Genomic DNA, 102,863 nt, shown 5'->3' with positions numbered 1-102,863 from the left:
GCCCGTTCGTGCCTGGTTGCAGCCGCTGATCATCGCCAGCCTCATCGCCGTGGCATTCATCGGTATGTACGTAGGTCTGCAACGCGAACCGGTGCCACACGACATACCGATCGCGGTCGTGGGGACCGAGCTTGCTGATGGCCTGGCGGAGGCTCTCGGCAGTGCGGTGAGCGTGCAGTCGGTGCCCGATGTAGCAAGCGGTACAGCCCTTCTCGGTATGGGCGATGTTGTCGCGATGGTTTCGTCGGCGTCACCGACAGCAATCGATCTCGATGTGGCCGGTGCGAATGGTCCTTCGACGGTCGGTGCTGTGGAACAGTTGGTGGGCGTATACGGCAGGGCAACCGGAATGCAGGTCGTCACCGAAGACGTCATCCCGCTCGTCAGGTACGACAGTCGGGGAATTGCCGGGTTCTACGTGGCCTTCGGTGTGACTCTGGCGTCGTTCGTTCTCGCGCAGATGTTGATCTTGACGGCTGCTCGGCTGCACCTGCACCATCGACTCCTCGCGGTCACCGCTTTTGCGGCGTTGGTCGGGGTGATGGCGGCAGTCCTGGCCGGCCCGGTCCTGGGGGCAATACCCGGTCACAGTGTGTCGTTGGCCATCACGCTTGCGCTGCTGTCGGCGGCGACGGCATTGGCCACGACGGCGCTGGGTGCGTGGTTCGGGGCGGTCGGAGTCCCGATCGCGACCGTTCTGCTGATCACGGTCGGGAACTCCACCAGTGGCGCAACTGTCGGCGTCGACTTGCTGCCGGATCTCGCACGGGTTTTCGGTCAGGCACTCCCGCCCGGGGCTGCAATCCGTTCGATCAGCGACGTCAGTTACTTCGGCGGTGAGCACCACTGGGTGGGCTGGTCGATACTCACTGTCTGGATCGTGGTGGCAGGTGGACTCACACTTTTGAAAGAGTGGCGAAGCAAGACGCCGCTGTGATGAAGACCACTGCCTTTCAGTGCTCAGCCCCAAAGTCTTCCGTGCTGAATCCCGTGCCACTCGACCGATGGGCAAGGGCCATCCCCTGGATCGTCGCCGGTGTGCTTCCGGGTCCGAACTACCGCGGCACCGCCATGCGTTCATGACCGGATCGGTCAGCACACCGCCACGTCGTGGTCGGCGACAGACTGCTTGGGTGCCGACGCGCCAACGTCGCTCCGACGTGCCCTGTCCATCACTACGAGCGTGGCCAGAGGAACCAGGAGTAGTACCGCGAACAGCGCACCCGCGACGGGGATCGCGGCGGGTCCGTATCCACTGATCGCCCGAGATGTCACCCAGGTGCCGACGGCGGTGCCGAGGTTGAACATCGACGTGCACAGTGAGGTGGCCAGAGTCGGCGCTCCCTCTGCAAATCGGACGGCAATCGACATGAGCACGGGGTTCGTGCCGAGGCCGGCCATTCCTGCAACTGCGAGAAGGGCGATCGATGGCGCCGCGAACGACGAGAAGATACTCAGCAAGCCGAGTGCTGTCACGACGATGATGCCACCGGTCAAAGCGGTGACGTAGGGCGCGCGGTCTGCGAAGCGGCCGCTGTTGAGAGTGCCGGTGACGGCACCGACACCGAAGATCGCGAGACCGACGGGTAGAAGGTCCTCGGACAAGCCGGAGCGTTCGGTGAGTAGGGGGGCGATGAACGAGTAGGTGGACATGACGGCGGTCGAGATCAGAACGCACGCTGCCATGACCACCCAGAAGCGTCCAGTGGCGATCGATGCGAGTTGTGAGCGCAGAGGGATGACCGTAGATGACGGACGACCACCAGGAACGAAGCGGGCAATGGGCACCGATGCGAGCACGGCAAGTACCGCGAGGATCCAGAACGGACCGCGCCAGCCTACGAGCTGGCCGACAACAGAGCCGAGGGGCACCCCGATTACCGTCGCGAGAATGCCGCCACTGAGGACCAGGCCGATGGCGCGCGCGCTGGCGTCCGGTCCCGCAACGCGGGACGCGACAGATGCTGCGATAGACCAGAACGCACCCGTTGCGAGCGCGGTCACGAACCGGGCCACGAGGACGAGCGAGAGGTCATCGGTGAGTACAACGACGATGTGTCCGGCGGAGTAGACGGCGAGTGCGAGGAGAAGAGTCGTCCGCTCGGGAATCTCGAGTGCCGCCACTGCGATCAACGGGGTGGCGATCATGCCGATCGCGAACGCAGTGACCAGCAGTCCGGCCTCCGAGATGCCGATGGCGAGGTCCGAGGCGATATCGGGCAGGATTCCGGCAACGACGAATTCCGACGTGCCCATGAGAAACGTACCCATTGCGAGGATGTAGACGAGGAAGGGCAAGGACTTTCGTTCAATGGTGGAAGTAGACACAGCTGAATTCTCTCGGGTGGGGTCGTATTGATGACTAGTTGGGAACAGGCGCGGGCGAGATCGATTTCGGCCCTATATGGCAATGCCGACTTGCCAACTGAACCGGGATTCGTCCTGAACTGCTCCGTCTTCGACAGTATTTGCTACGACATGGCCTTGGAAGGCACAGACAGGGAACCCCACCTGCGACAAACGAGCAGAAGGCGCACGGCGCAGTTTGTCTCAGATGTATCCGAAGTTCGGGCACGCCGGGAAAATTAGTAAACGCGAGAGTCAAAGTTATTCGTACTGAAGGGTTTTGACCGAAAGTGAGTTGCAATCTCGTTGGTCTCTCGGTTGCCGGCGGAGGTAAAATTCACCAACATGCCTATGCGGCTGCGTGCAGCGACCAGCACTTGAGTGACATAAATCTCGACGCACGCGTTCAGTGACATCGATTGCATTCACGGACCTCTGATGAGCCTTGACTCAACGCCGTAGTCCGGAATATCGAGCTGAACGGTCGTTTCACCTACCGCGCGCGTCCAGATAGGTCAGCACTCCTAGTAGAACTATCAGAGCGACGAAAAGCACAACAGTGGGCATCTGTGGGTCGGGCCCGCGCAGTGGACCGCGGGGATTGTCGTTGTCCATGTTGGTCCTTTGTCGAAGTTTGCGGATCGAGGCACTTCTCGACACCCGGCCAGTCCGATGCTCACGTACCGATGCGCACCTTCACGTCATTGGATGCGCCACCGGAGCAAGCTGTCGTCACCGATCTCGGGGTTACCGCGCCCGTCGGTGTTGTTGGTCAGTATCAACAGGGACCCGTCGGGGGCGACGGTGACGTCTCTCAGGCGTCCGTATGTACCGACAAGTCGATCGACGGACAAGTCGGGGTCGTCGAGGTTCACTTCGGTCAGGCGCTCGCCTCTGAGATTCGCAATGAACACCGTGGAACCATCGACAGCGATGCCACTCGGGCTGGCCTCACTCGTGGCCCACTGGTGGATCGGGTCGACAAAGCCGTCGGTATTCCCGATGCCCTCGATCAGTGGCCAGCCGTAGTTGCTTCCGGGCTCGATGAGGTTCAGTTCGTCCCACGTGTTGGCACCGAACTCGCTCGAGTACATCGCGCCATCTGCGTCCCATGCAATGCCTTGAGGGTTGCGGTGACCATAGCTGTACACGAATGAGTCCGGGAATGGATTGTCCGGTGGCACAGCCCCTTCGGGGGTGATTCTCAGGATCTTGCCAGCGAGCGAGGAAAGGTCTTGGGCCCGGTCGCGTTGTCCGGCGTCCCCAGTTGTGGCGTACAACATGCCGTCCGGCCCGAAAGCCAACCGGCCACCGTCGTGATAGCTGGCCGCCGGGATGCCGTCGAGCACAGCGGTTCGTTCACCCAAGGTGAGAGAGCCTGGTGCGCCGAGGACGTCGAATCGATCGATGCGATTTCCATCTGCGGCGGTCGAATAGGTGTAGAGGTCACCCTCGCGGACCGCGAGCCCCAGAAGCCCGGCTTCGCCCGCAGGGGCCACATCCACTGTCCCCATGGTGGTTCGGTTGCCGTCAGCGCCGAGTTCGATGATCTGTCCGGTGTCGCGTTCGCTGACCAGCATGCTGGTCTCGAAAATGGCTATCGCCCATGGTGCATCCAAGCCATCGGTCACGACCGAGGCCTCACCGGAGTTCGACGACATTGGTACCTCGATCGACGCTCTGGACCTTGGAGGCACCGTCTCGCCGTCGATGGCCTGCGATGCGCACGACGACAGAGTGACGGCGATGACGGACGCCGCGGCGCAGAGGGCAACGGGATGCGTAGTTCTCATCGGGTGCCCGTTCCTGCAACGATGGAGAGCGTCCTGAGTCTCGATTGCGCGGTGCCCAATGGTTCGCTGTCTGCAGCCAGAATGGAGTGTCCAGCTTTTCTTCTCATCGCGCTTGGGGCGGCTGCCCGACCTGATGCGCCGAACAATCTGTCGTGCGGCATTGTGTTGCTCCCGTTCGTGCTGAACCCGCTCGTAAGTGCGATGTCGGCGACCCATGTGTCGATCTCGACAGGGCCTGGATCGACACTAGGTGACAATTGGGACGTATGGGACGCCCTCCTGATACACCCAACACCAGGGCACCGTGCGTCCGTCCGGGAAGGAAGTGACTCGACTGCTCAGGGTTTTCGACCCGAAATCCGCGCGATGAACCTGAACGCAACGACCACCATTCTGTCCGCTTCGCTGGGACGATCGGAGCCCAGCAATCGAGGTCAGCGGTACGCCGTCGGTGTGTCCCCGTCCGTGCCCGGCTGCGTTATCCCCAAATTCTCACCGATGTAGGAGTTGGGGTCAGCGACGAGGTCCGCGATGAACTTTCCGAGGCTCGCGCGCGAGGTCTCGGTGCCTTTGTAGGTCTCGCCTTTCCGTGTGAGCTCAACATCTGTCACCGCCTCGTCCGTAAGCCAGACCGGCCGCAGGATGGTGTATTCCAACGATGACTGCTCGACGACATCTGCGGACTGCCGGTTCCTGGGTCGGGTGGCCCCTGCGCGTTGGTAGTCCCAGGTGTTGAAGGGCTCCGGCAGCTCGTTGTAGATGCCGCCGGCATTGATTGTGACAATTCGGCGAACGCCGACCTCCTCCGCAGCGTCCACCACTGCGGCCGTGGTGATGTCCAGGTCTTCGCCTCCGAGGGCGACGATCACGATGTCCTGGTCCGTCAGCGCTGCACGAAGCGAGTCCCGGTCGTGTGCGTCACCTTCGACCAGCGTCATGGTCTCCGTCGCGACGCCGTCGAGTCGATGATGACGGCGCAGGAACAGCGTGAGGGCAACGTCTTCCTGCTGGGCCAGGCGAGAGATGATCTCTCGTGCAGAACGGCCGTTCGCTCCGATGATGACGACGTTCTTCATGGGTTCACTTCCTACGTTTTTGCGGGTTCGGTGCGTGATCGGCACGCCACACCACGAACCACGTCACACTTGCGCCGTCCGGCGGATTCTGGTGCTAGCTGATGCCGATGGTCTGGCCACCGTCCACGACCAGGGAATGGCCGATTGCGAAACCTCCGAGATCTGAGCACAACCACAGAACGGCTGAGGCGATCTCTTCGGGGGTTCCCATGCGCCCGATCGGCTCTTGGGCGATGACCCGCGCCCGCCCCTCCGGTGTGTCACCGGAGAACCGGCCCATCATCGGAGTCTCGATGATTCCGGGGCAGATCGCGTTGATCTGGATGTTCTCGGCGGCGTAGTCGAGGGCCGCCGATTTCGTCATACCGAGGATGCCGTGCTTCGCAGCTGCGTAGGCGGACTGGCCTTTGATGCCGATGACTCCGGCACCTGAGGAGATGTTGACGATCGAGCCGCCGCGGCCTGTCATGGCGAGAATTTCGTGCTTCATGGAGACGAACACCCCACGCAGGTCGACCGCGATGAGACGGTCCCATTCCTCATCGCTGATCTCGGCAAGGGGTTTGGGTGGCTGCTCGATGCCGGCATTGTTCAGCCCGATGTCGATTGGACCCAGAGCGTCGACAGCGGACTTCACCGCGTCCTCGACACTCTTGCTGTCGGTGACATCGCAGATGGCGATGTGCACGCGCCGGCCGTGCGCTTCGACGAGCTCAGCGGTCTCCTGTAGAGCTTTTTCTGTAGTGTCGCTGACGGCGACGTCGGCACCCGCGGCCGCAAAGGCTTCCGCTGTGGCTCGACCGATGCCGCTGCCGGCCCCGGTGATGAAGACATTCTTGTTGCTGAAGTCGAAAGTTACTGGCATGGTTGACCTTTCGTGATTCGGGGTAGTCCGGCCGACCCGCTGCATTTCCAGTGGAGATGACCCCAGATAGCGGTGGCTGCTCGGCCTCGAGGTTTGCGCGGGGTGGTCAGGGCACGTTGTGGCCGGCAGCCTGAATCAGTCCGTACCACTCTCCGCGAGTCAGCGCGATGTCCGACCCCGCCGCAGCGTCGGACACCCGTCGCGGCGTGGTCGTTCCAAGGACGACCTGGATCCCGGCGGGATGTCGGGTGATCCAGGCGGTCGCGATCGCAATCGGGGTGACACCGTACTTCTCAGCGAGCCGGTCGAGTTCGGCGTTCAACTCGGGGTATTCCTCGGAGCCGAAGAACACGCCATCTTGAAAGCCCTTTTGAAAGGGTGACCACGCCTGAAGGGTGATCTTTTTGATCCGGCAGTAGTCGACGATACCGCCGCCGTCGCGGGTCACAGAGTCCGGTTGTCCGGCCATATTCGCAGACAGTCCCTGAGCAATGATGGTGGAGTGCGTCAAAGACAGCTGCACCTGGTTTGCGACGAGTGGCTGCGTGACCGCAGTCTCGAGCAGGTCGATTTGCCGTGGTGTGTGGTTGGAGACCCCGAACGCGCGAACCTTCCCGGTGGATTCCAGGTGATCGAACGCACGGGCAACCTCCTCTGGCTCAACCAGTGCGTCGGGACGGTGCAACAGCAACACGTCGAGGTAGTCGGTGCCCAATGCCTTCAGGGATTTCTCCGCCGAGGTCACGATGTGCTCGTATGACTGGTCGTAACCCCACGGATCGGCGACGATGCTGGTCTTAGTTTGCACAGTGATCTGCTCCCGCTCCGACGGGCTCAGCTGTAAAGCCTCGGCGAACCGGCGCTCGCACAGGTGTGGACCACCGCCAGGGTGGTTGAACCCATAGAGGTCAGCGTGGTCGAAGAAGTCGATCCCTGCCTCGCGAGCTGTTCCGTACAGCTGCCGGATCTCCTCATCGGTACTACCAGCAATCCGCATCATGCCAGCCACGATGTTGGACACCTGGGTATCCGTCGATCCGAACCGGACGGTACGCATAGATCCTCCGAAGGTCTCGTCAAGGGTGATCCGTCGCATCGCCTCGTTTGGTGAGGCTCTGCGGACGGTTGAGCCTGCCGACTTGCCATTTCGTGTTCGCGAACGCGCCCGCGACGACAAACCCGCTCGCTGATGCCGGGTTCGCTTTCCACCGTAGGACGATCGGCATGCTGGGTGGAATACCCTGACAGGGCACCCCGGCCACCGGCTGGTGTTGAGCTCCCGGCGAAGGACCAGAAAATGTGGGGTCCCGTTTCAGCTCGACGTCCCGCGACCTCACAAAGGAATCGGGTAGATTGCTGCCGAGCCGTAATTCCGGCCGCGCCCAACACGCTCACTCAGACACGAGTTCTTCGATCTTCCGTTCTGACACTCGTTAGTCCGGTGCCGCTCATTGCACCCAGGTGAATCGACGGAGTCCGTCGAGGGTGGCCAGGCGGCCGAATGCGAGTTCAGGAAAATGTGCAGGAGCGAATGGGTCTCCGGTGGCGGCGAGCTCGTCGGCGATGCGGTTGCGCATGATTCCCGCTGCGACGGGGTCGACATCCCACATGCCGATCCATTCGGGCTCGGTGAGTTCGCCGACGGTGTGGAGGGTGTCGCCGAGGAGAAGGGCACGTTCCTTGCCGTCATGAATGATGTAAATGGTACTGCCCGGTGTATGCCCCGGTGCCGGCCTGGCAATCAGGCCGGGAAGGATCTCGTGTTCGACGGAGAACGGTTCGACGTGATCTTCGATGGGTGCGATGAGTTCGCGTATCCGGTGGTCCGAAGTAGCACCGGTCATGAAGTACGTCCAATCGTCCTGGTGCAAGCGGAAGGTCGCGTTCGGGAATGTTATTCGGCCGTTGACGGTCGACCATCCGATGTGATCCCAGTGCATGTGCGTGAAACAGACGTCCGTCACGTCGGACGGATCGACTCCAGCGTCCCGAAGATTGTCGAGCATGCTTCCGGTTGTGGTGTCCGCGCCGGAATGAACTCCACCGCCGGCGTCGATCAGGACGACACGGTCTCTGATTCGAATCAGGAACGAGCCGATGTCCAGACGGATGCGACCGCTCTCATCGGTGGGATGCTCGACGCAATCCCAGATTTTACCGTCGGGATGGGTGACGGCGTTACCGATCGGTTCGTGTGCGGTGCCATCGATGATGGGCACGATGTCGAGTGTGCCGACTTTCATAGCGGTCTCTTTCGTTCGGGCCGGATGCTGGACTACACCTGCGCGAGGGGTCTCCCGGACACGACCGGTGGGGACCCGTTCTGTGTCGGTCTGCGCCTATGCAGGCTGTTTGGCTCGAGACTTGCGTCCGGACTTCGAAATCGACTGTGAAAGAACAACACCGATTACCAATGCTGCGCCTTGGAATACCGGTTGGAACCAGAACGGCGCCCCGAGCAGGCTCAGTCCGGAAAATCCGACGGCGAGAAGAACGACGGCCAGCATCGTTCCAGCGACATTGAAGAATCCGGGACGAACGGTGGTGGCACCCAGAAAGGTTGCAGCGAAGGCAGGTAGGAGAAGGTTCGCTCCGAAGCTGGGGTTCGCCGCGCCTGCCAATCCGAGCTGCATTATTCCGGCGAGGGCTGCCAATGCACCTGCTGCACCGAACATCACGCACTTGATGAGTCGAACGCGGATACCGACCATGCGAGCAACCTGCTCGGAACCGCCAACCGCGTAAACCTTGCTGCCAAATGGTGTCTTCGTCAGAATTAAGTACATAACCAGTGCGATAAGCGCGACAATCCACACTGCAGAACCAACTCCGAGGATCTCGGTCTGCACGAAGGTTCGGAAGACCGAGGGAATGTTCTGTGAGAGTGTCATTCCCCCACTGACTCCCACGGTGACTCCGCTGACAGCCAACCCGACGCCCAGCGTCGCAATGAGCGAGACGACGCGCAAGCGAGCTACCAGCAATCCGGAAGCCAATCCGACGAATGCACCGGCGAGCAACGCGATCGTCACGGTCAACGGCACCGGGAGTCCGGACTCACCTGCCAGCTTTGCCGTGAGCACCGCTGACAATCCCAACGTGTATCCGACCGACAGATCGAATTCGCCGACGACGAGAACCAGCAGAACCGACAGGGCCAGAAGAGCACTCACGGCCTGGCCCAATGCGAGCCCTTGCAGATTGGCAGTGGTGGGGAAGGTCCTGGGAAGAAGGATCGAGAACAACACTGTGAGTCCGATGATCAGGGCCAAGATGCTGTGGTTCTGAAACAGCGTCGAGATTCTCCAGGTTCGCAACGACGACGAGCCGGGGGTGTGAACGGCCGCGCCATCGGATTTCTCCGCCACGGCGTTGTCACTATGCGTAGGTTGCACGACTGATGTCCTCCAGATTGAGATCAGTGAGTTCTTCGACGATGCGCCCGCCGTTGACAACGATGACGCGGTCGCACAGGCGAACGAGATGTTCCGGCTCACTCGACCGGATGATGACGGTGGTCCCGCGGGCGGCGAGTTCTCGCAAGGTATCGAAAATGATCTCGCGAGTATTCGGATCGACGCCCACTGCGGGGTCGTCGAGAAGCAATATCTGTGGCTCCAGAAGGAGCCACCTGGCGAGGAGCACCTTTTGTTGGTTGCCGCCGCTCAGGCTGGCGTACGGAACGGTCGGGTCGGCCGGACGGATGTCGAGCTCGCGAATCATCCGGTCGACATCGGACGCCGCTCGGCGTCGATTGGCACCGTATCTTTCCACGCGGGGGAGTACGACGTTGTCGTGCACCGGCATCAACGCGATCCCGCCCTCGTTGAGTCGATCGAGAGAAAGGTAGAAAATCCCGGCTTTGATGGCTTCTCGTGCACCGGAAATCGGTGCGCAATTGCCGTCGATCTTGGTTGTTCCCGCCTGTGTGGACTCGATCCCGCCTATGAGACGCAACAGCTCGGAGGCTCCTTCGCCCGATCGCCCCGTCACACCCAAGATTTCTCCGGCGCCCACTGTCAAGGACAGCTCGCGGCTGACGTTGCCGGACAGTTTCTCCAAGACGAGTGCGGGACGATCGGTAAGACCGCGACTACGGTCGTGGTTGTGTGAGGAGGCGATGTGGGCGGCGCCGCCGACCATCGCGTGGATCACGGCGTCCTCCGAGAATTCGTCGGCACCGATGTTGCTGACAACGCGGCCGTCCCGGAGCACGATTGTTCGGTCGCTGTATTCCCGTACCTCGGGCAGGCGATGGGTGACCATCAATACTGACAATCCCCGGTCTGCGACGCCTCTAACTCGGTCGAGCAGCCGCGCTGCCTCGCGAGTGGACAACGGAGCAGTCGTTTCGTCCAGTACCAATAGTGCGCGTTCGGGAGAGATTCCGGCCATCGAAATCACCAGTGAAACCAGTGCCCGTTCGCCGGCCGTCAAGTCCGCGCACAGCGTGTTCGGATGGACCGCGACGTCGAACTCGCGGAGTATGTCCTCCGTCTTCCGCGCCAATGTCCTCTTCTGCACAAACGTTGCGCCAACCAAGGGAAACCCCGTGTGCAGCGCGGTCATCTCGGCGACCGTCATGTTCGCGATGAGTGGTGACTCTTGATGGACAACCCTGATACCGATTTTCCGTGCGGCGACCGGTGTGAGGTCTTTCGCGCGAATCGGGCTGTCGTTGAACGTGATCTGCGACTTCGAATGCAGCGGATTGACGCCGGTCAGTGCCTTGACCGTAGTGGATTTACCCGATCCATTTGCGCCGAGCAGAGACACGATCGAACCGCGCTCCACATCGAAATCGATGCCGTGCACTACCTCGTGTTGACCATAGGAGACAGTGAGGTTTCGTACGGCCAATCGCACGGGGGTGGTCACGGCGTGACACCCCACAGCTCGAGGTAGCGGTCGACGTAACCGTTCTCGGCGACCCAGTACTGGTCGGTGATCTCATTGACGTTGTCCATCGTCAGAAGGCGAGAGGGCGCGCCCTGGCTGTATCGCAAACGATCGTCGGTGACACCGGGTGTCTCCCAGAGGGGTTGACCCGACAGGACCCGAATCATCTGATCCACAGCACCGTAACCGAGGAAGACGTCGTCCTGAACGACATCGGCGGCCTGGATGTTGCCGTCGCGAATGAACTCGAGGTTTTGCGGTGCGCCGACGCAAGACACGAGTGTGACACGATCGGACAGGCCCGAGTTACCCATTGCAGGAACCATGTCGGCTGCTGCCGAATCGAACGCTCCGCTGACGTAGTCGATGCTCGGCTCTGCCTGCAGTGCGCTGGCAATTCGCTGGCCGAGGCCGTTCCCGATGTCGGTCACGACAAACTGTTGCGTGTCTTGGACTACGCACTCGTCACAGCGATCTACCGCCGAGACCATCGCATCAGCGATCGCCGGTGAACTCGGAAACTCTCGGTCGACGGTCGGCAAGAAGTTCGCCGTACCACCTGAGTCCGTCACAATCCACGATCCGAGCTGGTCACCCCACAACGTGTAGTCCGGAGCGACGTCGAACAACACGCCATCGGTTGCGGCAATGCCGAGACCTGCGGCTCCGACCGGAATTCCCCGAGAGGCAGCGAGTTCGATTGCGCCACTAAGCGGAACGGGATCTGTCGCGGCGAGGATGATGGCGTCTACGCCACTATTGATAGCTTGGGTCATCGCTTGGTTTTGTCCGACCGGATCGCCCTTGCCGTCGAATCGAGTAACTGTCCACCCCAGGGCTTCACCGGCTTGTGTGACCCCGTCTGCCTGCCGCACACACCCCGACACGGACCCGGAACAGACCACTACTGCTATCGAGATGTCGGTCGGTGGTGTCGGTGTTTCGGTCGGGCCTGCCCAGTCGGTCACCGGTGCCATCGCATCGTCGACGACCGTTTGAAAGGACGTCAACTCCTGCGTCGAGGTCCGGTCCTGGGACGCTGCCTGGGAGTCGCACGCGGTGGTCAACAGAAGTAGGCCGACGATAGGCGCGATCCATTTGATTTTCACAGAGGCTTCTTTCGTAAAATGGGTCCGGAGAGAAACACCGGAGACGAAAAAATGGTGGAGACGGCAGGTGCCGTGCAGAGCATGGAATGTCTCCGCGTGTGAAACAGTCCAGAAACGCATGCCGCGACGGCTGTCTGGGGGACACATCGAATGCTGCTTATTGCCTACTCAGCAACATCGATAGTGTTGCATGTGTCACATCGATGCACAACTGGTAATTCGCTCTGAGGTCCCTGCGTCCATTACCGATCTTGAATCACACTTATAGATACCGGCTATCGGCCAAGCGGGCGCAAGCATGTGATCAAGGGTGAGTTGTTGACTCCCGGCAACAGTACTGTTGACAGGCGGACGCGGGGGTGCGACGATGACTGTCGCTGCCGTGGAGGAATTTTCGCGTTGCCCGGCGAGCGAGAGCCGGTGTGCAATCAGCCGACAGGTACGGGGTATGAATGCATCGACAATGTCGCGCACCTGCCGAATTGGCTCTATGAGGTGACCGGCAACTGAGGAGAACAATGCAATTCCAGACGCTCGATTGGTCTGTCGACGAAGTCGGTATTCTTATTCTTACCCTGTCTCGACCTGAATATCTCAATGCATTCTCGGTGACGATGGCCGATGATTTGGAACGCGCATTCCAGCAGGTGCGCATCGACCCAACGGTGCGCGCGGTCGTGGTGACCGGTGCTGGTCGCGCGTTCTGTGCGGGCATGGACCTGGCTGTAGAAGGAAATGTCTTCGGGTTGGATGAGTCGCTGAGTCCAACGGTGTCGGATATGCGCGAGCGGCTGACCGAAGAGCCGTTTCAGTCCGGGGTTCGGGACACCGGCGGGAAAGTCGCACTGGCCATCCATTCCTGCGACAAGCCCGTCATTGCTGCGATCAACGGTGCCGCCGTCGGTATCGGAGCGACTATGACTCTTGCGATGGACATTCGCATGGCGTCCACCGATGCAAAGATCGGCTTCGTGTTCGGCCGGCTCGGCATTGTTCCCGAGGCCACGTCTTCCTACTTCCTGCCGAGAATTGTCGGCCTGCAAACAGCCCTCGAGTGGATTTACTCGGCGGATATTCTCGACGCCGAACAGGCATTGGCGGGTCGGCTCCTCAGATCGGTGCATCCACCCGAGGAATTGCTCCCTTCGGCAATCGAGCTGGCCCGAAAGTTCGTCGTCGGGCGTTCGTCTTCAGCCATTGCACTGTCTCGTCGACTGATCTATTCCGGTTCGGGGTCGGCGCATCCCCTCGAAGCGCATCGACGGGACAGTTTGGCGATGTGGCACGCCTCGGTGGGTGACGGAAAGGAAGGCGTTGCCGCATTCCTGGAAAAACGGAAGCCGAGTTTCTCGGGTACGGCCGCAGACGTACCTGACCTCGGGTGAACGGACTGTCGCGCACTCCCTGCTTCGTCAGTCCTCGGCTGTGCCTTCCGCCATGATTCCGTCGAAGAATATCGCCGAGAACACGCGTGAGAGATCCTCTGCCGAGTAGCGGCTCTGGCCGGGCACGAACCACCGATGTGTCCACTGGGTCATGCCGAAAATACTGTTTGCTATCAACGTGTTCGACAGATCGGGCCGGAACGTCCCGTCTGCAACGCCAAGGGCGATGGCATCCAAGAAATATTTCTCGATCTTGTGGGTGTTGTCCACCATCTCCTGGGCCCACTTGGAGTCGAGCGATGACACGCGACCCCAGTCTTCCTGCATATAGACGTACATGTAGGGGTAGTGCTCCACCTGAGATGCAAGCAGCATCGCAATGAGAGCTTCCAGCGTCTCCCGCGGTCGTAGCTTCTTGGCCACGATCTCGTCAGCTCGTGACAAGTTGGTCACCACGGTGCTCGTGATGCATTCCTGGAACAGTTCTTCTTTGCTGCCGACATAGTAGTACAGCGAAGCTCGGTCGGTGCCGTATGCCGCCGCAACGTCGTTCAATGATGCGGCGGCATACCCTTTTTCGCGAAACACTTCTGCGGCGACCCTGAGGAGCCCAGCTCGCTTTGCAGAATAGTCGGCCGAATTTTCGGTCAGCGCGCTCTTACGCCGTTTTGCAATTCCGCTGACTGGTGACTTCGCCACAGTCTTGCCTCGCCTTCGTGACCGTCGCTTCTCGGATGGTTCAGCCAGTATAGGTTCGAGGAATTCCGCTACGAGAGGCCACTGTTGACCGGCCTCGCTCGCGCCGTGCTTGCGAGGGGATCATGGCGTCATTTCCCTGCCCACTGTGGCTTGCGCTTCTCCTCGAACGCTTTCCGGCCCTCGAGGACGTCGGACGATGCGGCGTAGGCCTCGATCAGTTCGAATTTGGTCGACAGTGCCACTTCCAACGGGTACGAGGCGCGGGAGAGGACGGCGTGTTTGGCCGCCTGTTGAGCCAACGGCGACGCGGTGGTGAGCTTCTCCGCCCATCTCACCCCGGCCGCATCCAGTTCCTCGAACGGGACCACTTCGTTGACCAGACCGTGAGTCAAGGCGTCGTGCGCCCCCATACGGTCGCCGGTCAAGATCAATGCCATGGCGATGCGATGCGGGAGATGGCGAATTGCTCGATGAACAACGCCGGATTCGCCGATTATTCCGGCTTTGACCTCCGGAAGGCCGAACTGGGTGTTGTCTGCAGCGACGATGATGTCGGCGCACATGGCAAGCTCGAACCCGCCGCCGAGGACGTAGCCTTGGACCGTCGCAATCAGGGGCTTGTTCAGTACTCGAAGCGGTCCTCCCACGCCGGTAAGGCCGCCTCCGAGCGCACGCCGTGATGGGCTCGCAGCGGTACCGCCGCTGATGTCGGCACCTGCGCAAAAGGCTCGTTCGCCGGTTGCTCCGAGCACGGCAGCCCAGATATTGGGGTCGTCCTCGATCTCGTCCCATCTACTTGCCAACTGCTCGTCGACTTCGGCCGAGATTGCGTTGAGGACCTTTGGACGGTTCAAGGTGAGGTAGGCGACGTGGTCCCGGACCTCGTAGAGAAGTTCGTCGGACACGGTCAGCTCGTCTTCTGTGTGCGTGGCGTCGGGACGAGCGCGTGGGCCTTCGCGTGGTAATTCTCGGTTCCGGCAGTCTTCTGTTCGCGACGTGAGATCTTCCAGCCCTCGTCGGTCCGGGTGAATTCGTCATGGTACTGGGCGTACACGATCCCGTCCGGACGATCTCGGTAGTACTTGTGCCACGCGTAGAGAACCGACCGCACTTTCGCAGTGTCCTTGTTCACGAAGTCGATCACGATGTTGCTGACGTGATGACTCGTGCCTGCGAAGAATGCGGCGATTCCAGTTTTGTCGTTCGAAAGCACATCGAGGTAGTTTTCTGCGCCGGTGGCACCATGAGAGGGGCCGTAAGCAACGTACAGGTCCTCGACGAAGAGGGGGAGCATCGACTGGGGGTCGGCTGCGTCGAGATGAAACGCATACTGGAAAAGAACTCGTTCGATATCCCTTTCGTCGACAAGACGCTGTACGACTTCAATAATGTTGTCTTCGTTGACCGAAGTCATGACGCTCCATCCATTCTCAGGTGTCGATCCGGATCCATGGTTCATGTCAGTCTACGGTCATGTTGACAGCTCGTCAACGGTGCCGTTGCCTGTGAGAGGAATAGATCGGGTCGGTGCTGAGAGATCGGAAGTCGGTGCGACGCGGAACGATTCGATCACCGACTTCAGGCCTTCTTCGGCGATGCGGGCACGTAGTGCTGCCACCTCCGGGGTCATGTGGGCCAATGCGTCCGCATCGGCTATGGCTCCCAGCGCATTACGGGTTCCCATCGCCTCCATCGCGCGATTGATCGAAACCTTCTTGATGGTCAACAGGCTGGGCGGCACTTGAGCGATTCTTCGTGCGAGCGAGGCCACGCGTGCTATCAGTTCGCTTTCCGGGACGGCGTGATTCGCCCAGCCCCACTCGACTGCGGTGCGTCCATCGATGCTGTTGCCCGGAACGAACGCAAATTCCTTGGCCCGTTTCGGTCCGACGAGAGTTGCCCAGACGGGCGAGACGTAACCGGCCCCGATCGGAATGGTGACTTCCGCGATTTTCGCGTTCTCGGTCACGATGGTGATATCGGTGAAGGTGGCCAGCTGCGTTGCTCCGGCGACGCAGTAGCCGTGAATTGCTGCGATAACTGGCTTGGGGTGGTCCCAGATGGCGAGATACCGATCGATGTTCCTCTGCAATCGGGTGCGGTCGGCCACGGGGTCCGCGGCCGTGGTCGGCGCGACTTGTCCAAGGTCGTATCCGGCGCTGAAGCCTTTACCCTCTCCCCGGATGGCGATCACCGGTTCGCCCGTATGTTTCAGCCGCGCAAGTGCGTCGGAGAACTCGTCGAGCAGTTCGTTGGACAGTGCATTGGCCTTGTCCGGTCGGTTCAGCACGATCCAGGACACAGGTGAATCGTGTTCGACCCGTATGTTGACGTAGTCGGGCATTGCTGGATGTTCGGGCATGTGGCTCCTTGATTCGAGACGCGTCCAGTCGAAACGCCGCTTCCGTATTCGTCACACTAGGCAGCCGGTATCGCGCCGTCAACACCTGTGTTGCCAACATGTCGACGGTGTCGATAAGCTCCGCTCGGCAACGTTTTTCGACCGATGAGGAGAGTCGTGACAGTCAGTCAGCAACAGATCGACACGCAAGCGGCTCGCCTGTTGGAAGAGGTTCCCGACGGTGACGATCTGACCGAAATCCAGGTTGCGCTGATCCAATTCGCACTACGCACCACCTCCTCGGCCCTCGACACCCTCGGAAGCAGGCAATGGGCGGAACGTGCAGTTGCGGCGGGAGCGACATTCGACCAGCTGCACGAGATCGTCACGCTGCAATCCAGTGTCGGAGTACATGCTTTCTTCGAGAGTTCTCGTGCCCTGGCATCGGCGGCGTGCCCCGAGGGTGGTTGGCCGCCCCTGGACGAGCATCGACAACAGCTGTGGGACAGGCACATCGGCGGCACGAAGTACTGGACGACCATGCGGGAGGAGATTCCAGGCTTCTTGGAGTCCCTGCTCCGAATGTCTCCCGAAGCATTCGAAGGATTCATCGCCTACTGCGGACTTCCGTTCCGGGCACAGTTGGTTCCGAACATCACGAAAGAACTCATCAGCATGGCGTCGGACGCAGCGACAGCGCACAGATACCTACCAGGGATGCGGATGCATCTACGAAATGCTGTCAGGATGGGGGCAGGACGTGCAGCTATCGATCACGCACTGAGGCTTGGTGCCGAATCTCCGAGCTTCATCGGCGTGGAGTAGGGCGGGTGCATCGGCCTACTCCACGCTAGGAAGAGACGAGCCCCACCAAGCGACCGGCGATCAGTTTCTCGGCGTCGTCGATGATCTGCGTCACGACATCCGCGCAGGTCAGAATGTCGGTGACCAACGCCTGGCTTTGTCCGACCCACCACAGTCCGTCATCCATCCGGCCTTCGGTAAGAACGTTCTGTCGACCCCGAGCACCCGACGCCAGCGCTGCGATGTCCTCGAATGTCGTTCCTTCTCGCTTTTCGATGTCGAGAATCTCATCCGATACTGCGTTCTTGGCAACTCGCGCGGTATTGCGGAATTTTCGAAAGATCAGATTGGTATCGCGTTCGGTATTGGCCACGATCCGATCTTTGACGTTGCGATGCACAGGAGCTTCCGCAGTCGCGACGAAGCGGGTTCCCATATTGATTGCATCCGCGCCGAGCGCTAGAGCCGCGACGAGGCCTGCGCCGGTGGCGAATCCGCCCGAAGCGATGATCGGTAGATCTGTGCGTGCCGCGACGGCCGGAATGAGGACGAGACTGGATACGTCGTCCTCGCCGGGGTGACCTGCACACTCGAACCCGTCCACGGACAACGCGTCGACGCCGAGCTTCTGCGCGGAAATAGAGTGCCGGACGGCGACGGTCTTGTGAATTACTTTGATACCGGCGGACTTCAGTGACGGTAGATGGTCCTTCGGGCTCGAGCCGGCTGTTTCGACGATTTTGATCCCGTTGTCGATGATGACCTGGCGATACTCGTCGTAAGGAACGGGCGCGATCGTGGGGAGAATTGTCAGATTTACGCCGAACGGCCGATCCGTCAAGGCCTTCGTTCGTCGAATTTCCTCGTCGAGGGCAGCGGGCGTCGGTTGCGTCAGGGCCGAAAGGAAGCCCAGCGCACCGGCATTGGCGACGGCGGCGATCAAGACAGCTCGTCCCGCTCCGGTCATCCCGCCGCACACTATCGGATGTTCGATATCGAACTCTCGCGTGAATCGGGTGGAGATCATCGGTGGTCTTCCTTGCTGAGGTGGGGAGTGGGCTGCTGAAGCGTCCGGTCCGTCGCTCCGTCTCGGAGGTCTTTCAAGCGCGCCTCGATCTCGGCATCGGGGTAGCCGTGGGTGAGCACCGCGTTCTGGCCGGACAACACGGCCTCGACGGCGAGCTCGCCAAGGGTCTCTGCTGCTACGGGAAGGTTGTACGTGAGCGTCGCAGCTCGTTCGGGCTCGTAGGCCACGATGTTGCGAACCGCTGATCGATCGTTGTCGGGCCGGAGGCGCTCACTGGTCGCGATCGAGGTGGGGACGAGTCCTGGGTACAACACGGTGACGCCGAAGTCGTCGCCATGGTCCTCGAGTTCGTAACGCAACGCGTCGGACAGTGCGGTGACTGCTGCTTTGGAGGCCGCGTATGGCGCGTGCCCAGGAGCGATGTCGAGCGCAGTCACCGACGAAGTGTTGACCAGGTGTTTGTGGCCGGACTGCTCGCGCATTCTCGGTACGAAGCTGACTATCCCGTGCACGACGCCGAAATAGTTCACCTCCATCGCCCACGCAAAGTCTCTGATCGAGGCGTTCCAGGATGCGCGATGGGGTCGCATCGACACTCCGGCGTTGTTGCACAGAACATCGACACGACCGTGCCGAGAGAAGACCGAATCGGCGAGAAGCTCGACCGACTCTGCATTGCTGACGTCGACTCGTGCCGCGAAGGCGGTTCCGCCGAGCTCGGACACTTCGGCGACGAGCCCGGCGGCGGCCGCTTCGTCGATGTCGGCGACGATTACTCGAGCGCCACGAGCGACGAACGACAGCGTCATCGCTCGCCCGATCCCGGTCGCGGCACCGGTGATGACGACGACGGATTCGCTGTTCAACGATGCCTCGGTCATGTTCATGCGTTCCTCACCTTTCACCATGCGGTGTAGCCTCCGTCGACCAGCAGTGTATGGCCGGTTATCAGACCGGATGCGTCCCCGGCCAGAAAGGCGACGGCACCGACGATGTCCTCGGGTTCCCCGAAGCGGCCCAACGGGATTCGAGCGAGCAATTTGTCGCCCCACCCGGGTCGCGACAGGGTGTCGGCGGTGAATTCGGTTCTCACGAAAGTGGGGGCGACGGTGTTGACTCGGATGCCGTGTGCCGCCCACTCGATTGCGAGAACCTTGGTGAGTTGATCGAGGCCGCCCTTGGTCGCGCAGTACACCGCGCGTTCCTCGATTCCTACCGTGCCTGCCTGAGACCCGATGTTGACGATGGCACCGGGGGTACCGGCCGATACCCATTGCTGCGCAACGGCTCGGGTGAGGAAGAACGTACCTCGCAGATTGGTGTCGACGACGGAATTCCACTGCTCGATCGTCACGTCGAGTGCCCGTGCGGGGTGATTGACCCCGGCGTTGTTGACCAGAATGTCGAGGGAGGTGCCGCGCATGCGTACACCGAAACGCTCGACGAAGGGCGTAATCGAGTGCACGTCCTCCAGGTCGAGAACGAAACCTTCGGTGCCGAGGTCGGATTCGATCTGCCGAATACCGGCCTCGGTTCTCGATGTCCCGTACACCGTCGCACCGAGTTCGGTGAGTGCTGCTGAGATGGCCTTTCCCAGACCCCTGTTCGCTCCGGTGACCAGAGCAGTCTTTCCTGAAAGTGAGAACGTGAGCACAGTGTTTACCGCGGTCGGACCGAGAGCGTGGCCGGAGCCCATGGCAACGGTGCGCCGCCGTACTTCGCTGCTCGCACATCACCTGAACGGGCGTGGCCCTCGAAGTACTCCACCCGCGCAGCTCTGCCGCAGAGGGTTCCGAGTTCGGCGCTCGCGGACTCCGAGGTGATCTCCTGATAGGTGACGGTCTTCAGGTATTTTCCTACCCACAGCCCTCCCGTGTAACGCGCTGCACCGCGTGTGGGCAAGGTGTGATTGGTCCCGATCACTTTGTCTCCGTAGGAAACACATGTCTTCTCGCCGAGGAAAAGTGCACCGTAGTTACTCATGGATTCGAGTGCTCGACGGGGCGTGTCGGTCAAGATCTGCACATGCTCGGACGCGAACGTGTCCGCGAGGGCGTACGCGGCTTCGATGTCGGCGGTGACGATCACCTGTCCGTGGTCTCGCCATGCGACACCTGCGAAGTCGCGCGTAGGCATGTCCGGCAGGATCGCGTCGATGTGCTCGATCACGGTGCGAGCTAGGGCCTCGGAGTCCGTGATCAGAACGGCAGGCGAATCCGGGCCGTGCTCGGCCTGGCTGAGAAGGTCCACTGCGACGATGAACGGGTCCGCATTCGAGTCGGCGACGATCAACACCTCGGTCGGCCCGGCGAACAAGTCGATTCCTACCTGGCCGAACAGTTGCCGCTTGGCCTCGGCGACGAAGGCGTTGCCCGGACCGGCGAGCATGTCCACTTTCCGAATGCTTTCGGTGCCGAGTGCCATTGCCGCAACAGCTTGCACGCCACCGAGTAAGTAGATGTCGTCCGCACCTGCGAGATGGAACGCGGCAACGGTTGCTGCGGGGATTTCGCCTCGGATCGGTGGGGTGCACGCCGTGACGTGCGGAACGCCTGCGACCTTCGCCGTCACCGTGGTCATGTGCGCAGATGCAACCAACGGGTATCTACCGCCCGGTGCATAGGCTCCGGCTGCGGACACCGGAAGATTGCGTTGTCCGAGATGGACACCCGGCGAACTCTCGACCTCGAAGTCGTGCAGGGAGTCGCGTTGATGCTGAGCGAAAACTCGGACGTTACGCTGAACGGTCTCGATGTCGGCGATGACCTCGGCAGGAACTGTCGAGATGATCTCGTCGATCTTCTCCGCGCTCAGTCTGAAACTTTCCGGGCTCCACTTGTCGAATTTCTCGGAATAAGCGCGGACCGCAGCGTCGCCGCGGTCGCGGATGTCGGCGATGACCGTGGACACGGTGTCCGCGACCGAGGGGTCACCGGCGGTCGCGGTGTCGACTACTGCGGGTGTCTTCAAATGAAGTGTGTCGGGCATGATTGCCGCCTTTCTATGGTGCTGGTGGTCGGGAATATCAGATGCGACGGTGACTGCGCTAACGTGCCTGCTGGACCGCTGCGTCTTCGAGGATGTCGAAATCGCTCAGATCGGGGCGTCTGACCATCTCCCAGTATTCGACGTTCAGGAAGGGCATGACGAAAATGACTCGGCCTTTGGAATTGCGGTAGTAAGTCGCGAATCCCGGATGGGTCCACACCGTCTTGGAGTGCATAGTGTCGACGAGTTCGTTGTATTGGTTCGTCGAGTCTTCGGTGGCGCTGATAGCAGTGATGTTCTTGCGGAACATTTCGGCGAGAAGGTCACGAAGATAACGAGCTTGAAGCTCCATGAAGTACATGAAGCTGCCGCTGCCCGGTAGCGAATGCGGTCCACCGAGCATGAAAAAATTAGGAAAATGCGGAATGGAAACGCCGAGGTAGGCGCGAGGGTCGTCGTCGTCCCAGGCCTCGCTGAGATCGAGCCCTTCCTCGCCGCGTACCTCGAGCGAACTCAAGAACCGTGCAGCCTCGAATCCCGTGGCCCAGATGATGACATCGACGTCGAGTCGTTCACCGGTGGACAATGTGAGTCCGGTCCGCGTCACATCCGAAACTCCGCTCGTGAACAGATCGACGTTCTCGCGCTTGAGAGTCCGATACCACCCGTTGTCGAGGAGCATTCGCTTGCCGAAGGGCGGGTAATCAGGGACGGCTTTTTCGATCAGATCGGGTCGTCCTTCCAAGGCGGACTCGATGTACTTCGTCAGGAATTCACGCTGTCGGTCGTTTCTCCGGTTCACCGACCGTTCGGGGTGCGGCCACGACGGATCCACCCGAAGCGCATCGATGATCTTGTCACCGTGCTGATAGAAGAGCCCGATCCAGTTCCACGCCCTGTATAGCGGAAGATGCTGCAGGAGTGTGCGTTCGGCAGTAGGTACTTCCTCGCGGAACTGCTCGAAGGGCGCAACCCACTGCGGTGAGCGCTGCACGATGTCCAGGTGCTCGACGATCGGAGCGATCGAAGGTGAGATCTGCTGGCTGCTCGCGCCTGCCCCGACGATCGCGACACGTTTGCCGGTGAGATCGAGGCCATCCGGCCATCTGTTCGAGTGAAATTGAAGTCCCTCGAACTCCTCGCGCCCCGCGATCGACGGTAGTTTCGGCTGGTTCAGCGAGCCGACCCCACTGATGACCATGTTCGCGACATGGGTGTCCAGTTCACCTTCCCGGTTTCGGGTGGTGACGGTCCACAGTGCGCTGTCGTCGTCGTACACGGCGCTCACGACCTCGGTCTCGAACGAGACCTCGGTGCGGGCATCCAACGAGTCGAGCACTCCGTTGAAGTATTCGTAGAGCTCGTCCCGAAGCTCGAAATGTCGATCCCAGTCTCGATAATCGAAAGAAAACGAGTAGAGGTGGCTCGGTGTGTCGACACCCGCGCCGGGGTATCGGTTCTGGTGCCACACGCCGCCGGCATCGGCACCCCGCTCGAACACGGTGAACTCGATACCGAGTTGCTGCAGTAGGTGAATGGCGGCGAGCCCGGAAATCCCCATTCCGATGACGATGGCGCGCGTACCCGCAGGAGGGGTGACGTCCGGTACGTCGTCCTGCTCGTCGCTGTCGGCGGAGCGTCGACGTAGCTCCTCGGTCAGAATCGCTGCGTATCGCCGGTCGATCGGTTCACCGAGGAAAAAGCTCGCGGCCTTTTCCATGTCGCGAACGTCGCTCAGATCCAGCACCGGGCGCCGGTGGGCGAGCAACGATGCGATCGCGTCGACGGCTGCGTCGCGGACGACGCGTTGATCGGCCTCGGCGATATCGCCGGTCGGGCGAGGTGATACTCCCCGAAAATGGCTGGGAGCGAACCGCGGTCCGATCCAGGACTCGTCTCCGGTCACCTGATAGAGGACCATCAGCAGCACTGGCACCGAGGCCCCTTCGACCGCCTCGCGAACCTCGTCTTCTGTCAGCGCAGGTGCGCCGTGCGATTCGGCGTTGTGATGCACCTTGGTCGTCGTATTGGTCATCGTTCCTCCGTATCGAGATTTCTTCTCCAGTCAACATGATCGTTAACGACCCGTCAACACTTGTGTTGAAACCTCTTTTCGGAAGGCGATCGATCGTTAACGGAAGCGTTGACGGCCGCCGGTGACCGGCCTAGTATTCGGATTCGGCTCGTGAAGCCCCGTCTCCGAAAGAACCGACTCGAGACGATCTACGAATGCAAGGATCAGGTCCATGTACAACCAGTCCGTGTTCAGCGAATGCATGCCGCTCGGCGATGTGCTCATCCGTTCCGGCGAACGTTTTCCCGACCATCCCGCGCTCGTATTGCCGGACGAGACTCTGTCGTACCGCGAGATGACGGCGGGCGCAGTTCGTATCGGCCGCCTGCTCGTCGCGCTCGGACTGACGGCCGGTGACAAGGTTGGCGTGCTTGCGCCCAACTCACGCGAATTCGTCGAGGCGGCGTTCGGTACGGCGCTCGCAGGCGCAGTGCTCGTGCCGCTCAACCCGCGTCTCCGCAGTCGCGAATTGAGTTACATCATCGCCCATTCCGAAATTTCGGTCGTGCTCACCACGGACGCACTCGCACCCCGCACGGACTTCCGCGCGGAACTGACTGCAGCTTTCCCGGGAGTGGCGACGACCGACTCGCTGAGCCTGGAACTACCCGAAGCACCACACCTTCGGAGGATTATCATGTTGAAGGGTGACGGGGGCCCCGGAATCGTCGGTGCATCGGCGGTGGACGAACTTGCGCAATCGGTGACGGAGGTCGACATCGAGGTGCGAAGGCAGCGGGTGCGACTGCGGGACGACGCCGTGATCATCTACACCTCGGGAACCACTGCTTCACCCAAGGGTTGCGTGTTGTCGCATGAGGCCGTGACACGAGGGCCCATCGGACGCACGGCTCAGGCTGTCCCATTTCCGGAGCCGCGGGAGATGAGGGTCTTCTGGTCACCGGCACCGCTGTTTCATATCGCAGCATTGCAGGGCCTGATCGCCTGTGTAGCAATGGGATCGACGTATCTGACCGATGTGTATCTCGATGGTGGACGCGCACTGACCATGGTGCGCAAGTGGCGTCCGACCTCGTTGTGGCCGATGTTCCAGTCGGCTTTCGATACTTTGATGGACGCGGAGGGCTTCCGGGAAGACGACCTGGAGGATGCCACGTCGTTGATTACGGTCGGCAGTGCCGACGAGATGCGCTTCGTCCAATCGAGATTCCCGAAAGCGTTGCTCGTCAACGGATCTGGAATGTCGGAGATGGCAGGCCACTTTTCGTTGTCCGCACCCGCAGACGACATCGAATTGAGGGCGACCACCTCCGGGGTGCCCGTACACGGGGTAGAGGTCAAGATCGTAGACCCGGTGACATTGGATAATGCGCCGGTCAGCGAGCTGGGTGAGCTCTACGTGAAGGGTTACGCGATGATGACCCGCTACTACCGAGACCCGGAGCAGACTGCCGCCGCAATCGACGACGAGGGCTGGCTGCGCACCGGAGATCTGTTCCGCACGTTGAATAGTGGTCATCTTCGCTACGAGGGCCGGCTGAAGGACATGATCAAGGTGGGTGGTGAGAACGTCCCTGCCATCGAGGTCGAGTCCTATCTGTGTACGCACCCGGATGTCGTACTTGCGCAGGTCGTCGCCAAGCGCGACCGTCGACTCGACGAGGTGCCCGTCGCTTTCGTCGAGTTGCGCGAAGGTGCCACTGCGGGTGCCGACGACATCATTGCCTTCTGCAGGGGGCAGATTGCGAGCTTCAAAGTCCCACGGCAGGTGTACTTTCTGAGCGCCGAAGAGTGGCCGAGGTCGGCCACGAAGATGAACAAGAGGGCCCTTCGCGAGGTGGCCGCAACCAGATTGTAATCAACGGGTGTGTTGCCTGTCACTCTTGGCAACGCTAGTGTTGATGGCATCGAGTGTCCAACGATTCGATTCCACTGCTGCGGCAGTTGCCCGGCAATTCTCTGAACCGAGGAATTCGCATGACTCAGAATTCAACGCCCGCAGTCGCTTTCACCGAAGAATCCACGGCCCGACGTCGTCTTTTTGGCGGAGCAGTCGGAACTTTCGTGGAATGGTTCGACTTCGTCACCTACGCGGTGACGGCACCGACTCTCGCGCTGTTGTTCTTTCCAAAGTCCAATCCCTCTGCGGCAGTGCTCGGTACGCTCGCGATCTTCGCCGTCGGCTTCATTGCTCGCCCATTGGGCGGAGTCGTGTTCGGATACCTCGGCGATAAATACGGTCGTATCCGCGTCATGGCATCGGTGATTTTGTTGATGGGCGTAGCCACGGGAGCGATCGGATTATTACCGACTTACGCCAGTATCGGAATTGCTGCCCCTATCCTTCTCCTGTTCTTCCGTTTGATCCAAGGATTCTCTACTGGTGGCGAGCATTCCGGGGCGCTGAGTTTCGTATTGGAATCAGCTCCGTCGGACAAGCGCGCATCGTGGATCGCCATAATCTATGCCGTGACGATTCTGCCAAGCCTGGTGCTCGGCTTCGGGATCATCGGTCTGCGTGGTGCTATTGGCGACGACGCGTACACCGATTGGGGTTGGCGTCTACCGTTCTTCCTCGGTGCACTACTGGCGTGTGGTGGACTTTGGATCCGCCTAAAGCTCAGTGATCCTCAGGAGTTCGTCAAGGCTAAGAAGGAACGCGTAGCTGCGAGCAAGAACCCGCTCAAGACTGCAGTCGTCGAGGAATGGCCCGCCCTGCTGCGGGTGTTCCTGCTCCTTGCGCCCACGCTGATCGCCTACTACCTCGGGATCACCTACCTCTACACTCATATGGTCTCAAACCTCGGCATGAATCCGAACACCGCCTTGCTGGCCAACACGCTCGCAGGAGCATCCATTGCGGTTCTGGTTCCCGTCTTGGGGCGCGTGGCAGATCGCGTCGGCCGAAAGCCGTTGATGTGGACAGGCGCGGCTTACATGACGGTTATTGCGTTCCCTGCGATGTTCTTAGTCAATACCGCCACGTTTTGGGGTGCGTTCTGTGGCAGCCTGCTACTCGCGTCTGCTACGTCCCTGTTCGTTTCCGGGTCGATCGTGACGATGCTCGAACTCTTCCGGACTTCGAGCAGGTATTCAGGGCACGGGTTGTCCTACGGAATGGGCACAGTAGTGTTCGGGGGCTTCACGCCGATAATTGCTGGCAGCCTGATAGACGCGGTGAATCCATCTGCTCCTGCTGCAATGGTCGTCGTCGCGGGAGTCGTAGGCATGATTGTCTTGCGGTACACGCCGGAGACCAAGGACGTTGCTCTCGCCACCGCAGTCTCCCGGTCCGTTGCTGATTCTGCGTCTGGCGGTGCAGCGGACAGAAAGCCCGACTTGCATGCGGGATCTGCTCAGTAACTGCAGACACACAACGGCATCATCGCCTGGCTGACCACAGTCGGTCCGGGGACACCGCAGAAAAATACAGTCAAGAACCAGTCAGTCCTGGCACGAGCGGGTTTTGGCCAAAGATGACAACGCGAGAATCATGAGTGACATTCAGCGAGTTGTTGCCTACATGCGATTCGAAGAGGCGTCGCTCGATGTCCCGTTGTCCGACGGGGTGCGTTCGCTCGGACTATCACTGCATACGGAGGTCGGGTGGTCCGCATCGCGTGTGCTCTTGAAGCCGAGGCGGATGTGCGCGTGAGCACCACCGCGCCAGGGACACGCTGACGGCACTGGAGCGCTAGCCGAAGGTCGGTCATGGCGGTGTCAAGATAGCCGAACAGTCAACGCCTACAGGCTATTTCGACGATCTCGGTAAAACCGTTCTCGAACATCAGGTCGTCCGACAATGCCGTTTTGACCTCGATGGCACCGGGACCGGTCAGCGTCCGTCTCGTGTGTCGTCGCGGGAGGGCTGCCGCGGCGGAAAGTACGACGGCTGCACTGCGTGCAACCTTGTGCACGCTTGCCTGGTATCAGGATTGTCTACCCCGGCCCTTCACGGCAGGTACGGAACGACGGTTGGGTTGTCCAGCACGGTTTTGCGCGCGTGATGCCAGGCACCGATCAGTGGAGACTCCAGTCCGTGAGTGGCCAAGGTGATTTGGGGGTTGAAGTGTGGCACCCTTTCGGATCGTGAGCGGATGAGGTCGTTGACGTACGGCTCCAGCCATGGGAGCAAGGCGGGGAGTACGCCGCCGAGTACTATGACGTCGACATCGGTGTAGTTGCTCATTGTTCCGACGGCAGATGCGAGCGCCTTGCCTCCACGGTCCAATGCCGCATGCGCATCGGCATTGTCGGCTTTCAGTAGTTCGATCAGGTCGGTGACAGATCGCGAACTGTCGAGGCCTGCGTGTTCCAGAAGCGCGTTCAGGCTGAGATACAACCCGAGGCATCCTCTTGCCCCGCAACTGCACTGCGGGCCTGCCATATCGACGCCCACATGTCCGACGAGTCCTGCTAGTCCATGCGACCCACCGAAAATGTCGCCTTCGATGACCAAGGCACCGCCTACGCCCTCGCGCTGTGCGCTGACGTACGCCATCGCATGAGGCCGCGCATCACTCTGGCTCGCGGTGTATTCGGCCAGTGCGCTCAGCCGCCCCTCGTTGATGACTTCGACGGTCCGAGGTTGCGCAAGCGCCTTTTCGAGAGGTGATCGAATGTCGAGTGCGCGTAGGCCCAATGGAAGGGCGGCCACGATGTTCGAGTCGTGTGCAACGATCGCCGGCAGAACAGCAACGGGGTTCGCGATCCACGCGTTGGTGGCATGGTTCGCACGTTCGATCGCGGAATCGAACATGTCCGCAAGCGCGGTAACGAAACCAGTTGCATCGCCTGGCTCGATGGTATGGGCTCTGCGTCCGGACCACAGAACTTGACCCGCCATGTCGCGGACCTCGCCGGACACTGATTCGGGAAAGAGCTGCACTGCAACCGTGCGCACACGATCCGGTGCGAGCGTCAACAGCCTTCGCGGTCGCCCTCGTCGTCCTTGGACGTTGCCGGACTCGACCAGCAATCCCCGCGCAATCAAGTCCTCCACCATGGTGGTTACAGTCCCGCTGACCAAGCCGGTCCGCTCACGCAATTCCATACGCGCACACGGTGCGTTCTCGGCGGCGGCGGCCATCACCAGAGACATGTTGTGTCGGCCGACATCGGAGGAGAGAGCGGGAGAGCCTGTCATGGACTCGTATTGTCCGCTACATCTGCCGGCGGACGAAACGAGGCCGACACGAATCCGAACGCCACAGTCTGTGGTGACCTGCCAGAGCGTGCCGGCGATTCGTTCTCCAGTCGTTGGCTTCCATCTCGAACCGTCCCCGGATTCGCATACGACGAGAAATTGAATAACAGATATAGCCTGCGGCAAATCGACGTCGATTCTCGCTCGAAGTTAGAGAATCTTTTAGTCAATCGTTGACTTATTAACCTGAACCGTCTTAGTGTCGTAGAGCACACTTTCGATATCGGAGCTACGGTTGCCGTCGACTCGACGCAGACCAGTAGGGATCGAAAGCATCTGCGCCGGAACGCAATCCGAGTCGCGGAATGCCTGTGCTGCCGAAACGACAGAAGGAAGAAAGCCATGAGAGGCGTCATTTTTACAGGCAACCGCAGGGTGGAAATTCGCGACTTTCCCGTTCCGGAGCCCGGACCGGGCGAAGTAGTCGTCGCCGTACGAGCGTCCGGAATGTGCGGAAGCGATCTTCACGTATACCGCGCCTCGCCAGACGGGGACGACACGGACGGACAAGCGATTGCGGGCCATGAGCCTGCCGGTGTCGTCCACAGTGTCGGGACCGGAGTAGGAGACCGGCTTGCTGCGCCGGGCGACCGCGTCATGGTGCACCACTACATCGGGTGCACGACGTGCGACAGCTGCAGATCCGGGTGGCCGCAGATGTGCACGCAAGCTCCGTTCAGGGCGTTCGGAACTCAGGAGCACGGTGGGCACGCTCCATACATCGTAGTTCCGGCAGCGACCTTGGTGCCTCTCGACGACTCATTGAGCTTCGAGGCGGGGGCGGCCATCGGATGTGGCACCGGCACGGCATGGGGTGGCCTGGAGCGCCTCGGCGACGTTGGGGGATCGACCTTGGTGGTCTTCGGACAAGGTCCAGTGGGGTTGTCGGCGACGATGCTTGCGACAGCGAGGGGTGCTCGTGTCATCGCCGTCGACCCAGAACCGGCCCGCCGGGTTCATGCCGAGCGGTTCGGCGCCGTGGCCACCGTCGATCCGACAACGAGCAGTGCGTCGGACATGATTCGGAACTTGACCGACGGTGCGGGAGCGCCGCTCGTACTGGAAACCTCCGGAAACTCCTCTGCAATCTCCGCTGGATTGAATTCTCTGCGTCCGTGGGGAAAGATTTGTCTGATCGGTTTGGGTGCGGGTGAGGCACGATTCCGGGTGACCGATTTCTATCGAACACAGGTTACAGTCATGACGTCGTGGACGATGTCCATCGTTCAACAGCGACAGTGCGCCGAATTCATTGCGCGCGAGAAAGTGCCGATTGACGAATTGTTCAGTCACCGTTGGCATCTGAGTGAGGCCGCCCAAGCCTACGAAGAATTCGACAAGCAGAACGCCGGGAAGGGTGTGTTCGTGTTCGACCCGCTGGATTCAGATGTCGAACGAGTCGGTGCCGAATCCGCTATCCCGCAAGAGGGCCGATAATGAACACAGTAAATCCACGTCGCCGCCTCATCGGAGGATGCATCGGCAATGTCTGCGAGGTCTTCGACTACTCGATCTATGCTCTTGCCGCACCGGCGCTCGCGCTGCACTTCTTCTCGCGGGAGAATCCTACCGCCGCCTTGCTCGGAACCTTTGCAATCTATGCATTGGCCTTCTTCGCGCGACCCGTCGGGGGCGTTTTGTTCGGCTTCATGGCGGACAGGGTCGGCCGCCTCAAAATATTGTCGTTGACGATTCTGCTGATGGGCGGAGGAACGGTCGTCACGGGGTTGCTTCCCACGTACGAGACAATCGGCATCGCTGCGCCCGTGCTCCTCGTTCTGTGCAGGCTCCTGCAAGGACTTTCGATGGGAGGCGAATCGTCAGGCGGCTACAGTTTCATCGTGGAATCCGCACCGGACGGCAAACGCGGACGTTGGATCGGTTTCGCCGTGTGCTTCATCTACGTCCCGACTTCGCTCGCCGCAGTGTTCGTCCTTGGCGTCCAAGCAGCCCTGGGCAGCGAGGCCTATTTGGATTGGGGCTGGAGAGTGCCGTTCATTTTCGGTGGTCTCATCGCAGTGGCAGGGTTCTGGATACGCCGAACGCTCGACGATCCGGAGGAATACACTGCCGCAGTTGCCAATCAAGGTGACGCGCGGAGCACGATCCGGGAGGTAGCTGCTTCGAGAAAATCGATGCTGCGAGTGATACTTCTGCAAGTTCCACAGGCCGTAGGAGCCTATCTTCTGGTCGGGTACATGTTTACGTTCGTCGTGAAGACAGGCGGTCTCGGTGAAAAGCCGGCTTTGTTCTCCAATGCCGCGGCCATCCTGGTCTTGGCAGTAATCGCAGTGTTCTTCGGCTCGCTGGGTGACCGTATCGGTCGAAAGCCACTGCTCATCGGTGGCGCGTCGTGGTTGGCGGTGACCGCGTACCCGGCGTTCTCGCTCGCCGCGTCCGGAACGCTGTGGGGTGCACTCGTCGGACAGAGCCTTCTTGCGATCGGAGTCGCCATCTTCGCCGCCGGTTACTTTGTCACGGCCGTAGAACTATTCCCGACTGCAGTGCGCGGCACCGGTCATGGGTTCTCATTCAACCTATCCGCGGCCATTTTCGGAGGGACCACACCGCTCGTCGCCACCGCCCTCGTCGGCTCTTTCGACAGTCCAGTTGCCCCTGCGTTCTACGCGATGTTGTTGATCCTCACCCTCGGTGCAGCCGGCATAGCCATGACGCCGGAAACCAAGAACACCGACTTACGAACATCTGTGCAGTCGACTGGATTAACCGGGAGGATCTCTTCGTCCGATCGATCCACTGTCGACACAAACAGCAGTTAGACGCAACGGCACCAGGCGCGCTTCGAGGTGTTCAACTAAAAACAGCGCCCCGCTGCTTAAGACGAACAGGGTGCATCTTTGCCTCGATCCCGCCCTCGCCGGACGACTCTTAGGGTCTGGTGAGGGCGGGCTGATGAGCTGCAGGAACTCTCAGCGAGAGAGTGGGAAGGATGTGTAGACGAAGGTTGCTGGGACCTGTCCGAGGTTGCGCAGATCGTGCATACTGCCAGGTAGCACGATGCTGTCACCCACTTCAAGGCTCACTTCTTCAGTTTCGAGGACTATGTCGAGCGCCCCGGAGGTCAGCGTGATCACGTGAAGGGCATCGTCGAAGTGAAGATCGAGTACCCACTCCTGGCCGTCGGACAGAGGCGGAACAGACAGTAGGCGGACTACTGCTCCGCTCGAAGGTGGTTCAATTTCCACTTCGCCTGCGCGGCTTGCCAGTCCTTGCTCTGGACGAAATGGAATCTGTGGCTGCCACCAGACCTCTTCGATCGCCACCTTCCCTGGATGGGATTCGGCCATGTCTCGCGCGTCCGAAAGGACCACCGACCGACCCTGGGGATCTGTGCCTACGACGATCCGTCGATTCTTCGATGTGCTCATGTCCGTCATCTCTTTTTCTACTTCCTGGTTGGTGCGAGACCATCGTAATGATGGCTCGTTTTTCGCTCGGTCTCCCTCCACGGGAGTCTGGAAAATGCGCGACCCACGAACAATCCGAAGGTCTTCTTGGCACGGCACCATCTCGTAGATGAGATGCAGCCGCACCCTGCGTCTGGTTCCGGCTCAATGGTGGTGTTAGTCGCCAATTTACATGCCACCATTCCGGGCAGTCTGGCAGCTCGATAGGGGACTCCTAAAACGGTTATTGCTTGTCTCGATCGAAAGTGTTGCAGTCGGGAGAATTTCAGGATGGGCTGCTAAGGGAAAGGTGGATTCGAACCGGAGCAGCAGAGGGTTCTCGAACTGCTCGCACCGTCCGGACACCCGTAGACTGGCTGCGCTTGGAAGCACGATAACTCCGCCAGCTCGGCCCGCCGACTTGGCTAGCCGACTATCGTCACTGCTCCGGCAGCAGTCCCTGTTCTCGTTGTCGTGGCCACCCGGCCTGTGCGCAGCGACATCACGACTTCCGCGCGGGTCGGACGCAAAGCTGGTGGACGTACTCGCAGGGCCTCCCTCGGGCGTCCTGGACCCGCTACCGTCCATGACATAGGCCGCGCGATGGTCGGTCTCGTTGTGACAATCATCTGGAGGGAACTGTGTCGCGAGTGTTGATCACCGGGTCGACCGACGGCATCGGCCGCGCCACCGCCGTGTCGTTGCTCGACGACGGTCACGAGGTCGTCGTGCATGCTCGCACGCAGCAGCGTCTCACTGCCGTCGAGGACTTGATTTCCCGTGGCGCGTCGAGCGTTGTCGGCGACCTTGCGCTTCCTGAGGAGGTGGAGCAGATTGCCGAGCAGGCCAATGGAATAGGGGCTATCGACGCGGTAGTCCACAATGCCGGAATCATAGACGGGCCTTCGTTACTACCAGTCAATGTTGTTGCGCCATACGTACTTACTGCTGCAATCCAGGGTCCGGGGCGGCTGATCTATCTCAGTAGCAGCATGCACCGCGGCGGGCACACAGACCTCACTGGCGCAGACTGGTCCGGGTCTCGAAAGACCGTCTCGTACTCGGATAGCAAGCTGTTCGTAACGGCGCTCATGGCTGCGGTGGCCAGGTTTCGCCCCGAGTCGATCTCGCACGCGGTCGATCCTGGTTGGGTGCCGACCAAGATGGGCGGCACTGGTGCCACTGACGACCTTGCTCTGAGCCATGTCACTCAGTCATGGCTCGCAACCACAGACGATTCGCGGGCGTTCGATTCGGGTAAGTACTGGCACCATCAGCGCACCGCGGTGCCCCACCGAGCAGTGCACGACGAGCAGTTTCAGACCGACCTACTCGCCGCTCTGGCGCAGCACACCAGAATTCAGCTGTCGAGCAACTGATTCGACGTCGCTACAAGCAAGATTGGAGCACATTCTCATGACCGTTACCTACGATTTTACCGGTAAGACTGCCTTCGTCACCGGTGGCAGTGCAGGCATGGGCGCGGCCACCGTCCGCGCCTTCGCCGAAGCCGGTGCCCGTGTCGCCGTTGTCGACCTCGACGGGGACGCCGCCCGGCAACTCTCGGACGATCTCACGTCTCGAGGATTCGAAGCATTGGCGGTGCGGTGCGACGTGTCCGACGAGGATCAGGTCGAGGCTGCAGTCCGTGCAACCGTCGAGAAATTCGGCAGCCTGGATATGGCGTTCAACAATGCCGGAATCATGTTGCCTCCGATCGATTCCGCCGATGAGACGGCAGAGGCTTTCGACAAGATCGTCTCCGTCAACTTGCGTGGCGTCTGGGCAACGATGAAACACGAGCTGGTGCAGATGCGAACACAGGGGTCTGGTGTCATCGTGAACTGTTCGTCGTTGGGTGGTCTGGTCGGCGGAGAGGGTCGGGCCACCTATCACGCAACCAAGCACGGCGTGATCGGTGCCACCAAAAGCGTTGCGCTGCAATATGGACGTCATGGAGTGCGAGTCAATGCGGTGTGTCCAGGCACGATCAGCACGCCGATGGTCGAGAAAATGATCGCGGGTAGGGAGTTGGATCCTGACGCTGCGGCAGCAGGAGTGCCGTTGGGGCGATTGGGGCGACCCGAGGAAATCGCGGCGGCTGTCTTGTGGCTCAGCAGTGACGCATCCAGTTACGTCACCGGAGTGGCCCTTCCCGTCGATGCTGGATATACCGCTCAGTAGGCAGCCCGACAGCCCGTCGGCTCCAGCGGTGAACGTGCCTTACCCTGAGTTTGACGCCATGCTGTGTCCTTTCAGGGATTCGAGGTCGAGGCCGTACGTGTTGGCGTGGCGGACTACTTGCGAGAGTCGTTGCAACGCACCTTCACTCCCGTCGATCGATGCCTTCGGCTTGTTGGTCAACTCGCCGGAGAGGGTGCGCAGGACTTCATCGGCGGTTCCCTCGATTGTCACCTCTGCTGTATCGGTCGTGTTCGCCAACGTTGTTGTAACACCATCCGTTCCGGACGAGAGCAACAGGACATCTCCGTCGGCGACAATCGCTGCAGTCAGGCTGGGGAGCCCGGCAAGATCTTTTTCGGTTCGATCGGGATACAGAGCCATGATCGCGAACACCAACCATCGACCCTGACTGTGGTCGCCGTCGATGCCTGAGGCGAGCAACGGCGCGCCCCAGCGCGCGAGGCCCACCAGTGCAGTCTGCAAGCCGTGACCCCATTCGGTGAGCTCGTACACCCGTGCCGAGATGGGCGCGGGTCGTTCGGTCGAAGTGACGACGCCATGTTCCTCCAGGGTCCGCAGCCGTTGCGCGAGGAGGTTCGTTGCTATGCCCGGCAGCGATTTCTGAATGTCGTTGTATCTGCTCGGCGTAATCAGAAGCTGGCGAATGATCAGCATAGTCCAGCGATCGCCGACCACGTCCAACGCACGCGACAACGCGCAGAACTCCCCGTAAGTCTTCATGCTCGAAACTCTACGCTTGACAAAACAGAGCATCAACTGGAAATAATAAAGTGGTGACCTCACCTGAGATGCGACCACAGAAGTCGCCCGTTCTGATCCTGGCCGCTCTGTGCTTGGCCACGTTGTCCATCAGCCTCGCCACCACCGCGATCAACGTGACGTTGCCGACGCTTGCCGTCGAACTCGAGGCCAGCAATCGGGACCTGCAATGGATCGTCGATGCGTACAACCTGCTGTTCGCTACTTTCGTGCTGGCCTTCGGCAGCCTCAGTGATCGCTACGGACGTAAGGGCGCGCTTCTTCTGGGTCTGGCCGTATTCGCCGGCGGTGCAGTGGGTGCCTCGTTTGCGAGCAGTACCGGGCAGCTGGTGTCGTGGCAAGCAGTCATGGGGCTCGGTGCCGCATTCGTCTATCCGACGACGCTGTCGATCTTGTCCAATGTCTTCACCGATCGCGCGGCAAAGGCGAAAGCAATCGGCGTGTGGGGCGCTACTACCGGCGTAGGAGTTGCGTGCGGTCCCATTCTGGGTGGCCTCCTGCTCGAATCATACTGGTGGGGAAGCGTATTCCTGGCCCTGTCGGCTGCCGCCGCGATTTCTATCGCCGCAACGCTCGCCGTCGTCGAGACCTCGAAGGATCCAGCAACGCCACGGATCGACTTCGGCGGACTCGCCCTGTCCGTGCTCGCGGTCGGCAGCCTTGTCTACACGGTCATCGAGGCACCTGAACACGGTTGGGGCAGCTGGACGACGATCATCGGATTCGGGCTGGCAGCAATCCTTTTCGGCACACTGGTGTTGTGGGAGCGGGGCCGCGACGAACCGATGATCGACGTCACACTATTCACCAATATGCGGTTCACCGCCGCCAGCGTCTCGGTGACGTTCGCTTACTTCGCTCTCTTCGGCTTCATCTTTCTCATCACCCAGTACTTTCAACTCGTACGTGATTACGGTCCTTTGGAAACCGGCCTCAAGTTCATTCCCGTCGCAACAGCCATCGCAATCGGTTCGGTGGTCGGCACGCTCCTGGCAGTACGAATCGGGAACAAGTTGGTCGTGACGACCGGTCTGTTGTTGTTCACCACAGCTTTCGTGTGGATCGCGACGTTGAGCACGTCGACGAGTTACCTCGAGATCGCCGGCCAGATGATTCCGCTCGGCCTGGGGCTCGGCCTCACGTCAGCGCCCGCGACCGAAGCCATCATGGGCGCGGTACCGCTGAACAAAGCGGGTATCGGATCGGCCATGAACGATGCAACACGTGAAATCGGCGGCACCCTCGGAGTGGCCGTCATCGGCAGCGTGTATGCCTCCCTCTATGCATCCACCATGGCCGACTCTGCCGCGACGCAACAGTTACCTGAGAACGTGAGGTCTCTGGTGGAAGAGTCCGTAGGAGCAGCCGATATTGCGAGTGAGCGACTAGCGGCGGGAGGCAATTCGGCTGGTGCGCAGGCGGTGTCCGATGCCGCTGCCACCGCCTTCCTCGACGGTCTCTCAGTGGGAGCGTACGTCGCAGCAGGGGTCACTCTCATCGGTGCCGCCATCGCTTTCCTGTTCCTCCCTGCCAGGCCCCGAGAACAATCGACGCCGACCACTTCCGCAGTTCGAGCGAAGGATTCAGCATGAAAATCGACGGTACTATGAGCCATTTTCACACCCCGGCCGCTCTCGATGCACCGGTCGGCAAGCTGCGGTACATCACGGGTGGTTCCGGGTCGCCGATCCTGTTACTGCACACGGTGAGAACGCAGGCCGAACATTTTCATCGACTGATTCCACTACTTCTTCCGCACCATACGATCTACGCGTTGGACCTGCCAGGGATGGGCTATTCGGATATCGTCCCCGGTGCGTCCTACGACGAACCCCAGATGCGACGCGGGGTCGAGAACTTCCTCACCGAGATGGATCTACGAGACGTCACGATCATCGGCGAATCGATGGGCGCAGTTCTTGCGCTGACAACAGCGGCGAACCAGCCTGGACGGGTTCGCAAGGTGATTGCAGTCAACCCCTACGATTTCGCCGGTGGACTGGCCAGGTCCAGCCTCCTTGCACGATTCGTCCTCGGCGGAGTCCTGATGCCGGGTGTCGGCCCCCTACTTGCCGGAGTCGAGCCCAAGCCGGTGATGCGGGCAATTTTGCACGGCGGCCTGGTCGACAAGTCCGCACTCACGGATGAGTACCTCGAAGAATTGCTCGCCGTGGGGCGTCGCCCGCACTACTCGACAGTTGCACGCGGGGTGTACGCCAATCTCCCGAGCTTGATTGCCGCTCGGTCATGCTATATCGAGGTGAAGGCCGACGTGCACATCGTCTACGGCAAAGATGACTGGTCCCGCCCCTCCGATCGACGCGCCAACCAGGCACTGCTGCCCAGTGCTGAGTTCGTGAACGTTCCTGCAGCAGGACACTTCATCAGCCTGGAACGGCCCGACTCCATCGCCGTTCTGGCTTAGTGGATCTCCTGAATCGTAGACCTTCACGAAAGCTGGACGCGACGGCTCGACTGCTCGATTGACGCCACCTCACGGCGGTGGCATCTCGAGTACTCGCGAATTGTTCAGTCGCCACACCAGGTACGCCGTACCCAGCCGCGTACGACCGAATCCGACGAACGGGTCGAAGCCCAGAAGCTCCGTTATGGTCAGGACCCTCGTCTGCATCGTGCTGTGGTGCACACCCGCCTCACGCGCCGCCTCGCGGAGCGATCCTGACTGCACGATCGCGCGGACCGTCGTCGATCCCCACGTATGGTGCAGAACTGTTGCCAGTTTCTCGACGTCCGGTTGTCGAGTTGTACCGGGGGTGTCGGCCAGCAGATCGGCGAGTCCGCCGAAGTCGGCTGCGTCGACCGGTCCGGCCTGAGGATCGTCGCAGAGTCTCAGAGCGACAATGGAAGTGCGGAACGAATGATGCAGATCCTTAGGTGTAGTCGCGACGCCGATGCCGCATGGGCTCGCGTCGATGGCCGTGACGCGCTCGGGAGCGATGATGGCGTGGAGTGGCCCGAACTGGGTTGGCACGACGTCCTCGGGGCCCGATGGACGCACCTTCCACACAGCGAACAAAGGAGCTGTCACTACGCGATACCCACAGTCGGTTGACAGGCCGAGGGCCGCGGACGACAGGCGTCGCTGTTCCTCGCTCACCGTCTGATCGACCAGCAATCCGAAGTGACGTCGGTTGTCGAGTTCGCGACGCCCGTGACCGTGTCGAATTTTGACCGCGAGAGCCAGGCGTTCGAGAACAATGGCGTCGTTCGGCCGATGGGGACCCTCGCGTTCGAGCCACACGCACAGATCGTCGATGACGACCGTCGTCAGATCCGTCCGCCGTTCCGGTGCCGGGCCCGGGGCATTGTTACCGTCGGGTGCTATCCGTTCAATCCGGTCCGGTTCCGTCCGACCGAATCCGACAACGCATCCGGACAGCGATGCGGCCGACGCGAGCAAAGCGCGTGTATTGACGTTGCCGACGACGAGTTCGTCGAAGCAGGCGATGATTCGGAGTCCCAAGCTCGCTGTGGGGTCCAGTCGCGCGATGCGACCCAACAATTCCTGCATCAGGTCACCCCTGTCGTATGAGCCGACGGTGTGCTCCACTCGTGGTCAGTCGGCAAGAATCTTCTCCACCCAGGCGTTGCGAGTCTGGATCATGCTCCGCCCGACGGTGGTGTGGGGGGCGAATATGTCGCATGCGTGGAACGCGCCGCCCCAGACGTGAAGTTCGGCGTCGCCTCCGGCCTTCCATATGTCACTGGCATAGGCGATTGCCTCGTCGCGAAAAATCTCTGCGGCACCGACGTCGATAAATGTAGGTGGCAAGCCGCCGAGGTCGATGGCACGCGCGGGTGAGGCGTAGATGCTGACGTCGTCGGTACCCCGAGCGCTTCCGAGCAGGGCATCCCATCCGGTGACGTTGCTGATCCGGTCCCAGACGCCTACCCCGTCGAACTGGCCGGTAGAGGGGGTAAGGCACCGGTCGTCGAGCATCGGGTAGTCCAAAACCTGGCCACAGAGAGGCGGACCTCCTCGATCACGCGCTGCCAAAGCCAAGCCCGCTGCAAGCCCGCCACCGGCGCTTGCTCCGGCGACCATGATGCGATCAGGTCTGAGATTCAACAACGTCGCGTTTTGAGCGACCCATTCGAGTGCTGCGTACATGTCCTCTCGGCCGTACGGGTCGGGAAACTCCGGTGCCAGCCGGTAGTCGACGGTCACCAGTGTGACTCCGAGTCGGTCCACCCAGTCGAGCACGAGGTCGATCCCGCTGAAGCGGTCGCCGAACATCAGTCCGCCCGAATGCGCGTAGAGGACCACAGGGGCCGGTCGATCCGGCGGGTCGTGGCGCAGTACCGACACGGTGATCGGATCACCACGGTACCCCGGTACCGCGACGTCGAAAACGTCAATTCCTCTGTCGCCCAACAACTCTCCTAATGGGGGCGAGGCGTAGGACGTTCTCATGAAGCCGATGAGGTCGGGGGTGATGGTTGGTGGGAACATTCCGCCGACCACGGCCAGACCCGCCTTCAGCTCAGCGTCGAACGGTGGACGCACGACTCGGGATGCGTTCTGCACCTGGACCTCCCATCGCAACACCGACCCGTAACGGTACGCACGATCGTCGGGCGGTGCGGCCGATTGGCGTGTTCGACTCCGGCGACCCGCCGTTCGGCGGGTGACGCAGGCCGAATTGCGTCGCGTTGTCGGTTCTCTCGAGACTCTTCACGGACGAGTGTGATGTGAGACATACCGAACGGCTACAAGGCCTTTCCGAAAGGACCATTGACATGACCAGAAGCTTCGACGGCACCGGAATCGACCGGGTATTGAGCGAGTCCGTCGGTCGACAAGCGGTACCCCATGTCGCCGCGATTGCCGCCGATGCCGACGGGGTGTTCTACGAAGGCGCCGCAGGCACGCGAATAGCGGGGGAGTCGACCGATCCCGTGACGACGCGGACGCAATTTCGGATCATGTCGATGACCAAGATGGTGGCGACCACCGTCGCGCTGCAACAAGTCGAACGCGGCGATCTCGACCTCGATGCACCGGTGGAGGACTACGTGCCCGAGTTCGCGGACGTCAAGGTTCTCGACGGGTTCGACGGCGACAACCCGATCCTGCGCGAGCCGGCGAGCAAGGCAACGGTGAAGCAGCTCGTGACGCACACATCCGGCCTCGGCTACTGGTTCTGGAACGACCAACTGGTCAGGTTCGAGGCAGTTACGGGCGTACCGAACGTCGTTCCAGGGAAAGCGGAGGCTTTTCAGGCACCTCTTGTAACCGATCCGGGCACCGAGTTCGTCTACGGCATCAACACCGATTGGCTCGGCAGAGTGGTGGAGTCGGTGGCAGGCACGGGCCTCGACAGCGTGATCAAGGACGGTGTCACGGGACCTCTGGGTATGGACGACACCATGTTTGTTCTGGACTCCGAGAGAACGGCTAATGCAGTGACCGTTCACGTGAAGGGTGAGGACGGAGCGTGGACGTCGGCGGGTGAGATTCTCAACCAGGAACCCGACTGGTACGCGGGCGGGCATGGCTTGTATTCGACACCGCAGGACTACATCCGGTTCGAACGGGCACTGCTGCGCGGCGGTGAACTCGACGGCGTCCGGATCTTGGCACCCGAAACGGTCGATGCGGCGTTCCGCAATCAGATCGGCGAACTAGACTTTCCCGCCGAGATCCCGACCGCAGACCCAGCGACGACAGACACGATGTACGCCGGTCCCGGAAACAAGTGGGGCTACGGTTTGATGCTGAACACTCACGACGTGCCCGGCGGTCGCCGCGCAGGAACCGGAGCATGGGCAGGCTTGTTCAACACGCACTTCTTCATCGACCGCACCACCGGAATCTGTGCCTCTATCTACACCAATTCACTGCCGTTCATCGCACGCGACGATGCGTGGAAAATGTACGGCGACTTCGAGAAGGCGCTGTACGCAGCGCTCTGACATCAGGCCGCGAGACATACGGCACCGAGTGGTGCCCTGCTGGTGCGCTCAACAGTAGTGACTCCCTCGGAAGGGCTGACCCGATTAGCTTCTCCGGAAGAGGAAGTCTGGCGTGACCGATCAAGCCGAGCAAGTAGAAGGTGGGCGATCGATGTTCGGGGATTACGCGCGCCGTGAGGTTTCCGCCTCCAGACTCGACGGCACCACTGAAACGAAAGGATGAGGATGCACACCAGAACACTTGGGCGTGATCTCGAGGTATCCGCGATCGGATTCGGGGCGATGGGCATGTCGCAGAGCTACGGCCCGAACCCCGGCAGCCGCGACGACATGATCACAGTGTTGCGTTCGGCAGCCGATGAAGGAGTGACGTTCTTCGATAGCGCCGAGGTCTACGGCCCTTACGTCAACGAAGAGCTTGTTGGCGAGGCTCTCGAACCTATCCGCGAGCAGGTGGTGATAGCAACGAAGTTCGGCTGGGATATCGAGAACGGCCGGGTCGCCGGATTGAACAGTCGTCCCGAGCAGATCCGGCGTGTGGCCGAGGCGTCACTGACGCGGCTTCGTACGGACGTCATCGACCTGCTGTATCAGCACCGTGTAGATCCGAATGTCCCGATCGAGGATGTCGCCGGCACCGTCGGTGAATTGGTCCGCGAGGGCAAGGTCCGGCACTTCGGGCTCTCCGAGGCTTCGGCTACGACGATTCGCCGCGCGCACAAGGTTCATCCGGTTACTGCGGTTCAGAGCGAGTATTCGCTGTGGACTCGGGATCCCGAACCGCAGGTGCTACCCACTCTGGCCGAGCTCGGAATCGGTTTCGTCCCCTTCAGTCCGCTCGGCAAGGGATTCCTGACCGGCGCTGTCGATGCGTCCACAAGTTTCGCCGACGGCGACATCCGCCACCGCGTCCCGCGGTTCGAGGCGGAGAACCTTGCTGCCAACCAGTCGCTCGTCGACCACGTGCGAGGCCTTGCCGATACAAAGCGCGTGTCACCAGGTCAGATCGCCCTGGCCTGGCTGCTGGCGCAGCAACCATGGATCGTTCCGATCCCGGGGACCCGCCGTACCGCACGTATCCGCGAGAACGCGGCGGCCACCGAGGTCGGGTTGTCCGCTGACGAGCTGAACGGCCTGAACCTGCTGGCAAAGTCCGTTGGAGTGCGCGGGGACCGGTACGACGCCGAGCACATTGCCTTGGTCAACGGCTAGGTGTAACTACTGATCGACCGGCGCAGGTGAGCCTCGATCGACACGCCATTCGGGTCGAGGGCTTCGTAGTCGACTGGCGATGCGTCAGACAAACGCGATCAAAATCGAGCCGGCCCACAGTCTGTTGAGAACGAGCTGAAAGAGACGACATGACCGCTAGCGAATTCGATCAAATTTTCCCGCTCGGGGAGCCCAACGAGGCCTATGCGCAGTATTTCTCCGGCCAGAGCTACCTAGCTCCGTTGTCCGATGGCAGCGTCCCCGTCAGCAACGTCAGTTTCGAGCCTGGTTGCCGCAACAACTGGCACATACACCACGGATCTGCGGGCGGAGGCGACCAGATTCTGCTGTGTACGGCAGGCAGTGGCTGGTACCAAGCCGAGCACCAAGATCCAGTCAGCTTGGCGCCTGGATCGGTGGTCCGGGTGCCGGCAGGCACGAAGCACTGGCACGGCGCAAAGGCAGGCTCGTGGTTTTCCCACCTCGCCTTCATAACGCCTGGCGAGAACGTCAGCAATGAGTGGCTCGAACCTGTGACCGATGAGGTGTACGCCGCGCTACCAGACAACGGCGAAAAATCAGGACCACTCGGGGACTGACGCGATAACGGGTCAACGGTGGGTGGGTAATGGCCAGGCCGCTGCCTCCCTGGGCTGTGGTTGCGTCTCCACCAAGAGCCAGATCCTTCGTGAGTACAGAAGCATCCACGGCCAGTCATTTATTGGTCCACCACACACCACGGCAGTCCACATTCGTTCAGGCTCGCCTGAGGCCGACAAGGTGTGCCTCGTTCAGTGTCACGCATGTTTTTGAAGTCGCCTTCGAGTCCGTGGCATATCCGAGGACAGGCGGCGGAGTTCGTTGACACAGATGTCGGCCTTATCGGACGGGCGCAGAAGATCGAGGTGTCTCCAGATCGCACACCGGGTCCACGTAGATACGGGACGGATCATACTGATCCGGGTGCGTCCCATCGTTTGTTCTCGTTGACACGAGAGTTACGCAAATCGGTACGGATCGGGCTGGACTGGTGTGTACCTCCATGGACGAAAGCTGTTGTGATGCATGAGGATTTGGATTCATAGGAGTCCATCGGAATTCATCCCTCCGGACTTGAAATCCGTCGAGTATCGGTTCGAGTCAGACTGGGGGCACGTAAGTCCATATGGACCTGAACACTTAGTCCAAGTAATAAGATTCGACGGGTGCCGTGGACTGTAGTGCACTGTGGCGGTCCTCAATGAATCTGTGAGGCAGCGAATCTGAGGTCCGTTGAGTCGTTGACACGTCGTTTCGGTCATCCCAGGTCTCGCTGCAGGTCAAAGCGTATTTGCGGACTGCGAGACTGCCGTTGGCGAGAGCTCGATGACACGAGGCTGACACAACTCGGTACGAACTATGGCTGGAGCGGGTACCTAGTCCGCAACAACGGCACAGCAGCGGACCTCGGGGCATTTTGTCGCGTGTCGCGTCGCCCGGGCCGTGGGAGACCGACACATCATTCTGAGCCGGGCGAAGGTGTGCTTACGAGTACCAGCGAGGTACGGGCCAAGGTGGTGGATTCTCGACTCCGTCCCATCGACACCTAGGCGTCGCCGCCTTGAGAAGTAGTTGGAGAGCCGCGGTGTCATCGAGCCTTCCAATCAACTCCTGGTCGAGCTCGCATCGATTGCGTGGAGGCACCTCGAACTTCGTTGCCAAGTCATCTCCGGGCCGCTCGAAGGTCATGCGGTGCGCGGCCGCCACAACTTCGAGATTCACACTCTGGGTCTCGCGCTCGTCGAGAACATATTCGCCGCGTGATTGTCCCGGCTTAATGAACATGACCAGTAGTCGGTTGGGTCCGAGCGGATAGAACACTACTGAGCTGAGCGCTACGCCAGCGGACAGGCGTCGCGGGAAGTTGCCGCCTGCTACCAGGACGACAGGATCGTCACACGAGATGACCGGTCCCGTCGTGTCGAACACAACCCATTCCCGGCGGAACAACGCGCCCGCGGACACGTTTCGTACATCTGCGAACATGAGATTTAAGGCTTCTCGCTTGGGATCGGCCTCTGTCCTGTCCACCATTGCTCGGAATTCGGCGTCGGACAGGTTCGGCCTCGCCCGGCGGTAGAACTCACGTTTCGCTGCTACGGGACCGCTTATCAGGCACATCTTGAGTTCTCGGCTATTGGGTGTCCTAGCAATTTGGAGAGCCAGAAAGACCGAAAGGTCACGCTTTAGTTCCCGGTCAGCGATCACGCCGGGGACGTGTGTATCGAGTTTCGACATGTGGTGAGCGGTTTCATGTTCGATTCGTGACAGGTGGGTTTCGATCCATCGCAGCGGCGTTCCCATCGCGCTTCCAACCGGAGGCAAGCTGTAGAAGTTTGTGCTTTTCGCGACACCTTTTGGTGGTTGCGGACGAAGAGTCAACGAGCCGTCGACCACTACCGGTTGCACCAGGCCCCCCACGGCCCATCTCTTCAGGTAAAACTGTGGAACGTAGTGGTGTTCCTTGGACTTCTCCAGTTCGCCGAGCCGACGAGACTCCTCGACAAACTGGTCCGAAAGCCACCGATGATCGAACCGCAGTGCCGACATCAGCGTGTCAATCAAGACCCCTCCTGGCGCTGTCCTCGTAGCCTAGCTCCTACCGGATTGTCGCATCCGTCGATGGTGCAGGGTTGGAGGTGCCGAAAGTTTCTAGCCGCGCGGACTGTCGAATCACGTGAAGCTTTGCCTCTGACTCGCCTCACCAGTCATTTTACTGTTTATGGACAGGCGGGGTTCACGAAGGCGCGCGGCTGGTTTTCACCCCCGCCGGGTATCTTCCTAGCGTGTCCGAGTTCCGCGCTCTCCTCGAATCTCTTGCTACTGAATCCCAATTGCGTGGAAGGCAGTTCGAACACATCTGTCGCTGGTTCCTGATGAACGATCCGCAGTACCGGGCCACGTTTCGAGCACTGTGGCTCTGGGACGAGTGGCCGGACAGGTGGGGTGCGGATGCCGGAATCGACATCGTCGCAGAGGATGTCGAAGGGCGACTCTGGGCAATCCAGGCGAAGGCGTACGGAAGTCAGTACGCGGTCACCAAGGCTGACGTGGACACTTTTCTTTCCGAATCCTCGCGTGCATTGTTTTCCTACCGGCTTCTCGTTGCGACCACGGACAAGCTCAGCCCGACCGCCCGTCGGACCATCACCGCTCAGGAGAAGCCCGTCGGGATGGTGATGTTGAGCGATCTCTTCACCGCGGACGTCGACTGGCCCGCCTCCCCAACGCAACTAGACCCATCACCTATACGTAGTCCCTACACGCCGCACCCCTATCAAGAGGAAGCTATCGAGGCGGTCGTATGCGGATTCGAAGCCAGCGATCGTGGTCAGCTGATCATGGCGTGCGGGACGGGAAAGACGATCACCGCGCAGTTCATCAGTGATCGACTGAACTGCGAATCCACCTTGGTGCTCGTTCCGTCGCTGTCTTTGCTGAAACAGACGATGCGCGTGTGGCAACATCAGTTGGGTCCGGAGGTCAACGTGTTGCCGGTGTGCTCGGATGAGTCGGTTTCTCACGACGCCGACACCCCGGTCGATTCCGTCAGCGAGCTTGGACTTCCGGTGACAAGCGACCCTGCCGAGATCGCCGGGTTTCTTCGAGATCGTCGTGGCCCTCGCGCGGTGTTCTGTACCTACCAGTCGTCTCCGCAGATCGCTGAGGCCATGGCCTTCGCTGGCGTTCCGGAGTTCGATCTGGTGGTCGCCGACGAAGCGCACCGCTGCACCGGTCGACGGGCATCTCCATTCACGACGGTGTTAGACGGCAGCCGGATTAGGGCTCGGCGGCGGCTGTACATGACAGCTACACCGAGGTACTTCACCGGAAGAGTCCTCAAAGCCGCGAACGAGGTCGACTTCGAAGTGGCATCGATGGACGACGAAGAACTTTTCGGAAAGGTCTTTCACAGACTCGGCTTCGGTGAGGCGATTAAAAGGGACCTCCTGACGGACTACCGAGTTGTGGTCGTCGGGGTCGATGACGCGACGTACCGGAGCTATGCGGAGAGAGGGGTTCTGGTCACTAGGAAGGGCGAGGTGGTCACCGACGCTCGGGCTCTGGCTGGACAGATCGGGCTGGCCAAAGCGATGCGTCAGTACGACCTCCACCGTCTGATCAGCTTTCACTCCAGAGTTGCGCGCGCCCGCGACTTCGCTGCCGAGATGCCGGCGGTGATCGACTGGATGCCGGAGGGTCAGCGCCCCATCGGCGATCTGTGGTCGAAGCACGCTTCGGGCGCGATGTCGGCGGGCGAACGTCACGTTTTGCTGCAACGGCTAGGTAGTGTCACCGGCGATGAACGTGGCTTGCTGGCGAATGCTCGATGCCTCGCCGAGGGCGTGGATGTCCCGACTCTCGACGGCGTCGCCTTCATTGATCCGAGAAGTTCTGAGGTCGATATCGTCCAGGCCGTCGGACGTGCAATCCGCAACGCCGACAACAAAGTGCTCGGAACTATCGTTCTTCCCGTTTTCATCGACTCGAACGTCGAGCCAGGTGTTGCCCTTGATAATTCCGCTTTCAAGCCTGTATGGGCGGTCCTTCAAGCGCTGAGGGCACACGACGCGGAGTTTGCAGCGCAGATTGATGCCCTCCGCCGTGAAATGGGTCGCCGCGGTGGCCGGCCGAGATTGCCGGACAAGATTCGCCTCGATGTACCTGTCCAGGTTGGGGACGATTTTGTCCGTGCTTTCGACGCCCGCCTCGTGGAGCAGGTGAGCCAGCCGTGGGAGTTCTGGTTCGGTCTACTGCAGAGATACGTTGATCAGAACGGGGATGCGCGTGTGCTGCAAACGCATAGCATCGATGGCTTCCGTCTAGGGACGTGGGTCGCCATTCAACGCAGCCGCAGATCGAAGGACCAACTGAGCGCAGAGCGTGTAGAGCTCTTGGAAAGCCTGCCGGGATGGAGTTGGGATACGAAGGCGGATCAATGGGAGGCGGGATTCCGCCATCTCGAGGCGTATGTTGCTGCGCACGGGACTGCTGCAGTCCGTGACGACTTCGCGTCCGATGACGACTACCGGCTCGGCAAGTGGGTCGGCAAGCAACGAGCCAAGTGGAAGGCATTGCCAGCCGATCGCAAGCAGCGACTGCAAAGTCTGCCCGGCTGGACCCTGGATGCTCGGACGACCCTGTGGGACGAATCCTTTTCGGCTCTGTCGGCCTACGTCGAAGAGAATGGACACGCGAAACCGCCACGAGGGCAGGTCGTCAATGAAATCGACCTGGAGTCCTGGGTGCGGCGCCAACGGCGTACATGGGAGCTGTTAACGGACGACAGACGCCAACGACTCGCAACGCTGCCTGGTTGGACGCTGAACGCAGTCGAACAGAAATGGGATTCCGGCTACACACATCTCGTCCAGCACGTCGAGGATTTCGGTACCGCAGCGCTGAAGCAGTCGTACATTTCAAGCGACGGATACGCTCTTGGAACGTGGGTCAGTGTCCAGCGGGCCAACTGGAACAAGATGACTGGAGCCAGGCGGGAAAGGCTTGCGAAATTGCCGGGGTGGACGCTGGACGCACGGGGCGACTGGTGGGATCACTGGATAGAGCACCTCAAGAAATACGTGGCGAAGCATGGTGACTGCCGGGTCCCGCTGTCATACGTGACCGAGGACGGAGACAAACTCGGAGGCTGGGTCAGTAACTTGAGAACAATCTGGGATTCGCTCAGTGACGAGCGGAGACGACAGATACAGCAATTCCCCGGCTGGACGCTCGATACCCGGACCTCGGCGTGGGAGGAAGGCTACCGCCAGCTAGAACAGTACGTAGCGGAAAACGGCCACGCGAGGGTTCCGCAGGCGTATTCGAACGGTGACGGTATACGGCTGGGGGCGTGGGTTGCGAACCAGAGGACGAAATGGCTGTCGTTGCCCGAAGAGCGTCGGTCTCGGTTGCAGCAGCTTCCAGGATGGGCGTTGAACGTCACGGAAGCCCAGTGGAATGAGGGATTCGACAGGCTCTCTGTCTACGTCGAGGAGAACGGCAGCGCGGACGTGCGGGCAGATTGCATATTTCAAGATTTCCGGCTCGGCCAATGGGTTACCGTCCAGCGAGCGAAGTGGTCAAAGCTAGACTCGCGTTACCGCCAACGCCTCGAGTCGTTGCCCGGGTGGACGGTCTCAGCCCGGGACACGCGATGGGACGAGGGCTATGAGCATCTCCTGCGATACGTCGAAAAGTACGGGCATGCGTGTCCGCCGCAAAAGCACATCGATGCAACAGGGTTCAAGATCGGAAGCTGGGTCGCTATGCAGCGGCAGAGTTACGCCAAAGGCCGGATCGGGGACGAACGCCGGAAGAAGCTTTCCTCGCTGCCTGGCTGGAAGTGGAGCGCACGAACCGCAAACACTGCGACCTGGGATCCAGCGCCAGGGGACCGCCTGTTCTAGTCTAAGCGCTGCGAAACTCGACAGTGCGGAGAAGTAGCGCAGCTCCATTCGTTCGTTCTGGTGAACGACAAGGCTGTGAGGCCGTCCGATCAGTTCGAATGCGGCAGCCCACCCGTACCTGTTCACCGTCACCGCCGGACTTGTTGCCGACGGAACACTGCACGACGGAGCGAGTGTCGTCTGCGCGCTCATTCGCTCCGGTGCGGACGACGACAGAGTCGGACCCCTATTCACCTCCGGCGTCGACGGCTACACCGCCACCCGCTACGCCGACATCGTCATCTTCCAGGCCTACCGGCGCAGCTTCCACGCCTCCGGTGCAGCGGTCATACCACCGCAGAACAACACCCTGAGGAAAACTTATATTCACCCATGTGCAGTATCTCGACCGTAGTTGTCCAGCCGAGTACCGCGTCGCTAGATTCCTTTGCGGTCAAAAGGCGATAGAGTCCGACCCGCCATGTTCCTGAAAAGTATTGAAGTCGAGGGGTACCGTGCCTCCGCGGATGCACCGGTGACTTGTGAACTCGCTGGCCGATTCTCCCTAATTTTGGGAGCGAACGGGTCGGGCAAAACAACTATCAACGAAGCTATTGCATTGGCTCATCCACGGATCTTCCCGAGACTGGCTCCAATCGACGCTTCGTCCCTGGGGCCCGCACCCCGTGCTGTTCGGGTTGAGTACGCTTACGAAGCTGATGTCGGATCCGAAGGGGCTCTCGGCAAGTATCGAAAGCGCCAAGCGCTCGCCGCGCCGAAGTGGGGCCGACCACTGGAGAGATCGCTCGGGCAGGTCCGGGCCGGAAGGTCGGTAGAACCATCAACCGAGTACGACAGCATCCGACTAGTCCATCTTCCAGCGTTGCGAAATCCGGTCGATGATCTGTCCCGTCGAGATGCCCGGATACTTCTAGAACTTCTACGAGCAGATGAACGCCGCAACCCTGGAACCGGCGGCATCCGATCTTTGCGCGGGCAAGCGGAGACGATGCTGCGTTCCCTCACGAATCACTCGCTCGTTAGCAGTGTTGAAGAGCGCATCGCGCACAACCTGAGCACTATCAGTGGTGGGGTTCGAGAACATCATGCCTTCGTTGGTACTCAGACAGTAGACGACACGTACCTCGCGCGAGTCTTCGAGATGCTGCTTGCGTTAATGCCAGATCGCGGCGTCGCACGAAGGCTGCAAACCTCAAGTCTCGGGTATGTCAACCTGCTGCATATCGCGGTGACGCTCGCAGGTATTCCCGACGCTGGCACCGCTCCGCCGCTGGTTAATTCGGAATCACCCGACGATCGAGTAGACGCCGAAGCATCTGACACGGTTCCTGCGGGCCCTGCAGATGCTTCTGCCGCCGCCCGCGAGCGTCTTTCTGAAACCGCCGAGGCAGCTGATGCTGACGCTGACTCGTTCTATCCAGAGTTGTTCCATGCGACGGTTTTGATCGAGGAGCCTGAGGCCCATCTCCATCCACAGCTCCAATTCGGCCTCATCCGATACCTTCGGCGTTTGGTGGCCGAGAGACCTGATATCCAAGTGATAGTTACGACCCACTCAGCAGACCTTGTCGCGGCGTGCGATCCCGAAGACGTGGTGGTCGTCAGGAAAGATGCGGACCATAGGACCGTCTCGCGACGTGTCGCCGATGTCCCATTGCCGACGCGCTTGAAGAATCGAATGTTCCAGCAGACACGGTTACACCTTGACGCGACTCGTTCGGCAGCTCTGTTCGCGGACCGGGTGCTGATCGTAGAGGGTGTGACAGAGGCACGACTGCTTCGTCTGCTGGGCCGGGCGTGGGCCGGTAACGACGAGGCCCGCATCGGGTTCGTTGACTCCCTCGCAATTTTGCCAGTCGGTCACAAAGTCGGCCAATGGCCAATCCGCATGCTTGCCACGCCAGGGCATGAGCTAGTTGACCGGGTCGCTGCTGTTGCTGATACCGATTTGCGCGGCGATCCCCTTCCGGAAGCGAGCCCACCGGCCTGGCATAACGAGCTTGACTCCAAATCGGCTAGGTTCTTTTGGTCCCGCCCAACTCTGGAGCCTTCACTAGTTGTCGGTAATGAGCGACTCGTCGAGCAAGCGTTTGAGATCAGCGAACTTGACAAGCCCGACAGATTCACCTTGGCAGGCATTGACGATTATTTCAAAGAACACCCGAGTCGTAAAGGAACGTTCGCGCTCGTCCTTGCCCTGACTCTCGATCAGAACATGGAAGCGGTTTCAGTTCCCGAACACATTTCCGAGATGTTCTCCTGGCTTTATTCCGGCGCTGGAACTGGTTCTGCGGTGGAGGACGAGGATGTCCCTGGGATGGGCTCAACTGATGCTGAAGCTCACTGACGCGCAGGTAGTAGCAGCCGCTGCTCAAGAGAGACTTGTGAACGTAGTTTCTGCACCTGGAAGCGGCAAAACGACGGTTGCGGCGGAGCGTTATGGCTTTCAGAGGTATCAACCGGGCGATCTTCGAGGCGTCCTGGGGATCAGCTTCAATCGAGCTGCCGCAGCAGAGTTGCGGGCTAGAGTTGCAGCGCGTTGGGGATCGGGTTGCGTTAGTCCACCGCATCGCATCATGACCTTTGATCACCTTCATGTTGCTCTACTGGAGGCGCTTATCGCTGCGGGTCAAGTTGAGATGCCCGGAGCGCACCAAACTTTGGACGTGCGAGACGACTATCGGGGTTTCAAGGGGTTTCGCTATTTAAGACCTCCGGGCAACTATTTACGTGTTGCAGGGATAGATTCCAACCGACTTGTTGTATCTAAAGGGCGTAAGGTGGAAACACCGACTACCGGAATTGGTAACCTCGCTCACCACCGCGCCGTCCTCGCCACTGGCACCGTGAGTCATGAAGACGTCCGGCATATTCTACTAGAAGCACTTAAGCTCGACGAGCCGCATGAATTTGCCTCGCAATGGATTGCATCAAACTTTCGTGCCGTGATCGTCGACGAGGTCTATGACGCGTCACTACTTGACATCTACGTCGCGTATTTAGCAGCTGAATCTGGGCTTTCAGTTACTGTTATTGGCGACCCGTGGCAAGCTTTATATAAATGGCGTGGCGCCCAGCCCGAGATTGTTACCCAGCTAATCGAGGGAACCACGGACAGATTTGTCGCTTACGAACAACCAGAATCATTTCGATTCGTCGGTGATCAAATGCCTCTGCTTGCATCCGACCTTCGCGCTGGCATGCCGGTGGTCGTCCCAAAAGTGTCGAGCTTCGAGATCGACGTCGCGCTCGCTCGAAACTGGAATCCGTTGTGGTTCGCCGGCGATAACATTCTCCCACTCGCGTTCCGTACGGTCGAGAATGCTACGGACGCGGCACTCAATCTTCTGTTGGACCAGGTGACGCGGATGCTCCTAGGCGTGTCGTCACACGGTCGAGAAGGCGCTATCGCAAAGCTTGGCCTCGACCGAGAGCTATTCAACGCCAAACAAGATTCGGTACTGCAACCGATTGTGTCTGAACTCCTGAACAGGACGCCAAGGGACCAGATGCTCGAGGCCTTACGTGATGCCATTAGAACTCTAGGTGTGCGCAGGCCGGGACGGCTACCCAATGCGTCTCGCGAGGCGGAATGCGTCGCGCAACTCACCCGATTAGGGGACAGGCTCGCCCAACCTCGGGTGATCCCCGGGCTCACGGTGTTCCAAGCGAAGGGCCGCGAGTGGGACCGGGTTGGCGTCGCCCTGACCGCGACACAGGAGGCGCTGCTAGCAGACGGGCTTCGGGAGCTCGACGATGAGCATTGCGTGATTTACGTGGCGCTTACCCGCGCCAGGGCATTAACTGGTCTGCTGGGCGGCACCGTGGATTGAAGTTCACCCCAAATGGTGGACATCGAGATAACGGGACCGGGCATGATTAGGTACTCCATGTCGGACGAGGCATATCGGGGACTGCCCCAGATTTGGTAGACATCTGATCTGTGTCGATGGGAGTGGGTGTTCGTTGACACAGAATGTAAGGGCCTAGAGACGGTGTTTCGCAACGACAGAGTTGTGGCATGCGATGGTCTGTCCAGTACGGTCTGTCTTCGTGCAGACGGATTCACGACGGTCCCGGCCTCAACTCTCGATGACACGAGAGTGACACAACTGGGTACATACGAGGGTGGACTGGTGTGGATGCCGATGCACGAAACACGCTGTGAGACAACAAAAAGTGGATTCAGTGAAGTCCGGGTACGTCCACTCTTCCGGACTTAAAATCCGCACAGTGTCGGTTCGAGTCCGACCGGGGGCACCAGTGCCGCCGAACTCGAAGTTAGGGATGGATTTCGGGCGGATTTCGTCCCTAACTTCGAGTTCGACTGAGTTGAGTTGACATACGGGCCAAGGCGTTCCTCGCCGCGTCTGTCGGCTGTCGGGTGTCGATCTCGGATCGTCCCGCACCCTGTTCACGTATAGGGGTAGGGCAGGTCGGTGTCGACGTCTTCGTCGACGAGTAGCTGGCGTCCGAGTTGTGGGAATGCGCGTTGTGAACACGAGGTGCGTTCGCACACCTTGCATCCGGGACCGATGGGAATCGATGCGCCAGGGGAGTGCAGCGGTAGGTTGTCGGCGTAGACCAGTTTGTGAGCATAGGCGATGTCACATCCGAGGCCGATCGCGAAACTTTTCCGTGGTGATCGGTATCCGAGTCCGCCACTGTCGGTCGCGCGCGCAATCCACAGATAGGAGCGGTCGTCGGGCATGGTGGCGATCTGTGTGAGAATTCGCCCCGATGCCGCGAATGCGTCGTGCACCACCCACAGTGGACAGCTTCCACCTACACGTGAGAAGTGGAATGCACTGGCGGACTGACGTTTCGAGATGTTTCCGGCTCGGTCGGTGCGGATGAAGAAGAACGGAACGCCCTTCGCCCCTGGTCGCTGCAGCGTGGACAATCGGTGACACACGGTTTCGAAGCCGACCTCGAAGGTCAGCGACAGCAGATCGATGTCGTATCGCAGCGACTCCGCAGCGGCGAGGAACCGTCCGTAGGGCAACAGCAGGGCTCCGGCGAAATAGTTGGCCAGCCCGACGCGGGCCAGCTCTCGGGCCTGAGTGCTCAGGTTCGTATCGGCATCGACGATCGTGTCGATTGTCGTCGACTGCGAGAGAAATGCCAGCTGGGTTGCGATCTGGTAGGCGCGTTGCCCGGCGGTCAGTCGACGCGCGAGCAGGAGAGTCCCGCCGGTGTCGTCGAAGATTCGTTTGGGGCCGAGTGCGCCGGGATCGTCGTCGCCGATAGTCACCGTGATGCCGTGGTCCGCTTCGATGACCCGTGCGAATTGTAGATCGAGCGCCCCGATACTGAGCCCACTTCGCTCGAAGAGTTCCTCAGCCGCAGTATCCAATTCGGGGATGTGATTGCGCCGGTCATAGAAGAAGTCTCGGACTTCCTCGTAGGGCATCGGGGCGTGACCGCCCGTCGGGACATCGGGTTTGGGCCCGTCGAGTCCGACCGTGAGCCGATCCATCTGATCGGTCGCTGCATGGAGCTTGCGGTGCAGCGACACGAGGGTGCGCCCGATGTCCGGCATGCGCGCGACCAATTCCTGGATGTCGGACATCGACACCTCGCCTCGGTCGGAGGTTTCGGTGAGTACATCGTGCAGGTCGGCGACGAGGCGAGCGTCGGTGTCGGTGGCGAAGAACGAGGGGTCGAGCTCGAACATCGTGTTGAGCTTGAGCAGTACCTGGACGGTCAGAGGTCGTTGGTCGTTCTCGAGTTGGTTGAGGTAACTCGGCGAGAGCTCGAGTGTCTTCGCCAGCGCGGACTGCGTCAGCTGTCGTTCCTCGCGTAGGCGACGCAGCCGCCCGCCTGCGTAGATCTTCTGCATCTTTGTCGCTGCCTCCTTCGGGTGTCGACACTGTAGCCGAACTGGACTTCGCAACATTTGCCGATTTGCAGGAATTGCCTCGCAAAAATAGGCATTTGCGATGTCTTCCGCAGGTCCGGACTCGTGCGTAGCTTGTGAATGAAGCGTAGTAAGCCCTTTCATCAGCACGGAGGATTTTCTGTGAAGACCCATCTCGTACGCACCCGTACATCCGCCGAGGACTTTCCCCAGTCCGAGCACCTGGCTTGGAAGGTCGCCGAGGTCGCCACCGACGCAGTGGAGGTACCCGAAGCGGCGGCCGAGATGATCGTCAACCGGATCATCGACAATGCCTCGGTGGCTGCGGCCTCGCTGGTGCGCCGTCCAGTGACGAGTGCTCGCACACAGGCGCGGGCGCACCCGTACAGCCCCGGTGCCACTGTGTTCGGAATCGGTGGAAAGTACTCACCCGAGTGGTCCGCGTGGGCCAATGGGGTAGCGGTGCGAGAACTGGACTTCCACGACACGTTCCTCGCCGCCGAGTACTCCCACCCGGGGGACAACATTCCGCCGATCCTCGCAGTCGCCCAGCACGCCGGGCGCTCGGGGCGCGATCTGATCCGCGGTCTGGCCACCGGGTACGAGATTCAGATCGACCTCGTTCGCGCAATCTCGTTGCACGAGCACAAGATCGACCACGTTGCCCATCTCGGTCCCTCTGCTGCCGCCGGTATCGGCACCCTGCTCGGCCTCGACACCGAAACCATCTACCAGGCCGTCGGGCAAGCGCTGCACACCACGACAGCTACCCGTCAGTCCCGCAAGGGGTCGATCTCGAGTTGGAAGGCCTACGCCCCTGCGCTCGCCGGGAAGGTTGCCGTCGAAGCCGTCGATCGAGCACTGCGCGGCGAGGGTGCCCCGTCGCCGATCTGGGAGGGTGAGGACGGGGTCATCGCGTGGCTTCTCGGGGGACCGAACGCGGAATATCATGTGCCGCTTCCCCGCCCGGGTGAAGCCAAGCGTGCAATTCTCGACAGTTACACGAAGGAACACTCCGCCGAGTACCAGAGTCAGGCCCCGATCGACCTCGCCCGACGAATGCGGGAAAAGATCTCCGATCTCGAACAGATCGAGACGATCGTGTTGCACACCAGTCACCACACGCATTACGTCATCGGCACCGGCTCGAACGATCCACAGAAGTTCGATCCCACCGCCTCCCGGGAAACCCTCGATCACTCGGTGATGTACATCTTCGCAGTCGCGCTCGAGGACGGAATCTGGCATCACGAGCACTCGTACGCCCCCGAACGCGCGCAGAGGCCGAACACCGTCGCGTTGTGGAACAAGATCTCGACCGTAGAAGACCCTGAGTGGACGCGCCGATACCACTCTGTCGATCCGGACGAAAAGGCGTTCGGTGCACGCGCGGAGATCACGCTGAAAGACGGCACGGTCATCGTCGACGAACTCGCGGTCGCCGACGCGCACCCCCTCGGTGCCCGCCCGTTCGCCCGCGAGCAGTACATCGCGAAGTTCCGTTCGTTGGCCGATGGTGTGATCGCACCCTCGGAACAGGATCGCTTCCTTCGCGCAGCCGAGCGGGCTCCCGAGCTCGCCGCAGGTGAACTCGATCAGCTGACCTTCACCGTCGCCGACGATGTCCTCGGGAGGGCTCCGAAGACCCCGAAGGGCATCTTCTGATGCCGGGCCTCATTGCGGCCTCGACGTCGGCCGCGGACAAGCGTATTGCGTTGCGCGCCACGCTTGCGTCGACGTCGATCACTCGGCTTCCCGGCGCTATCAACCCGCTGACCGCAAAGTTGATTCAGGAGATCGGCTTCGAGGGGGTCTATATGTCCGGTGGCGCATTCTCTGCCGGGCTCGGTCTGCCCGACATCGGACTCACCACGTTGACCGAGGTCATCACCCACAGTGCGCAGATCGCGGCCGTCACCGACTTGCCGGTACTGATCGACGCCGACACCGGATTCGGTGAGCCGATGTCCGCGGCACGCACGGTGCTGGCGGCCGAGGATGCGGGGATCGCTGGGCTGCACCTCGAAGACCAGATCAACCCGAAACGCTGCGGGCACCTCGACGGCAAAGCGATTGTCCCGATAGAGGAGATGGTGCGACGCCTCGGCGCGGCCGTCACCGCGCGGCGAGATCCGAACTTCGTCATCTGCGCCCGCACCGATGCAGCGGGTATCGACGGAATCGACGCCGCGATCGAACGAGCGAAAGCGTACGCGGACGCCGGAGCCGATCTGATCTTCACCGAGGCGCTCGCAGGGGAAGCCGACTTCGCGAAATTCCGTGCTGCAGTGGACACCCCGCTGCTGGCGAACATGACCGAGTTCGGCAAATCCGAGCTGATCTCCGCGCAGAGACTCGCGGACATCGGCTACAACGCTGTCATCTATCCGGTCACCACATTGCGACTGGCCATGGGTGCCATCGAAACCGGACTGCGTGAGATCCACGACCGGGGAACGCAAAAGGGACTCCTCGACCGGATGCAGACCCGCTCACGTCTGTACGAGTTGCTCGACTACGAGCGTTTCAACGAATTCGATACCGGAATTTTCAATTTCAGCTTAGGAGAGCAGTGATGACCGAGGCGATTCCCACGATCTACAAGGGGCTGGCCGGTGTCGTGGTCGACACCACCGCTATTTCCAAGGTCGTCCCCGAGACGAACTCGTTGACCTACCGCGGCTACGCCGTGCAAGATCTCGTCGCGTACTGCAATTTCGAGCAGGTCGCCTACTTGTTGTGGCACGGTGAGCTCCCGTCCCCGCAGCAACTCGAACTGTTTACCCAACGCGAGCGAGCCCAACGGCGAGCAGACCGCTCGTTGCTCTCGCTCGTGACGAAGATGCCCGACAATTGTCATCCGATGGATGTCGTGCGCACCGCGATCAGCTACCTCGGTGCCGAAGACCCTGCCGAGGAGGACAATTCGGGGTCGGCGAACCTGTCCAAGGCGCTGCGTATGACGGCAGTGTTGCCGACCATCGTCGCCGCCGACCATCGCCGCCGACACTGCCTCGATCCCATCGCCCCTCATTCGCATCTTGGATTCGCGGAGAACTTCCTCTACATGTGCTTCGGCTCCGTTCCCGAACCGGAAATCGTCAGGGCCTTCGAGGTTTCCCTGATCCTGTACGCCGAGCACAGCTTCAACGCCTCCACCTTTGCTGCCCGCGTGGTCACCTCGACACTGTCGGATATCTACAGCGCCGTCACCGCCGCCATCGGAGCGCTGAAGGGTCCGTTGCACGGCGGTGCCAACGAAGCTGTCATGCGAGACATGCTCGAGATCGACGACCCCGAACGGGCCGCACAGTGGCTGCAGAACAAACTCGCAGCCAAAGACAAGGTCATGGGGTTCGGTCACCGTGTCTACAAGAACGGCGACTCACGCGTGCCGACGATGAACGCAGCATTCCGCGACGTCGCCGCGGTGACCGGCGGAGACAAGTGGGTGCGCATGTACGACATTCTCGAAAAGACCATGCACGATGCCACCGGCATCAAACCCAACCTCGATTTTCCTACCGGTCCGACGTACTACCTGATGGGCTTCGACATCGACGTGTTCACACCGATTTTCGTCATGAGTCGCATCACCGGTTGGACGGCTCACATCATCGAGCAAGGTGCGTCGAATGCGCTGATCCGACCACTGAGCCAGTACTCGGGAGTGCCGCAACGCGCTGTCGTCGCCTGACGCCGGCCAACCCGTTGGTCCGATTCCCCACTGCACGTCGGGTGGCCGCTGTTCTCGACCTGGTCGCTGGATCGAGCCCGCTTTCGACGGCTCGGGTGCGGAGAGATGAACAAGTGCGATGATTTCTGTCATGGCACGGGACGTCACGGGCACGGTGCGAGGCATTACCCTTCAGCAGTTGCGCTACTTCGTAGAAGTGGCCGCCGAGGGGTCCATCAGTGCCGCGGCGGACTTGCTCTACATCGCGCAACCGACCATGTCGGCCGCATTGAAAGACCTGGAACGTCGCGTGGGTCGGACCCTCTTCGTTCGCTCGACCCGTGGGGTGACACTCACGGAGGATGGAACCGAATTTCTCGGCTACGCGCGCCAGGTGGTCGAGCAATCAGAACTCTTGGAACAGCGGTACCTCGGCCGCGGGCCCGCTCGCCGACTCTTGGCCGTCTCGACTCAGCACTACTCATTCGTCGTCGACGCTTTCGTCCGCATGGTGAAAGCCTCTGAGGCTCCGGAGTATTCGTTCAGTCTTCGAGAGTCCCGTACGTGGGAAATCATCGAGGATGTCCGCACGCTCCGCAGTGAACTCGGTGTCCTCTATCGCAACGAGTTCAATGCAAGCGTGATCGACAAGCTGATTCGCGAAGCGGGTCTTGTTTTCACGCCGCTGTTTCTGGCATCGCCGCATATTTTCATCGCTCGCACGAATCCCCTGGCGGGGCGAAAGAGTGTGGAGCTGAGTGACCTCGAAGAATTTCCGCGTCTCACGTTCGACCAGGGCGCGAACAATTCCTTCTACCTCTCCGAAGAAATACTCTCCACCCGTTCGTCCAAACAAGAAATCCGGGTGAGCGATCGTGCCACCATCTTCAACCTCATGATCGGTCTGGGCGGATACACGATCTCCACCGGCATTGTCTCGGATGATCTCGATCCGTCCATCGTCGCTGTTCCGCTCGATGTCGACGATCGCATCGAGATCGGTTGGATCGGTCATGCCTCGGTGTCTTTGACCGTCCAGGCTCAGCGCTTCGTGGCGGAGATGCGCGACGTCGTGTCTGGTTTCGGCGTCGACTTATTGACATAGCCATTGCCTATGGCCAGCCATAATCGAGAGTGATTAGGCTATGTCGACTGGTCGATTTAGGCTGATGCTCAGGCCGCTTCGGACAGCTGCCTCCCGGTTCTATGGACCTGAGAAATCGGCCCGACCATCGAGTAACTCGGTCGAAGTGTTGCGAGGGCTCAGGCAGTGAACCCGTGTGGTGACGCGTTCGTCACCACATTCACCGCACGTGATTGGGGTTACTAATCAGCATGAGGAACGACTGCACTTTCAGCATCAGCACGACGCGCTTCGGCGAGGATTACACCCCGTCGACGAACTCGCGTCGCACGACCAACTTTGCGAATCTTGCACGCGGCGAGGATGGTCGACAGAACTTGCGTAACGCGGTGACGATGATGAACACCCGTCTCAACGAGGTGGTTCACTGGGACAATCCACGTGGTGACCGCTACGCACTCGAACTCGACATCATCTCGGTGGATCTGCAACTAGTATCCGTCGGGGCCGACGCCGCATTTCCGGTAATCGAAATTCTCGATGTCGGAATAGTCGATACCACTACCGGCACCCGCACAGAGGGCATCGTCGGAAACAACTTCTCCTCATACATTCGCGACCACGATTTCGTTGTTCAGCTCCCGAAGCACCGAGCGACGGGAATTCCGAAAGACTTCGGCGATGTACATGGTCAGGTCTTTCAGCGTTTTGTCGATTCGCCCGAGTACCGTGAACGGTTCTCGCAACCACCTGTCATCTGTATCAGTGTGTCGACTTCCAGTACCTACCGTCGCCTCACGAATCATCACCCGGTCGTCGGGCTCGAATACGGGGCAGAGGACACCTCGATCACCGATCAGTACTTCGGAAAAATGGGTCTCGGGGTTCGCTACTTCATGCCCAAGGGATCCGTCGCTCCCTTGGCGTTCTACCACTGCGGTGACTTGCTCAACGACTATTCGGTCCTGGCACTCGCGGGCACGATCGCGACGATGGAGACTTTCCAAAAAATCTATCGGCCTGAAATTTACAACGCGAATACTGCTGCCTCGGAGGTCTACCAGCCGAGTCTCGACAACGAAAACTATTCACTTCCGCAGGTGAGCTACGACCGTGTCGAGCGCAATCGACTTGCGACGACACAGGCAGAGTTCGCCGACGTGAATCTGATGCAACCGTATGGGTCAGTCCTGAAGCGTTGGGCTACCGATCGATGCGCCTGACCGAGCGAGACCGAAAGGTAGAAGAGATGTTCCCACTCCTGCCCACCTCGATCGTCGGAAGCCTACCCAAGCCCTCGTGGCTCTGTGAGCCGAAGAAGCTTTGGTCGCCGTGGAAATTACGAGACGACGAACTGCGCGAAGGAAGACTCGACGCTCAGGCGCTCGCAGCTGATGAGCAGCGTCGTGCCGGTCTCGACATCATCAGCGATGGTGAACAAACGCGTCAGCACTTCGTGACCACGTTCATCGAGCATCTCGAGGGTGTCGACTTCGATCGACGGGAAACTGTGCGAATTCGGGACCGATACGATGCGAGCGTTCCGACGGTTGTCGGTGCGGTGAGCCGCGAACAATCAGTGTTTGCCGCAGATGCGACGCGCCTTCGAGCAGTGACCGGCCAGCCGATCAAATGGGCACTGCCTGGCCCTATGACAATGATCGACACGCTCTACGACGACCATTACAAGAGTCGCGAGAAGCTGGCATGGGAGTTCGCGACTCTTCTGAACCAAGAGGCAAAAGACTTGGAAGCGGTAGGCGTCGACATCATTCAGATCGACGAGCCCGCATTCAACGTGTTTTTCGACGAGCTCGAAGACTGGGGAATCGCGACACTCGAGCGTGCAATCGAAGGGCTGAATTGCGGAACAGCCGTACACATCTGTTACGGCTACGGCATCAAAGCCAACACCGACTGGAAGGCAACTCTGGGGGCCGAGTGGCGCCAGTACGAACGGTCATTCCCACTGTTGCAACAGTCTTCGATCGACATCGTGTCGCTGGAGAGTCACAATTCGCGCGTACCTATCGACTTGATCGAACTGCTTCGAGGTAAGAAGGTCATGCTGGGTGCGATCGATGTAGCAAGCGACACCGTCGAGACTGTCGAAGAAGTCGCTGAAACCCTCAGTCGCGCACTTCCGTTCGTCGACGCAGACAAGCTCTACCCAAGTACGAATTGCGGTATGGCGCCACTCGACCGACGCGTCGCACGAGACAAGATGGTCGCGCTCACCGCTGGCGCGGAACTCCTGCGACGTCAATTGTCCAAGTAGCTCTCTGCCGGACTCGAAGTTGTGGATGGATTTCGGCCGGATTCCGTCCACAACTTCGAGTTCGACCGACAGTGTCAGGTTGCCCGGTTGGTTTCGTGTACCTCGAGGTCGGCGTGATCACCGGAGTCTTCGCGTTGGCCGGCTGGTATTTTTCGCATGATCAGCCAGGCGGCACCGCCCGCGACGATCATCAAGCATGCGGCGATGGCAGACGTGATGGTCACGCCACTGGTGAAGGCGTCTGCTGCCGAGTCGAGCAATCCACTGGCCTGTTCGGCCGGCAGTCGGTCCGCTATGGCTTGGGCACCGCCGAGGGTTTCTCGCGCCGCGGAAGTGTCGAAACCGGCGTTCTCGGGCGTGACGACGTTGGCACGGTACTGCGCCAACAGGATTGCACCGAGCACGGACGTACCGGTGACGGCACCGAGTTCGTAGGCCGTCTCGGAGATAGCGGCCGCGGCACCGGCCTTTTCCGGGGGAGCTGTGGACAAGATCATGTCGTTCGAGATGGTCTCTGCAACTCCGATACCTGCTCCGAGGGCCGCGAACGCCGCGACGAAGGACCACACCGATGTCGGCTGGGTGAACACCGCGATCGTTGCGTATCCGAACGCCGCCAACATCATTCCGCCCGAGATGATCATGGCAGGCCGCAGCATTCGTGCCAGTACGACTGCCAGGAGGCCTGCGGTGATCATCGCCAGAATGCCGGGCAGCAAGCGGAGCCCAGCTTGCATCGGGCTCAACCCGACGACGAGCTGAAGGTGTTGCGATACGAAATACAAGAATCCGACGAGCGCGAATATCGCGAGCAGGTTGACCAACACTGCGCCGGCGAAGGCAGGCACGGTGAACAGGCGAACATCGAGCATCGGGTCGGGCCGGCGGAGCTGCCTGCGTACGAACATCCAGACTGCCAGTGCTCCGATCAGCGCGGGTAGCGCCGTGCCGAACAAGCTTCCTCCACTTGCCAAATCCTTGATTGCATAGACGATCGGGGTCAAGGCGAGTAGGGACAGGGCGATGCTGATGCCGTCGATACGCGCAGGATCGGGGTCCTTCGATTCGGGTACCAGAACCGGTGCCAGTATCAGCAACGGCACCAGGAGTGGAATCGCGAACAAGAACACCGAACCCCACCAGAAGTGCTCCAACAAGAATCCGCCGACGACAGGTCCCATAGCCGCACCCGCTCCGATGGAGGCCGACCAGATCGCGATCGCCAGACGGCGTTCGGAGCGATCGGTGAACAGATTGCGCAATAGAGACAGGGTCGCGGGCATCAAGGTGGCACCGAAAAAGCCGAGGCCGGCACGTGCGGCTATCAACATCTCGGGCGTCTGCGAGTAGGCCGCAACAACGGATACCGCTGCGAAGCCGGTCGCGCCGATGAGCAGTAAGCGTCGTCGTCCGATTCGGTCGCCCAGGCTACCCATCGCGACGAGCAGCCCTGCCAAGACGAAGGGGTAGGCGTCGATGATCCAGAGTTGTTGTGCGCCGGATGGTTCGAGAGTTTCGGCGATCGAAGGTAAAGCGAAGGACAGCACTGTGTTGTCGATCGCGATGATCAACACGGGCAGCATCAGGACAGCGAGCGCGCACCATTGGCGAACCCCCGCCGTTCTGCCGTGCGAGAGGTGGCCCGGAGTGGGCGGACTTGTGAGTTCAGGCATGTGCCGTCTTCCGATGAGGTTGGGCGGGACTTCGTTACTGTACCAACCAGACGGTGCAGTAACGAAGCCGAAGCCGCGTTCGCCCGTAAACTCGCCCTGTGCCTCCTCCTCCTGTAGCGCGTGACAAGTCGTTGAACGCTTTCGTCAAGCTCGTGCTGGAGCAGGGGGAGAAGGCGGCGACCCTCGATGCGGTTGCCGCTGCTGCCGGGATCTCGAAGGGCGGCTTGATGTACCACTTCCCCAGCAAGGAAGCCTTGGTGGAGGGTTTGATGCGTGTCGTGGAGGAGCTCGCGGCCGAGGATGTTCGACGGATGAGGGAGCATCCAGAGGGCCCAGCGGATTACCACATACGCACATCGACGTTCCACGACACTGCTGTCGATCGTGCCGTGGTTGCCACGATGCGGCTGAGCCAGGGTGCGAACGAGGTTGCGCAGCAGACCCTGGAGCGAATCCGGCAATCCTGGTTGGATGCGTTGAACGAGCAGATCGCTGATCCGGCGGTCGCAGAAGCGGTCCTTCTGATGGGCGACGGCCTCTACTTCGCCGCAGCATCGGCCGGAACGGACCACCGATCGCCCGACCACATCGAGGCGTTGGTAGGCGTTGTACACAGGCTCATCGACTCTCGTCCCTGAAGGAGCCACGTGGCTCATCGCCCGACGCTGCATTCACACCGTGCTCGCAGTGCTGGGTGGTGACTTCAGAAGGGCGTCCCTCCCGCTTGCGGGGCGAACGCTGCCCGATGCACGCCATGAATGTGGACAAGCACTGATCGGGTCGAATTCCGCAGCACCCCTGACCGCCGTCTATGGATTGGGGCAGATGCTAGGACCGCTGATGGTCGCGCCGGTCATCGGCGATGGCTACGGAGTTGCATTCACCATTGCGTTCGTCGTACTCGCCTGTGCTACAGCGCTTTCCGTGATCATCGCACGGAAAACCCTTCCCCGGAGATCAGACTGGAAGGCGGTCGGTCAGTTCAAGCATTTTGCCATTCGGTGAAAGCCACGTCGAGAAACCATCGAACGGCTCGTGGCGGCATCGGCCCCTCACGCCACGCCAGCCGCACCTGGGTCGGCGGAGCACCGTCGATAGGGAGAAACCGTAGGCCGGGGTGAGAGATCCGTCGTGCGGCGAGTTCCGGAACGATGCCGATTCCGCGTCCGGCGGCGATGTTCTCGAGCCATTCCTCGAAATTCCGGCAGGTGATCACCACCCGCGGTTCACCGTTTGCGGCAACCGGAATGGAGTCGGCTGTTGTCGAACCGGACAGCGTATTGACCACCAATGGACCGGGAGGGAGCGCATCCCACCGCACTTCGGTTGCATTGTCGAATGAAAGGTTCGACCGGCTGACCGCGAGAATCCGTCGTTCGCTGCCGAGCTGACGAGTCACCGTTCCGGCCGCCAAATGATGTGGGCGGCTTCGGTAGAGCGCCACATCGACTTCGCGCGCATCCAACGCCGCAAGCGGATCGTCGACTCGGCGCACGTCCACGTCTGCGGCGTATTGACGGACAAGAGATTCACGCGTGGCGGCGAACCATCCGTCGGGGAGCAACCATGCAAAGCCCAACCGTACGACCGGGTGGTCGTCGAGATCTTCGATCAGCGAATCCACCTCTCCCAGGATTCTGCGTGCACGCCCCAGCACGACCAATCCGTCCTCGGTCAGTTCGGCAGTACGGGACTCGATCAATTGACGCCCGCAACGCTGTTCGAGTTGACGAACCGAACGCGTCAGTGTCGGCTGCGAAACGCGCAGTTCGGCGGCTGCGGCGGTGTGAGTGCCACAGTCCGCCAGAGCGACCAACGCGCGCAGGTGTCTCAGCTCGACCTCCATACGTCCAGCGTATATCTACCGGTGCTCGGCGTATTGGCCTGCTGCGCCGATGGCTCCTACTCTCGGACTCACAGCCCCACCCTTCTCTAGGAGTTTCGATGTTTCGATACGAGTCGTTGCAGGTGCCTATCGTCGGAGCGCCGATGGCGGGAGGCCCGACGACCCCTGACTTGGTTGCAGCAGTACGGAATTCAGGTGGACTGGGGTTCCTTGCCGCGGGTTATCTCACCCCGGAAAGGTTGACCGCGGACATCGTTGCCGTTCGCGGTGCTGGCATAGAAACGTTCGGGGTCAATCTGTTCGTCCCCGAGGACGGGCAGGTTGTCGACACCGAGGACATTGCGCGGTATCGCGCGCTGCTCCAGCCCTACGCCGATGATCTCGGCGTCGAACTCCCCGCCGACAGCACCCTTGCCGAAAATATCGACGACTACTGGGAGGAGAAGCTCGACATCGTCGTGGTCGAAGCCATCCCGGTCGTGTCGTTCACTTTCGGGTGCCCAAGTGCCGACATCATCGCCCGCCTGCACGAGGCCGGGAGCGCCGTCACCGTCACCGTCACTAACGAAGAGGACGCCCGCGCGGCGGTCGATGCAGGTGCCGACTCCCTGTGCGTACAAGGCCCCGATGCCGGCGGGCACCGCTCGACCTTTCGCATCGATGCCGAGAGTTCGGACATTGCCCTCGACGAGTTGATTCCTGCGATACGCCGAGCAGTGTCGGTTCCCCTCGTGGCCGCCGGCGGGATCACCACCGCGTCCGATGTCCGTCGAGTCCTGGGCTACGGGGCAGTGGCGGCTCAGGTCGGAACCGCCCTGCTCCGATCGCCGGAAGCCGGGACGAAGCCTGCCCACGCCGCCGCCTTGGTCGATCCTCGGTTCACCGAAACGGTGGTCACTCGAGCCTTCAGCGGCCGTCCCGCCAGAGCCTTGCGCAACAAGTTCATCGATCGGTTCGATACCGGATCGTCACGCCAGTACCCCGCCGTGAACACGCTGACCGGCGGCATCCGCAAGGCCGCAGCGAACGACCCTCATTGCATCAACCTGTGGGCCGGTGCCGGGCACCGCAGCGCTTCCGCTGACCCGGCAGCGCGAATTATCGAAGAATTGGCCTCGGAGTTGTGAGGAATGTCCAGGTGTAAAAACCGCACGGATCGTGGTGTTTGAAGCCACGCTCCAAAACCCGCATCGGGTGTGCGGGATTGAGTACCGTCGTAGACATGCAACTGACTCGCTTCAGCGATCTGGCCCTACGGGCGATGATGTTGCTGGCAGCCGCCGGCCCGGACGGTCCCCGGATGACCACTGGAGCCATTGCAGTTCGAGTCAACGCGTCCGAACACCATGTAGCGAAAGCGATTACACGCTTGGTCGGATTGGGCTGCGTCCGTGCGCAGCGCGGCCGCACCGGCGGGCTCTTCCTCACCGACACGGGCCGATCGATATCGGTGGGCCACCTGATCCGTCAACTCGAAGGCGATCGCGAAGTTGTCGAGTGCGTAGGGGACCGGCCCTGCCCACTTCTTGCCGCCTGCCGATTGCGGCATGCCCTGGCCGTCGCCAAAGAAGCGTTCTATGGCGAACTCGACCGCTACACGATCGACGATCTAGCCGCGTCCCCGACCATTCCACTCGCAATGGTCGCTTTTCCCTCACCCTGACCCGCCATTTCGACGTCGGCGGTCCATTGGAAGGAATACCTGTGTCCACGTTCGGTCCCCTCACTGTCGAGCACGAGCTCCAACCCGATCACGTCGACGTCGTCAGAGCGACGTTGCCGTTGGTGGGTGCCAATATCGACGCCATCACAACAAACTTCTATGCACGCATGTTCGCCGCACGACCGGAGCTGCTGCGAAATCTGTTCAACCGCGGGAATCAGGCACAGGGAGCGCAGCAACGAGCTCTGGCCGCGTCGATCGCAACGTACGCCACCCATCTGGTTGACCCGACGCTGCCGCACCCGGACGAAATGCTGTCCCGGATCGGACACAAGCACGCATCTCTCGGAATTACCGCCGACCAGTACTCGATCGTGTACGGGCACCTCTTCGCTGCGATCGTCGACGTACTCGGTGCCGAGACAGTGACGACCGAAGTCGCCGAAGCCTGGGACCGGGTGTATTGGATGATGGCCGACACTCTCGTCGATCTCGAGAACCGCCTTTACGAGAGCGCGGGAGTGGTTGCGGGACAGGTCTTTCACCGCGGAATCGTCACTACGCGCACCGAAGATCCGTCCGGGGTAGTGGTGATCGGTGTGACCGGCGACTGGCCCGAGCTTCGAAAGGAGCACCCGGGTGGGTACGTCTCGGTCGGAGTGACTCTGCCCGACGGCGCGCGACAGATCCGCCAGTACAGCCTCATCTCCGGCAGTGACACAGGCGAATTGACGTTCGCCGTCAAGCCTGTCGTCGCCAGCGGTGGCTGCCCGGCAGGTGAAGTGTCGAACTGGATCTCGAGCACGCTACGCCCGGGAGACCTCATCGACATCAGCATCCCGTTCGGTGATCTGCCGACAGAGGACATCTCTGCGGGGCCCGCCGTATTGATCTCGGCCGGCATCGGCATCACGCCGATGAACGGGATTCTCGAACATCTCGCTCTGTCGGGTACACAATCCGAGGTGTTGGTTGTCCACGCAGACCGTAGCCCCGCCGACCATCCGCTTCGGGCCCGTCAGCGACAACTGGTCGACGCCTTGCCGAACGCCGTCCTCGAACTCTGGTACGAGGAGCCCGGCGATGTGGCCGATGCACACCATGGGCGGTTGGATCTCACTCTTGTCGACCTTCCTCAGGGTGCGTCGTTCTTCGTCTGCGGCGGTAACGGTTTCGTGCAGGCCGTCACCTCACAACTCGTCGACTGTGGGGTCGACAAGTCGCGTGTCCATTGCGAACTGTTCGCCCCGGACGAGTGGTTGCTCGGCTGACAGCCACAGCCCCACCATTCGCTGCCGTCGCCTCTTATTGTGTCCGGGAGTCTCGGCGTGTTTACTGGTGCCCGGTGATCTCGTGCCCGTCGGCTTCGTTCGGCGGCCCCCTAGTGCGCGGGCTTTCATATGTGGTTGCAGGAAGTCGAGGGTCGAACCCTCGAACAGTTCGTGTACGACGGTGTGTCGCTGGCCGCTGCAGATTCGATGCGGCGTTTGCCGCCGTTCCACCGAGATCTGTTCGACGACTTCGTCTTCACCGCGTCGGCGGTGGCGGTGGGGGAGAGCGACTGGGCCAGATTCCCGATTGCGTGCATGGGATACCTGTCGGCTGTCCACGGTGATCTGACAGTGGTTCCGCCGCTGATCCCACCCGACACCGCGGCTGTGGTGGCGGGGGTGCTTTCCCGATTCACACGATTCAGATCCGGTGACACACGCGTCGCGGATGGATCACGCATCAACGAGGAGCAGTATCGACTTGCCGAGGACTTGTTCTTCGGTCTCGGTACTGATCGTGGAGACGGCGTATATGCGGCGGGCGCGCGGGCGCACAGCAGGATGATGTCGGCGCGCATCGCCGACGGGTTCGTCCATCCCGCCGTCGGCGCGCACCTGTGGAGTGATGTCCCCGCCGCACCGTCCGCGCACCCGAACAGCGGCTCCGAGATCACCGTGCTCGAATCCGTACAGACACTCGTGGCGACGTGGCGCGACTTTCCGGCCGAACGTCCGGGTACAGAACGCGACATACTCACCGCCGCAAGGTGTGTGGGTTGGGCGGGAGTTGTGGCACCGATGGCTGCCGGGGAGTCCGGTGGGTGGTATGTACGCTCCCCCGAGGGGCGGGCACCGTCGGGGCCGAGGGTACTCGTTCCGGTGATCATTGCTCGCTCGATGCGGACGATGGTTCGGTATGAGGCCGGCGTCGTACTGGGAGGTCGTGCTGTGACGCCGAACCGTCTGGGCTACGGCACCGGACGGGGAGGCTTCATCGCCCTTGTCGGTCAACTCGTCGATGCGATCGACCGACGAGACCGGTGGGCAATAGCGCGACGCGCGACAGGTCCTTTACTCGACGAGTTGTTGTCCGGTGAATACAACGAACACTTCGGGTTGCCCACCACTTTGGCGGAGCCCCTTGGTCTCGATGGTGCGCCGGTCGTGCTCGTCGACGACGGTCTGGCGATCGTCACCGCGCCGGTGATGCGGCGACACGTCGGCGTAGTGGGCGCTGTGTCGGCGCTGCTGGTGCAGGCCGAGGGCGACAATGGTCCGTGGTTCGCGGCGTCATTGACGCAGGACACGCTGTTGGACAGTGCGTTTCGAAGGCGGGTTCAGCACGAGGCGTTCGAGATCGACGCCGACTTCGAGATCATCGCTGCGCACAATCCTCTCGATGCTCACGCATCATCCATCGATTGGGACGACGACTCGGTGATCCTGCGGCACAGCGACACCGGCGTGACGACCGTTGCGGATGTACGCGCCGTGGCCGCGGGAGAGTTGGCACTGGCTCGCCGACGACGGGCTCACGTTCACCGGCTTGTTACTGCGTGGGTGCCACCCGGAATTGGTGCGCGATTTCCAGCACTGTCACAACGGAGGTCGACCATGACTGATCTCACCGCCTCGCAGGCCGAGGAAGTTCACACGGTGGCGCAATTCGTTCGTTGCAACCATCCCGATGTGATCACGAGACTGCGCAATCACATTGACCTGCTGGTGACTTCGCGGGGCCGTTCCGGTGACCGCCTGGGCCCCGACGAGCGTCTTCAGGGACCGGCATCGCGGGACGAGACGACCCGCGTTGTCGTTGCATGCAGCTTTCACCCGTACTCCGACGATCTCGGCACATTCGTACCTGAGACCGGACCGGTCTTGGTACGGGTGCGTGTTGTCGGTCGACGCCTGTCGCCGACGGAACCTCCGCTGCGGACGATCGGTTCTCCGAATGCAGCGATTCCGGTGACCGAAGCGGAGGGCTGGGTCCGTGCCGCGCTCGGCGATCGGTGGGCCGACTACGCCTACGAATACAGAGACGCTCGCGAACCGACGGCCTCGAGGGCGGCGTCGTTCCGGTTCGGGTTGCTCCTCGACCGCACCGCCGCGCCCATGCTCGCGCCCGACAACTTCGACTGGTCCCGGCTCGACGGCCCGAACGAGAACACTGTTCGCAAACTCGCACCCAGCGCGGTCAATGTACCTCTGCAACAACATCTCTCGAAATTCGGTCCGTACGCGGCGACCGCCGATTATCTCGACCCCAGGACGACTCCCGACGGTAGATGGCGAGTCCGTGTCGACAGCCGCAACGCCGACCCCGGCACCCTCGACACGTTCACTGTGCTTGCCGACAGACTCTGTATCCGCAGCGTGGTGGACACCCGCTTCGTGCCGCTCTCACTCGACCTCGAAGGCCGGATTGCAACGCTGGTCTACCAACTCACCGGTAGCCCCGCACTCTACGACGCAGACGTACCCATCCCGACCGAGCCTGAACTGCGTGTACCGCCGACTGACCGCACGTGGGTCGAGCAGTACGGACACCACCCGCCAATTTTTCCGCTCACGGCCGAGCAATGGGCGTCCGGCCTGTGCGCATTCTGGACCGAGATGGTTGCCTACGGACGTATCGGCGACGTACGGGCGCCTTGGGCAGGGAGGTGACGAATCAACGAACTACGTAGCGGCGAGCCGGATGTCGACACGACCCCGGCCAGGCCACGGCGGCAATTCGTCAAGCGGCCACCACACACGAACAGCCTTCGTACTCGGGTGGTTGTGCGGTGAGCGGCTATTTCGATGGGGTCGAGCATCGCGATACGTTGGTAGTTCTCGTTGGTCCTGAAGGCTTTGCCGCTCAGTCGTCACTCTTGATCGCGTAGTTGATACGACGCGGCGCATTGGGGTCGCGCGGAGGTGGCTTCTGGCGTTCGAAGGCCGCCTGGAACCACCCGCCTGGTGGAATCTCGATCTCGGGAGTCGTCCTGTCATCGAGGTCGAACTGGGTGCCCGTGTCCGGATCGACCTCGTCCCACAATTTTCTCACTTCGGATGTCGTCGAATGGAATTCGCTCGCATCCACGATATGACGTGTCTCGTCGATCCCGAAGTGGGGCCACGCAAAATAAACATGCAAAGGACCGGCTGGCGGAACGGGCGTCAAAATGAGGCCGCTTCGACTGTGCAGGCGGTTTCCACCACCGCCGTTGGGACTCAATCCCGTTCGTCTGCCGGGCAGGTTTGTGGAGACGGTTCCGTCGACGTCCTCGAAACCGAGGAGCATCGGCGGCGTGTGATTCGACTCCGGTCTACCGAACCCGTACATACCCAGCAAACGATCGGATTCTCGGACACTGGCTTCGACCGAGAAGGTCATGCAAGTGCTGTAGATCCGTGCACCGCTCAGCCACGCACCGATCCTGTCCGTTTCGGCCAGAATCAATCTCAGAGGTACTACGGCCGGGATTTCGTTGATGGGCACGCCGCGAAAACGCGGTGGGGGTGGGCCGGATGCGGGTGTGTCGTTCATGATCGTCACTCTCCCGCGGACCGATGCGGTGCGCAAGGTCGGATGGCGTTCCGGCATGCCGTCCGGTCTGTTCGCATGCGTGCTCACGCTTCGCTGCCAGACCGCGCGGTACGAGAGCACCGGTGGGCGATCGTTGTTGCCCGGTCGCTCGGGCGCGCAGACCTCTCGAGATCGGTAGGCATGAAGTCGACGGATCTTTCGTTTCGGGGCACATGAATCTGCCGTCGTCTCACCACGGCGATGCGGGAATCGACTTGGGCCACTCCGTTCTGACCGGACATGCGGCTTCGTGTGATCTAGTGGGCCCATGGCGTGGAATCCGAAGTCGACCGATTCCCAGGACTGGGACGAACGAGGGCTACGCGAGGCCGCCGACGTCGACGCTGGGGCGTGGCTCCTCGAAGGAATCGGAAAGTTCGGCAGCGGTGTGGCCGCGCTGATTCCGCGTATCTTCCCGTCGTACGCGCGAATCTTCCATCCGGCGAGGAGCATCGACGACGAACCGGTCACCTGGTCGGCGGTTGCCCGAGCCAACGGCCGGATTGCGCACCCGGCGATGGAGTGGGGTTCCATCGTGGGCAGCTGGCAAGCCAGCGAGCAGGAGGGCGTTTGGCACGATTCCCCGATGCAAGGTTCGTTGCCGGTAGGCACCACCCGGGCGTTGGCAGACACACTTCGACGCTTCACACAGGCGCCGGCGCAGTGCTGGTTCGGGCACTGGGAAGGATCTGGGTATATCGACGTGCCGTCGAATGAACTTCGACTGCCGATGCCGTCTCGAAATATGGTGCTCTTCGCGGGCGGTATCGATCTCGCCGACACCCAGTTCGGTGCCAGTGCTCGGTTTCCCTCTGTAATGAGCGCCCACCTGTGGTGGCCGGATGATCAGGCATGGTGCGTGGCAACGGACATCGACTTGATGACGACCTACGTCGGGGCGTCGACCTCGTGCATCGACGCACTGCTCACGAACGCCGAGCTCGAGGCGCTGCCCGTGCCTGTCACGCAAAGACTCACCTGGGATACCGACACCGTCAACCCGCTACCCGCTTGCCCGTAGGTGAGGGGTTGCCGGTCGAGGAAACAGCACGAGACCGATACCCGGCCCCACGAACGGCTTTACCGTAATGTCCTTTTCGTGACTCGAACTTGGACCGTGCGAACCACCGTTGTCGGTGCTGCCCTCGCGGCTGCGCTTCTGGGCATTCCCGGGGTGGCGTCAGCTCACCATCAGGAGTTCACGCCATTTCCGTACAACATTTCGCTCGGACGAGAGATGTCTTTTCCGTGCGCAGGCGAGGTGGGCGGCGACGTGTACACGCCGCACGATCGGCCGGGCATCGCGGTGGTCACGTTGACCTGGCGGACATTCTTCACCAACGATTGTCCACTCACCGTGTTCGTGAACATGAACAACTTCGATGCACCCTGGGCCGACCCGTACAGCGGTGCCAAGCCAACCGGGGGCTCGTGGATGGTGCACCTGAACTCCGCCGCAATCGGTTTTGTGCCCCCGGAAGGCGGCGAATGGAGCAAGCAGATAGCGATCGATATCGGTTCCGGTAGAGCAGGTTTGACGGTGACGACTGATGCCCCACTCAACACGACTTTGCTCGATCCGGCCGGCAACACTGTGCGCTTCACGGTGGCCTGACGACGCCACAGTCGTCGGACGCACGGAAATCTCCGGGTCCCGAGTCGACTCGAATACGAAGCGTCACTTCGGCGTTCAGCTTCGTCACCCCCCTGGAGGGCCCGGATAATCGAATGCTTCTGAAAACCGTCGCCTTATGCGACGTCACATCAGGCGCGGGCTTGCACCTTCCGTAGCGTCATGTGGTGCAGTGGACGTATCCCGCCCACCGAGGAAGGCAGCAACACATGTTCTCGTCTTTCACCCCGCCGCGCCAGGTCACGATTGGGGGTGCCGCGGCGTTCGTCGGCACCACGCCGCGAGCGATCCGTCACTACCACCAGATCGGCCTGATCCCGGAGCCCGAGCGGGGGAGCGACGACCGCCGCCGCTATGGCTACGACGAGATGATCCGGCTGTTGTGGATCCGCCGGATGGCCGAGGCCGGCATTGCTCTCGACGATATCCGCGACGCCTTGTCGGATGCGCCCGGTACCGCCGACAGCGACGTCGCGCGCATCCTTGATCGGCTCGAAGGGTCCCTCGTTGCCAGGCAGGCCGAACTCGAGCAGCAACGGAAAGCTGTGCAGCGCATGCGAGCTCGGGGGAGCAGGCTGGGCCTGCTCTCCGATGTCGTGGGCGACCGCCTCGCAGGCCTGCGCGAGGGGGCCCTGCGCCAGGACGACCTGGACACCCTGCTCGTGACCGAGCGGATCTTCAGCGAGCTCGGCGCGTCCGTCCAGGCGTCGCGGTTCATCGCCCTGGCCGCCCGCCCGGACCTGCGGGAGGCTTCTGACCGAGTCGACGCCGCCGAAGACGCGCTCGACGACACGGTAGCCGTCGACGACCCTCGCGTGGCAGAGGTGGCTGCGGAACGGCACGCCTTCGAGACCGCACTTCGCACGGTCATCGACAGCTCCGGCCTGGCGCAAGCAGACGACGGCCGATTCGACGCGTGGGACGAGTTGCACCCCCCGCCCGCCGACGCCGGTTCGGCGTGCGGGTCGACAAGCCTTGCCGAGACCGTCCGGATGATGCCCTACGACTTTTCCCCTGCACGACTGCGATGCATGGAACTGGCCCTGGAACTCGACGGATCCGGCACGACATGAGTCTCCGGAGTGTCGGGTCGAGTTCGATCCGGGGCACAGTCCCTGCTCAGGTCGGAGCTTGGCCAGAATGTGCTGGACTTCGGCTGCTGCCGTAGGCATTACGTGGTGCCTCGCGCACCGTCGAGTAGGCGAGGGCTTCGACGCAGCGCGTCCCGCCGATGGCTCGCGGGTCGACAACGCGTGTGCCGCGAACTGTCGGTGTGCCGAGCGGTTCTATACAGGCACTGTGTGCGGTCACAAGTGAAATGAAAAGACAGTCCCTTGCCATTGATTTGCAAAACAATTGCACTGCGGAACTAACGTCCAGAATATCGTTCTGATCCGATAGGGACCAGTTAGGCTCGGTCGGTGACGGACTCAACGTGGGACGGGTATGTCCGAGTGCGCGGTGCTACCGAGCACAACCTGGCAGCGGTCGATGTCGACATACCCCGCAATGCCTTCGTCGCGTTCACAGGGGTCTCGGGGTCCGGGAAGTCGTCACTGGCTTTCAGCACGTTGTACGCCGAAGCGCAGCGACGCTACTTCGAGTCTGTTGCCCCCTACGCGCGGCGACTGCTTCAGCAGGTGGGCGCACCCCATGTCGCCTCCATCACCGGCCTTCCACCGGCCGTTGCGTTGCAGCAACGCCGGGGTTCGCCCAGTTCACGCTCGAGCGTCGGCACCATCACCACGATGTCCAACCTGCTGCGCATGCTGTATTCGCGGGCCGGTACCTATCCTGACGGTGCTCCGCTGCTCGCGGCCGAAGCGTTCTCACCGAATACCGTCGCCGGTGCCTGCCCACGATGCGGTGGGTTGGGCGACTTCCACGATGTGACAACGGAACTGCTCGTTCCCGACCCCTCTTTGAGCATTCGGGAGGGAGCGATCGCGGCGTGGCCGGGCGCCTGGCAGGGCGCGAATCTGCGCAGCATCGTCAGCGGCATGGGTATCGACATCGACGCGCCGTGGCGCACGCTGAAGAAGAAGGACCGAGACTGGCTTCTGTTCACCGAGGAGCACCCCAAGGTGTTCATCGAGCCCGAAGAAGGCCGCGTCGACCACAGTTACGAGGGCAAGTTCTGGAGCGCCCGGAGTCACGTGATGCACGTTCTGGCGGACTCGAACAGCGAGCGCATGCGGGACCGCGCGCTGCAGTTCACCGAAACCGTCCGCTGCCCGAAGTGCTCCGGCAGTGGACTGCGCGAAGATGCGCTGGACGTCACCATCGCCGGCCACTCGATCGCCGAGATCAATGCGCTATCGCTGACAGAACTTGCCGCAGTACTGCGCCCGGTATCCGAACAGTCGGGGGAGGCCGCTGAAGTGGCGGTGCGCATCACCGCCGACCTGCTGGCCAGAATCGACGTGTTGCTCGAGTTGGGTTTGGGCTATCTGGCGCTCGGGCGAAACTCGACGACTCTGTCGCCTGGCGAGACGCAGCGGTTGCGGATCGCCACTCAGCTCCGTTCCGGTCTCTTCGGGGTGGTGTACGTGTTGGACGAACCCTCCGCGGGGCTGCATCCCGCGGATGCCGAGCCACTGCTCGACGTTCTGGACCAGCTGAAGGCGTCGGGCAACTCTCTTTTCGTCGTCGAACATGACATGGATGTGGTCCGCCGTGCCGACTGGGTGGTCGATATCGGGCCCGCGGCGGGCGAGGGCGGCGGCCGGGTTCTGTACAGCGGCCCCGTCGACGGCTTGGAAGAGATCGAGGAGTCGGTAACCAGCAAGCATCTCTTCGGGCGAGCGGAATCTCTGCAGCGTGAGCCGCGGCCCACCGACGGATGGCTGACTCTGACCGGAGTAACCCGGCACAATCTGCGCGAGTTGACGGCGAAGTTCCCACACGGGGTGCTGACGGCGGTGACGGGTGTGTCGGGTTCTGGGAAGTCGACGCTCGTCAGCCAGGTCTTGTTCGAGGTGGCGCGCCACCGCCTCGAGACCGCGGCAGACGAGGACGATGACGCGCAGATCGAAGTCGACGTGGCCGAGGTCTCCGGAATCGAGACGTTCACCCGACTGGTCCGGGTGGATCAGCGTCCCATCGGCCGCACTCCACGATCGACACTGGCCACCTACGTCGGAATGTTCGACATCGTCCGCAAACTGTTTGCCGCCACCGATGAGGCCAAGGTTCGAGGATGGGCACCCGGACGGTTCTCCTTCAACGTCGCCGACGGACGATGCCCCACGTGCCAGGGCGACGGTTTCGTCGAGGTGGAGCTGTTGTTCCTTCCCGGCACCTATGGCCCGTGCCCCACCTGCCACGGTGCCCGGTTCACCCCGGAAACTCTCGAAATCACCTGGCGCGACAATACAATTGCCCAGGTATTGGGCATGTCGGTTGACGAGGCTGCGATGTTCTTCGCCGATGTCACGGGAGCATCCCGCAGTCTGGAGACTTTGCGCGATATCGGGCTGGGCTACCTTCGGCTCGGTCAACCCGCGACCGAGTTGAGCGGCGGAGAAGCGCAGCGCATCAAAATTGCCACCGAATTGCAGCGCACTCGCCGCGGCACTGCCCTCTACCTACTGGACGAACCGACAGCAGGGCTGCACCCCTCCGATGTCGCCCTGCTCATGCGTCAATTGCACCTGCTCGTCGACGCGGGCAACACCGTGGTGATGGTCGAACACGACCTGGATGCCGTAGCCTCCGCAGACTGGGTCATCGACCTCGGTCCCGGCGGCGGCGACAACGGGGGCACCGTGGTCGCCACCGGCACTCCCGCCGAAGTGGCGGTGTCCCCGAACAGCAGAACGGGATCATATCTGGCCCGCCGACTCCAATCCTGAACTGGCGCTTCATCTTGCAGGGGCGCTCTACGCAAGGGCTGCACGATACGGTCGGAAGAAGTCGCGCAATTCTTGCGCGTACAGCTCGGGCTCCACGAACGGCGCGAAGTGCCCACCGCGCGGAAGTTCTTTTGCACGAACGACATTCGCGACGCGGTCGAGCCACGCGCGGGGCGGATTCGTGAAGAGGTCACCCGAAAAGAACGAGAACCCTGACGGCACCTCGACGCGGCGGGCGTGCTGCTCCGAGGGAATGGACGCGTTGGCGTTGTACATACGCATCGACGAGCCGATGGTCTCGGTGAGCCAGTAGAGGGTGACGTTCGTGAGGATCTCGTCCTTGGTGAAATTACGCTCGATGTCACCGTCGCCGTCGGTCCACCCTCGCAGCTTCTCGACGATCCATGCGGCCAACCCGGCCGGGGAGTCGGTCAACCCGACGGCAGCGGTCTGCGGTTTCGTGCGGTGCATCGCAGCGTATGCACCCTCTGTACTGCCCCACGCGGCGGACCTGTCGAGAAAGTCCTGCTCCTGCGGTGACAGTTCGGCGCGGTCGCCGGTGAACACGGGCAGTCCCGCATCCATACGATGGACGGCCACGACAGAGTCGGGGTGATCGAGTGCGAGGTACCGGCTCACGGCGCTGCCGATGTCGCCTCCGGCAGCCCCATAACGGGTGTACCCCAGAATGTGCATCAGCTCGGCCCAAAGACCAGCGACCGCAATCGAATTCAAAGGGGTGCCTGCCGGTGTATCCGAATAGCCGTAGCCCGGCATGTCGGGCACGATGACGTCGAATGCATCGGCGGGGTCGGCACCGTGTGCGCCCGGATCGGTCAGCAGCGACACCACTTTCGAGTAGCGCCAGAACGAGTCCGGCCATCCATGGCTGAGAACCACGGGAAGAACCGGGCCCACAGGTGCCACTGCCCGCGCGTGCACGAAGTGGATGCCCAGATCACCGACGTCGACCCGGAATCGAGGATGCTTCGACAGGGCAGACTCCTGCGCTCCCCAGTCGAATTCGTCGGACCAGTATTCGACGAGTTCACGAAGGTAACCGACGTCGACACCGAGTGACCACCCAGCATCGGCAGGACTGTCCGGCCACCGTGTTGCGCGAAGTCGTGTTCTCAGGTCATCCAGCGCCGCAGCAATAGTCGTCGAAACGAATGGTTCGGGACGCGTCATGAAGGGGAGTCTACGTCCTGATGTGGCCGCGGTCAGGTGAGTCGGTGGGGGCAAGTGGTCATGTCCGCCGCTGTGCCGGAGCCAGTTTCGTCGCTACAGAGCTTCGGCCACTACCGAACGATTCGATACCGAAGGGGTCGAAGTCCTCGGCCATCCAGCTCGGCGATAGGGGCCAATCGGATGGTCGGTCAGATAAGTTGTCCCGTCGGGAACTTCGTGCCGCATTCGTCGTCGAGCAGCGCCACCGCTGTCCCGGCGGGACGCGGAACCGCAGCTGCCGAGCAATCCCGCCGTCCTCGGCTATCTGCCCGCCAGATCGCTTTCGTCTCGCAACGCGGAAGTATTGCGATCGAGTGTCTTGCCCTCGAAGAATGCGGGATGGCGGAACCTCATGACGATCATCAGCACAGCGCCGAGGACGAGGATGCCGAAGCCGAGGAAGAACACGAGTCCGATGCCGCCGATCGAGGCTCCGCTGGCGTTGTCGGGATTCATGCTCTCGCCGAGTGATATGACGAAAACGGCGAGCAGCATGAGGCCACCGAGAAGTGGAAACAGGAAGCGGAAGACGGTGTTACGGACACTGTCGAACAGCCTGCCGCGGAAATACCAGATGCAGGCAAAGGCCGTGATGCCGTAATACCAGCAGATCATGATGCCCAGGGCCGCGATGGTGTCGATCAGAGTGCGCTCGGACAGGAACGTGACCACTGTGTAGAACCCTGCGGTGATGGCCCCTGCGACGACGGTTGCGTAGGAAGGCACCAGGAAGCGAGGTGACACTTCGGCGAATTTCTTGGGGAAGGCACCGTAGGAACCCATCGCCAGCATCGTTCGCGCAGCCGGAAGGAACGTGGTCTGCAAGCTCGCCAGTGAGGACACCAGCACGGCCAGGAACAGCAGCAGCCCGCCCCATTTACCGAGCACCGGGTCGGCCAGAGAGCCGAAGACGTTCTCGGCGTTGTCCGGGTTACCCAGGCCCAGGCCGTCCTCGCCTACCCCTGCGTACATCATGGCGGCCACCGCCACGAGTAGGTAGGTGAGCAGAATGGTTGCCACGCAGAGCAATCCGGCGCGGCCGGGCGTCGTCTTCGGGTTCTTCGATTCCTCGCCGAGCGTCAGGCACGTATCCCAACCCCAGAAAGCGAAGATGGATCCCGTGAGTCCGATGACGAACGCACCGACAGCCACGCCGGTGAACGGGTTGAACCAGTCCAAGTCGAAAGTGACCTCGCCCGGGGCGTCTCCTGCTCCGACATGAATCAGCGCAACGACGGCGAAGACGACGAGAAGCACCATCTGAAAGCCGACCGTGACGATCTGCAGCTTTTCGCTGGTGGTGATGCCTCTGCTGGCAATCCAGGTGGCCGCTGCGATGAACACCAGCGTCGTACCGACATTGACGAACTTGTTGCCCGGTAGATCGGCGATCGACGGTGTGTCGAACAACTTCGCTATGAACAGATAGAAGAACTGCACCGCGATGGCCGCAAGATTGGACAACACGATGATCGTCGCAATCACCATGCCCCAACCGCACATCCATCCGACGTAGGGTCCGAATGCTTTGGTCGACCACGTGAACGACGCACCGCAATCGGGAGACTCGGAGTTCAGCTCGCGGTAGGCATATGCGGTGAGGAACATCGGAACGAAGCCCGCGATCAGGATTGCCGGCATCTTCAGACCTACGGCAGCGACGATCAGGCCGATGCTTGCCGTCAGAGTGTAACCCGGTGCTACAGATGAGATTCCGAGTATCGCGCCAGAGAAGGTGCCGACTGTGCCTGTCGCCAGCCCCTTGGCGCTGACTTCACCGGCAGTGGGCGAGGGCCCGCTTGCGTTCTTGCCCATATTCGAGCCTTCCGTCGACGGATTCATGATTCGAACTCCTGCTTGGGGACGACCACCATGGGGACGGGCAGGACGCGAAGCATCTTCGCGGCCGTCGAACCGAGAAAGAGTCGGCGCGGTTGGGCAAGGCGGCTGGAGCCGACCATGACGAGGTCGCCGTCCTGCCAGTCGAGCGTCCGCACCGCAGACTCGACGGACGATCCGTCCGCGATGGTCACCGATATCGGAAAGTCGTCCGGCAACGTGGATTTCGCTTCGTCCACGAGGGCACGTGCGTGCGCGACGGCACGGTCACGCGCGCTGTCGTAGCTGTCCCGGGCATCGCGAAGATCGTTGCGGGGGTCGAGCGCAACCAGGGACACGAGCCGGAGCGGAGTGTGCATTCTCTCGCAGGTCCGGACCGCCGTCCGCAGCAACACATCCGCTCCCGTCCTGGTCCCGAGTGCGCAGGTCACCTGACGGATCTCCCGAGCAGACGAGTGCCGGGTGCCGCGCGGCGCGAGTGCAAGCGGCACGTGTGCCGAATGCAGCAGTTCGGTCGAGACCGAGCCGACGGAATGCCGTCCGAGCAGGCCGTCTCCGGACGCACCCACGACGATGGCCGAGGCCCCCAGCCGAGCCACCTCGTCCAGCAGTCCCTGGGCGAACGAATCGTTGAAACTCGCGTGCACGGCGACCTCGATGTCGGACGGCACCAACGATTTCGCCTCGTCGAGCCAGCCTTGCGCTCGTGTGATCAGGACGTCCTCGTAACCGGTTTCGGCAGGGACTCTGGACGCAACGGTGCGGTCCGGCGGTAGAACCATGCAGATGTCGAGCTGAGCACCCAGGCTGCGGGCGAGCTGCACCCCGAGGGCAAGACCGTCCTTACCGCTGGGGGTGGCGAGATATCCGACGATCAAGCGCATGGGGACGGCTCCTTCGTTTCGATCGAACAGGTAGAGGTAGTGCTGAAATGGTCACTCCGCAGGCTTCGCTCCTGCATGAAATAGTCACTCCGCAGGCTTCGCTCCTGCATGAAATAGTCACTCCGCAGGCTTCGCTCCTGCATGAAATAGTCACTCCGCAGGCTTCGCTCCTGCGAATCATCGGCACCGAGACAGGGCAAGCGACAGCTCTGCGCTCACCACGCACACTTGCGAATTGCTCAGCCCTTCCACGCTGTGGAGTTCACCGACCATCTGGGCCAATCGTTCGACGGAATTGGTGTGCACAGACTGCCACGCTGCAACGGCGTCGGTAGCAGATTCGGTGTGTACCGCCTCGGACAGGACCTGTTCGGTCATGTTGTGCCAGTGCTCACGAATCGCATCGACCAGAATCGCGCTTGCCATGGCGTCCCAGTAGTCGGCTCCACCGGAGGCGACAGAGGAGCGTTCCACCAACCGGTCGAGACCCACGACGCGGCCGAATTCGAGATACGTCTGCGCCACGTGCGTTATCGGTCGGGCAAGCGACCGGGCCGTCGTCTCCAATGCGAATGCCTCGGAGAGGATTCGAAGTGTGTTCTGATCGACGACGAGATCGCCGGTCAACTCCGGCAACGATTCTCGGAGTTCACGTACCGGCCGCGTTAGGCGTTCGATCGTCTCCAGAGGCGTCGAATGTTCGTCGCGGTTCCGCAACAACCACGACGTGGTCCGCTCGATCAGATCCTGAACACCGAACTGCAAAACCAGCCTGGTGCTCTGCGGGATTCCAGGTAGATCGGCAACGACGTCCCACAGGTGGTCGATGTCGAAAACCTGGCGCACGACGGCATACGCGACCGCGATATCGGCAGTGCTCACGCCCAGCCTCTCCTCCAGCCGGTGAATCATGCCGGGCCCGACGCGGTCGATCATGTGTCCGGTCACGACGACCGCCACGATCTCCCGCGCCAGTGGATGCCTGCGAATGTGGTGAGGAACCAGGACACGGATCGATTCTGGAAAATAGCCGGCGAGTACCCCGTCGAACACCGGGTCGTCCAATAGGGGAGAGGCGAGCAATTCGGTGGCCACCAGGTTCTTCGACTGCGCCAACAGCACCGCGATCTCGGGCCGAACCAGTCCCTGCCCCAAGCGATGTCGAGCCCGCAACTCGGCAGGCGAGGGAAGAACCGCAGCGACTCGACTGATTCCCGCGTCGCGTTCGAGGTTGTCGATCAACCGTTCGTGCCGGCCCAGCAGGAACGGCGCGTGGGCCTCGGCGAGGCTGATCGCCAGGGTCTGCGATGCAGCCTCTGCAAGCACCGACTCGGCAACCTCGTCCTGAACCTGGGACAGCGCTCTGTTGCGCTCGGTGACGGACAGCTCGCCGTCCGCGACGGCCGCATCCACCGCGATTTTCAGATTCACCTCTCGATCGGAGGTTGCGACGCCCGTGGCGTTGTCGATGAAGTCGGCGTTGACGCAACCCCCGGCAAGGGCGAATTCGATTCGAGCACGCTGCGTGAGGCCGAGATTGCCACCCTCGCCCACCACCCGGGCCTGCAGTTCGGACGCGTCGACGCGAACGGAATCGTTGGCCGGATCGGCGGAGTCGGAGTGCCCCTCGGTCGAGGCCTTGACGTAGGTGCCGATCCCTCCGTTCCACAGTAGATCCACCGGGGCAGTGAGCAGCGCCTCGACGAGTGCGTTGGGGGAGAGGGAGCCGACATCGATTCCGAGTCGTGCCTGCATCTGCGGTGACAGTTCGATGGACTTGACCGAACGGGGCCACACCGCACCGCCCGGCGACAGTGCCCTGGTGTCGTAATCTGCCCAGCTGCTTCCAGCGATCGCTGCCAGCCGTTCCCGTTCGCGGTACGAGACCTCGGGGTCCGGGTTCGGATCGAGCAAGATGTGCCGGTGATCGAACGCGCCGACGAGTCGGATGGCGTGGCTCAGGAGCATGCCATTGCCGAACACATCACCCGACATGTCTCCGATACCGACCACCGTGAACGCATCGGTATCGACGTCGATACCCTTCTCGGCGAAGTGGCGTCGTACCGACAGCCACCCGCCGCGTGCGGTGATTCCCATGGTCTTGTGGTCGTAGCCCGCCGAGCCTCCCGAGGCGAACGCATCCCCGAGCCAGAAGCCTCGGCGGACTGCAATGCTGTTGGCGAGATCGGAGAATCGCGCAGTCCCCTTGTCGGCGGCGACGACGAGATACGGGTCGTCGCCGTCGCGGATCACCGTGCGCGTCGGATGCACCACCACCCCGCCGTCGACGACGTTGTCGGTGACATCGAGCAGTGCCTCGATGAAATCGGTGTAGGCGTTGCGGACACCTTCGGGAGTCGTCTCCGTTCGAACCACGAAAGCGCCCTTGCCACCCATCGGCACGATCGGTGAATTCTTGACGTGTTGCGTCTTCATCAGATCGAGTACTTCGGTGCGGAAATCGTCGTGCCGGTCCGAATGACGCAGGCCCCCGCGAGATATCGCACCGCTCCGAACGTGACTCCCCTCGACGATCGGCGAGTGCACGAAGATTTCGCGGTACGGGGTTACGGCCGCAGAGAGGGACAATCGTGCCGGGTCGATCTTGAACGCTGCGGGTGGGACGCCTACCGTGCGGTCGTGCTGAAACCAATTGGTGCGCAACACTGCCGAGAGGAAAGAACGCAGTCCTCGTAACAAGCGATCCTCGTCGAGTGCCGAGGTGCGCTCGACAGCGGTGTCGAGAATGTCCTCGGCGGCAGCCGTCAGCCTGTCGCGGTCGGTCACGTCGGGATCGAATCGTGCATGGAAGAGTGCGCAGAATCCTCGGACGAAGTCGCTGTGCCGCAGCAGTATCGAGACCACACTGGGTTCGGACAGCTCCAGCCCCACCTGGCCGAGATAGCGGGCTGCGGCGCGAACGAGAACGGCGTCGGTGAACGGGATGGACGCCGATGCGATGAGGCGAGTGAAGCCATCGACCTCGAGATCGCCCGATGCAGCGGCCTCGAATGCAGCCCGCAGCAGGTTCGGAGTTGCTGCGGACCAATCGATTTCATCGGTACTGAAACCGAATCTGTGAACGAGGGCGTCGCTGTCGTCGCCCGAGGGCAACAACTCGTGGTTCGCCACACGCAGCCCGAGATCGGCGAACAATGCGACCAGATCGGCGAGAAGTGGAGCGCGACGCTGCCACTCCAGGATGGCAACGGGCATCTGTTGGTCCGCAGTGTCGATGAACCGCAGCCGCACACCGCTGTCCTCCCGGACTGCACCGGCACCGCTCATTTGTTTCTCCTGACCATGCTCGACGAGGGTGAGGCGACGCTCACTGTCGGCTAAGTCTGGCTGAACGAGACGCACGACACAGCTGACGAAATGGACAGCCGACGTCCTCGGACCGCTCCATTCCGGTCCTTGTGCTGCTTCATCACCCGTTCCGCAGCGCCTCGTCGATTCGTGCTCCCACGGCGGCGGCACCGGCCGAGGTCATGATCGTGCCGGCATGGTCGAGTTCCATCATCGGGGTGATCGAGGTCAGGTCGAGCGCATCGATGTCTTCGGGCGAGTACATCGGAGCCGATTTCTTACCAATGCTCCACTGCGCGTGCAGGAATCGAATCGGCATCGTCAGTTCTCGGAACCGTGACTCGCCGAAGAACACACCCTCGGCGTCGGAGACGACTGCATCGGTCGACAGCCGCACCGACCCCTCTGCCAGATCGTGTTCGGCGTACGTCCGCAGGAGTGGATCCGCCGGGTCGAGAAGCGGCAGCGACGTCGAGACCAAGAAGTCGACGTATTCGTCGACGGTACCGAAATGCTTCTGAGTTCGAGCAATTCTGTCCGCGAACACAGCTCCTACGGTCTCGCGGGTGAGACCGGCGGGCGGTGCCACCGGAACGCCTCCGTCGACGAGAACGAGACTCTTCACTCGAGATGGATACCGAGCCGCGAACTCGACTGCCACGAATCCACCCATGGACATTCCGCACACGTGCGCGGCGTCGAGTCCGAGGGCATCCATGACGGCGTCCAGGTCGTCTGCGTGCCGAGCGAGCGACGACGGCCCCGTGACCTCGACGCTGTCGCCCCTGCCGCGCAGATCCGGTGCGACCAGTGTCAGGTGTGGCGATTCCGCCCGCAGCCAGCCCCACAGCATGCGCTGGCTGGACACGCCGTGCACCACGAGGACGGTCTCGCTGGTGCCGGTGTGTGTTTCGACGACGATGTCTCCGCCGGGTACAGGTACTCGATCGATGGTCATGGTGCCGACAGTAGGGGAAGCAGACTCCAGTGGGGATGGATAAGAACCCCATTGAGAACGGCGAGATGTGGATGGTTCATCTCTACCGCGTGAGCGGCGCTGAGTCGAGGGCCGATCTCAGCTCGGTCCGAAACGCTCCGTACGAATGTTCCCAGCTGAGTGGCCGCGCGCTACCAGCATGTCCGCGACCGTGTCGACGAAACTCGTGGGCCCGCAGATGTAACATCTCGGCTCGAACTCCGCCGGCCACCCGTGAGCGTCGATGTCTTCCAACGTGATTCGACCGAGTGGCCGTGTGCTACCGGCAGGAGCACGCCGCGTGTGGATCATCGTGACGTCCACTCCCGCCGGAGGGTGAGCCCACTCGTCCGCGAAATAGACCTCCGCGGGTTCGCGCACCGAGTACAACACTCGGAAGGGTGCCCGTCCGCCCGTCGCGGACGCCTGTGCGCGAACCATGGCGCGGAGCGGGACGATGCCGGAACCGCCACCCACCAACAGAACCGGGGGAGACGGGGTCTCCGACGGTTGGGACGGCCGCCAGACGAACCATCGGCCCACCGGCCCTCGAATCTCGATGCGATCGCCGACCTCGACCGACTCGACCAAGTAGGGCGACACCTCGCCGTCCGCGACGTTCTGCACGGCGATCTCGATACGCGACGTGCCGTCGGGTGCCGAGGCCAAGGAGTAGCTGCGCTGTGCGCTGTAGCCGTCCTCGGCGGTGAGCTTGACGTCCACGTGCTGCCCGGCGAGATGGCCGGGCCAACCGTCGACGTCGAGAACAAGGGTGGACGCGGTGGGTGTCTCACGCCGCACGGCCGCAGCCGTGGCAACGAGCCAGGGTTTTGCTCCAGCCGTCACGGCCACGTCAGTCGCCCTGGTAGCGCTGCTCGCGCCACGGGTCTCCGTAGTCGTGGTACCCACCGCGCTCCCAGAAACCTTGTTCGTTCTCCAGGGTGAGCTCGATGCGTGAGATCCACTTCGCCGATTTCCAGAAGTACAGATGAGGAACGAGAAGCCGTGCCGGACCACCGTGTTCGCGAGCCAAGGGAGCGCCGTCGAATTCGGTAACCAGCCAGGCCTTCCCGTCCCTGAGATCCTCGAGGGGGAGATTGGTGGTGTAACCGTCGAAGCCGTGCACCACGACGTACCTGGCATCGGTGTCGAGACCGTCCAGCAGAACGTCCAGACTCACGCCCTTCCACGTGGTGTCGAGCTTCGACCACTTGGTGACGCAGTGGATGTCGACGGTCGGAGTCTCGTGTGGAAGTGCCGCGAATTCGTCCCAGGTCCAACTGCGGGTGTCGCCGCGTTCGGTGGTGACCGAGAACGACCACGTGTCGGTCGCGACCACGGGCGCAGGCCCGATCGCGAGGACGGGAAAATCCTTGGTCAGATACTGACCGGGGGGAGTGCGCCCGTCGTCGCCGCGTCGTCGACCCACGAAGCCCTTCGAGATCAGTGCCATGGTGAAGAATTGTGCGCTCGTTGTCGGGAGTCTGACAAGTCGGGTGACGGTGTCGGCTACCTGCGTTTCGGCGGGAGCGCGTGGGATCGATGCGGAGTTCGCTGTGCTTCGTACCGGTACGGTCGAGGTGTGGACACTACTATCGTCGACGCACCATGTGGTGCGGCATGAGTATTTCCGCCGACGACCGTGCATTTCTGGCGCGTGCTGTGGATCTGGCGGCGGCCGCAGTGAGTACGGGCAACGATCCGTTCGGTTCGGTGCTGGTGTCGGGCAGCGGTGAAGTGCTTGCGGAGGACCGCAATCGCGTCGGCGATCGACACGATCCCACCCAGCACCCCGAGATCGCTCTGTCACGGTGGGCTGCGACCAATCTGAACCCCAGTGAGCGACGATCGTCGACGGTATACACCTCCGGTGAGCACTGTGCGATGTGCGCGGCGAGCCACGGAATTGTCGGGCTCGGACGTATCGTCTACGCCACCTCGACAGCCCAATTGCTTACGTGGCTGGAAGAATTCGGTGCTGCGCCGCTCGCGATCACGCCGCTCACCATCACACAGGTCGTGCCGGGAGCAGTGGTCGACGGGCCGGTCGCCGAGTTCAGCGACGCTGTCCGTGACCTGCACAGGCAACGTCACACGTCCACGGCGTAGCTAAGGGTGAGCAAAATTTTCGAAGGCCGGCGAACGAGAACGTCGACATCGGCACTCGTGATGACCGGTGGTATCGGTGTTGCACTCGCGTGGCTCCAGTGTCTTCTGATCCGTCAGCAGTTCGCGGTGGGATTGTGGGTCATCGTCGTGGCCGTCGTGGCCACCTGTCTCGTCGCGTCCGATGCCAGAAAGCATGTAGCCGTAGGAACTTCGCTCGGTGCAGTGACCGTGGTCGCTCAGGTCGCCTGGTTGGTGACGCCCTTTCACGCGCTGTGGGTCGTGAGCGCAACCGCGGGGACTGCGCTCGGGTTCTTTCTGCTCGGATCGGCGTGGGCGGGCTCCTCGGATGGCACTCGCCGGGTGGTTCTCGCCGTACCCGCCGGCCTCGCTGCCTCGATTGCGTTGGTGGTTTCCGCAGTGACGATCACTACGGCCGCCAGTCCGGCGCCGCTGGTTCGAGCGCTGCAGTCCTTGGGGCAGAGCAATTCCTTCGTTTCTGCCGCGCCGACAGCGACGTCGGTAGTGAACGGGGCAGGTCGCACCAGTGACATCGAATACGGCTCGACGCTTCCCAATTCGTTTCTCGACATCTACATCGCCGACAACGATCCGTCGGTCAGCCGTCCCACGTACGTCATGGTGCACGGCGGGGGATGGATAGCGGGGGACAAGGCCGACGGTGATTCCGAACTCGGGACGGACAACCCGTACTTCGCGTCGGGGGCGGGCCCCGTACTCGACGCCGGTTTCAACCTGGTGTCGGTGAATTATGCGTTCGCACCGGAATACCGTTTTCCCACACAGACGATCCAGCTGGGTGAGGCTCTGCAGTTCTTGGAAACGAACGCCGACCGATACGGCTTGGACATGAGCCGCGTCGTGCTCGCCGGAAGCAGCGCGGGTGGTCAGATCGTGGGTAGCTACGCCAATGTTCGGACCAACCCCGACTACGCACGTGCGCTGGGCATCGAACCCACGATGGATCGAAGCGCTCTGAAGGCTTTGGTGTTCGACAGTGCAGTCCTCGATGTGGGGAGGGCCGGCTCGCCGCAATCTGCGAGTCCGTCGAACGGCTTTCTGTACGACATCGGTGCACGCAGCTACCTCGACACCACCGATGCCGATTGGCTGGCGCGCGCAAACGTCACGGAGAACGCCACCTCCGACTTCCCGCCGAGCTTCATCGCCGACGGCAACACCGGCACGTTCCCCGATCAGGCGGCCGAACTGAGCGCGAAGCTGGACAGAATGGGCGTCGCCAATCGCTTGAATCTATACAGCAAGAACGAGGGGACCCTCGAGCATGCATTCATGACCACGGGCTCGCAGTGGACCGACGAGTACAACCGGCTCAGGATCGAGTTCCTCCGCGGCATCGTCGGATAGCAGAGCAGTCGCTGACGCACTCGACTGGCCGCTACTGCACTGGCAACCGCAGCTGGTCGACGGACCCGGAAACGGCGGCCAACCGGAGTTTCGTTTCGTCTTCCGATCCGGGGGCGGCTGTCATGATGACGATTTTCAGCTCCGCGTCTCCGTCGGTGAGTACGTCGCAGTCGACGGTGATCGGTCCGACGGTCGGATGGTGGACCACTTTGTGATCCTCGCGATGTGAACCGACGGCACCGACCGACCACAGAGACTCGAATTCTGCACTGCCGGTGCGTAATTCTTCGATCAGGCCCCTCAGTCTCGAGTCTCGGGGAAACCGTCCAGTGGCTCGCCGAAGGTCGGACACCACGGCAGCTCGGACTGCTGCGTCGCCGCCGGACGGCGTCACCGGCCATGCGGACATTCCGGGTGCATCCGTGCCGACGGGGAAACAGTCACGAGCGAAGTTTCTCTTGGAGTGCGAGACGGTCGACGGATCACCGACCAGCGCGGCCCAACTCCGGTTCCACCAGAGCAGTTGCCAATCGGCGGCGAAGACGGCAACCGCACCCTCGTCGAGTCGGCCGACAACCCGCCTGACCCCAGGCGGGATGTGGTCGGAGATAGTCCCGTCGGCCGGCGGAATGTGGCCGGCCAAGCGGTAGAGATGGTCTCGCTCGGGAAGAGTCAGCTGGAGAGCCCGCGCCAAGGACGACACCACCTGCACCGACGGTGTCGTCGCTCGTCCCTGTTCGAGCCGCACTACGTAGTCCACGGAGATGCCCGCGAGATCGGCGAGGTCCTCGCGTCGGAGCCCCGTGGCCCGTCGAAAGCGTCCGGTCGTCAGTCCGACAGCATCGGGTGAGAGTCGATCACGCCACGATCTGATCGTCGCGCCGAGTCCGTCCGTTGTCGAGGTCACGACTCCATTGTCACTCTTCGGGCGGGTGTGAGGGTGGTACCGATTGTCCTACCGTCCAGGCGTGCCTGGAACACACGCCGGTCGACCTGAACACTGGGGCCATGACCATCACATTCATCACCGGAGCAAACAAGGGCCTCGGTTACGAAACCGCGCGCCGACTGATCGATCAGGGCCACACCGTGATCCTCGGAGCACGTGACGCCGAGCGGGGTAGGAATGCTGCAGCAGCGTTGGGCGCTCGGTTCGTTCGGATCGACGTCACCGATGCCGAATCCGTCGCATCTGCAGCGGCGGACGTGGAACGGTGGGAGGGGGTTGTCGACGTACTGATCAACAACGCGGGCATTCCCGGACCGCACAGCGACATCGAAGAGTTGACCGCCGACGATGTGCAGTCGGTACTCGACGTCAACGTTCTCGGAATTGTCCGCACCACAACAGCATTCCTTCCACTGCTACGCCGCTCCACCGATCCCGTCATCGTCAACGTCAGCAGTGGAATGGGTTCGTTCGCGGCGACACACGATCCGTCTCGCGTCGAATCCAGCGTGATTGCTCCGGCCTACACCGCGTCGAAGTCGGCTGTCACGATGTTGACGACGCAGTATGCCAAGGGCCTGAGCGACATTCGCATCAATGCCGCCGATCCGGGCTACACCGCAACCGAATTCAACGGAAACAGCGGGCCGCAGACCGTCACCGAGGGGACCGACGCCATCGTGCAGTTCGCCACCGAAGGGCCCGGCCACGGATCCGGGCGGTTCATCGACCGCCACGGAACCGTCAGCTGGTGAGCCGGTTATCGGTGATTGCACCGTCTGGGCGGTTCTCCCGTGCCGCGATCGCTTCGAGTGCACGGAATCCGGTACCCGGGTGACGTAGCCTGTCGGGCTCAGGCAGTTCACCGGTGTTCGGACGACTGCGCCGACAGACGTGCCACCTCAGAAAAAGGAAATGAGAAGAACGATGAGCACCAAACCTCCACTTCTGTTGCTGCACGGAGTGACGATGTCGGCTCGAGCGTGGGACACCGTCGCACCACTGCTCGCGAGGAACTACGACCTCCTCGTCCCGACCGCAGCGGGTCATCGCGGTGGACGTCGTCTCGATCACGCGAGCATCGGTGCTCTGACCGATGTGACAGAGCAGCTGCTCGTTGATCGTGGTCTCGACACCGTGCACATCGCGGGCAATTCGATGGGAGGGTGGATGGGTATCGAGCTCGCTCGCAGAGGCCGGGCCCGTTCGGTGTGCGCGCTCTCGCCCGCCGGTTTCTGGGAGCCCGACGCCGATCCGGGTAAAAGTCGGGCGACGTTGATCCGAACCAAGAAGCTGGCCGACGCCACCAGCTCACTGATGCCGCCGCTGATGCGGTTCGGGTTCGTTCGCCAGCTCGCCATGCGTGATATTGCGTTGCGCGGCAAGCAGATGACGCACCAGCAGGCTGCCGCATCATTCGAAGACCTCGTCGGATGCGCTGCGGCTCACGACCTGTTGAACACCCGCGAGAGCGTGGCACCGTTCGCCGAAATGCCGTGCCCTGTCACCGTGGCGTGGTCGAGTGGAGACCGCATCTTCCCGCCCGAACATTTCGTCCCTGCGGCCCGTCAGCGGCTACCCGGGGCGCATTTCGTCACGCTGGCAAACGTCGGCCATGTGCCGATGATCGACGATGCGGCACTGGTGGCGAAAACGATCGAGGAGTCCATCGTCGGTCGTTGACCACAAGAATCAGATCGTCGGCTCCAGGGCGTCGGCGAGCATGTGCATCGCTGCGGTGGTGGAAAGCGAACGCACACTTGCCCTGTCACCGGGCAGTCGAAGTGTCCGGGTGACGGTCGGCTGATCGCGGACGGCAATCGCGAAGCACACGGTGCCGACGGGCTTGAGTTCGGTGCCACCGCCGGGGCCTGCGATGCCACTGGTCGAGACAGCGATGTCGACACCCACCCGGTTCAGCGCGCCCTCCGCCATCAGTGCAGCCACCGGTTCGCTCACGGCTCCGTGCTGGTCGATGACCTCGGCTGGAACACCGAGAAGCTCGGTCTTCGCTTCGTTTGCGTACGACACCACCGCGCCGATCACATATGCCGACGACCCGGCACGGTCGGTGAGACGCGCGGCGATCATGCCGCCCGTGCACGATTCTGCCGTTGCGATGCGACGGCCCGTCAAGCGACTCGCCACGATGTCGTCGATAGTGGATCCGTCGGTCGAAAAGACCTGTGAGCCATAGTGTTTCTCGATAAGTGCTGCGACGTCGGAGTATGCGGCCGCCGCTGATTCTGGATAGCGCGTCACCATTTCGAGTTCACCGAGACGCAGGCAGGTGGTGATCTCGAGGTCGCCGAATCCCGCTACCTCGCGCTCCGCTGTTCGTAAGGTCGCCGCGAGGTCGGCCTCCGACAGACCGTACGCGCGGATGGTGTCCTGGCGAACCGCGGCACTCCTGGCCAACACTCGCGAGACCGGCGCTGTCTGCACAGCTTCGGGCCACATGGCCTGTAGTTCGCGCGGTGGGCCCGGCAGAATCAGAACCGCAGGCAGCATCCCGGAGTCACTCGCTGGTATCGCGACGCCGGGAGCAGTGCCGGTCGGCGAAATGGACTGCGCGCCTACCGGAACCATGGCTTGTTTGCGGATGCCCGCGAGAAGGGGCTCCGAATCGGGCGAGGAACTCAGGCGACTCCGCCAACGCTGAACGATTGTGTTGATGCGCTCCTCGAGTTCGACGTCGAGCCGAAGTTCTCGACCGTACAGCGCGGCAACGGTCGCGACCGTGAGATCGTCGGCGGTCGGCCCCAACCCGCCGGTGGTGACAATGAGGTCCATACGCTGATCGGCGAGGAAACGAAGTTGTGCGGTGAGATCATCGGGCCTGTCCCCGCACACGGTGATGTGGGCGACGTCGACGCCCAGTTCCAAGAGACGTTGGGCGACCCATGGGCCGTTCCTGTCGGACACCCGACCCGAAAGAACCTCGGTTCCCGTGACCACAACACCTGCTCGCACTGACATTCTTCGACTTTACTGTCACCGGGTTCGAGTGGACTCGCGACGGTGGCTCGATCGACACCGAATCCGGGGCCGCGGTGAATTTCCGTACCGACGGCAGTCGATACCGGCGACATCGTGCATCTCGAACATCGGAGAACATCATGACCACGACGACCACTCCTGCAACCACGTCACGTACCGCTGCGCGCGTCGGCTGGGTCCTCACCGGCCTGCTGGCGCTGTTTCTGATCTTCGATATCGTCGGCAAACTGCTGAATGTGCAGCAGGTGAAAGACGCGACGGTGGAATTGGGGCTGCGCGACGAGATGACGCCCGTCATCGGCGTCGTGTTACTGGTGTGCTTGGTGCTGTACTTGGTGCCGCGCACCGCATTTCTGGGTGCCGTTCTCCTGACCGGCTATCTCGGTGGTGCCGTTCTCACCAACTGGCGGGTCGACAAGCCGCTCTTCAGCACGGTCCTGTTCGCGGTCTACGTCGGGATTCTTGCATGGGGTGCGCTGTACCTACGGGATCCGAAGGTGCGTCAGGTCATGCCGATCGTGCGGTAGTGAGACGCCGCCTGCCGACACATGTAAGGGTCAGGACAACGGATTCAGGCCCGACGTGACGGGACCCTCCAACACGGAGCCGTCGGCAGCGAAACGCGAACCGTGCAGCGGGCAGTCCCAGGACTTCTCGGCATCGTTCCACGCCACGATGCCGCCGAGGTGTGGGCACACCGCAGACACGCGGTGGGTGACGCCGTCGACGGTGCAGACAGCCTTCGGTGCGATGCCGGGCTCGATGTGGCCCTTACCCTCGACCAGTGGGGTTTTCGAGCCCCCGGTGATCGGCTTCGCCCATCCTTTCGCCATGTTCAGTCCCACGTTGGCATTGATACGGATCGCGTCGACGATGCCGGTGAGTTGGCGCAGATTCCAGCTGTCGTACGCGCCGGCCCAGTCGGTTCGACCGCCGAACGCCCGCTGTGCAAGAACGAGCGCGGACGCCGCGGCGTTCGTCATTCCCCATTTGTCGTACCCGGTGGCGACCCAGATGCGATCGTCGCCGGGCAGCAGTGGTCCGGCGTACGGCAGCGCGTCGATCGACCCGTAATCCTGCGCGGACCATCTGTATCGTCGTCGGGCCCCGGGGAAGTTCTCTGCGGTCCATTCGTCGAGGTCGTTCACCTGGGCCTGCGGAGAAGACTCGCGCCCGACGACGTGATCGTTTCCACCGATGAGGAGTAGATCGCCGGCCGGGGTGGGCGCGTACCGGATCGATCGGCTGGGGGAGTCGGCGGAGAGGTACATTCCGCGTGGAACGTCGCCGTCGATCTCGTACGCGGCGGCATACGACCGCATCGGTTCCATTCGAGCGAAGAATGCACCGCGATCGAGAATGGGTGTGCCAGTGGCCAAGACGACCCGCGACCCGCGGAGTGGGCCCTGATCCGTCTTGACGTCGACGTGACGAAGCCTTCGTCTCACACCGAGAGCTCGGGTGCCCTCGGTGATGTCCGCACCCGCGCTCGAGGCGTCCTCGGCCAAGGCAATGAGGGCGTCCATCGGATCGAATTGAGCTTGGTCCGGAACAGACACGGCACCGGCGACATCGAAGGGAAGTTCGGTGTCGGTGCCGTAGGAGGCGTTCAGTCCGGCACCGAGAGCGACGCGCAATTCATCGCGAACGGCGGTGAGACCGGAGCTGGTCGTGGCGTACGTGTACGCCGTCTCGCGTTGGACCGCTATACCCCGCTCCGCGCAGTATTCGAGCAGCCATTGCTGCCCAGCAGTGTTGCCCTGCACGTAACGCCGCACCTGCTGGTGCGAATGTTTCGACGCTATCGACGACAGCTTCGTGCCCTGCAGAACACTGATCTTGGCTGTCGTGTTTCCCGTCGCGACGGCACCGATCGTGCGGGCTTCGAGCACCGCGACGCGTTCTCCGGCTCGTGCGAACAGCAGGGCGGTGACCAAACCTGTGAGTCCGGCCCCGATGACCACGGTGTCGTACTTCTGGGTGAAATCGATCGCGCGGTAGGGCAAGCGGTCGGGTCGGTCGAGCCAGAGCGAGTTGGGCGGCATACAACCGAGTTCCCGCCTTCGTCGTCGCGAAACCCGGAAAACCAGATCGCCGTACGCCGTCGTCAGTGAACGATATCGCCGGGCGGACGCGCAAGAGCGACGCAATTGCGGCCGTTGCGTTTCGCGCGATACAAAGCCTCGTCGGCGGCGGCGAGTGTTCGGTCGAACACGGTGCGGGTGGAGCGTGGATCCACCTGTGGCAGTGCGGCACCGACGCTGACGGTGATCGGGATGTCGTCCGCGACGTTATGGACGGCCTGCCGAAGGCGCTCGGCGAATTCGCCGAGCGTCGGTGTCGGATCCGGGACGAGGACGACGAATTCGTCGCCGCCCAGTCGTGAGACCGCCGCGTGTCGCCCGGCGCTCATGGTCAATCGCATTGCCGTCAGCCTCAATGCGACATCGCCCGCGGAGTGGCCGTGGTGGTCGTTGACGGCTTTGAAGTGGTCGATATCGATCAGCACCAAGGCCGGGCGAACGGGGTCGTTGCCGGCACCGACTGCTCTGGCTTCCAGGCCTCGCCGGTTGAGCACTCCGGTCAGTGGGTCGGTCATCGCGTCGGACAGATGAACCCGAGAGGAGTGCAGTACTGCTCGTGAGAACGCCGACAGCAGCGTGACAGCGCCGTTGATCACCGTGATGGCCACCACGACTCGTAGGACGACCGATACGGTGTCGGTAGGGGTTGTCGCCAATGCTGATGCTCCGAGTACGAGCATGTACACCGTGCTCCACACGACGTGGAACCAGATCACTTTCGGTCGAGCGAAGTGCGCGGCGTACGCACCGACCAGTGCGAGAAGCATCGCACCCTGAAGCGCTGCAAGAGGATCAGCGTAGGTTGCCGTCACCACGGTGACACCGAGTTCGCAATACACGACGAACCAGTTGTTGACGGGTGCGCGGCGAGACCACCAGTCCATCCCGAATTCGGCCTTGCTCATGATCCGGGCGACGGGAATCGTGCTGATGCACACGGCGTAGGTCAGTACGGTGCCGAGTCCTTCGGTGGGGCCGTCCTGCGTGAACGTGGTGCCGATGCCGAGCAGCCCGAACAGCAGAGTCTGAACGACAACCCCCGTCCGCAGCAGCGGGTCGGGTGTCTCGTCGTTCGCCCGCATGCCGGCCGGTCGCTCGGTGGGCGCACGTCTTGCCGGTGAGTCCCGATGTCTACCCACCGAAACCGTCTCGTGTCATGTCCGATCGCCAGCGCAGACTGGCTCGGACTGCCTCCCCGACACGGTCGGCGAGGTCGGCGGCGAGGGGCTCGGAGTGGTGAAACGTAGTCGCCTGTTTCGGTTTCGACAACCGGGCCGGTTCGATCTTCGGTGCATGCCCGTCGATGCCCAACCGGAAGGCACTGTCCGGAGTCATTCGAGTCGAGGGTATGCGTTCGGCGTTGCGCGGAACCGCCGAACAGTCGATGGTGAGCAGCGTTCGACCCGGGCGCGCGAACGTCTGCTTGTCGGCAAGCGCGACATACAGTCCGTCGTTCGCCTCGGCGCGCGTCGCCAGTCGTGCGACGACCCGTCGAATACGCTGCTGGCACTGTGTTCGGTCTGACGACACGACCAGCTCGGCACCCGGGACGACAGATCGTGTGCTGCGCGCCGACTCCGTCAAGGACGTCCAGATTGCGTCGTCGTCCTCGCCGAAATATGTTCGCAACAGCCAGAGTTCGGAGCTGCTCGCGCCGTCGGGCATGGTGATCCAATCCGAGAACTGTGGGGTGCACCGAACGTGCGGTCAGGCGGAGGGGACAGCCCGGAGTGGCACGGGCACAGTATCGGCGAGGAAGGTCAGCTGATCTCCGATCACCGAGGAGAACAGCGGCTCCACGTACGGGTCGAAATGACCGCCTACGTAGGTTCGAACCGTCGCACCGCGAACTTTCGCCGCGGCGCGTTGTGCGACGGACGCCGGGGTCACTGTGTCTTCGGACGCAATCTGCACCAAAGTGGGGCAGTCGATACGCGACATCGTTCTTCCGGGGGAGTAGCGCCAGATCTTCAGAAGGATTCGTGCAGCGACGGTTTCGGGGTAGTCGCCGTCGGACAGTCCGGACTCGAGGACGAGACGGTCACGCCCCTTCATCGCGTCGGGCGAGACCATCACGGCTCGTTGGCCGGGTAGTCCGACGCTGTCGACGTAGCGCGGCGATCGGCCGAGGACAGCGCGCACAGCGTCGGACATGGCGGCCGGTGCCAGCCGCACAGCCTGTCGCAATCCGGTTGCGCGAACGGCAGCAATGCCGTCGATGTGGGGTACCTGGGCGATGACGGCTGCGAATCGAATACCGTTGCCCGCCAACGTCAGTACGTGGCCACCGGCGAACGACGTCCCCCAGCCGACGACCCGATTGTTGTCGACTCCGTCCAATGAGCGAGCAAAGTCGACTGCGTTTCGCCAGTCGGTGAGCTGTTCGTTCACGTCCAACAACTGGCGCGGTTCGCCCTCGCTGTCCCCGAAGAACCGGTAGTCGAAGACGCACACCACGTAACCGGCCGCGACGAAACGCTCCGCGTAGGCGTATAAGCGCATGGCTCGGGGACTGCCGAACCCGTGGGCCATGACAATCACCGGCAGACGGTCGGAGGCCGGGCTGCTCGGCCGGAAAACCGTAGCAGCGCAACGAACTCCGTTCGAGTGGAATGACGTCTCGGTACGGGTGAAACCGGTGTGGTCGTCGGTGATCATGCGATTGTTCCTCTGTTCAGCAAAGACTGTATGGATCGAAACTCGTTACTTGAAGGGATTGAGTGTCCGACCGAGGTAGTACCCGATACGTGTCGGAATCGGTTTGGCTGCAACAGCAGTCGCTTTGTTGACCAACCCGGGCACGCACACCGGAGTGCCGTTCTCGACCGCGCGCCATCCCTCGCGGACGACGTCCTCGGGGTTCTGCCAGAGGATCGAGGGGAGCTTGGACGTGGCCGCCTCCCTGGTCCCCATGACGTCGTGGAACTCGCTGTGCGTGAAGCCCGGGCAGAGCGCGGTGACGTGAATGCCGTGGGGACGCAGCTCCATGTCGAGTGACTGCGACATGTCGAGTACGTAGGACTTGATGCCGGTGTACAGCAGACTGGCTGCGGGCGGAAGCAGGGCCGCCAGCGACGAGAGGTTGACGATGCGTCCGTATCCTCGCTCTTTCATGCCAGGAACAGTGAGGTGAGCAAGTTCGGTCACCGCCGTGATCATCACCTGGATCTCCGCGGCCAGCGACTCGAATGGAGCGTCGGCGAACTTCGAATTCCCCGACATTCCAGCATTGTTGACGAGTATGTCGATGTCGACACCCAGGGCTCGCGTGCGCTCCATGATCGCGCGGGGAGCGTCGCGATCGGCCAGGTCGGCGGCCACCACGTCGCACCGCACGCTGTGGCGCGTGGTGAGCTCGTTTGCCAGTGCAGTCAACCGATCCTCGCGACGGGCTACCAGAACGAGGTTGTGTCCCTCGGCGGCGAGGTGACGGGCGAAGGCCGCGCCGATGCCTGCGGATGCGCCGGTGATCAGGGCTGTGCGTCCGGTGTTCGACATCTGCCACGTCTCCATCTCTTGAACGGTCATCAAGAACGGTAGCAGTGTCTTGAATGACATTCAAGATAAACTCCGGGACATGCCCAAGAATCGCGGACTGCACGACAGAGAGAGCAAGCGCGACGACATCGTCGCCGCTGCCCGCGAGATGTTCGTATCCGACGGTTTCGAGCGCGCATCGATCAGCCGTCTGGCGAAAGCTGTCGGGATCACCCCGAACACCGTGTACTGGTACTTCGACGACAAGGACGACATCCTGGTCGCAGTGCTGACCGCTATCGCGGCCGAGGACGCGGCAGATTATGCGACCGTCGCGGATCGATCCCTGGCCGACCGTTTGGTCTGGCTCGTGGAGCAACTGCAGAGGGTGGGCCCTCTGGTATCGACGGTGCACGACCGAGTTGCCAAGTCGGCAGCAATCGAACACTGGCACAACGGTTTCCACCACTTCGCGGAATCGTTGTTCGCTTCCGATATCGAGAAGGCTGGACTGTCCGGGTCCGAAGCCGATGCGATGCTGCGCATCGGGACGTTCGTCGTGGAGGGATTGCTGACGCACGCCCCGGCTCCGGAGGTCGTCCGTTCGGTGATCGATCGATTGGTCGCGACCATACCGCCTGTTTCGCGTACCAGCTCTACCGAATGACTCTGGTGCGTTGCGGATCTCGTGGTCAGTCGGTCAGCAGCCCGATCTCGGCAACAGTCAGGTCGGTCCGCGGGTCCCGCCACACGGCCGTTCCGTCGCGCACCACCGGCAGGAGCAGTCGCTTCTCCTGGATCGGCCACTGGATGAACGGGTAATAGCCTGCGAGTTCGCCCTGCACCGAGTCGGCAACGACGACCGTGGCCTCGGCGAGCGTTTGATCGATATGCAACGCGCCGAACGAGAAGCCCCGGAACTGCTCGAGGGCGGGCGTCCGGTGATGCAGGACGGGTTCGAGCCCGACATGGCAGTGCCCGGTCTCCATCAGTGCGATCGTCCATTCCGACCGCTCGATGTGCTGTTCGCTGCCGTGCTTGCGGCAGTACAGATCACGCCCCACGGCACCGCACGCGTCGACGATCCGAGTGGGTGCGCCGTGACCGGAGTCCGGGACGAACGGAAGACGCCACTCCTCGACGCATTCGAAAGCCTGCCATTCCATCGCTTCAGGCTGGCATACGAGCGCGCTGGGGCGGTACCGAATTATGTTCGGCCACCCCGCACGAACATGCTGTCGTCCATAGCTTCGTCGACGGCGAGGATCGTCACGTCGATGTCGCAGTCATCGGTCGGACCGTCCGTGGTCGGACCGACGTAGACACAGATTCCGGTCTGTACGTCGAGTCTCACGGATACCGGCGGCCCGGGAACCCAGTGCCCGGTATCGAAGTCGTAGTACCCGCTCAGTAATGCGCAGCATTCGCATCGGGCGTCGTACTCCGGAGTGGTGCAGACGATGGCCTCCCACGCTTGCCGCCCGCCGTGCTCGACTACCTCGACCTCGGATACGTCGGTGCCTGTCGCGGCGGACGAATGGTCGTGCGGTGAACGAGTGAGTTCGATCGGGTTGAGCATCGCGATCCACTGGTAGTTCTCGTAGAACGGATCGTCCCAGTCCACGAACCACGAATCCGTTTCCGATGGTAACGCCGACACCAACCCATCGGCGTCGAACACCGGTGTCGTATCCGATGCCCACAGTGCACTGGGACGGTCGGCATCGGCTCCGTTCGAGTACACAGCTGCCCTCTCGTCGAATGGGATTGTCACGGAGGATACTTCGACGACTTCACCAGCGGCGTTCTCCACGCGAAGGTATCCCGGGCGTCGAATCCATGCGTGCACCGGAGCTGTGTGACCGGCGCGCACGAATGCGAGCTCGACAGTTCTCCAACGCCACGGAGACGACTGTGCCAATCGACGGAACTGCTCGACGGACGGGGTGATGATCATGTCTTCGATCATGTCAGCCACGTCCAGTCATTTCTGGTAGCAGCCGGGAGAATCCAGCCGCTGACGTTCGTCGATCAGACCGTCAACAAGGATTTCACTGCGAGCAGGTCCACCTGACGGATGGTCGGCGGCTCGGCCAGAAGCTCCTGCTGGCGTTCGCGGAGGGACTTCACAATGCTGCCGTGCAGGTGGTCCTGGCGTCCGTCCTCGTCGGGGAACGTGTCGTAGATCGCGAACGTGTTCTCGCTCAACTTGATTGCATACCAGGTTGTGGTGCCCGGCTCGTCGAGTGCGTGGGCGTGCATCTCGGTGAGCCAGTTTTCCAGGGCGTCTGCCGTGTCGGGTTTGGCGGTGAGGGTGACCAGGAGTCCGACATTGCGGGGTGCGACACGAATGGTCGTCGGCGGGGCCGGACGGGGACCCGTCGTCGCGGCGGGCCGAAAGGCCGCGCCGGGATGGTCGTCGCGCAGACGGGGCTGCCCCAGCACCAGTTCACGCAGGGAGGTGGGTTCGGTGCGGTTGGTGTCGGGAATCAATCCACGGCGACGGAGTTCGGGGGTGATCAATTCTCCGAAGTCGCGAAACGTTTCGAAGTTGGTGACGCGAGCGATGTTGAAGCCATCGACATCGGCGATCTCGATCCACTCCTCGAAGTGATCGACGATCGTCTTCGGTGAGCCCACGATGCTCGCGCTCATGCCGCCCACGCACAGCCACTCCGCCAGTTTGCGTGGTGTCCATACCAATTCGCTGTCGACCCGAGTGAGCATGTCGCTGAACGCACGGATGCCGTCGCCTCGGAACTGGTCCAACGGCTTGTCGGGGTCGGCTCCCGAGAGATCGACTCCGGTCCATCCGCCCCACAATGCCAGAGCGGCGTCGACCTGGGCGTGCTTCTGAACCTGCAGCAGCTTTTCGTGCGCGGCCTCGTCGGTCGCGGCGACGATGGGAGTGAGCATCATGATGATCTTCAGGCTTCGCGGATCGCGTCCCTGCTCGGCGGCCAACATGCGGTACTGGTCGACGATGGGGCGAACGTCGTGGGGGTTGACTCCGACGAGGAAGACCGCTTCGGCGTGCTTGGCGGCGAACTTGCGCCCCCGGGCCGACGCCCCGGCCTGGAACAGGAACGGCGTGCGTTGCGGGGACGGTTCGCCCAGATGCGCACCGGGAACGGTGAAGTACTTACCGGCATGGTCGATGTCGTGCACCTTGGACGGCTCGGTGTAGACGCCACGAGCGCGGTCGCGCACCACCGCGTCCTCTTCCCACGAGCCCTCCCACAGCTTGTAGCAGACCTCCATGAACTCGTCGGCGATCTCGTACCGCTCGTCGTGCGAGATCTGCTGCGTCAGGCCGAGATTGACTGCTGCGCTCTGCTGGTAGGACGTCACGACGTTCCACGCCACCCGGCCTTTGGTGAGGTGATCGAGTGTCGTCATGGTCTTGGCGAACTTGTACGGCAGTTCGTAGGTGGACGAGACCGTCGCACCGTAACTCAGCGTCTTCGTCGCCGCGGCCATGGCCGAGATCGTCAACAGCGGATCGGCTACGGGTGCCTGCGCAGCTGTACGCAGTGCGGCGTCTCGGTTGCCGCCGTACACGTCGTAGAACCCCAGGACGTCGGCCAGGAAGAGGATGTCGAAACCCGCCGCTTCCAGCGTCTGGGCCAATTCCACCCAGTACTCGATGTCGGTGTAGCGGTGAGTCTGGTCATCGGCGTCGGTCCACATGCCGGGGTTCTGGTGCACCACGCACGCCATGTCGAAAGCGCTCAGTACCAGCTGCTTGCGTGCGGTGTCGGGCCCTGCGTTCATGTTCGGCTCTTTCGATCAGCGGGTCGGAGTACTGGGGTGAACCTGCTGCTCATCGCAGGTCGGTCGACATCAGACCTTGGAGGCGAGCACGTCGAACGACTGCACCGACGGCGCGTGCGCGAGCAGGTCGTCGGACAGTCGGGTGAGCACCCGATGGCCGTCCTGGCCGAGGGGCACCTTGCTTTCGGACGAACCGAAGATTCCGAACTCGGTGTTGGTGATTCGATACGCGTACCACGTCGCGGTCTGCGGATCCCGCGCCACCGATCCGAGTGCTTCGCCCAGGATCGCGGCGACCTCGTCCTGCTTTCCCTCTCGTGCGACCAGGTGGATCAGAGTTCCGTTGTTGAGCGCCATGCGGTGCGACTGTCCTCACTGTTGGGCAGACCGACGTCTACCACGGCTCGAGCATCGTTACCGAAGCTAACCCGTCCGAGTCCGTGCAGCGACGGTTCGAATCACCCTGATTCGAAGCCTGGCCAGCGGTCGCCGAGCGTGCGAAAGCGGCGACTCGAGTCGGCCGATGTCGCGGTGGGGCTCCTCTTGGCCTGTCGAGCGCGGTTCCTGACACGTCTGTGCAGAGCGAGTGCGAGGTCGACCGCCTGCCAGTACAGAATTCCGACCATGATCGACAGAACGAATGCCAGCACGGGGTGGTCGTCGCGGAGTGGCAGGTAGACCTGAAAGTGGGTCAGGTAGATGTAGAGCGAGGCGCTCGCCAACACTCCTGCCACCCGGCTCAACATCATGGGGAATGGAATCGACGACAGCCATACCAACATGCACAGGCCGGCAGTGACGATGACTTCTCGTTGGGTGTCACCGAAGAAGAATCCGGGCACCGTGCCAACGATGGCCGCCGTCACCCACAGCTGCTGCCGGACAGTGT

Annotated in this window: 85 protein-coding genes, 1 tRNA gene and 1 pseudogene (1 of these 87 only partly in view); 40 read left to right on the top strand and 47 right to left on the bottom strand. The window is 61.7% G+C overall.

The features are described 5' to 3' along the window. Positions 1-937: hypothetical protein (locus CH278_RS27745; RefSeq protein WP_179279584.1), on the top strand; the 937-nt coding region annotated here is incomplete at its 5' end. A gap of 155 nt (positions 938-1,092) precedes the next feature. Here CH278_RS27745 and CH278_RS27045 read toward each other — a convergent pair. The 9 genes from CH278_RS27045 to CH278_RS27005 form a co-directional block, all read right to left on the bottom strand. Continuing rightward, the gene (locus CH278_RS27045; RefSeq protein ID WP_256991913.1) at positions 1,093-2,328 is read right to left on the bottom strand and encodes an MFS transporter; all 1,236 of its coding nucleotides are present in this window, start codon (positions 2,326-2,328) and stop codon (positions 1,093-1,095) included. A 719-nt stretch (positions 2,329-3,047) separates the two neighbouring features. Further along, on the bottom strand, positions 3,048-4,139 hold the full coding sequence (locus CH278_RS27040) for a PQQ-dependent sugar dehydrogenase (RefSeq protein ID WP_094623362.1): 1,092 nt from the start codon (positions 4,137-4,139) through the stop codon (positions 3,048-3,050). A 434-nt stretch (positions 4,140-4,573) separates the two neighbouring features. Beyond that, positions 4,574-5,260 carry an NAD(P)H-binding protein gene (locus CH278_RS27035; RefSeq protein WP_256991912.1) on the bottom strand — a complete coding sequence of 229 codons (687 nt, stop codon included), beginning with the start codon at positions 5,258-5,260 and terminating at the stop codon, positions 4,574-4,576. Between the two features lie 49 nt (positions 5,261-5,309). After that, positions 5,310-6,080, bottom strand: a complete 771-nt coding sequence (locus CH278_RS27030; RefSeq protein WP_094623360.1) for an SDR family NAD(P)-dependent oxidoreductase — start codon at positions 6,078-6,080, stop codon at positions 5,310-5,312. 106 nt (positions 6,081-6,186) lie between these two features. Next, positions 6,187-7,137, bottom strand: a complete 951-nt coding sequence (locus CH278_RS27025; protein WP_094623359.1) for an aldo/keto reductase — start codon at positions 7,135-7,137, stop codon at positions 6,187-6,189. A 391-nt stretch (positions 7,138-7,528) separates the two neighbouring features. Beyond that, on the bottom strand, positions 7,529-8,323 hold the full coding sequence (locus CH278_RS27020) for an MBL fold metallo-hydrolase (protein WP_094623358.1): 795 nt from the start codon (positions 8,321-8,323) through the stop codon (positions 7,529-7,531). A 96-nt stretch (positions 8,324-8,419) separates the two neighbouring features. Continuing rightward, the gene (locus CH278_RS27015; RefSeq protein WP_176459260.1) at positions 8,420-9,475 is read right to left on the bottom strand and encodes an ABC transporter permease; all 1,056 of its coding nucleotides are present in this window, start codon (positions 9,473-9,475) and stop codon (positions 8,420-8,422) included. Further along, on the bottom strand, positions 9,459-10,958 hold the full coding sequence (locus CH278_RS27010; RefSeq protein ID WP_143536325.1) for an ATP-binding cassette domain-containing protein: 1,500 nt from the start codon (positions 10,956-10,958) through the stop codon (positions 9,459-9,461). Before CH278_RS27010 ends, CH278_RS27015 begins: the two co-directional genes overlap by 17 nt. Then, positions 10,955-12,088, bottom strand: a complete 1,134-nt coding sequence (locus CH278_RS27005; RefSeq protein WP_179274531.1) for a sugar ABC transporter substrate-binding protein — start codon at positions 12,086-12,088, stop codon at positions 10,955-10,957. The genes CH278_RS27010 and CH278_RS27005 overlap by 4 nt, the downstream gene beginning before the upstream one ends. A gap of 518 nt (positions 12,089-12,606) precedes the next feature. Between CH278_RS27005 and CH278_RS27000 the strand changes: the two genes are divergently transcribed. After that, positions 12,607-13,473, top strand: coding sequence for a crotonase/enoyl-CoA hydratase family protein (locus CH278_RS27000; protein WP_094623354.1), 867 nt, complete (start codon positions 12,607-12,609; stop codon positions 13,471-13,473). A gap of 27 nt (positions 13,474-13,500) precedes the next feature. On the opposite strand, the gene CH278_RS26995 is transcribed toward CH278_RS27000, so the two are convergent. The 4 genes from CH278_RS26995 to CH278_RS26980 form a co-directional block, all read right to left on the bottom strand. Then, positions 13,501-14,172 carry a TetR/AcrR family transcriptional regulator gene (locus CH278_RS26995; RefSeq protein WP_176459258.1) on the bottom strand — a complete coding sequence of 224 codons (672 nt, stop codon included), beginning with the start codon at positions 14,170-14,172 and terminating at the stop codon, positions 13,501-13,503. A 128-nt stretch (positions 14,173-14,300) separates the two neighbouring features. Continuing rightward, positions 14,301-15,077 carry an enoyl-CoA hydratase-related protein gene (locus tag CH278_RS26990; protein WP_094623352.1) on the bottom strand — a complete coding sequence of 259 codons (777 nt, stop codon included), beginning with the start codon at positions 15,075-15,077 and terminating at the stop codon, positions 14,301-14,303. 2 nt (positions 15,078-15,079) lie between these two features. After that, the gene (locus CH278_RS26985; RefSeq protein WP_094623351.1) at positions 15,080-15,586 is read right to left on the bottom strand and encodes a nuclear transport factor 2 family protein; all 507 of its coding nucleotides are present in this window, start codon (positions 15,584-15,586) and stop codon (positions 15,080-15,082) included. Positions 15,587-15,643: 57 nt separating this feature from the next. Next, the gene (locus tag CH278_RS26980) at positions 15,644-16,534 is read right to left on the bottom strand and encodes an enoyl-CoA hydratase-related protein (RefSeq protein WP_254924336.1); all 891 of its coding nucleotides are present in this window, start codon (positions 16,532-16,534) and stop codon (positions 15,644-15,646) included. Between the two features lie 156 nt (positions 16,535-16,690). Here CH278_RS26980 and CH278_RS26975 point away from each other — a divergent pair, with 156 nt between their 5' ends. Further along, positions 16,691-17,338 carry a carboxymuconolactone decarboxylase family protein gene (locus tag CH278_RS26975; RefSeq protein ID WP_094623349.1) on the top strand — a complete coding sequence of 216 codons (648 nt, stop codon included), beginning with the start codon at positions 16,691-16,693 and terminating at the stop codon, positions 17,336-17,338. Positions 17,339-17,363: 25 nt separating this feature from the next. Here CH278_RS26975 and CH278_RS26970 read toward each other — a convergent pair whose 3' ends face one another. The 5 genes from CH278_RS26970 to CH278_RS26950 are packed head-to-tail and all read right to left on the bottom strand — an operon-like array spanning position 17,364 to position 23,367. Then, on the bottom strand, positions 17,364-18,344 hold the full coding sequence (locus tag CH278_RS26970) for an NAD(P)H-dependent flavin oxidoreductase (RefSeq protein WP_094623348.1): 981 nt from the start codon (positions 18,342-18,344) through the stop codon (positions 17,364-17,366). Continuing rightward, a complete protein-coding gene (locus CH278_RS26965) occupies positions 18,341-19,231 on the bottom strand; it encodes an SDR family NAD(P)-dependent oxidoreductase (RefSeq protein ID WP_176459257.1) in 891 nt (296 codons plus the stop codon). The genes CH278_RS26970 and CH278_RS26965 overlap by 4 nt, the downstream gene beginning before the upstream one ends. Positions 19,232-19,245: 14 nt before the next feature. Next, positions 19,246-19,998 (bottom strand): SDR family NAD(P)-dependent oxidoreductase, encoded by a 753-nt coding sequence (locus CH278_RS26960; RefSeq protein ID WP_094623373.1) that lies wholly within the window; start codon positions 19,996-19,998, stop codon positions 19,246-19,248. A 5-nt stretch (positions 19,999-20,003) separates the two neighbouring features. Continuing rightward, the gene (gene hisD / locus CH278_RS26955; protein ID WP_094623346.1) at positions 20,004-21,332 is read right to left on the bottom strand and encodes a histidinol dehydrogenase; all 1,329 of its coding nucleotides are present in this window, start codon (positions 21,330-21,332) and stop codon (positions 20,004-20,006) included. A 58-nt stretch (positions 21,333-21,390) separates the two neighbouring features. Continuing rightward, positions 21,391-23,367, bottom strand: coding sequence for a flavin-containing monooxygenase (locus CH278_RS26950; RefSeq protein WP_094623345.1), 1,977 nt, complete (start codon positions 23,365-23,367; stop codon positions 21,391-21,393). A gap of 211 nt (positions 23,368-23,578) precedes the next feature. Between CH278_RS26950 and CH278_RS26945 the strand changes: the two genes are divergently transcribed. Together CH278_RS26945 and CH278_RS26940 are read left to right on the top strand one after the other, a co-directional pair. Then, positions 23,579-25,225: a class I adenylate-forming enzyme family protein gene (locus CH278_RS26945; RefSeq protein WP_094623344.1), complete on the top strand. Its 1,647-nt coding sequence runs from the start codon at positions 23,579-23,581 to the stop codon at positions 25,223-25,225. 119 nt (positions 25,226-25,344) lie between these two features. After that, positions 25,345-26,730: an MFS transporter gene (locus tag CH278_RS26940; protein WP_094623343.1), complete on the top strand. Its 1,386-nt coding sequence runs from the start codon at positions 25,345-25,347 to the stop codon at positions 26,728-26,730. 589 nt (positions 26,731-27,319) lie between these two features. On the opposite strand, the gene CH278_RS26935 is transcribed toward CH278_RS26940, so the two are convergent. Next, complete coding sequence (locus CH278_RS26935; protein ID WP_094623342.1) at positions 27,320-28,513, bottom strand: ROK family protein; 1,194 nt, start codon at positions 28,511-28,513, stop codon at positions 27,320-27,322. A 402-nt stretch (positions 28,514-28,915) separates the two neighbouring features. Between CH278_RS26935 and CH278_RS26930 the strand changes: the two genes are divergently transcribed. Both CH278_RS26930 and CH278_RS26925 read left to right on the top strand, forming a co-directional pair. Continuing rightward, complete coding sequence (locus CH278_RS26930; RefSeq protein ID WP_094623341.1) at positions 28,916-30,010, top strand: zinc-dependent alcohol dehydrogenase family protein; 1,095 nt, start codon at positions 28,916-28,918, stop codon at positions 30,008-30,010. Further along, positions 30,010-31,353 (top strand): MFS transporter, encoded by a 1,344-nt coding sequence (locus CH278_RS26925; protein WP_094623340.1) that lies wholly within the window; start codon positions 30,010-30,012, stop codon positions 31,351-31,353. Before CH278_RS26930 ends, CH278_RS26925 begins: the two co-directional genes overlap by 1 nt. A gap of 150 nt (positions 31,354-31,503) precedes the next feature. On the opposite strand, the gene CH278_RS26920 is transcribed toward CH278_RS26925, so the two are convergent. Beyond that, positions 31,504-31,962 carry a cupin domain-containing protein gene (locus tag CH278_RS26920; protein ID WP_037183770.1) on the bottom strand — a complete coding sequence of 153 codons (459 nt, stop codon included), beginning with the start codon at positions 31,960-31,962 and terminating at the stop codon, positions 31,504-31,506. Between the two features lie 659 nt (positions 31,963-32,621). On the opposite strand from CH278_RS26920, the gene CH278_RS26915 reads away from it, so the two are divergent. Then, on the top strand, positions 32,622-33,359 hold the full coding sequence (locus tag CH278_RS26915; RefSeq protein ID WP_037183772.1) for an SDR family NAD(P)-dependent oxidoreductase: 738 nt from the start codon (positions 32,622-32,624) through the stop codon (positions 33,357-33,359). A 37-nt stretch (positions 33,360-33,396) separates the two neighbouring features. Continuing rightward, on the top strand, positions 33,397-34,164 hold the full coding sequence (locus CH278_RS26910; protein ID WP_037183773.1) for an SDR family NAD(P)-dependent oxidoreductase: 768 nt from the start codon (positions 33,397-33,399) through the stop codon (positions 34,162-34,164). Between the two features lie 39 nt (positions 34,165-34,203). Here the strand turns inward: CH278_RS26910 and CH278_RS26905 are convergent, their stop codons facing one another. Continuing rightward, positions 34,204-34,983 carry a winged helix-turn-helix transcriptional regulator gene (locus tag CH278_RS26905; RefSeq protein WP_256993742.1) on the bottom strand — a complete coding sequence of 260 codons (780 nt, stop codon included), beginning with the start codon at positions 34,981-34,983 and terminating at the stop codon, positions 34,204-34,206. Between CH278_RS26905 and CH278_RS26900 the strand changes: the two genes are divergently transcribed. Both CH278_RS26900 and CH278_RS26895 read left to right on the top strand, forming a co-directional pair. Continuing rightward, entirely contained in the window at positions 34,959-36,536 is a 1,578-nt protein-coding gene (locus CH278_RS26900; protein WP_256982463.1) for an MFS transporter, read from the top strand. The two genes, CH278_RS26905 and CH278_RS26900, sit on opposite strands and share 25 nt — an antisense overlap. After that, positions 36,533-37,369 carry an alpha/beta fold hydrolase gene (locus CH278_RS26895; RefSeq protein WP_094623336.1) on the top strand — a complete coding sequence of 279 codons (837 nt, stop codon included), beginning with the start codon at positions 36,533-36,535 and terminating at the stop codon, positions 37,367-37,369. The genes CH278_RS26900 and CH278_RS26895 overlap by 4 nt, the downstream gene beginning before the upstream one ends. A gap of 69 nt (positions 37,370-37,438) precedes the next feature. On the opposite strand, the gene CH278_RS26890 is transcribed toward CH278_RS26895, so the two are convergent. Both CH278_RS26890 and CH278_RS26885 read right to left on the bottom strand, forming a co-directional pair. Continuing rightward, entirely contained in the window at positions 37,439-38,476 is a 1,038-nt protein-coding gene (locus tag CH278_RS26890; protein ID WP_094623372.1) for a helix-turn-helix domain-containing protein, read from the bottom strand. Positions 38,477-38,521: 45 nt separating this feature from the next. Then, on the bottom strand, positions 38,522-39,493 hold the full coding sequence (locus CH278_RS26885) for an alpha/beta hydrolase (protein ID WP_306436714.1): 972 nt from the start codon (positions 39,491-39,493) through the stop codon (positions 38,522-38,524). Between the two features lie 212 nt (positions 39,494-39,705). Between CH278_RS26885 and CH278_RS26880 the strand changes: the two genes are divergently transcribed. The 3 genes from CH278_RS26880 to CH278_RS26870 all read left to right on the top strand — a co-directional run bounded on the left by CH278_RS26880 (position 39,706) and on the right by CH278_RS26870 (position 42,692). Next, the gene (locus tag CH278_RS26880) at positions 39,706-40,881 is read left to right on the top strand and encodes a serine hydrolase domain-containing protein (protein ID WP_094623335.1); all 1,176 of its coding nucleotides are present in this window, start codon (positions 39,706-39,708) and stop codon (positions 40,879-40,881) included. A 225-nt stretch (positions 40,882-41,106) separates the two neighbouring features. Next, complete coding sequence (locus CH278_RS26875; protein WP_094623334.1) at positions 41,107-42,093, top strand: aldo/keto reductase; 987 nt, start codon at positions 41,107-41,109, stop codon at positions 42,091-42,093. A 149-nt stretch (positions 42,094-42,242) separates the two neighbouring features. Then, positions 42,243-42,692, top strand: coding sequence for a cupin domain-containing protein (locus CH278_RS26870; RefSeq protein WP_094623333.1), 450 nt, complete (start codon positions 42,243-42,245; stop codon positions 42,690-42,692). A gap of 925 nt (positions 42,693-43,617) precedes the next feature. Here the strand turns inward: CH278_RS26870 and CH278_RS26865 are convergent. Continuing rightward, on the bottom strand, positions 43,618-44,697 hold the full coding sequence (locus CH278_RS26865) for a DUF4238 domain-containing protein (protein WP_143536324.1): 1,080 nt from the start codon (positions 44,695-44,697) through the stop codon (positions 43,618-43,620). A gap of 221 nt (positions 44,698-44,918) precedes the next feature. Between CH278_RS26865 and CH278_RS26860 the strand changes: the two genes are divergently transcribed. The 4 genes from CH278_RS26860 to CH278_RS27740 all read left to right on the top strand — a co-directional run bounded on the left by CH278_RS26860 (position 44,919) and on the right by CH278_RS27740 (position 52,805). Then, positions 44,919-48,542, top strand: a complete 3,624-nt coding sequence (locus CH278_RS26860; RefSeq protein ID WP_143536323.1) for a DEAD/DEAH box helicase — start codon at positions 44,919-44,921, stop codon at positions 48,540-48,542. Between the two features lie 988 nt (positions 48,543-49,530). Further along, a complete protein-coding gene (locus CH278_RS26855) occupies positions 49,531-50,889 on the top strand; it encodes an ATP-dependent nuclease (protein ID WP_179274530.1) in 1,359 nt (452 codons plus the stop codon). Further along, on the top strand, positions 50,849-52,375 hold the full coding sequence (locus CH278_RS26850; RefSeq protein WP_094623329.1) for a UvrD-helicase domain-containing protein: 1,527 nt from the start codon (positions 50,849-50,851) through the stop codon (positions 52,373-52,375). The genes CH278_RS26855 and CH278_RS26850 overlap by 41 nt, the downstream gene beginning before the upstream one ends. A 354-nt stretch (positions 52,376-52,729) precedes the next feature. Next, positions 52,730-52,805, top strand: a tRNA-Leu gene (locus tag CH278_RS27740). Between the two features lie 151 nt (positions 52,806-52,956). Here the strand turns inward: CH278_RS27740 and CH278_RS26845 are convergent. Beyond that, positions 52,957-54,384 carry a short-chain fatty acyl-CoA regulator family protein gene (locus tag CH278_RS26845; RefSeq protein ID WP_179274529.1) on the bottom strand — a complete coding sequence of 476 codons (1,428 nt, stop codon included), beginning with the start codon at positions 54,382-54,384 and terminating at the stop codon, positions 52,957-52,959. A gap of 180 nt (positions 54,385-54,564) precedes the next feature. Between CH278_RS26845 and prpD the strand changes: the two genes are divergently transcribed. From prpD to CH278_RS26815, 6 genes are all read left to right on the top strand, one after another. Next, the gene (gene prpD / locus CH278_RS26840; RefSeq protein ID WP_032393222.1) at positions 54,565-56,067 is read left to right on the top strand and encodes a 2-methylcitrate dehydratase PrpD; all 1,503 of its coding nucleotides are present in this window, start codon (positions 54,565-54,567) and stop codon (positions 56,065-56,067) included. After that, positions 56,067-56,978 (top strand): methylisocitrate lyase, encoded by a 912-nt coding sequence (gene prpB, locus CH278_RS26835; RefSeq protein WP_032393223.1) that lies wholly within the window; start codon positions 56,067-56,069, stop codon positions 56,976-56,978. Before prpD ends, prpB begins: the two co-directional genes overlap by 1 nt. Further along, complete coding sequence (locus CH278_RS26830; RefSeq protein WP_032393224.1) at positions 56,978-58,099, top strand: bifunctional 2-methylcitrate synthase/citrate synthase; 1,122 nt, start codon at positions 56,978-56,980, stop codon at positions 58,097-58,099. The genes prpB and CH278_RS26830 overlap by 1 nt, the downstream gene beginning before the upstream one ends. Positions 58,100-58,229: 130 nt before the next feature. Continuing rightward, positions 58,230-59,183 carry a LysR family transcriptional regulator gene (locus CH278_RS26825; protein ID WP_032393376.1) on the top strand — a complete coding sequence of 318 codons (954 nt, stop codon included), beginning with the start codon at positions 58,230-58,232 and terminating at the stop codon, positions 59,181-59,183. 230 nt (positions 59,184-59,413) lie between these two features. After that, entirely contained in the window at positions 59,414-60,385 is a 972-nt protein-coding gene (locus tag CH278_RS26820; RefSeq protein WP_032393225.1) for a putative oxygenase MesX, read from the top strand. A 26-nt stretch (positions 60,386-60,411) separates the two neighbouring features. After that, positions 60,412-61,440, top strand: coding sequence for a methionine synthase (locus CH278_RS26815; RefSeq protein WP_174557317.1), 1,029 nt, complete (start codon positions 60,412-60,414; stop codon positions 61,438-61,440). A 74-nt stretch (positions 61,441-61,514) separates the two neighbouring features. Here the strand turns inward: CH278_RS26815 and CH278_RS26810 are convergent, their stop codons facing one another. After that, a complete protein-coding gene (locus tag CH278_RS26810; protein WP_052053751.1) occupies positions 61,515-63,113 on the bottom strand; it encodes an MFS transporter in 1,599 nt (532 codons plus the stop codon). A gap of 98 nt (positions 63,114-63,211) precedes the next feature. Between CH278_RS26810 and CH278_RS26805 the strand changes: the two genes are divergently transcribed. Beyond that, entirely contained in the window at positions 63,212-63,751 is a 540-nt protein-coding gene (locus CH278_RS26805; RefSeq protein ID WP_032393227.1) for a TetR/AcrR family transcriptional regulator, read from the top strand. Between the two features lie 344 nt (positions 63,752-64,095). Here the strand turns inward: CH278_RS26805 and CH278_RS26800 are convergent, their stop codons facing one another. After that, positions 64,096-64,959: a LysR family transcriptional regulator gene (locus CH278_RS26800; RefSeq protein WP_032408136.1), complete on the bottom strand. Its 864-nt coding sequence runs from the start codon at positions 64,957-64,959 to the stop codon at positions 64,096-64,098. Between the two features lie 98 nt (positions 64,960-65,057). On the opposite strand from CH278_RS26800, the gene CH278_RS26795 reads away from it, so the two are divergent. The 4 genes from CH278_RS26795 (at position 65,058) to CH278_RS26780 (ending at position 70,563) form a co-directional block, all read left to right on the top strand. Continuing rightward, the gene (locus tag CH278_RS26795) at positions 65,058-66,086 is read left to right on the top strand and encodes a nitronate monooxygenase (protein ID WP_032385630.1); all 1,029 of its coding nucleotides are present in this window, start codon (positions 65,058-65,060) and stop codon (positions 66,084-66,086) included. Positions 66,087-66,181: 95 nt separating this feature from the next. Next, positions 66,182-66,622, top strand: coding sequence for an RrF2 family transcriptional regulator (locus CH278_RS26790; RefSeq protein WP_027496129.1), 441 nt, complete (start codon positions 66,182-66,184; stop codon positions 66,620-66,622). Between the two features lie 41 nt (positions 66,623-66,663). Then, entirely contained in the window at positions 66,664-67,893 is a 1,230-nt protein-coding gene (locus CH278_RS26785) for a globin domain-containing protein (protein ID WP_032393229.1), read from the top strand. Between the two features lie 135 nt (positions 67,894-68,028). Beyond that, positions 68,029-70,563: a hypothetical protein gene (locus CH278_RS26780; RefSeq protein ID WP_139278542.1), complete on the top strand. Its 2,535-nt coding sequence runs from the start codon at positions 68,029-68,031 to the stop codon at positions 70,561-70,563. 193 nt (positions 70,564-70,756) lie between these two features. On the opposite strand, the gene CH278_RS26775 is transcribed toward CH278_RS26780, so the two are convergent. After that, positions 70,757-71,428, bottom strand: a complete 672-nt coding sequence (locus CH278_RS26775) for a hypothetical protein (RefSeq protein WP_052053753.1) — start codon at positions 71,426-71,428, stop codon at positions 70,757-70,759. Between CH278_RS26775 and CH278_RS26770 the strand changes: the two genes are divergently transcribed. From CH278_RS26770 to CH278_RS26750, 5 genes are all read left to right on the top strand, one after another. Then, on the top strand, positions 71,427-71,606 hold the full coding sequence (locus CH278_RS26770; protein ID WP_032383901.1) for a hypothetical protein: 180 nt from the start codon (positions 71,427-71,429) through the stop codon (positions 71,604-71,606). The two genes, CH278_RS26775 and CH278_RS26770, sit on opposite strands and share 2 nt — an antisense overlap. Before the next feature lie 129 nt (positions 71,607-71,735). Further along, entirely contained in the window at positions 71,736-72,488 is a 753-nt protein-coding gene (locus CH278_RS26765; protein ID WP_032393231.1) for a hypothetical protein, read from the top strand. A 78-nt stretch (positions 72,489-72,566) separates the two neighbouring features. Then, the gene (locus CH278_RS26760) at positions 72,567-73,082 is read left to right on the top strand and encodes a hypothetical protein (RefSeq protein ID WP_032383903.1); all 516 of its coding nucleotides are present in this window, start codon (positions 72,567-72,569) and stop codon (positions 73,080-73,082) included. A gap of 227 nt (positions 73,083-73,309) precedes the next feature. Further along, positions 73,310-74,173 carry a MerR family transcriptional regulator gene (locus CH278_RS26755; RefSeq protein WP_032393232.1) on the top strand — a complete coding sequence of 288 codons (864 nt, stop codon included), beginning with the start codon at positions 73,310-73,312 and terminating at the stop codon, positions 74,171-74,173. A 348-nt stretch (positions 74,174-74,521) separates the two neighbouring features. Beyond that, complete coding sequence (locus CH278_RS26750; RefSeq protein WP_094623326.1) at positions 74,522-76,954, top strand: excinuclease ABC subunit UvrA; 2,433 nt, start codon at positions 74,522-74,524, stop codon at positions 76,952-76,954. A 27-nt stretch (positions 76,955-76,981) separates the two neighbouring features. Here the strand turns inward: CH278_RS26750 and CH278_RS26745 are convergent, their stop codons facing one another. The 7 genes from CH278_RS26745 to CH278_RS26715 form a co-directional block, all read right to left on the bottom strand. Beyond that, a complete protein-coding gene (locus CH278_RS26745; protein ID WP_032393234.1) occupies positions 76,982-78,145 on the bottom strand; it encodes an epoxide hydrolase family protein in 1,164 nt (387 codons plus the stop codon). A gap of 300 nt (positions 78,146-78,445) precedes the next feature. Beyond that, positions 78,446-79,999: an APC family permease gene (locus CH278_RS26740; RefSeq protein ID WP_032383980.1), complete on the bottom strand. Its 1,554-nt coding sequence runs from the start codon at positions 79,997-79,999 to the stop codon at positions 78,446-78,448. A 23-nt stretch (positions 80,000-80,022) separates the two neighbouring features. Beyond that, entirely contained in the window at positions 80,023-80,907 is an 885-nt protein-coding gene (locus CH278_RS26735; RefSeq protein WP_094623325.1) for a universal stress protein, read from the bottom strand. A gap of 177 nt (positions 80,908-81,084) precedes the next feature. After that, positions 81,085-84,198, bottom strand: coding sequence for an NAD-glutamate dehydrogenase domain-containing protein (locus CH278_RS26730; protein WP_052060865.1), 3,114 nt, complete (start codon positions 84,196-84,198; stop codon positions 81,085-81,087). Positions 84,199-84,340: 142 nt separating this feature from the next. Next, positions 84,341-85,177 carry an alpha/beta hydrolase gene (locus CH278_RS26725; protein WP_032393236.1) on the bottom strand — a complete coding sequence of 279 codons (837 nt, stop codon included), beginning with the start codon at positions 85,175-85,177 and terminating at the stop codon, positions 84,341-84,343. A 117-nt stretch (positions 85,178-85,294) separates the two neighbouring features. Continuing rightward, a complete protein-coding gene (locus CH278_RS26720; protein ID WP_230598465.1) occupies positions 85,295-86,041 on the bottom strand; it encodes a ferredoxin reductase in 747 nt (248 codons plus the stop codon). Positions 86,042-86,048: 7 nt separating this feature from the next. Next, positions 86,049-86,648, bottom strand: coding sequence for a sulfite oxidase-like oxidoreductase (locus tag CH278_RS26715; RefSeq protein WP_032393238.1), 600 nt, complete (start codon positions 86,646-86,648; stop codon positions 86,049-86,051). A 167-nt stretch (positions 86,649-86,815) separates the two neighbouring features. Between CH278_RS26715 and CH278_RS26710 the strand changes: the two genes are divergently transcribed. Together CH278_RS26710 and CH278_RS26705 are read left to right on the top strand one after the other, a co-directional pair. Further along, entirely contained in the window at positions 86,816-87,304 is a 489-nt protein-coding gene (locus CH278_RS26710; protein ID WP_032388824.1) for a nucleoside deaminase, read from the top strand. A gap of 60 nt (positions 87,305-87,364) precedes the next feature. Further along, positions 87,365-88,690, top strand: a complete 1,326-nt coding sequence (locus CH278_RS26705) for an alpha/beta hydrolase (RefSeq protein ID WP_032393239.1) — start codon at positions 87,365-87,367, stop codon at positions 88,688-88,690. A gap of 31 nt (positions 88,691-88,721) precedes the next feature. Here the strand turns inward: CH278_RS26705 and CH278_RS26700 are convergent, their stop codons facing one another. Beyond that, on the bottom strand, positions 88,722-89,597 hold the full coding sequence (locus CH278_RS26700; protein ID WP_032393240.1) for a helix-turn-helix transcriptional regulator: 876 nt from the start codon (positions 89,595-89,597) through the stop codon (positions 88,722-88,724). A 101-nt stretch (positions 89,598-89,698) separates the two neighbouring features. On the opposite strand from CH278_RS26700, the gene CH278_RS26695 reads away from it, so the two are divergent. Next, positions 89,699-90,394 carry an SDR family NAD(P)-dependent oxidoreductase gene (locus CH278_RS26695; RefSeq protein ID WP_027496145.1) on the top strand — a complete coding sequence of 232 codons (696 nt, stop codon included), beginning with the start codon at positions 89,699-89,701 and terminating at the stop codon, positions 90,392-90,394. 172 nt (positions 90,395-90,566) lie between these two features. Next, positions 90,567-91,322, top strand: a complete 756-nt coding sequence (locus CH278_RS26690) for an alpha/beta fold hydrolase (protein WP_032393381.1) — start codon at positions 90,567-90,569, stop codon at positions 91,320-91,322. 9 nt (positions 91,323-91,331) lie between these two features. Here CH278_RS26690 and CH278_RS26685 read toward each other — a convergent pair whose 3' ends face one another. Next, positions 91,332-92,618, bottom strand: a complete 1,287-nt coding sequence (locus tag CH278_RS26685) for a competence/damage-inducible protein A (protein ID WP_032393241.1) — start codon at positions 92,616-92,618, stop codon at positions 91,332-91,334. A gap of 140 nt (positions 92,619-92,758) precedes the next feature. On the opposite strand from CH278_RS26685, the gene CH278_RS26680 reads away from it, so the two are divergent. Then, positions 92,759-93,166: a DoxX family protein gene (locus tag CH278_RS26680; protein ID WP_032385784.1), complete on the top strand. Its 408-nt coding sequence runs from the start codon at positions 92,759-92,761 to the stop codon at positions 93,164-93,166. A gap of 30 nt (positions 93,167-93,196) precedes the next feature. Here CH278_RS26680 and CH278_RS26675 read toward each other — a convergent pair whose 3' ends face one another. From CH278_RS26675 to CH278_RS26655, 5 genes are all read right to left on the bottom strand, one after another. Next, positions 93,197-94,684 (bottom strand): FAD-dependent oxidoreductase, encoded by a 1,488-nt coding sequence (locus CH278_RS26675; RefSeq protein WP_032408134.1) that lies wholly within the window; start codon positions 94,682-94,684, stop codon positions 93,197-93,199. 62 nt (positions 94,685-94,746) lie between these two features. After that, positions 94,747-95,805 carry a GGDEF domain-containing protein gene (locus CH278_RS26670; protein WP_052053756.1) on the bottom strand — a complete coding sequence of 353 codons (1,059 nt, stop codon included), beginning with the start codon at positions 95,803-95,805 and terminating at the stop codon, positions 94,747-94,749. Positions 95,806-95,854: 49 nt separating this feature from the next. Then, a complete protein-coding gene (locus tag CH278_RS26665; RefSeq protein ID WP_032408133.1) occupies positions 95,855-96,388 on the bottom strand; it encodes a DUF6924 domain-containing protein in 534 nt (177 codons plus the stop codon). Between the two features lie 42 nt (positions 96,389-96,430). Then, positions 96,431-97,381 (bottom strand): alpha/beta hydrolase, encoded by a 951-nt coding sequence (locus CH278_RS26660; RefSeq protein WP_032408132.1) that lies wholly within the window; start codon positions 97,379-97,381, stop codon positions 96,431-96,433. 45 nt (positions 97,382-97,426) lie between these two features. Next, positions 97,427-98,221, bottom strand: coding sequence for an SDR family NAD(P)-dependent oxidoreductase (locus CH278_RS26655; RefSeq protein ID WP_032408208.1), 795 nt, complete (start codon positions 98,219-98,221; stop codon positions 97,427-97,429). Positions 98,222-98,300: 79 nt separating this feature from the next. Between CH278_RS26655 and CH278_RS26650 the strand changes: the two genes are divergently transcribed. Next, on the top strand, positions 98,301-98,867 hold the full coding sequence (locus CH278_RS26650; RefSeq protein WP_032372992.1) for a TetR/AcrR family transcriptional regulator: 567 nt from the start codon (positions 98,301-98,303) through the stop codon (positions 98,865-98,867). Between the two features lie 25 nt (positions 98,868-98,892). Here CH278_RS26650 and CH278_RS26645 read toward each other — a convergent pair whose 3' ends face one another. The 5 genes and pseudogenes from CH278_RS26645 to CH278_RS26625 form a co-directional block, all read right to left on the bottom strand. After that, on the bottom strand, positions 98,893-99,366 hold the full coding sequence (locus CH278_RS26645) for a hypothetical protein (RefSeq protein WP_032408131.1): 474 nt from the start codon (positions 99,364-99,366) through the stop codon (positions 98,893-98,895). A gap of 41 nt (positions 99,367-99,407) precedes the next feature. Further along, positions 99,408-100,169, bottom strand: coding sequence for a hypothetical protein (locus CH278_RS26640; RefSeq protein ID WP_237606486.1), 762 nt, complete (start codon positions 100,167-100,169; stop codon positions 99,408-99,410). Between the two features lie 407 nt (positions 100,170-100,576). Further along, positions 100,577-101,974: pseudogene (locus CH278_RS26635) on the bottom strand (LLM class flavin-dependent oxidoreductase); the annotation flags it as partial. A 69-nt stretch (positions 101,975-102,043) separates the two neighbouring features. Then, a complete protein-coding gene (locus CH278_RS26630; RefSeq protein ID WP_032408129.1) occupies positions 102,044-102,331 on the bottom strand; it encodes a hypothetical protein in 288 nt (95 codons plus the stop codon). 101 nt (positions 102,332-102,432) lie between these two features. Then, a protein-coding gene (locus CH278_RS26625) for an AMP-binding protein (RefSeq protein ID WP_081701697.1) crosses the window boundary here: on the bottom strand, positions 102,433-102,863 show its end. 2,170 nt of this gene lie beyond the right edge of the window; only the last 431 of its 2,601 coding nucleotides appear in the window; its start codon lies beyond the right edge, outside the window; its stop codon occupies positions 102,433-102,435.

The sequence above is a fragment of the Rhodococcus sp. 05-2254-5 genome (assembly GCF_002258575.1).
Taxonomy (GTDB): Bacteria; Actinomycetota; Actinomycetes; order Mycobacteriales; family Mycobacteriaceae; genus Rhodococcoides; species Rhodococcoides fascians.
This window is presented reverse-complemented; position numbering and strand designations above follow the sequence as displayed.

What these genes read in the sequence shown, in the direction of transcription:
- CH278_RS27040 (WP_094623362.1), bottom strand. Translation starts at nt 4,139, where the DNA reads ATGAGAACTACGCATCCCGTTGCCCTCTGCGCCGCGGCGTCCGTCATC.
- CH278_RS27030 (WP_094623360.1), bottom strand. Translation starts at nt 6,080, where the DNA reads ATGCCAGTAACTTTCGACTTCAGCAACAAGAATGTCTTCATCACCGGG.
- CH278_RS27025 (WP_094623359.1), bottom strand. Translation starts at nt 7,137, where the DNA reads ATGCGTACCGTCCGGTTCGGATCGACGGATACCCAGGTGTCCAACATC.
- CH278_RS27020 (WP_094623358.1), bottom strand. Translation starts at nt 8,323, where the DNA reads ATGAAAGTCGGCACACTCGACATCGTGCCCATCATCGATGGCACCGCA.
- CH278_RS27000 (WP_094623354.1), top strand. Translation starts at nt 12,607, where the DNA reads ATGCAATTCCAGACGCTCGATTGGTCTGTCGACGAAGTCGGTATTCTT.
- CH278_RS26985 (WP_094623351.1), bottom strand. Translation starts at nt 15,586, where the DNA reads ATGACTTCGGTCAACGAAGACAACATTATTGAAGTCGTACAGCGTCTT.
- CH278_RS26980 (WP_254924336.1), bottom strand. Translation starts at nt 16,534, where the DNA reads ATGCCCGAACATCCAGCAATGCCCGACTACGTCAACATACGGGTCGAA.
- CH278_RS26970 (WP_094623348.1), bottom strand. Translation starts at nt 18,344, where the DNA reads ATGATCTCCACCCGATTCACGCGAGAGTTCGATATCGAACATCCGATA.
- CH278_RS26965 (WP_176459257.1), bottom strand. Translation starts at nt 19,231, where the DNA reads ATGAACATGACCGAGGCATCGTTGAACAGCGAATCCGTCGTCGTCATC.
- hisD (WP_094623346.1), bottom strand. Translation starts at nt 21,332, where the DNA reads ATGCCCGACACACTTCATTTGAAGACACCCGCAGTAGTCGACACCGCG.
- CH278_RS26950 (WP_094623345.1), bottom strand. Translation starts at nt 23,367, where the DNA reads ATGACCAATACGACGACCAAGGTGCATCACAACGCCGAATCGCACGGC.
- CH278_RS26945 (WP_094623344.1), top strand. Translation starts at nt 23,579, where the DNA reads ATGTACAACCAGTCCGTGTTCAGCGAATGCATGCCGCTCGGCGATGTG.
- CH278_RS26940 (WP_094623343.1), top strand. Translation starts at nt 25,345, where the DNA reads ATGACTCAGAATTCAACGCCCGCAGTCGCTTTCACCGAAGAATCCACG.
- CH278_RS26935 (WP_094623342.1), bottom strand. Translation starts at nt 28,513, where the DNA reads ATGACAGGCTCTCCCGCTCTCTCCTCCGATGTCGGCCGACACAACATG.
- CH278_RS26930 (WP_094623341.1), top strand. Translation starts at nt 28,916, where the DNA reads ATGAGAGGCGTCATTTTTACAGGCAACCGCAGGGTGGAAATTCGCGAC.
- CH278_RS26925 (WP_094623340.1), top strand. Translation starts at nt 30,010, where the DNA reads ATGAACACAGTAAATCCACGTCGCCGCCTCATCGGAGGATGCATCGGC.
- CH278_RS26920 (WP_037183770.1), bottom strand. Translation starts at nt 31,962, where the DNA reads ATGAGCACATCGAAGAATCGACGGATCGTCGTAGGCACAGATCCCCAG.
- CH278_RS26910 (WP_037183773.1), top strand. Translation starts at nt 33,397, where the DNA reads ATGACCGTTACCTACGATTTTACCGGTAAGACTGCCTTCGTCACCGGT.
- CH278_RS26895 (WP_094623336.1), top strand. Translation starts at nt 36,533, where the DNA reads ATGAAAATCGACGGTACTATGAGCCATTTTCACACCCCGGCCGCTCTC.
- CH278_RS26890 (WP_094623372.1), bottom strand. Translation starts at nt 38,476, where the DNA reads ATGCAGGAATTGTTGGGTCGCATCGCGCGACTGGACCCCACAGCGAGC.
- CH278_RS26880 (WP_094623335.1), top strand. Translation starts at nt 39,706, where the DNA reads ATGACCAGAAGCTTCGACGGCACCGGAATCGACCGGGTATTGAGCGAG.
- CH278_RS26875 (WP_094623334.1), top strand. Translation starts at nt 41,107, where the DNA reads ATGCACACCAGAACACTTGGGCGTGATCTCGAGGTATCCGCGATCGGA.
- CH278_RS26870 (WP_094623333.1), top strand. Translation starts at nt 42,243, where the DNA reads ATGACCGCTAGCGAATTCGATCAAATTTTCCCGCTCGGGGAGCCCAAC.
- CH278_RS26855 (WP_179274530.1), top strand. Translation starts at nt 49,531, where the DNA reads ATGCTGCGTTCCCTCACGAATCACTCGCTCGTTAGCAGTGTTGAAGAG.
- CH278_RS26850 (WP_094623329.1), top strand. Translation starts at nt 50,849, where the DNA reads ATGTCCCTGGGATGGGCTCAACTGATGCTGAAGCTCACTGACGCGCAG.
- CH278_RS26845 (WP_179274529.1), bottom strand. Translation starts at nt 54,384, where the DNA reads ATGCAGAAGATCTACGCAGGCGGGCGGCTGCGTCGCCTACGCGAGGAA.
- prpB (WP_032393223.1), top strand. Translation starts at nt 56,067, where the DNA reads ATGCCGGGCCTCATTGCGGCCTCGACGTCGGCCGCGGACAAGCGTATT.
- CH278_RS26830 (WP_032393224.1), top strand. Translation starts at nt 56,978, where the DNA reads ATGACCGAGGCGATTCCCACGATCTACAAGGGGCTGGCCGGTGTCGTG.
- CH278_RS26825 (WP_032393376.1), top strand. Translation starts at nt 58,230, where the DNA reads ATGGCACGGGACGTCACGGGCACGGTGCGAGGCATTACCCTTCAGCAG.
- CH278_RS26820 (WP_032393225.1), top strand. Translation starts at nt 59,414, where the DNA reads ATGAGGAACGACTGCACTTTCAGCATCAGCACGACGCGCTTCGGCGAG.
- CH278_RS26815 (WP_174557317.1), top strand. Translation starts at nt 60,412, where the DNA reads ATGTTCCCACTCCTGCCCACCTCGATCGTCGGAAGCCTACCCAAGCCC.
- CH278_RS26810 (WP_052053751.1), bottom strand. Translation starts at nt 63,113, where the DNA reads ATGCCTGAACTCACAAGTCCGCCCACTCCGGGCCACCTCTCGCACGGC.
- CH278_RS26800 (WP_032408136.1), bottom strand. Translation starts at nt 64,959, where the DNA reads ATGGAGGTCGAGCTGAGACACCTGCGCGCGTTGGTCGCTCTGGCGGAC.
- CH278_RS26795 (WP_032385630.1), top strand. Translation starts at nt 65,058, where the DNA reads ATGTTTCGATACGAGTCGTTGCAGGTGCCTATCGTCGGAGCGCCGATG.
- CH278_RS26790 (WP_027496129.1), top strand. Translation starts at nt 66,182, where the DNA reads ATGCAACTGACTCGCTTCAGCGATCTGGCCCTACGGGCGATGATGTTG.
- CH278_RS26770 (WP_032383901.1), top strand. Translation starts at nt 71,427, where the DNA reads ATGATCGTCACTCTCCCGCGGACCGATGCGGTGCGCAAGGTCGGATGG.
- CH278_RS26775 (WP_052053753.1), bottom strand. Translation starts at nt 71,428, where the DNA reads ATGAACGACACACCCGCATCCGGCCCACCCCCACCGCGTTTTCGCGGC.
- CH278_RS26765 (WP_032393231.1), top strand. Translation starts at nt 71,736, where the DNA reads ATGGCGTGGAATCCGAAGTCGACCGATTCCCAGGACTGGGACGAACGA.
- CH278_RS26755 (WP_032393232.1), top strand. Translation starts at nt 73,310, where the DNA reads ATGTTCTCGTCTTTCACCCCGCCGCGCCAGGTCACGATTGGGGGTGCC.
- CH278_RS26745 (WP_032393234.1), bottom strand. Translation starts at nt 78,145, where the DNA reads ATGACGCGTCCCGAACCATTCGTTTCGACGACTATTGCTGCGGCGCTG.
- CH278_RS26740 (WP_032383980.1), bottom strand. Translation starts at nt 79,999, where the DNA reads ATGGGCAAGAACGCAAGCGGGCCCTCGCCCACTGCCGGTGAAGTCAGC.
- CH278_RS26735 (WP_094623325.1), bottom strand. Translation starts at nt 80,907, where the DNA reads ATGCGCTTGATCGTCGGATATCTCGCCACCCCCAGCGGTAAGGACGGT.
- CH278_RS26730 (WP_052060865.1), bottom strand. Translation starts at nt 84,198, where the DNA reads ATGAGCGGTGCCGGTGCAGTCCGGGAGGACAGCGGTGTGCGGCTGCGG.
- CH278_RS26725 (WP_032393236.1), bottom strand. Translation starts at nt 85,177, where the DNA reads ATGACCATCGATCGAGTACCTGTACCCGGCGGAGACATCGTCGTCGAA.
- CH278_RS26715 (WP_032393238.1), bottom strand. Translation starts at nt 86,648, where the DNA reads ATGGCACTGATCTCGAAGGGCTTCGTGGGTCGACGACGCGGCGACGAC.
- CH278_RS26710 (WP_032388824.1), top strand. Translation starts at nt 86,816, where the DNA reads ATGAGTATTTCCGCCGACGACCGTGCATTTCTGGCGCGTGCTGTGGAT.
- CH278_RS26705 (WP_032393239.1), top strand. Translation starts at nt 87,365, where the DNA reads ATGACCGGTGGTATCGGTGTTGCACTCGCGTGGCTCCAGTGTCTTCTG.
- CH278_RS26695 (WP_027496145.1), top strand. Translation starts at nt 89,699, where the DNA reads ATGACCATCACATTCATCACCGGAGCAAACAAGGGCCTCGGTTACGAA.
- CH278_RS26690 (WP_032393381.1), top strand. Translation starts at nt 90,567, where the DNA reads ATGAGCACCAAACCTCCACTTCTGTTGCTGCACGGAGTGACGATGTCG.
- CH278_RS26685 (WP_032393241.1), bottom strand. Translation starts at nt 92,618, where the DNA reads ATGTCAGTGCGAGCAGGTGTTGTGGTCACGGGAACCGAGGTTCTTTCG.
- CH278_RS26680 (WP_032385784.1), top strand. Translation starts at nt 92,759, where the DNA reads ATGACCACGACGACCACTCCTGCAACCACGTCACGTACCGCTGCGCGC.
- CH278_RS26675 (WP_032408134.1), bottom strand. Translation starts at nt 94,684, where the DNA reads ATGCCGCCCAACTCGCTCTGGCTCGACCGACCCGACCGCTTGCCCTAC.
- CH278_RS26670 (WP_052053756.1), bottom strand. Translation starts at nt 95,805, where the DNA reads ATGCGGGCGAACGACGAGACACCCGACCCGCTGCTGCGGACGGGGGTT.
- CH278_RS26665 (WP_032408133.1), bottom strand. Translation starts at nt 96,388, where the DNA reads ATGCCCGACGGCGCGAGCAGCTCCGAACTCTGGCTGTTGCGAACATAT.
- CH278_RS26660 (WP_032408132.1), bottom strand. Translation starts at nt 97,381, where the DNA reads ATGATCACCGACGACCACACCGGTTTCACCCGTACCGAGACGTCATTC.
- CH278_RS26655 (WP_032408208.1), bottom strand. Translation starts at nt 98,221, where the DNA reads ATGTCGAACACCGGACGCACAGCCCTGATCACCGGCGCATCCGCAGGC.
- CH278_RS26650 (WP_032372992.1), top strand. Translation starts at nt 98,301, where the DNA reads ATGCCCAAGAATCGCGGACTGCACGACAGAGAGAGCAAGCGCGACGAC.
- CH278_RS26645 (WP_032408131.1), bottom strand. Translation starts at nt 99,366, where the DNA reads ATGGAATGGCAGGCTTTCGAATGCGTCGAGGAGTGGCGTCTTCCGTTC.
- CH278_RS26640 (WP_237606486.1), bottom strand. Translation starts at nt 100,169, where the DNA reads ATGATCGAAGACATGATCATCACCCCGTCCGTCGAGCAGTTCCGTCGA.
- CH278_RS26630 (WP_032408129.1), bottom strand. Translation starts at nt 102,331, where the DNA reads ATGGCGCTCAACAACGGAACTCTGATCCACCTGGTCGCACGAGAGGGA.